The organism is Ammoniphilus sp. CFH 90114 (assembly GCF_004123195.1).
Taxonomy (GTDB): domain Bacteria; phylum Bacillota; class Bacilli; order Aneurinibacillales; family RAOX-1; genus YIM-78166.
In genome coordinates this window covers 402044-517386 of record NZ_SDLI01000002.1, presented here as the reverse complement: position 1 = coordinate 517386, position 115343 = coordinate 402044, and the positions used below count along the sequence as shown (strand labels likewise).

At 42.7% G+C, this 115343-nt stretch carries 129 protein-coding genes, 1 pseudogene and 1 other annotated feature (2 of these 131 running past the window's edge); of the genes and pseudogenes, 14 read left to right on the top strand and 116 right to left on the bottom strand.

Annotated elements, in window-relative coordinates; genetic code table 11:
* The 4 genes from mgsA to EIZ39_RS07330 all read right to left on the bottom strand — a co-directional run.
* Positions 1-37 carry the 5' end (the start) of a methylglyoxal synthase gene (gene mgsA, locus EIZ39_RS07345; protein WP_129198956.1) on the bottom strand. Its footprint begins 374 nt before the window's first position, so 37 of the gene's 411 nt are visible here — the first part of the coding sequence; its start codon is at positions 35-37; the stop codon falls past the left edge of the window.
* 21 nt (positions 38-58) lie between these two features.
* Positions 59-847, bottom strand: a complete 789-nt coding sequence (gene dapB, locus EIZ39_RS07340; RefSeq protein WP_129198953.1) for a 4-hydroxy-tetrahydrodipicolinate reductase — start codon at positions 845-847, stop codon at positions 59-61.
* Positions 848-861: 14 nt separating this feature from the next.
* On the bottom strand, positions 862-1362 hold the full coding sequence (locus EIZ39_RS07335) for a tetratricopeptide repeat protein (protein WP_129198951.1): 501 nt from the start codon (positions 1360-1362) through the stop codon (positions 862-864).
* A 124-nt stretch (positions 1363-1486) separates the two neighbouring features.
* Positions 1487-1816: a nucleotide pyrophosphohydrolase gene (locus EIZ39_RS07330; RefSeq protein WP_129198949.1), complete on the bottom strand. Its 330-nt coding sequence runs from the start codon at positions 1814-1816 to the stop codon at positions 1487-1489.
* 152 nt (positions 1817-1968) lie between these two features.
* Here EIZ39_RS07330 and EIZ39_RS07325 point away from each other — a divergent pair, with 152 nt between their 5' ends.
* Entirely contained in the window at positions 1969-2826 is an 858-nt protein-coding gene (locus EIZ39_RS07325; protein ID WP_129198947.1) for a YitT family protein, read from the top strand.
* A gap of 46 nt (positions 2827-2872) precedes the next feature.
* On the opposite strand, the gene EIZ39_RS07320 is transcribed toward EIZ39_RS07325, so the two are convergent.
* The 14 genes from EIZ39_RS07320 to EIZ39_RS07255 form a co-directional block, all read right to left on the bottom strand.
* Entirely contained in the window at positions 2873-3796 is a 924-nt protein-coding gene (locus tag EIZ39_RS07320; RefSeq protein WP_240675725.1) for a chemotaxis protein CheV, read from the bottom strand.
* A gap of 145 nt (positions 3797-3941) precedes the next feature.
* Entirely contained in the window at positions 3942-4748 is an 807-nt protein-coding gene (locus EIZ39_RS07315) for a sporulation protein YpjB (RefSeq protein WP_164984950.1), read from the bottom strand.
* A gap of 54 nt (positions 4749-4802) precedes the next feature.
* Positions 4803-5402: a DUF1405 domain-containing protein gene (locus tag EIZ39_RS07310; RefSeq protein ID WP_129198943.1), complete on the bottom strand. Its 600-nt coding sequence runs from the start codon at positions 5400-5402 to the stop codon at positions 4803-4805.
* Positions 5403-5514: 112 nt separating this feature from the next.
* Complete coding sequence (locus EIZ39_RS07305) at positions 5515-6303, bottom strand: menaquinol-cytochrome c reductase cytochrome b/c subunit (RefSeq protein ID WP_129198941.1); 789 nt, start codon at positions 6301-6303, stop codon at positions 5515-5517.
* Positions 6304-6358: 55 nt separating this feature from the next.
* Positions 6359-7030, bottom strand: coding sequence for a menaquinol-cytochrome c reductase cytochrome b subunit (gene qcrB / locus EIZ39_RS07300; RefSeq protein ID WP_129198939.1), 672 nt, complete (start codon positions 7028-7030; stop codon positions 6359-6361).
* A gap of 17 nt (positions 7031-7047) precedes the next feature.
* Positions 7048-7548 (bottom strand): QcrA and Rieske domain-containing protein, encoded by a 501-nt coding sequence (locus tag EIZ39_RS07295; RefSeq protein WP_129198938.1) that lies wholly within the window; start codon positions 7546-7548, stop codon positions 7048-7050.
* Positions 7549-7817: 269 nt separating this feature from the next.
* A complete protein-coding gene (locus EIZ39_RS07290; RefSeq protein ID WP_240675740.1) occupies positions 7818-8231 on the bottom strand; it encodes a DUF2487 family protein in 414 nt (137 codons plus the stop codon).
* 94 nt (positions 8232-8325) lie between these two features.
* Positions 8326-8889, bottom strand: coding sequence for a YpiB family protein (locus EIZ39_RS07285; RefSeq protein ID WP_129198934.1), 564 nt, complete (start codon positions 8887-8889; stop codon positions 8326-8328).
* Between the two features lie 102 nt (positions 8890-8991).
* Positions 8992-10119, bottom strand: a complete 1128-nt coding sequence (locus EIZ39_RS07280; protein WP_129198932.1) for a hypothetical protein — start codon at positions 10117-10119, stop codon at positions 8992-8994.
* A gap of 127 nt (positions 10120-10246) precedes the next feature.
* Positions 10247-11233, bottom strand: coding sequence for a tetratricopeptide repeat protein (locus EIZ39_RS07275; RefSeq protein WP_129198930.1), 987 nt, complete (start codon positions 11231-11233; stop codon positions 10247-10249).
* A gap of 58 nt (positions 11234-11291) precedes the next feature.
* Positions 11292-11909: an anti-sigma factor family protein gene (locus tag EIZ39_RS07270; RefSeq protein WP_129198928.1), complete on the bottom strand. Its 618-nt coding sequence runs from the start codon at positions 11907-11909 to the stop codon at positions 11292-11294.
* Positions 11906-12499: an RNA polymerase sigma factor gene (locus tag EIZ39_RS07265; RefSeq protein WP_129199175.1), complete on the bottom strand. Its 594-nt coding sequence runs from the start codon at positions 12497-12499 to the stop codon at positions 11906-11908. The genes EIZ39_RS07270 and EIZ39_RS07265 overlap by 4 nt, the downstream gene beginning before the upstream one ends.
* Positions 12500-12744: 245 nt before the next feature.
* Complete coding sequence (locus tag EIZ39_RS07260) at positions 12745-13689, bottom strand: hypothetical protein (protein WP_129198926.1); 945 nt, start codon at positions 13687-13689, stop codon at positions 12745-12747.
* Positions 13686-14201: a hypothetical protein gene (locus EIZ39_RS07255; protein WP_129198924.1), complete on the bottom strand. Its 516-nt coding sequence runs from the start codon at positions 14199-14201 to the stop codon at positions 13686-13688. The genes EIZ39_RS07260 and EIZ39_RS07255 overlap by 4 nt, the downstream gene beginning before the upstream one ends.
* Before the next feature lie 170 nt (positions 14202-14371).
* Here EIZ39_RS07255 and EIZ39_RS07250 point away from each other — a divergent pair, with 170 nt between their 5' ends.
* From EIZ39_RS07250 to EIZ39_RS07240, 3 genes are all read left to right on the top strand, one after another.
* Positions 14372-15547, top strand: a complete 1176-nt coding sequence (locus EIZ39_RS07250) for a Do family serine endopeptidase (RefSeq protein ID WP_240675724.1) — start codon at positions 14372-14374, stop codon at positions 15545-15547.
* Positions 15548-15713: 166 nt separating this feature from the next.
* Entirely contained in the window at positions 15714-16397 is a 684-nt protein-coding gene (locus EIZ39_RS07245) for a response regulator transcription factor (protein ID WP_129198922.1), read from the top strand.
* Between the two features lie 3 nt (positions 16398-16400).
* Positions 16401-17825, top strand: coding sequence for a sensor histidine kinase (locus tag EIZ39_RS07240; protein ID WP_129198920.1), 1425 nt, complete (start codon positions 16401-16403; stop codon positions 17823-17825).
* 309 nt (positions 17826-18134) lie between these two features.
* Here the strand turns inward: EIZ39_RS07240 and aroA are convergent, their stop codons facing one another.
* The 24 genes from aroA to folE form a co-directional block, all read right to left on the bottom strand.
* Positions 18135-19424, bottom strand: a complete 1290-nt coding sequence (gene aroA / locus EIZ39_RS07235; protein WP_129198918.1) for a 3-phosphoshikimate 1-carboxyvinyltransferase — start codon at positions 19422-19424, stop codon at positions 18135-18137.
* 12 nt (positions 19425-19436) lie between these two features.
* Positions 19437-20531 (bottom strand): prephenate dehydrogenase, encoded by a 1095-nt coding sequence (locus EIZ39_RS07230; RefSeq protein WP_129198916.1) that lies wholly within the window; start codon positions 20529-20531, stop codon positions 19437-19439.
* Positions 20532-21611: a histidinol-phosphate transaminase gene (gene hisC / locus EIZ39_RS07225; RefSeq protein WP_129198914.1), complete on the bottom strand. Its 1080-nt coding sequence runs from the start codon at positions 21609-21611 to the stop codon at positions 20532-20534.
* A gap of 28 nt (positions 21612-21639) precedes the next feature.
* On the bottom strand, positions 21640-22464 hold the full coding sequence (gene trpA / locus EIZ39_RS07220; protein WP_129198912.1) for a tryptophan synthase subunit alpha: 825 nt from the start codon (positions 22462-22464) through the stop codon (positions 21640-21642).
* Positions 22464-23657 carry a tryptophan synthase subunit beta gene (gene trpB / locus EIZ39_RS07215; protein ID WP_129198910.1) on the bottom strand — a complete coding sequence of 398 codons (1194 nt, stop codon included), beginning with the start codon at positions 23655-23657 and terminating at the stop codon, positions 22464-22466. The genes trpA and trpB overlap by 1 nt, the downstream gene beginning before the upstream one ends.
* Entirely contained in the window at positions 23641-24306 is a 666-nt protein-coding gene (locus EIZ39_RS07210; RefSeq protein ID WP_129198908.1) for a phosphoribosylanthranilate isomerase, read from the bottom strand. Before EIZ39_RS07210 ends, trpB begins: the two co-directional genes overlap by 17 nt.
* On the bottom strand, positions 24300-25079 hold the full coding sequence (trpC, locus tag EIZ39_RS07205; RefSeq protein WP_129198906.1) for an indole-3-glycerol phosphate synthase TrpC: 780 nt from the start codon (positions 25077-25079) through the stop codon (positions 24300-24302). The genes EIZ39_RS07210 and trpC overlap by 7 nt, the downstream gene beginning before the upstream one ends.
* Positions 25069-26094: an anthranilate phosphoribosyltransferase gene (trpD, locus tag EIZ39_RS07200; protein ID WP_129198904.1), complete on the bottom strand. Its 1026-nt coding sequence runs from the start codon at positions 26092-26094 to the stop codon at positions 25069-25071. Before trpD ends, trpC begins: the two co-directional genes overlap by 11 nt.
* Positions 26072-27607: an anthranilate synthase component I gene (gene trpE / locus EIZ39_RS07195; protein WP_129198902.1), complete on the bottom strand. Its 1536-nt coding sequence runs from the start codon at positions 27605-27607 to the stop codon at positions 26072-26074. The genes trpD and trpE overlap by 23 nt, the downstream gene beginning before the upstream one ends.
* A 265-nt stretch (positions 27608-27872) precedes the next feature.
* On the bottom strand, positions 27873-28256 hold the full coding sequence (gene aroH, locus EIZ39_RS07190) for a chorismate mutase (RefSeq protein WP_129198900.1): 384 nt from the start codon (positions 28254-28256) through the stop codon (positions 27873-27875).
* 1 nt (position 28257) lies between these two features.
* A complete protein-coding gene (gene aroB, locus EIZ39_RS07185; RefSeq protein ID WP_129198898.1) occupies positions 28258-29361 on the bottom strand; it encodes a 3-dehydroquinate synthase in 1104 nt (367 codons plus the stop codon).
* A 2-nt stretch (positions 29362-29363) separates the two neighbouring features.
* On the bottom strand, positions 29364-30527 hold the full coding sequence (gene aroC, locus EIZ39_RS07180) for a chorismate synthase (protein ID WP_129198896.1): 1164 nt from the start codon (positions 30525-30527) through the stop codon (positions 29364-29366).
* A 485-nt stretch (positions 30528-31012) separates the two neighbouring features.
* Complete coding sequence (locus EIZ39_RS26450) at positions 31013-31165, bottom strand: hypothetical protein (protein ID WP_164984949.1); 153 nt, start codon at positions 31163-31165, stop codon at positions 31013-31015.
* A gap of 79 nt (positions 31166-31244) precedes the next feature.
* Positions 31245-31556: a hypothetical protein gene (locus tag EIZ39_RS07175; protein WP_129198895.1), complete on the bottom strand. Its 312-nt coding sequence runs from the start codon at positions 31554-31556 to the stop codon at positions 31245-31247.
* Positions 31557-31571: 15 nt separating this feature from the next.
* On the bottom strand, positions 31572-32351 hold the full coding sequence (locus tag EIZ39_RS07170; protein ID WP_129198893.1) for a CheR family methyltransferase: 780 nt from the start codon (positions 32349-32351) through the stop codon (positions 31572-31574).
* Between the two features lie 166 nt (positions 32352-32517).
* Positions 32518-32961, bottom strand: coding sequence for a nucleoside-diphosphate kinase (ndk, locus tag EIZ39_RS07165; RefSeq protein WP_129199171.1), 444 nt, complete (start codon positions 32959-32961; stop codon positions 32518-32520).
* A 131-nt stretch (positions 32962-33092) separates the two neighbouring features.
* Positions 33093-34088, bottom strand: a complete 996-nt coding sequence (locus EIZ39_RS07160; RefSeq protein WP_129198891.1) for a polyprenyl synthetase family protein — start codon at positions 34086-34088, stop codon at positions 33093-33095.
* Between the two features lie 9 nt (positions 34089-34097).
* Positions 34098-34940 (bottom strand): menaquinone biosynthetic enzyme MqnA/MqnD family protein, encoded by an 843-nt coding sequence (locus tag EIZ39_RS07155; RefSeq protein ID WP_129198889.1) that lies wholly within the window; start codon positions 34938-34940, stop codon positions 34098-34100.
* Positions 34937-35536, bottom strand: coding sequence for a UbiX family flavin prenyltransferase (locus tag EIZ39_RS07150; protein WP_129198887.1), 600 nt, complete (start codon positions 35534-35536; stop codon positions 34937-34939). The genes EIZ39_RS07155 and EIZ39_RS07150 overlap by 4 nt, the downstream gene beginning before the upstream one ends.
* Positions 35533-36396 carry a UbiA-like polyprenyltransferase gene (locus EIZ39_RS07145; RefSeq protein ID WP_129198885.1) on the bottom strand — a complete coding sequence of 288 codons (864 nt, stop codon included), beginning with the start codon at positions 36394-36396 and terminating at the stop codon, positions 35533-35535. The genes EIZ39_RS07150 and EIZ39_RS07145 overlap by 4 nt, the downstream gene beginning before the upstream one ends.
* A gap of 43 nt (positions 36397-36439) precedes the next feature.
* On the bottom strand, positions 36440-37216 hold the full coding sequence (locus EIZ39_RS07140; RefSeq protein ID WP_129198884.1) for a heptaprenyl diphosphate synthase component 1: 777 nt from the start codon (positions 37214-37216) through the stop codon (positions 36440-36442).
* Positions 37217-37315: 99 nt separating this feature from the next.
* On the bottom strand, positions 37316-37831 hold the full coding sequence (locus tag EIZ39_RS07135; protein ID WP_129198882.1) for a hypothetical protein: 516 nt from the start codon (positions 37829-37831) through the stop codon (positions 37316-37318).
* Positions 37832-37947: 116 nt separating this feature from the next.
* On the bottom strand, positions 37948-38172 hold the full coding sequence (mtrB, locus tag EIZ39_RS07130) for a trp RNA-binding attenuation protein MtrB (RefSeq protein ID WP_129198880.1): 225 nt from the start codon (positions 38170-38172) through the stop codon (positions 37948-37950).
* Positions 38173-38213: 41 nt separating this feature from the next.
* Positions 38214-38777: a GTP cyclohydrolase I FolE gene (gene folE, locus EIZ39_RS07125; protein WP_129198878.1), complete on the bottom strand. Its 564-nt coding sequence runs from the start codon at positions 38775-38777 to the stop codon at positions 38214-38216.
* A gap of 309 nt (positions 38778-39086) precedes the next feature.
* Here folE and EIZ39_RS07120 point away from each other — a divergent pair, with 309 nt between their 5' ends.
* Positions 39087-40028, top strand: a complete 942-nt coding sequence (locus tag EIZ39_RS07120) for a COX15/CtaA family protein (protein ID WP_129198876.1) — start codon at positions 39087-39089, stop codon at positions 40026-40028.
* Positions 40021-41190 (top strand): MFS transporter, encoded by a 1170-nt coding sequence (locus EIZ39_RS07115; RefSeq protein ID WP_129198874.1) that lies wholly within the window; start codon positions 40021-40023, stop codon positions 41188-41190. The genes EIZ39_RS07120 and EIZ39_RS07115 overlap by 8 nt, the downstream gene beginning before the upstream one ends.
* A gap of 90 nt (positions 41191-41280) precedes the next feature.
* On the opposite strand, the gene EIZ39_RS07110 is transcribed toward EIZ39_RS07115, so the two are convergent.
* The 5 genes from EIZ39_RS07110 to EIZ39_RS07090 all read right to left on the bottom strand — a co-directional run bounded on the left by EIZ39_RS07110 (position 41281) and on the right by EIZ39_RS07090 (position 44944).
* A complete protein-coding gene (locus tag EIZ39_RS07110; protein WP_129198873.1) occupies positions 41281-41559 on the bottom strand; it encodes an HU family DNA-binding protein in 279 nt (92 codons plus the stop codon).
* 356 nt (positions 41560-41915) lie between these two features.
* Positions 41916-43394, bottom strand: a complete 1479-nt coding sequence (spoIVA, locus tag EIZ39_RS07105) for a stage IV sporulation protein A (protein ID WP_129198871.1) — start codon at positions 43392-43394, stop codon at positions 41916-41918.
* Positions 43395-43668: 274 nt separating this feature from the next.
* Complete coding sequence (locus tag EIZ39_RS07100) at positions 43669-44397, bottom strand: hypothetical protein (protein WP_129198869.1); 729 nt, start codon at positions 44395-44397, stop codon at positions 43669-43671.
* A gap of 2 nt (positions 44398-44399) precedes the next feature.
* Positions 44400-44747 carry a 2Fe-2S iron-sulfur cluster-binding protein gene (locus EIZ39_RS07095; protein WP_129198867.1) on the bottom strand — a complete coding sequence of 116 codons (348 nt, stop codon included), beginning with the start codon at positions 44745-44747 and terminating at the stop codon, positions 44400-44402.
* A complete protein-coding gene (locus EIZ39_RS07090; RefSeq protein ID WP_240675723.1) occupies positions 44744-44944 on the bottom strand; it encodes a DUF2768 family protein in 201 nt (66 codons plus the stop codon). Before EIZ39_RS07090 ends, EIZ39_RS07095 begins: the two co-directional genes overlap by 4 nt.
* 97 nt (positions 44945-45041) lie before the next feature.
* Between EIZ39_RS07090 and EIZ39_RS07085 the strand changes: the two genes are divergently transcribed.
* The gene (locus tag EIZ39_RS07085) at positions 45042-45431 is read left to right on the top strand and encodes a hypothetical protein (protein ID WP_129198865.1); all 390 of its coding nucleotides are present in this window, start codon (positions 45042-45044) and stop codon (positions 45429-45431) included.
* Between the two features lie 175 nt (positions 45432-45606).
* Here the strand turns inward: EIZ39_RS07085 and EIZ39_RS07080 are convergent, their stop codons facing one another.
* From EIZ39_RS07080 to prsW, 17 genes are all read right to left on the bottom strand, one after another.
* Positions 45607-46623: an NAD(P)H-dependent glycerol-3-phosphate dehydrogenase gene (locus EIZ39_RS07080; RefSeq protein WP_305013111.1), complete on the bottom strand. Its 1017-nt coding sequence runs from the start codon at positions 46621-46623 to the stop codon at positions 45607-45609.
* Positions 46624-46637: 14 nt separating this feature from the next.
* Complete coding sequence (gene plsY / locus EIZ39_RS07075; protein ID WP_205668520.1) at positions 46638-47234, bottom strand: glycerol-3-phosphate 1-O-acyltransferase PlsY; 597 nt, start codon at positions 47232-47234, stop codon at positions 46638-46640.
* 35 nt (positions 47235-47269) lie between these two features.
* Entirely contained in the window at positions 47270-48592 is a 1323-nt protein-coding gene (gene der, locus EIZ39_RS07070; RefSeq protein WP_129198861.1) for a ribosome biogenesis GTPase Der, read from the bottom strand.
* A 67-nt stretch (positions 48593-48659) separates the two neighbouring features.
* Positions 48660-48854 carry a capping complex subunit for YIEGIA gene (locus EIZ39_RS07065; RefSeq protein ID WP_129198859.1) on the bottom strand — a complete coding sequence of 65 codons (195 nt, stop codon included), beginning with the start codon at positions 48852-48854 and terminating at the stop codon, positions 48660-48662.
* Between the two features lie 11 nt (positions 48855-48865).
* Positions 48866-49717, bottom strand: a complete 852-nt coding sequence (locus EIZ39_RS07060; RefSeq protein WP_129199165.1) for a YIEGIA family protein — start codon at positions 49715-49717, stop codon at positions 48866-48868.
* Between the two features lie 41 nt (positions 49718-49758).
* Positions 49759-50379 carry a YphA family membrane protein gene (locus EIZ39_RS07055; protein WP_129198857.1) on the bottom strand — a complete coding sequence of 207 codons (621 nt, stop codon included), beginning with the start codon at positions 50377-50379 and terminating at the stop codon, positions 49759-49761.
* A 109-nt stretch (positions 50380-50488) separates the two neighbouring features.
* Positions 50489-51301 (bottom strand): YfkD family protein, encoded by an 813-nt coding sequence (locus EIZ39_RS07050; protein ID WP_129198855.1) that lies wholly within the window; start codon positions 51299-51301, stop codon positions 50489-50491.
* A gap of 296 nt (positions 51302-51597) precedes the next feature.
* Positions 51598-52668, bottom strand: coding sequence for a type 2 isopentenyl-diphosphate Delta-isomerase (gene fni, locus EIZ39_RS07045; protein WP_129199163.1), 1071 nt, complete (start codon positions 52666-52668; stop codon positions 51598-51600).
* Between the two features lie 12 nt (positions 52669-52680).
* Positions 52681-53838: a 30S ribosomal protein S1 gene (rpsA, locus tag EIZ39_RS07040; RefSeq protein WP_129198853.1), complete on the bottom strand. Its 1158-nt coding sequence runs from the start codon at positions 53836-53838 to the stop codon at positions 52681-52683.
* A gap of 220 nt (positions 53839-54058) precedes the next feature.
* Positions 54059-54652, bottom strand: coding sequence for a lysophospholipid acyltransferase family protein (locus tag EIZ39_RS07035; RefSeq protein WP_129198851.1), 594 nt, complete (start codon positions 54650-54652; stop codon positions 54059-54061).
* A 5-nt stretch (positions 54653-54657) separates the two neighbouring features.
* Positions 54658-55332 (bottom strand): (d)CMP kinase, encoded by a 675-nt coding sequence (cmk, locus tag EIZ39_RS07030; protein WP_129199161.1) that lies wholly within the window; start codon positions 55330-55332, stop codon positions 54658-54660.
* A gap of 296 nt (positions 55333-55628) precedes the next feature.
* Positions 55629-55817 carry a hypothetical protein gene (locus EIZ39_RS07025; protein WP_129198849.1) on the bottom strand — a complete coding sequence of 63 codons (189 nt, stop codon included), beginning with the start codon at positions 55815-55817 and terminating at the stop codon, positions 55629-55631.
* 50 nt (positions 55818-55867) lie between these two features.
* Positions 55868-56536, bottom strand: coding sequence for a flagellar brake protein (locus EIZ39_RS07020; RefSeq protein ID WP_164984948.1), 669 nt, complete (start codon positions 56534-56536; stop codon positions 55868-55870).
* Between the two features lie 147 nt (positions 56537-56683).
* Positions 56684-58030 (bottom strand): germination protein YpeB, encoded by a 1347-nt coding sequence (gene ypeB / locus EIZ39_RS07015; protein ID WP_129198845.1) that lies wholly within the window; start codon positions 58028-58030, stop codon positions 56684-56686.
* Between the two features lie 12 nt (positions 58031-58042).
* Positions 58043-58828, bottom strand: coding sequence for a spore cortex-lytic enzyme (gene sleB, locus EIZ39_RS07010; RefSeq protein WP_129198843.1), 786 nt, complete (start codon positions 58826-58828; stop codon positions 58043-58045).
* Positions 58829-58937: 109 nt separating this feature from the next.
* Positions 58938-59102 carry a hypothetical protein gene (locus tag EIZ39_RS26445; RefSeq protein WP_164984947.1) on the bottom strand — a complete coding sequence of 55 codons (165 nt, stop codon included), beginning with the start codon at positions 59100-59102 and terminating at the stop codon, positions 58938-58940.
* A 38-nt stretch (positions 59103-59140) separates the two neighbouring features.
* Positions 59141-59803, bottom strand: a complete 663-nt coding sequence (gene prsW, locus EIZ39_RS07005; RefSeq protein WP_129198841.1) for a glutamic-type intramembrane protease PrsW — start codon at positions 59801-59803, stop codon at positions 59141-59143.
* A 132-nt stretch (positions 59804-59935) separates the two neighbouring features.
* Here prsW and EIZ39_RS07000 point away from each other — a divergent pair, with 132 nt between their 5' ends.
* Positions 59936-60904 carry an asparaginase gene (locus EIZ39_RS07000; RefSeq protein ID WP_129198839.1) on the top strand — a complete coding sequence of 323 codons (969 nt, stop codon included), beginning with the start codon at positions 59936-59938 and terminating at the stop codon, positions 60902-60904.
* Positions 60905-61054: 150 nt separating this feature from the next.
* Here EIZ39_RS07000 and EIZ39_RS06995 read toward each other — a convergent pair whose 3' ends face one another.
* Together EIZ39_RS06995 and EIZ39_RS06990 are read right to left on the bottom strand one after the other, a co-directional pair.
* Positions 61055-62320 carry a Glu/Leu/Phe/Val family dehydrogenase gene (locus EIZ39_RS06995; RefSeq protein ID WP_129198837.1) on the bottom strand — a complete coding sequence of 422 codons (1266 nt, stop codon included), beginning with the start codon at positions 62318-62320 and terminating at the stop codon, positions 61055-61057.
* A 66-nt stretch (positions 62321-62386) separates the two neighbouring features.
* On the bottom strand, positions 62387-63910 hold the full coding sequence (locus tag EIZ39_RS06990; RefSeq protein ID WP_129198835.1) for a DnaB-like helicase C-terminal domain-containing protein: 1524 nt from the start codon (positions 63908-63910) through the stop codon (positions 62387-62389).
* Between the two features lie 97 nt (positions 63911-64007).
* On the opposite strand from EIZ39_RS06990, the gene EIZ39_RS06985 reads away from it, so the two are divergent.
* Complete coding sequence (locus tag EIZ39_RS06985; RefSeq protein ID WP_129198833.1) at positions 64008-64730, top strand: PIG-L deacetylase family protein; 723 nt, start codon at positions 64008-64010, stop codon at positions 64728-64730.
* Positions 64731-64800: 70 nt separating this feature from the next.
* Here EIZ39_RS06985 and EIZ39_RS06980 read toward each other — a convergent pair whose 3' ends face one another.
* Complete coding sequence (locus tag EIZ39_RS06980; protein ID WP_129198831.1) at positions 64801-65403, bottom strand: genetic competence negative regulator; 603 nt, start codon at positions 65401-65403, stop codon at positions 64801-64803.
* 287 nt (positions 65404-65690) lie between these two features.
* Here EIZ39_RS06980 and EIZ39_RS06975 point away from each other — a divergent pair, with 287 nt between their 5' ends.
* Positions 65691-66563 carry a polysaccharide deacetylase family protein gene (locus EIZ39_RS06975; RefSeq protein WP_164984946.1) on the top strand — a complete coding sequence of 291 codons (873 nt, stop codon included), beginning with the start codon at positions 65691-65693 and terminating at the stop codon, positions 66561-66563.
* Positions 66564-66613: 50 nt separating this feature from the next.
* Here the strand turns inward: EIZ39_RS06975 and EIZ39_RS06970 are convergent, their stop codons facing one another.
* The 5 genes from EIZ39_RS06970 to EIZ39_RS06950 form a co-directional block, all read right to left on the bottom strand.
* Entirely contained in the window at positions 66614-66967 is a 354-nt protein-coding gene (locus EIZ39_RS06970; protein WP_164984945.1) for a hypothetical protein, read from the bottom strand.
* A gap of 132 nt (positions 66968-67099) precedes the next feature.
* Positions 67100-68386 carry a glycoside hydrolase family 18 protein gene (locus EIZ39_RS06965; RefSeq protein ID WP_129198827.1) on the bottom strand — a complete coding sequence of 429 codons (1287 nt, stop codon included), beginning with the start codon at positions 68384-68386 and terminating at the stop codon, positions 67100-67102.
* A gap of 108 nt (positions 68387-68494) precedes the next feature.
* The gene (locus EIZ39_RS06960) at positions 68495-70795 is read right to left on the bottom strand and encodes a transketolase C-terminal domain-containing protein (RefSeq protein WP_129198826.1); all 2301 of its coding nucleotides are present in this window, start codon (positions 70793-70795) and stop codon (positions 68495-68497) included.
* 17 nt (positions 70796-70812) lie between these two features.
* Entirely contained in the window at positions 70813-71808 is a 996-nt protein-coding gene (locus tag EIZ39_RS06955) for a 2-oxoacid:acceptor oxidoreductase family protein (RefSeq protein WP_129198825.1), read from the bottom strand.
* A gap of 755 nt (positions 71809-72563) precedes the next feature.
* Positions 72564-74222, bottom strand: a complete 1659-nt coding sequence (locus EIZ39_RS06950; RefSeq protein ID WP_129198824.1) for a DNA repair helicase XPB — start codon at positions 74220-74222, stop codon at positions 72564-72566.
* A 72-nt stretch (positions 74223-74294) separates the two neighbouring features.
* On the opposite strand from EIZ39_RS06950, the gene EIZ39_RS26440 reads away from it, so the two are divergent.
* On the top strand, positions 74295-74447 hold the full coding sequence (locus EIZ39_RS26440) for a hypothetical protein (protein ID WP_164984944.1): 153 nt from the start codon (positions 74295-74297) through the stop codon (positions 74445-74447).
* A gap of 34 nt (positions 74448-74481) precedes the next feature.
* On the opposite strand, the gene EIZ39_RS06945 is transcribed toward EIZ39_RS26440, so the two are convergent.
* The 7 genes and pseudogenes from EIZ39_RS06945 to EIZ39_RS06920 form a co-directional block, all read right to left on the bottom strand.
* Complete coding sequence (locus EIZ39_RS06945) at positions 74482-75048, bottom strand: lysophospholipid acyltransferase family protein (protein WP_129198823.1); 567 nt, start codon at positions 75046-75048, stop codon at positions 74482-74484.
* A gap of 15 nt (positions 75049-75063) precedes the next feature.
* Positions 75064-75210 (bottom strand): hypothetical protein, encoded by a 147-nt coding sequence (locus EIZ39_RS27055; RefSeq protein WP_205668519.1) that lies wholly within the window; start codon positions 75208-75210, stop codon positions 75064-75066.
* 47 nt (positions 75211-75257) lie between these two features.
* Positions 75258-75422, bottom strand: a pseudogene (locus EIZ39_RS27050) (hypothetical protein); the annotation flags it as partial.
* Between the two features lie 35 nt (positions 75423-75457).
* The gene (locus EIZ39_RS27700) at positions 75458-75676 is read right to left on the bottom strand and encodes a hypothetical protein (RefSeq protein ID WP_368666306.1); all 219 of its coding nucleotides are present in this window, start codon (positions 75674-75676) and stop codon (positions 75458-75460) included.
* A 22-nt stretch (positions 75677-75698) separates the two neighbouring features.
* Positions 75699-77240: a Ppx/GppA phosphatase family protein gene (locus EIZ39_RS06930; RefSeq protein WP_129198821.1), complete on the bottom strand. Its 1542-nt coding sequence runs from the start codon at positions 77238-77240 to the stop codon at positions 75699-75701.
* 36 nt (positions 77241-77276) lie between these two features.
* Positions 77277-77960 (bottom strand): hypothetical protein, encoded by a 684-nt coding sequence (locus tag EIZ39_RS06925; RefSeq protein WP_129198820.1) that lies wholly within the window; start codon positions 77958-77960, stop codon positions 77277-77279.
* Positions 77961-77978: 18 nt separating this feature from the next.
* A complete protein-coding gene (locus tag EIZ39_RS06920) occupies positions 77979-78563 on the bottom strand; it encodes a CPBP family intramembrane glutamic endopeptidase (RefSeq protein WP_164984943.1) in 585 nt (194 codons plus the stop codon).
* 265 nt (positions 78564-78828) lie between these two features.
* On the opposite strand from EIZ39_RS06920, the gene EIZ39_RS06915 reads away from it, so the two are divergent.
* Entirely contained in the window at positions 78829-79059 is a 231-nt protein-coding gene (locus EIZ39_RS06915; protein ID WP_129198816.1) for a ferredoxin, read from the top strand.
* A 93-nt stretch (positions 79060-79152) separates the two neighbouring features.
* On the opposite strand, the gene EIZ39_RS06910 is transcribed toward EIZ39_RS06915, so the two are convergent.
* Both EIZ39_RS06910 and EIZ39_RS06905 read right to left on the bottom strand, forming a co-directional pair.
* On the bottom strand, positions 79153-79956 hold the full coding sequence (locus EIZ39_RS06910) for a DUF92 domain-containing protein (RefSeq protein WP_129198814.1): 804 nt from the start codon (positions 79954-79956) through the stop codon (positions 79153-79155).
* On the bottom strand, positions 79953-80273 hold the full coding sequence (locus EIZ39_RS06905; RefSeq protein ID WP_129198812.1) for a rhodanese-like domain-containing protein: 321 nt from the start codon (positions 80271-80273) through the stop codon (positions 79953-79955). Before EIZ39_RS06905 ends, EIZ39_RS06910 begins: the two co-directional genes overlap by 4 nt.
* Before the next feature lie 220 nt (positions 80274-80493).
* Positions 80494-80735: a binding site (T-box leader), on the top strand.
* 107 nt (positions 80736-80842) lie between these two features.
* On the opposite strand from EIZ39_RS06905, the gene serA reads away from it, so the two are divergent.
* Positions 80843-82429, top strand: coding sequence for a phosphoglycerate dehydrogenase (gene serA, locus EIZ39_RS06900; protein ID WP_129198810.1), 1587 nt, complete (start codon positions 80843-80845; stop codon positions 82427-82429).
* 78 nt (positions 82430-82507) lie between these two features.
* On the opposite strand, the gene EIZ39_RS06895 is transcribed toward serA, so the two are convergent.
* The 9 genes from EIZ39_RS06895 to EIZ39_RS06855 all read right to left on the bottom strand — a co-directional run bounded on the left by EIZ39_RS06895 (position 82508) and on the right by EIZ39_RS06855 (position 91384).
* A complete protein-coding gene (locus EIZ39_RS06895) occupies positions 82508-82792 on the bottom strand; it encodes a hypothetical protein (RefSeq protein ID WP_129198808.1) in 285 nt (94 codons plus the stop codon).
* Between the two features lie 73 nt (positions 82793-82865).
* Entirely contained in the window at positions 82866-83984 is a 1119-nt protein-coding gene (locus tag EIZ39_RS06890) for an HAD family hydrolase (protein ID WP_483296026.1), read from the bottom strand.
* Between the two features lie 152 nt (positions 83985-84136).
* Positions 84137-85933, bottom strand: a complete 1797-nt coding sequence (locus EIZ39_RS06885) for an ATP-binding protein (RefSeq protein ID WP_240675722.1) — start codon at positions 85931-85933, stop codon at positions 84137-84139.
* Entirely contained in the window at positions 85933-86652 is a 720-nt protein-coding gene (locus EIZ39_RS06880; protein ID WP_129198802.1) for a response regulator transcription factor, read from the bottom strand. Before EIZ39_RS06880 ends, EIZ39_RS06885 begins: the two co-directional genes overlap by 1 nt.
* Before the next feature lie 22 nt (positions 86653-86674).
* Positions 86675-87874 (bottom strand): c-type cytochrome biogenesis protein CcsB, encoded by a 1200-nt coding sequence (ccsB, locus tag EIZ39_RS06875; protein WP_129198800.1) that lies wholly within the window; start codon positions 87872-87874, stop codon positions 86675-86677.
* On the bottom strand, positions 87871-89496 hold the full coding sequence (gene resB / locus EIZ39_RS06870) for a cytochrome c biogenesis protein ResB (protein WP_129198798.1): 1626 nt from the start codon (positions 89494-89496) through the stop codon (positions 87871-87873). The genes ccsB and resB overlap by 4 nt, the downstream gene beginning before the upstream one ends.
* 11 nt (positions 89497-89507) lie before the next feature.
* A complete protein-coding gene (gene resA / locus EIZ39_RS06865) occupies positions 89508-90035 on the bottom strand; it encodes a thiol-disulfide oxidoreductase ResA (RefSeq protein WP_129198796.1) in 528 nt (175 codons plus the stop codon).
* A gap of 172 nt (positions 90036-90207) precedes the next feature.
* Positions 90208-90930 carry a pseudouridine synthase gene (locus EIZ39_RS06860; RefSeq protein ID WP_129199157.1) on the bottom strand — a complete coding sequence of 241 codons (723 nt, stop codon included), beginning with the start codon at positions 90928-90930 and terminating at the stop codon, positions 90208-90210.
* Between the two features lie 40 nt (positions 90931-90970).
* Complete coding sequence (locus EIZ39_RS06855) at positions 90971-91384, bottom strand: EamA family transporter (RefSeq protein WP_129198794.1); 414 nt, start codon at positions 91382-91384, stop codon at positions 90971-90973.
* Between the two features lie 82 nt (positions 91385-91466).
* Between EIZ39_RS06855 and EIZ39_RS06850 the strand changes: the two genes are divergently transcribed.
* Positions 91467-92342, top strand: a complete 876-nt coding sequence (locus EIZ39_RS06850; RefSeq protein ID WP_129198792.1) for an aldo/keto reductase — start codon at positions 91467-91469, stop codon at positions 92340-92342.
* 7 nt (positions 92343-92349) lie between these two features.
* Here EIZ39_RS06850 and EIZ39_RS06845 read toward each other — a convergent pair whose 3' ends face one another.
* From EIZ39_RS06845 to xerD, 26 genes are all read right to left on the bottom strand, one after another.
* Positions 92350-92889, bottom strand: a complete 540-nt coding sequence (locus EIZ39_RS06845; protein WP_129198790.1) for a spore maturation protein — start codon at positions 92887-92889, stop codon at positions 92350-92352.
* A 7-nt stretch (positions 92890-92896) separates the two neighbouring features.
* Complete coding sequence (locus EIZ39_RS06840; protein WP_129198788.1) at positions 92897-93493, bottom strand: nucleoside recognition domain-containing protein; 597 nt, start codon at positions 93491-93493, stop codon at positions 92897-92899.
* On the bottom strand, positions 93487-94626 hold the full coding sequence (locus EIZ39_RS06835) for a D-alanyl-D-alanine carboxypeptidase family protein (protein ID WP_129198786.1): 1140 nt from the start codon (positions 94624-94626) through the stop codon (positions 93487-93489). The genes EIZ39_RS06840 and EIZ39_RS06835 overlap by 7 nt, the downstream gene beginning before the upstream one ends.
* Positions 94627-94769: 143 nt before the next feature.
* A complete protein-coding gene (locus EIZ39_RS06830) occupies positions 94770-95114 on the bottom strand; it encodes a hypothetical protein (RefSeq protein ID WP_129198784.1) in 345 nt (114 codons plus the stop codon).
* A gap of 71 nt (positions 95115-95185) precedes the next feature.
* The gene (scpB, locus tag EIZ39_RS06825; protein WP_483296025.1) at positions 95186-95737 is read right to left on the bottom strand and encodes an SMC-Scp complex subunit ScpB; all 552 of its coding nucleotides are present in this window, start codon (positions 95735-95737) and stop codon (positions 95186-95188) included.
* A gap of 22 nt (positions 95738-95759) precedes the next feature.
* Entirely contained in the window at positions 95760-96521 is a 762-nt protein-coding gene (locus tag EIZ39_RS06820; RefSeq protein ID WP_129198780.1) for a segregation and condensation protein A, read from the bottom strand.
* Between the two features lie 134 nt (positions 96522-96655).
* Positions 96656-97093, bottom strand: coding sequence for a peptidylprolyl isomerase (locus EIZ39_RS06815; protein ID WP_129198778.1), 438 nt, complete (start codon positions 97091-97093; stop codon positions 96656-96658).
* 101 nt (positions 97094-97194) lie between these two features.
* Positions 97195-98517: a diaminopimelate decarboxylase gene (lysA, locus tag EIZ39_RS06810; protein WP_129198776.1), complete on the bottom strand. Its 1323-nt coding sequence runs from the start codon at positions 98515-98517 to the stop codon at positions 97195-97197.
* Positions 98518-98652: 135 nt separating this feature from the next.
* Complete coding sequence (locus EIZ39_RS06805) at positions 98653-100110, bottom strand: spore germination protein (protein WP_240675738.1); 1458 nt, start codon at positions 100108-100110, stop codon at positions 98653-98655.
* Positions 100111-100156: 46 nt separating this feature from the next.
* The gene (spoVAEA, locus tag EIZ39_RS06800) at positions 100157-100744 is read right to left on the bottom strand and encodes a stage V sporulation protein SpoVABEA (protein WP_129198774.1); all 588 of its coding nucleotides are present in this window, start codon (positions 100742-100744) and stop codon (positions 100157-100159) included.
* 9 nt (positions 100745-100753) lie between these two features.
* A complete protein-coding gene (spoVAE, locus tag EIZ39_RS06795) occupies positions 100754-101107 on the bottom strand; it encodes a stage V sporulation protein AE (RefSeq protein ID WP_129198772.1) in 354 nt (117 codons plus the stop codon).
* Positions 101104-102129 carry a stage V sporulation protein AD gene (gene spoVAD / locus EIZ39_RS06790; protein WP_129198770.1) on the bottom strand — a complete coding sequence of 342 codons (1026 nt, stop codon included), beginning with the start codon at positions 102127-102129 and terminating at the stop codon, positions 101104-101106. Before spoVAD ends, spoVAE begins: the two co-directional genes overlap by 4 nt.
* A 16-nt stretch (positions 102130-102145) precedes the next feature.
* Positions 102146-102628, bottom strand: a complete 483-nt coding sequence (gene spoVAC / locus EIZ39_RS06785) for a stage V sporulation protein AC (RefSeq protein WP_129198768.1) — start codon at positions 102626-102628, stop codon at positions 102146-102148.
* A gap of 94 nt (positions 102629-102722) precedes the next feature.
* A complete protein-coding gene (gene sigF / locus EIZ39_RS06780) occupies positions 102723-103478 on the bottom strand; it encodes an RNA polymerase sporulation sigma factor SigF (RefSeq protein ID WP_129198767.1) in 756 nt (251 codons plus the stop codon).
* Between the two features lie 15 nt (positions 103479-103493).
* Positions 103494-103940: an anti-sigma F factor gene (gene spoIIAB, locus EIZ39_RS06775; protein ID WP_129198765.1), complete on the bottom strand. Its 447-nt coding sequence runs from the start codon at positions 103938-103940 to the stop codon at positions 103494-103496.
* Positions 103941-104291: an anti-sigma F factor antagonist gene (gene spoIIAA, locus EIZ39_RS06770; RefSeq protein WP_129198763.1), complete on the bottom strand. Its 351-nt coding sequence runs from the start codon at positions 104289-104291 to the stop codon at positions 103941-103943.
* A gap of 128 nt (positions 104292-104419) precedes the next feature.
* Complete coding sequence (locus EIZ39_RS06765; RefSeq protein ID WP_129198761.1) at positions 104420-105580, bottom strand: D-alanyl-D-alanine carboxypeptidase family protein; 1161 nt, start codon at positions 105578-105580, stop codon at positions 104420-104422.
* 140 nt (positions 105581-105720) lie between these two features.
* Positions 105721-106719, bottom strand: a complete 999-nt coding sequence (locus EIZ39_RS06760) for an ABC transporter ATP-binding protein (protein WP_129198759.1) — start codon at positions 106717-106719, stop codon at positions 105721-105723.
* Between the two features lie 80 nt (positions 106720-106799).
* The gene (locus EIZ39_RS06755) at positions 106800-107810 is read right to left on the bottom strand and encodes an ABC transporter ATP-binding protein (RefSeq protein WP_129198757.1); all 1011 of its coding nucleotides are present in this window, start codon (positions 107808-107810) and stop codon (positions 106800-106802) included.
* Between the two features lie 19 nt (positions 107811-107829).
* Positions 107830-108756, bottom strand: a complete 927-nt coding sequence (locus tag EIZ39_RS06750; protein ID WP_129198755.1) for an ABC transporter permease — start codon at positions 108754-108756, stop codon at positions 107830-107832.
* Positions 108757-108759: 3 nt separating this feature from the next.
* Positions 108760-109689: an ABC transporter permease gene (locus EIZ39_RS06745; protein ID WP_129199153.1), complete on the bottom strand. Its 930-nt coding sequence runs from the start codon at positions 109687-109689 to the stop codon at positions 108760-108762.
* A 281-nt stretch (positions 109690-109970) separates the two neighbouring features.
* On the bottom strand, positions 109971-111623 hold the full coding sequence (locus tag EIZ39_RS06740; protein ID WP_129198753.1) for a peptide ABC transporter substrate-binding protein: 1653 nt from the start codon (positions 111621-111623) through the stop codon (positions 109971-109973).
* Between the two features lie 64 nt (positions 111624-111687).
* On the bottom strand, positions 111688-112155 hold the full coding sequence (locus tag EIZ39_RS06735; protein ID WP_129199151.1) for an Lrp/AsnC family transcriptional regulator: 468 nt from the start codon (positions 112153-112155) through the stop codon (positions 111688-111690).
* Between the two features lie 336 nt (positions 112156-112491).
* Positions 112492-113310 carry a purine-nucleoside phosphorylase gene (locus EIZ39_RS06730; RefSeq protein ID WP_129198751.1) on the bottom strand — a complete coding sequence of 273 codons (819 nt, stop codon included), beginning with the start codon at positions 113308-113310 and terminating at the stop codon, positions 112492-112494.
* Between the two features lies 1 nt (position 113311).
* Positions 113312-114493 carry a phosphopentomutase gene (gene deoB, locus EIZ39_RS06725; protein WP_129198749.1) on the bottom strand — a complete coding sequence of 394 codons (1182 nt, stop codon included), beginning with the start codon at positions 114491-114493 and terminating at the stop codon, positions 113312-113314.
* 167 nt (positions 114494-114660) lie between these two features.
* On the bottom strand, positions 114661-115343 hold the 3' portion of the coding sequence (xerD, locus tag EIZ39_RS06720; RefSeq protein WP_129198747.1) for a site-specific tyrosine recombinase XerD. Its footprint extends 202 nt past the window's final position; 683 of the gene's 885 nt are visible here — the last part of the coding sequence; its start codon lies off the right edge, out of view — the gene reads right to left on this strand; it ends in the stop codon at positions 114661-114663.

Here is a 115343-nt window from a genome sequence, read left to right as displayed (position 1 = left end):
TTTTTTTCTTGTCGTGGGCAATCAAGGCAATCTTCATGGTAGCTCCTCCTCCAAATGCTTAATCCATTACATTCTCTAAACCATAGACTAACCTGTCCAATTTTAAGACCTTCTTAATCCCTAGGTTAATTCCAGGCATAAAGGATTCGCGATTCATAGAATCATGACGGATGCTAAGCGTCTGACCCACATGACCAAACAGTACTTCTTGATGCGCAACGAGGCCAGGAAGACGGACGCTATGTATGCGGAACCCATGGTAATAGCCGCCTCTTGCACCGTCGATGATCTCCTCTTCATCTGGATGACCTTGCTTTAGTTCCTGTCGAGTTTGCTGTATAAGTTCGGCTGTCTTCACCGCTGTTCCCGATGGAGCATCTAGTTTCTTATCGTGATGCAACTCAATAATTTCAACATGCGGCATATATCGTGCCGCCTCTCTGGCAAACTTCATCATAAGGATCGCACCAATCGCAAAATTGGGAGCGATGATCGCCCCTACCCCCTTCTCACGACAAAGCTTGTCTAACTCTTCAATATCCTCCGTAGAGAGCCCTGTAGTCCCTACCACAGGGCGTACTCCATGCAAAATGGCAAGCTCCATATGGCTTTTTACCACATGGGGGGTCGTCAGGTCAACGAGCACATCAGGTTTATAAGCTAGTAATGCCTCTTCCAAAGAAGTGAGGAAAGGTACACCCGAAAAACTGGCTCCCTCTCCCCCTGATCTAGGTGAACCTACCTCAGCCACCAATTCCAATTCCGGATCAGCCATTACCATTTTAACAGCCTCCTGGCCCATTCTACCTTTTGATCCTGTTACAACGACGCGAATTGACATATCTATATCTCCTTTAATGTTTAATCTTCTTCAACAAGGCAAGACTTCAGCAACTCTTTAGCATCCCGATGCCAAGGATCTAGCGTAATAAGCTCCTTAAGTGCATCTATTGCGTCCTCAACCATGCCTTCCTTCTTCAATACCAAGGCATACAGCAATCTTGACTGTGTATTAATGGGATCGAGTTCAATGGACTTTTCTAGCAAAGGCAGAACAGATGAGACTTCTTCTCCTCTTTCTACTTTTAGCAAGGCTTCCTTCGCTAACTTCCTCCCCTCTAAGAATACCTTGTGGTTACGGTATAAGGGGTTGTCGGGGCATATCCTTATCGCTTGCTGAATCGATTCCATGGCATCAACTAAATTATTATTTCTGGCATAAGTGATTGACAATTTATAATAATAGGTTGCATTATTGGCATCACGGCTTATCGCTTTCTTAAATAGCTCAATGGCCTTATGATAGTCCTTTTGAAATATGGCACGATAGGCTTCCTTGATAAACTCCTTTCCGGCATTCATAGCATCACGTTCCTTTTTTTACGAAGGTTAAATCATGCTACAGTATATGTACAGCCTATCAAGTCCGTGTGGCCTATCTTGTTACCAAATTATACAGGATTACCTATCTGTTGGAAATGAGAATCTACTCTTTTCTCGTCCACCTGTTGGCGTCTCGCGTATTAAACTTATGCATCATCTTATGAAACGCTTCTTCCAAATCAATGTTTAAGGAGTTAGCGAAACAAGTCAGAATGAAAAGACAATCCGCTAATTCCATATCAATGGAGTTTTCTTCCTCATCCGCTCGCTTCGGCTTTTCCCCGTAATAGTGATTAACTTCCCGAGCCAATTCTCCTGCTTCCTCTGTTAAACGGGCCATGAGAGCTAAGGGGCTGAAATATCCCTCTTTAAATTGTGAAATATATGCATCCACTTCTGCTTGCATTTCTTTAATCGTCATCTCTTTTGACATAGGTTCCCAACCCTTCCTATATTTCTTTTCCTATCCATATCCTAATTATAACACGAACCTTTTTTCTCACCTATTTCCTAGACAATTACAGTCCATACTAGGTAATATAGAAACTGTGCTTTGATCGTCATTCTTTTATTAGGTGGGTTGCTATGAAGGATAGAATTAAGAATATTATCATGATCCTTATCGGCTCCGGAATCATGGGTTTTGGAATCAACTATTTTAACATCGCAAATAATCTCGCTGAAGGAGGAGTCACAGGGATCACCATCCTATTGAAGTTTATGTTTAACTGGGACCCTGGATTAGTCAATTTACTAATCAACATTCCTCTCTTACTCGTCGGCTGGAAAGTACTGGGTCGAATCGCTCTTATCTACACGATTATCGGGACGTTGTCCTTGTCCTTCTTCCTTACCATCTTTGGGCAATTTCGCTTACCGCTGGAAGATTCCTTACTTGCCGCACTCTATGCGGGGGTTTCTGTTGGAGTGGGATTAGGTATCGTATTCCGTTACGGAGGAACCACGGGGGGAGTCGATATTATTGCCCGCTTGCTGAATAAATACAAGGGCTGGAGTATCGGCAGAACCATGTTTGCGGCAGATTTCCTTGTCATTGGCATTTCCTTGCTCTATCTTGATTTAACAGGAGCGATGTACACCCTTGTTGCGGTATTTATTGGGGCCAGAGTCATCGATTTTGTCCAAGAAGGATCCTATTCAGCCAAGGCAGTCACGATTATTTCGGATGAAAATGAACAGATTGCAAAAAAAATTATGACTGAAATGGAGAGAGGTGCCACCTTACTGAATGGGAAGGGCGGGTGGACTGGAATCCAAAAGGATGTCCTTTACTGTGTAGTAAGTCGACAGGAGATGATCCGCGTAAAACATCTCGTCCACGAAATTGATCCGTATGCCTTTGTCATTGTAAACGACGTACACGAAGTATTGGGTGAGGGCTTTACACATGACGAACAGAAAAGACCATTGAAGGAAGCATAGGCATCTCTCTAACAAACAAAAAGAAAGGAGGCCTACGCCTCCCTCTTTAACCAAATATTATAGTATCCAATGTCTCTACAAGAGTATCAATTTGAGGTTTCGTAATTTGAGCATTCGCCCCAACGGCATCTCCCTTATGTTTCAGAGATTCCGAAATAAGAGATGAGAAGATGACCACAGGAATACGATGTAAAAACTCGTGTTCCTTAATTTTTTTGGTCAGATGCAAACCATCCATCTGTGGCATCTCAATATCGGTAATCATAAGATGCACTTGCTCAAGGGTATTCTCCTTTTGCTGATCATACGTATCAAGCAGATAATCCCACGCTTGTTTTCCATCATGGAAAATATGATGCTGAGTGTAACCCGCTGTTGAGAGTGTTTCTTCTAGCAGCTTTCTAAGGATAGCCGAATCTTCAGCAATAAGGATTCGTTTTGTCCCTCTTTCGTGACGAGTGGCAACTTTATCTAGCCTTTTTACATTAATCCCTGTAGCTGGGTTAATATCTACCACAATCTTCTCAAAGTCTAGGAGCATAATCATTTTATCTTCCAGCTTGATAACGCCAACAATTGATCCCCCTGATTGAAGCATATCTGAAGGCTTTTCTATCTGTTCCCACGATATTCTATGAATTTGGCTTACCCAGCCCACGTGGAAAACCACCTTCAATTCATTAAATTCCGTAACGACGAAACTTCCTTCGTTCCACTCCAATTCTTCTTCCAATCCAAGTACTCGTGGAAGGTTGATCACGGGGAGGATCTCATTACGCATAAGAATGAGTCCAGATATATGAGGGTGAGAACGGGGGAGTTTGCTCACCTTCCCCGGTGCCGTAATTTCTCTTACCTTAGCCACATTGATTCCCAGGCACTGCTCCTTATGTGCGCCGATGCCAAGCTCGAGCACTTCTAATTCGTTCGTTCCACTCTCTAATAAAATTTCTTTTTTAGCTTGAATCATCTGCGACATCATCCTCTATTTTGATATGTAAGCATTTCTTTTTATTTTAAGATAAATACACGAAAAATGTATCACAAAACTATGAATTTTTTTTGAAAATTAATTCCAATACATGGTTAAACAAAAAAAAGCGCCCGAAGGCACTTTATATACTCCTCACTCTTTGACCCATATACATCCTCCATCCTACATACGATAAGGAACTTAATAGAATCAATCCCATTAGTGTAATCATAGCGATAGGAGAGTTGCTGCTAATATACCAGGCAAAAGTAAACTCTTCCTTACCCAGGAACACATTGCCTGTGACTTCCCTCAATTGTTCTAGTGCACTTTGTACAGCAAGCCAATTGACCTCATCCAATCGAGATTGCTGTTGTAAAAAATTATATAGCGAATCCAACATTTGCATAGTGGATGGGGAATGGTTAACAGCAAAGGAGGGCTTCAAAATCATATAAAGCTTTAAATTCTCTTGCAGGGCATTACTTAAGTCATTTACTTGTTTGCGCTCGGAATGATGAATCATTTTGCTAACCTGCTCTAGGTAGGTCATATGGTACCCTTTCCAGATTGGTTGGTTAGGGTGAGTTAAAGCATCGATTAAAAGCCGAATCTGAGTGGCGTGCCATAACGCCTCTTTCTTATCGGGGGAAACAGCTGCATAAACCTGCTTTCCTTGAACTAATGAATTGGATGCTAATTCCAAAGCCTCTATGCTTATCTTCTTATGAAAGCCAATCTGAGTAAAACCTTGTGCAAGTTCATCTAATTTAGCTTTAGCCTCTGCGATTTGGCCTTGCTCCGTATGACTTAGTACTTCTTGTGAGAGCCGATCTAAAGTCTGGAGTAAATCTTTATGTGTTTCCTCTTGTTCACCTAAAGTCAGTGCCGGCAGGCACCAAACCATCAGGAGGATGGTTATCAACAACAGATAGAGTTTCTTTTTCAACGCTAACCTCCCTGTTCCGACATCTACCCTCATCATATGGGAAGCAGGACAAGATTAGACCACTTTTCTGTTCTTCTTTACCAAAATATATATAAGAGAGAGAGAAAATAAGCTTAGAGCGAAGGTCAGCCAACCCACGAAACGATCATACTCATTCAAGACGGAAGGGAGATAAGGATGAATATCTAACATATAATCCATCCAATCATTCCAAGTCGTCCATATCCCTACCATAAGAATATGCCTGAAGCGAATGGTATAGTGTTTGGCATATAAGAGACTCTCAATAGCCATTCCGGCGTGAGAAAACATCAACATAAAATCCGTCCAATGCTTAGTACCTCCCATTGCCCATCCTGCTAAAATCACGGCTACCGCCCAAACCCCATACTTGAAGTTTGTCACTGCCGCAAATGCTTCTAATGTAGGAACGCTTCGACCAATTAAGAGAGTAATCAAAAAGAGCGTAAACAGTGCACTTCCCGTCGGACTATCTGGCACAAAAATTCTTAGCCACTCAGGATGAGTTTGCGCAAGTTGATCTTTATACCAGTAAAATCCGTATATCGAACCAAAAAAATTAGTAATAATGAGACTCCATAAAAACCAAGACTTTCTTAGAGAGCCCATTAACCAATGGTAAAGAGTTACCATACCTTTCCTCCCATGCAGCGGGTTTTTTCCCATTCTTACTAGGAAAGCCATAATTATATCAAAATATACGCATGAAAAAAACTGACTGTATAAACAGTCAGTTTCTCACCTATTACTTCAAGCCAGCTAGATATTCAACGAGTTGGTCTAACTCTTGGTCTGATCCTGAGAACAGTTTACCAGGCATTGTTCCACGCCCGTTCACGATGACTTCCTTGATCTCATCTGCAGAAAGATGTCCACCAACAGCCGTTAGCGCAGGTCCTGCTCCACCAGACATATCAACACCGTGACAGCCTTGGCAATTCATTTGCTTCGCCCAAACAGCAGCACCTGGATCCTCTGTGCTTGCTGATGGCTTAGGATCTGCAGGAGTTTCGTGTCCTGCTGATTCTTCTTTCGGTGGATGAAGTCTATGATGCTCATCCATCGCAGCCCAAGTTAAGTACACAATGGAGATGATACCAATGAACATTAAACCGGAAGAAACCGGTCTCTTCGTCCAACGACGCTCAGGTCCACGATCAAGGAACGGAGCTAGTAGCAATCCTCCGAACATAAGTCCAGGAATAACCAAAATACCAATTAATACCCAGTCCCCGGATGCCCAAGGAAATTTCAACAACTGGAAAAGGAACAAGAAATACCAGTCAGGAAGCGGTGTGAAATCCGTGTTCGTAGGATCCGCTTTATCCGTCAATGGAGACGGATGACTCACAGTCAAAATGAGGTAAGCAACTAATGCTACCGCTGCTACCATCCATTCTTTTAGTAGAAAGTTAGGCCAGAACGGCTCGTTTTTACCTGGAAATTCCGAATAGGAAGGCGAGACATTAGGTGTGCGCTTGGCAGGAACCCGTGAATCGCCAACGTATTCAATCGTTTTATCTTGCTTTGCCATTCTCCTTATACCCCCCTCTTAAGCGATTAAAATATACTCTTCTAATAGTTTGAATTTATAGAGGCCCAGAAATACCTTGTCTACGAATAATGATAAAGTGTGCCCCTAGAAGCCCTAACAACGCACCTGGCAAGAAGAATACATGAATCGCAAAGAAGCGAGCAAGAGTTTGAGCACCAAGGATTTCTCCACCAGTCAATAGATGCTTAATAAATGTTCCGATGAAAGGTACAGTAGCTGCAATCTCTACCCCTACCTTTGTCGCAAAGTAGGCTGTGTTATCCCAAGGAAGAAGATACCCTGTGAATCCAAGGCCTAACATTACAAAGAAGATTAACATTCCGACAACCCAGTTTAATTCGCGAGGATGCTTATAAGACCCTGTAAAGAATACACGAAGAGTATGTAGGAACATCATAACGATAACGAGACTTGCTCCCCAGTGATGCATACCGCGAATGATAACACCAAAGGCTACTTCGTTCTGTAGATACTTAACTGACTCATAGGCGTTAATAACGTCCGGAACATAGTACATCGTTAAAAACATACCGGATAGAATCTGGATGACGGTAATGAAGAACGTCAATCCACCAAAGCAATAAACAAATGCAGAAAAATGATGTGCTGGGTTAACGTGCTCAGGCACCTCGTGATCGGCGATATCGCGCCACATTGGCGTAATATTGAGGCGTTCATCGACCCAGTCGTAGATTTGCTTAATCATCTAATTTACGCCCCCCCTTATACAGGATTTGGTTCTGGTTTACCAAGATATAATTTTCCTTCTTTCACTTCATACGCATACTTATCCAGTGGTGCTAATGGAGGAGTATTCGGAACGTTCTTTCCGTTCTTCTGGTAGAAACCGAAATGGCACGGGCAAAAGAAGTGGTTCTCATGGCTCGCTTCGGTGTTCCACTGAACGGTACAGCCCAAGTGCTTACAGATCGGTGACAAGGCAATAATATTGTCTCCCTCTGTGTACACCCAAGCGGACAATGGGATCTCCGTCTTATACCAACCATCTGTCACTTTGACTTTAAAGTCAAAACGTTGCGGCTCATTGGTTAGCTTATCTACTGTCGTTACAGGTACCATGTCTCCACCAGCAGCATCTGCCTTCAAGGCAGGATCTAAAGCAAAGCGAGCCATAGGCGTAATCATCCCTGCGGCAAGAAAACCGCCAGTACCCATGAGCATGTAGTTCAAAAATGTCCGCCTGGAAATGTCTTTCTTACTCATTTCTCTCTGACCTCCTATCCTTATAATTGAAAAAGTCCGTACGGACTGCAGAATAATACACACTGAAACTAGGACATTCCAATCATAGCGAAAGAAAACGAATAGTGTCAAGAATATCTTGTGCATCAACCTATAAACTCGGCCAGTTTAAAAAGTTTTTGTGAACATTTTATGACTTTTCTTGACACAAGGTAGAAACAGATTGATCAAGAACGGTTAATTTCCATAGATAGTTTGTCCTTCCAACCCATGGATAATACAAATTCCCCCTACTTTTTCCATTGATTCATTATTTGTTGAGTCAACCTTTTTCCTTCCTTCACCATAATGCTTAAATCGTCCTCATTTTCATTTCTTTCTAATAAGTAAGATGAATAGTTGGACGCCGTTAAACTTTCGTGCAATTCACTTTGTGTCGTAATCCATTGGATGTTTTGAAATTGTTCCGATTCAAAAATAGGGATTCTCGTTTGTTCGTTTACCAGATAGAGGGTAGGAAACAATACGATCCGTCCCGTTAGCTGTCTCTCAGCATAGACACAGATTTCTTCAAGCCACCTTTGTTCCTTCACCTTTGCTACCCCTAGCGCATCGGGAGCAAGAAGGTAAACCGGTATTAGTGCCGTATCAATATATTCCTTAGCCCCTTCGTACGTCTTCATATCCTCAAGCGTCCATCTCACCTTCAAGTCACCTTCCCCTGTTCAAATACAAAAAACTCGGGAATCCCGAGTCTTTTGCCCCTAACGTGTATTTTCTCGAACCACAAGTGCCTTGTCAACTCTCCAATTCAAAGTCCATCTTTCTAAGTTCATTCCATTCCCCGGTCAACTCAAGGAATCGACTTTGGTTTCCTTCTGCTAGAGAGCGATCAATCTCATCATACAATACCTTTAACCTCTGCTTACGTATCGCTTTATCCATCACGATCTCTGCCATCAAACTCATAACATCATCTTGGGTTATACGTGGGCTTTCCATTGGCCTTCCCTCCAATACGGCTAAATATTGTGGACATAAGAGACGATCTTTGAAATATAGAGAAATAAACACATCTTCTTCAGGGTTTAATCGAATGTCATGGAATGCCCGTTCCACATCATAGTAAATCTTCGTAGATTTTTGAAATTGAAAGGGAGTCGCCTGAGAACAGACAGTCGAAATAATCATGGTTTTATCCCGATTCCGGAGATCATCCGTGAAGTGAACTCTTTCTAGAAGACGTTCATCTGATAACATATAGTTAAACAACCAACTTCCCTCTTTTTTCTTTAGTTGAAACTTACTTAAGAACCACCGAATAAACTCCTTCTTTGCTGATACGGTCACGGCTTCACCCACAAGTTAGACCTCCTTGCCATTTTCACAATATTCCGATTATTATAGTTGTAGGGGTATCTCGCACGATCTTTACTTTACTCTATTCTTCTAGATTGCTTTTAGTTATCCTTCATCTTTCCTATCTAATATGATATCTTTCATCGTATATCCTTCGACAGATTCTAGCAGGGTCTTCCCTAGTCTTGTAGTTTGAAGCACCCATGTATTTTCATTATGTATTCCTTTGCGCAGTAAACCAAGATGAACCATCATCTTTAGGATGCGATTCCTAGCAATGCTGTCCTCATTATCATAATAGTAAGGACGAATTCTTGGAACTAATACCCGAATGAGAGCTTCCTCCTCCATCCACCTTTCCGCTGCCCTTCCAATTAAGCGGATAAACATCGGTAATCCGCTGATTGGACGCTTATACAATCTAAGCCAGAACTTATACATTTCCATCGCAAGAATTTCCGGCGGCAACTGAAACGCTTCTTCAGCTTCTGGGGTAGTCCATAATGCATTACCCGGCTCTTCACGAATATAACCTCTGTAGTAACAGAAGTCGTAAATAAGGGAAAAGCGATCAGGATAGTCCCGAAAATGACGTCCATAACCAAATCTCCATCCACCTTTTTCAATAAGCTCTTCTTGGACAGACATCAGTTCCATCAATTGCTGTTGATTGCGTTTATAGATTACTCCGTCTGATGTTAACTGGGGTTGATGTCGACTAACATACTGAAGGAATTGATGGAGATCTTCTATAATGGCAATCCCTTCATCACGATAAAAGGGCGGATCCGAGTAATTAGGCTGTTCCCCCCATTCCATCTTCAGGATGGTGTTAGCCCAGGCTTTTCTCATATCCTCAGGGACCTGAAAAGCTGAAACGGCATTACGAGAGACCCCTCGGAAGATCCATCCTTTCTTTAAGGCTACTGAAACGAGCTTTCGGTACGTATCCCGATCTAAGTTCTCCATATAGGAAAACTTAGCTTTTGCTCGGAGGTCTTCTAATGTGAATGTCGACCTAGAATCAAAAACAATATACATTAAGAAATGAAATTCTTCTTTTTTTAAGCTCTCAAGTTGCTCCTTTATGTTTGCTTCTCTTTTTATCGAGCCCAGTAAGGACTGTATAAGTTCATTTTTCGAATGGATATTGCAATCACACGAATAGGTATTAGCCAACTGATGCAACTGATCGATATCTGCATAACTCAACATTTCTGCCAATCTCATCAACGTATTTCCCTCCCTTCCTCCTTGTTTCCATTATTAACCGATCCAATGGATGGTTATACCCTATTCTAGATGAAATTATTCGAAAGAAAAAAGGCGGCCCCATAGCGTAAGCTATGAGGACCACCTCTTAATTAATAAAGCCTTGTAACCTCTTATTCCACTCTAGAGCTCTCTCGTTCTCATCGTTAACGTTTAATAATTGCTCGACATACTTCTTTGCCTCTTCAAGTTCCCCTTTATCGTATGTAACCTCTACGAGCTTCAAGAGGATGGACTCATCCTGATCGCCATGCTCTAGAGCCGAATGCAAGGCCTGTTCGGCCTCTGTAAGTTGACCTGTCTTATGATAAGCCTCTGCTAATACCTGATAAGCGCCAATGTGAGAGCTGTCTATTTTCAATAGTTCTTTTGCGTATCCTACAGCCTCCTCTATCCGCTCTAGCTGCAGTGCCGTAACAGTTAAACCAAATAGAGCCTCAGTCCCATTCTCTTCTCTCCAGCATTGGAGAAACAGGTCATAGGCTTCTTCAAATCTACCCATTTGGCTCCATAGCCTTGCTTGATTCATCTTGGCCTGCTGCTCTAATTCTGTTCCTCGCAGCTGATCAAGATGGTCTTGCGCTTTTTCAAATTCACCCATCTGAATATAAAGATCGCTTAATATATATCGGACGTCATCTTGATCCGACTCGACCTCTACAATATTCTCTAAGTGACGGCATGCTACTTCAGGTAGGTTCTGCATAAGATAAATATCAGCCAATAGGATGGAGGCCCTCGTGTAATCTGGCTCTAGATCTACACAGATGAGAAGCTCACTCATCGCTTCATCTAAATCACCTAGGTCAATCATAATTTCAGCCTTTAACGTACGAGCCTCAATTTGCATATCCGTGGTTAATTCATCAAAATACACTTCTGCCTCATTCAAGAGAGCAAGTGCCGTATCCACATGTCCTAGATCATAAAATACATCCGCCAGCAATAATTGAAAGTCTGGTTGCCCATCGGCTTCACTCATCAGCATCTGTAAAATAGCGAGCCCTTGTGCAACTTGTCCTGACCGGATTTTTTCCACTGCTTCATCAATTTGATCATAAATCTGACCGCTCATGTTACCACCTCTCAATAGATAAAGCCGTTCTGTACTCTTAAGAACGGCTTGTCCATCATTATGCTCTCGACAACCAACTCATAGTTACCACGGTAACCATTATCCCTAAAAATCCAGCCACTAAACCTATATTCGGTGGAGTATAGGAGCTATGGTCCAATTGAAGTGGATCTCCTATACTTGCCATCAGTCGATATCTCATATCTGAGCTCTTCTCCTCTGAACTCGCTACTAGCTGGTCAATAGCTATTACCATATGGGCTGACGACAGTTCCTTCCACTCTACCTGTCCGGGCTCAACCTTAGCCACATGTTCTATATTAAGTGTACCATACATGAGGACCCCAAAAACAAGCAGGAAAAGGATGGACAATGTCGTTAACCACCTCTTCATAGCAGGAGAAATCGCAAATACATGAGCAGTTATGGGGAATTTCCACTTATCTTCCCGTGCCAATCGTGCCATGACCCCTTCCGACATGGAAGGGGCCCCCTCTAGTACTGGAAGGGTAGAAAACTCCATCTGGAATAACTCACTGCTTTCCTTCCAGATGATATACTCCATCTGGCAATCCTGGCATTGACCAAGATGTTGCTTCATGGCTTTCATTGAATGTTCTGGTAAAGTCTGATCTACGTAGCCTGCCATGAAGTGGAATGCATCCGAACATCTCATGTCTTGGTCATCCCCTTGGTTTCCTCCCATTGTGATTCTGTAAAATAAGATTCAAGTTGAGTCTTAATACTAGTTCGAGCCCTGAATAGAAGGGACTTAACCGAGCTAACCGTGGAATCTAAGATATCTGCTATCTCTTTATAATCCTTATCTTCATACTCTCTAAGTATGAGAGCATAGCGTTGCTTCTCCGGCAAATTATCAATCGCAAGGCGAACAAGCCGTTCCCTCTCTGTACGTAAGAGCTCATATTCCGGTAGACGATCCATAGAAGTTCTTGGATCAACTTTACTATCCTCAATATATACTTCGGAATTCCTGCTTTTTCTTAGTTCACTAAGAACGGTGTTCCTTGCAATGGTATATAGCCATGTGGAAAAGGAAGCCTCCACATCACGGAAGGACTGCAGATTACGAAAGGCTTTATAAAAAGTTTCCTGACATAGATCCTCAGCCATATGGTCCAAATGCGTGTTGTTTAACATATGTACAATAAACGCTAATAATCTCTTCTCATAGCGCTGAATAATTTCGGAATAATATTCTACTTGACCATCCTTTATTTCACGGATCAATTGAGAATCAGTCATCATTCTCCCCTTACCCCCCAGGCAAACTGAACTTCATTGTTATCTCTACTTGATTATGACGATATTCATATCAAAAAAGTTTCATCCCAACCTAAAAAAGGATTCCAGAGTGTCCAGTTTACTCTCATGCTTTCTCAATTCGTCAAACTCTGTCATTTTCCTGCAAGAAAACAAAAAAATAAATCTTCCAATTCATGACTCCCTAGAAGAGTGCATGATCGGAAGACAAGGGTGACACTTACTTCTTAGTAGGCAAAAGCATAGGTTTGATGAGCATATAAAAACTTTCCATCGTTATTTACAGTGTCAACGAATCTCCCCTTTAACATGGTTTTACACTGAAAGCTCGCACCTGCGTTAGATCTTAGACTTTCTTTTCCAACAAGAAGAAGATCAGCATCTGCTCCAACACGTATGGACCCTTTCATAGGAAAAATCCCAAAAAGCTTTGCGGGTAGTCTTGATCTCACATAAGATAACCTGATTAGGTATCGTTCTACTTCTTGGTCTTTCTCTAACTTAGGCAGAATCATATCCGATTGATCAAGCCAATAAGATCGCATAACGACAGGATCCATCCTATTCCATTTCCTTTGCCATCCTCCCTCTTTTTCCAGGTCTGTTACTCTAATGATCGTCCTAGAACGAGTTGGGTAGCTCCACCTACTGTAAGGAAGCATGATAGGTATAGATAATTTAGACATACTGTTGTAATCCTTCTCATCGACGTCTGCCACCAACCCCGATCTAAGGATACGCTGCTCAAAGTCCTGCCACTCTATTTTTTGCCACCCACTATTTCTATCTTCATCCTCTACCCGTATCACTTTTACTCTCTTCTTATCTAAAAATTCTATCGCTTGTTTCGTCAATCGAGGCAAAGATACATGATACACGTAATCAAAAAGCTCTTCTTCATCATTTAAAGGATCGACATTTTTATCACTCATTTGCTCTTCCCTTATTCTTATGCTCTTGACCCGTGTTGTGATCCCTTGGGTTGTCCCCCTCTCATCCCCAGAAATAAACCCTGGAAGCACATACAAAGAAGAACCATCGATAAAAAACGCATCACCTTTCATTCGGATGGAGGGTCGGATTTCCTTGATTATCCCTTGATCAATTAGAATATCTTCCTTTTTGGTTACCCCCGGATAAATAATCGTTGCATTTTGAATTAACGTTTTCATACCCGACCCACCTTTATTCTTTTTCTCTGCCCGATCCAATCCTTATCTTCATCAACAATATCAATGGTCCGTCCTATGCTTAGGAATACAAAGCTAGCAAAGATAGCAAAGATATCTGTCCACGGATAAACCATAAATAGAAGTCTTGTCGGTTCTGCAATCAATCCGCACCAGCCCTCCGCAAAAACACGAGCGACTCCAATTAATGGTCTGGCATCTGTAACTTCTTGCAGGATCGCATGCATGGCAAAAGGGAACTGAATAACAAAATGAAGAAACAAGTGCTTCGATAAATTTATATGAAACGCATGCTTGCCCAAATAACCTAATACAATGAAAAGGAGAAACGTAACTCCTCCAAAGCCCATAATTAATACCTCATATAATCTGGAAACGAGGTCGTTTTGCGGAAAGAGATGCCATAAGGTAAAGGGAATGACCCAAAGCTTGACCAGAACCATAGTAGATAATAGTCCTGTGCTAAAAAATAGATAACCAAGATATCGATTCAAGTTTTCCCCTTCCCCCTTTGTCCACCTGTCAATGCATTGATAAAAGATATGTAAGAAATCGCAAAAAGATGACAAGCCTGCATAAAAGGGGCGGAAAATGTCATCTTTTTTTCAGGTTCGTTTAAGGTTAAGGGGGTTAAATAAAAATAGTAGATAGAAGGAGGGTTTGAATGATGACAAGTAAGATATGGAAAACAGGATTTCTGTCCTTTATCGCCGGCACATTGTTAACAGGGAGCTTCTGGCTAGGTGTCGAGAATGCCTCATACTTCCAAGATAAAACAGAAAACATTCCAACACAGTCAGTGTCTACTCCTATCGGCTCTATCCAACAAGCCTCATTGCTTGAATCCAGCAGTAGCAATATCATCGCCAAGATGGTTGAAGAAGTAGGGCCTGCGGTCGTAAAAATTGAAACCGAGACGACTCGGAGATCTACTTTAAGTGAGAGGGACTTATTCTTCCGTCAATTCTTTGGTGGTGATTATCCCATGCCGCAAACGGAGCAGAAGCGTGAAGGCCTTGGATCTGGGTTTATTATTAGTCAGGACGGATATATTCTGACCAACCATCATGTCGTGGAAGGGGCCGGGCAAATAAAGGTAAATATCATAGGGGCTGACAAAAAATATGATGCCAAGATCATAGGGCAAGACCCAGAACTAGACTTAGCTGTTTTAAAAATCGAGGCGGATAAAAACCTGCCTGTATTGAAAATGGGCGACTCCGAAAACATCCGCGTGGGCGACTGGACCGTAGCCATTGGTAACCCTTACGGACTTGATCATACCGTTACTGTCGGCGTGATCAGCGCCAAGCAAAGGCCTCTAAACATCGGTCAAGCCAGATTTAAAGACCTACTGCAAACCGATGCGTCCATTAATCCAGGAAATAGCGGTGGTCCACTACTCAACCTTAAAGGGGAGGTCGTGGGCATCAATACGGCCATCAATGCGGAAGCACAAGGAATTGGGTTCGCTATACCAATCAATACTGTTCAAGAGGTCCTAGAGGATCTCATTCATAAAGGAAAAGTATCTCGACCATGGCTTGGTGTCTCCATCCAAGATTTAACTCCTGAGCTTGCGAAATACTTTGAAATTGATATGAAAGAAGGCGTAGTCGTGGGTTACGTTGCCGCAGGCAGCCCTGCGGAGAAGGCTGGTTTACAGCAAGGGGATATCATCGTCGAGCTTGATAAGCAAAAAATCAAGAGTAGTGATCAGTTTGTTAAAGCCATAGCCGATACGAAAGCTGGCTCTAAACATACCATGCTCCTCATGAGAAACGGGGAGTTTAAAAGCTTGAACATTATGATTGGAGAAAAAAATTATAATAATAACTGATAGGCAGGACATTTTCCTCCTATTCCCTTAAAATAAAATACATGGCTGTTTTCTAAGCAATATAACCGGAAAAAGTCCGCCTATTTAACCTGATGCAACAATGGAAAAATAGCCGGAAAACTCCGGTTATTTTTCTCTTAACCCTATTTGAAGGCAGGTAACTTTCATGCAAAAAAATCGAATCCTTGTCGTCGATGATGATCAAAAAATCGGCGTTATGCTCAAACGCGCCTTAGACTATGAAGGCTATGAGGTTACGGTTGTCCATTCTGGAGAAGATGCACTTCTTCTACTCCTTGAGAAACCTTTTGACTTAGTTATTCTTGATATCATGCTCCCGGGGTTAGACGGTTGGGCAGTCTGTCAAGAGATTCGGGTAAACAGCTCTATACCTATCATCATGCTCACGGCCAAAGACGAGGTGGAGCAACGTGTAAAAGGATTGGACTCTGGTGCAGATGACTACGTCGTGAAGCCGTTTGCTCTTGACGAGCTTCTTGCTAGAATACGAGCTCAACTAAGAAGACATCAACCTCCCAGAGAAAAGGCGGACCACTTACACTTTGCTAATATTGAGCTAAATCTGAGCAGCAGGGAATGCAAACGGGGAGATCAAAAGATTGATTTGCGCGGAAAAGAGTTCGAACTCCTCGAACACTTCATGCTGCACCCCCATATCGTATTGGCCAAAGAACAGCTGCTTCAACATGTTTGGGGGTTCGATTATGAAGGCGAATCCAATGTAATCGAGGTTTATATCGCCTCCTTACGGTCAAAGTTAGAGAAGCACGGCCACCCACGCCTCATTCATACGGTCAGAGGAAGTGGATATATCCTACGGGAGGACTAATGCATGCCTATACGCCTCAAGCTCTCTCTTTGGTACAGTGGAGTTTTCCTCCTCGTCATTACCTTGTTTTGTACTTATATCTATCTATTTTTTACCCATAGAGAAATGAATCAGATCGATTTTCACCTTCGAGAACGCGCTCAGGAGGTTCATCAATCCATTGAAATTGTCGATGTATTCCCTTTGCCGCTCCGTCGTTTGGTTCTACCTGATATCAATGTGTTCTCGTCACCAGAGCTATTCTTGCAAATTGTAGATATGCAGGGAAGAGTCATCTCCCGTTCTGAATCGTTAGGGGAATATTCACTCCCTATCAGCACAGAAGCACTTAACCATATCGTTCGTGGCACCCCATTTTTTGAAACAAAAAATGTGCAGGGAACCCAGATTCGGCTCTATCACTTGCCTTTAGTCTCAGGAAAACAATTTATAGGTGTTCTCCAGGTTGCAGAGTCTCTCTATGGCTTTCATCGTTCCCTTTCTAATCTAAGATGGCTACTTGCTATTGGCGCCTTAACAACCGTAACCCTGTCAGCCTTATTGGGCTGGATCTTAGCGAGGCAAGCCCTCTTGCCTATCCACCGGATCATCGAGACGACAGCCGAAATTGAAAGAGAAGGAAAGCTTGAAAGACGGATTAATTACCCTGGACCTCCGGATGAGATAGGGCAGCTCTCTACACAAATTAATTCTATGATGGAAAAGATTGAACAGATGTATCGTGAGCTAGAGGAGTCTTACGAAGCACAGCGGCGATTTGTGGCCGATGCCAGTCATGAGCTGAGGACACCCCTGACCACCATACGAGGCAATATGGATTTTTTACGGAAGCTATATAAGGAAAAAGGAGTACTATCTGAAGAGGCTATGGAGGACATCGTAGATGAGCTCGAGAGAGTCTCGAGGATGGTCCATGATCTTCTTGCCCTCGCCCGAGCTGATGCCGGATATCATATCCAAATGGAAGACATTAAACTCACGGAATGGCTGGAGGACTGGATCCACAAAGGAAAAGGGTTAGCAAAACCAGATGTCTTATTTCACCATGAGGAAACTCCTGAAGAACTAAAACAGATAAAAATTAAAGGAAATCTAGACTTCCTTAAACAAATCTCCCTCATTCTTTTAGAAAATGCCTTTAAATATACTTCTAGTGGAAAGGTTGAACTTCGTTGTTCCCTTAAGAATCAAGGAGTCATCATCGAAGTAATCGACACGGGAAGCGGTATTCCTGAGGAAGAAGTTCACCGGGTGTTCGATCGATTCTACCGTGGGGGAAATGTGCGCAATAGGCCTGGTACTGGATTAGGCTTATCTATCGCGAAGTGGATTATAGAAAAGCATGGGGGAACCATTCTCGTAGAAAGTGAACTTGGTAAGGGAACGAAGGTTTTAGTGACTTTGCCTTATAGCAAAAATACCCCATAGAGGGTATTTTTGAGGACATTTATCTCAAACACGTCTCTGTCATGTAGACTTTAGATTCAGCGCCTTCAGTATAACGGGAAAAATTTCCGTTATCCCAGAAGAACGAAGGTTTTTGGGGAAAATAGCAGGAAAAAGTTCCGCTACTCCCCTCACCAAATAAATGTTAACGCTTACATCTTAAGATAAAGGAACTTCATTCCCTTATTCCATCCTTTTTCCCCGTCAAATGAGAATTAGCGGAAAAAAGTTCCGTTATTGCCCTATCATAAAAAGGTGTCCCTAGAGTTCGGGACACCCCACACAAGACAATTAGCTGTCTACCACAATCTCCTTCAAGATCTGCTCGAATCCGGGGAACGATACGTTGATCGCTTCGGCTTCTTCTATGAAGGTTTCACCTTCGGCCACTAAACCTGCAATCGCCATCGACATCCCGATCCGATGGTCGCCATGGCTGTGACAACGTGCACCAGTCAAATTTGCCCCACCTTGAATAATCATGCCATCTTCAGTAGGTTCCACTTGAGCCCCCATCTTTCGAAGCTCCTGCACCATCACATCGATCCGGTTCGTCTCCTTGACCTTTAATTCTTCTGCATCGCGAATAATCGTTGTTCCTCGCGCTTGAGAAGCCATCACGGCAATGATGGGAATCTCGTCAATTAATCGTGGAATAATGGCCCCACCGATCTCCATTCCCTTCAGATGTGCATAGGAAATCGTAAGATCAGCTACAGGCTCTCCATTTTGGATCCTCTCGTTCTCTACCTTTAGGTCTGCACCCATTTCAAGCAAGACATCAATAATACCTGTACGCGTTGGATTAACCCCGACCCCTCGTACAGTCAATTGACTCCCTGGAACAATAGCCGCTGCAGCTAAAACAAAAGCCGCAGAGGAAATATCTCCGGGAACATGAATCTCCTCCTGCTGTCGCATCACCTGTCCACCTTGGATAGAGACACCTCCATCAAAGGAATTCAACTCCACCCCAAAGGAAGATAGCATGCGCTCGGTATGATCTCGTGACAAATGCGGCTCATAAACCGTTGTTAGGCCTTCCGCCTGTAATCCAGCCAGAATAATGGCAGACTTCACTTGGGCGCTCGCTACTGGTGAATGATACTCCATCCCGCTAAGCTGGCCTCCTCGAATCGCTAGAGGGGTGAAGTTCCCATCAGCCCGTCCGTCAATCCGAGCCCCCATCTTTTTTAACGGTTCAACGACCCTCTTCATCGGCCGTCGAGCAATCGATTCATCCCCAATGAGAGTCGAATGGAATGAGCGCCCTGCCAGAATCCCAGACATCAGGCGAATCGTGGTTCCCGAATTTCCTACATCCAGAATTTCGTGAGGCTCGTTCAGCCCATCTAAACCGGCGCTTTCTACGATAACTTGATCGCCATTCTGCTCAATAGAGACGCCCATCTTTTGAAAACAGCTGATGGTACTCAAGCAATCAGCTCCAGGCAAGAAGCCATAAATCCGTGCCGTCCCTTTTGCCATAGAACTAAACATGACGGCTCGATGCGAAATGGATTTATCCCCAGGGACCTTAATCTCACCTGCAACCCGTTTCGCCCTCTTTGTTGTCAACATCGTTCTTCCCCCCTATTCTCGAGAATACACCCGATAGCCTTCCTGCATTAGTACTTCTCGTGCTTTTTCCAGATCATCCTCATCACGGAAGGTAATGAGAAGGACCCCCATAATATCTTCCCTAATTTCTAGAATTCGGATGTTGGTAATACTAATTTGTTTCAAGCCAAGTAAGGTGGTGATCTTCCCAATTACACCTGGATGATCGGGAACATCTACATAAAGATCATAAAGAGGAGCAATCGCACCCTTTTTCCGTTCAGGCATTTGATTACGGAAATCGCGCGCATCTCGGAAAAAACCTTCAATGGCTTGTCCATCGCTTTCCTTTACGTAACCGATAATCTCATCGAGCACTGTTTTCCAATCCTCGGCAAGAGACAGCATCACCTTACGATTATGAAGAAGGATATCTCGCCACATGTGCGGATTGCTTGAAGCGATTCTCGTAATATCACGAAATCCGCCAGCTGCTAGTCGGTTATACCACGGAGTATCCTCGCTGTATCGCTCCACCTGATTTACCAATGCAGCCGCAATAATATGAGGGAAGTGGCTGATCGCTCCGACGATTTTGTCATGCTCCTCTGGATCTAGCACAACAATGTTCGCTTTGGTTGCTGCGAGCAACTCCTTAAGAGCAGAGACGGCCTCTTCTGGAACGGATGCATCAGGAGTAAGCACATAATAAGCATTCTCAAACAGTCGGTCATGTGCAGCCTCCACACCGGACTTATGAGAGCCTGCCATGGGATGCCCCCCGATGAAATGAACCTTTCTTTGCTGGAAATCGCGCGTCCATTCTACAATGGAAGACTTGGTACTCCCTGTATCTGTGATAATGGCTCCTTCCTTCAACGGAGTATAGCGAAGAAAAGAAATCAGCTCAAACAGCTTACCTACCGGTGAACAAAGAAAAATAACATCAGCTTCTTGAACCGCTTCGGCCAGATACTGTGTCCCCTTATGGATAACGCCTAATTCAAGGGCCTTTTGCAAATTCTCCTCATCTACATCAAAACCAATAATTTCAATATTCTTATTTTTTAAAGAAAGGGCAAGGGACCCACCTATGAGTCCCACTCCCAATACCGCTATTTTTTTCACTTATAACACCTCACGGAGTGCAGCAAGGAATCCACTATTCTGCTCTTCATTTCCTACGGTTACGCGGATCCAAGTCGGGAAGCCTAAAGCTCGTCCGGAGCGAATAATATATCCTTTTTGAAGTAAAGCTTGAAATACATCGTTGCCATCTTTCTTCGTATCCACCAACACAAAGTTACCTTGAGAAGGATAATAGGAAAGTCCCATCTCATCAAATGCTGCATATAACTGCTTACGTCCGCTATCGTTCAAAGAACGGCAGGACTGCACAAACTCTTGGTCTTTCATGGCGGCAATCGCAGCTACCTGGGCAATGCTGCTAGTATTGAATGGTTCACGGACACGGTTCAACTTGTCCACGATATCTGGAGAGGCTACACCGTAACCGATTCGCAGTCCAGCTAAGCCATAAATCTTAGAAAACGTACGAAGAATAAGTACATTCGAATATTGAGGTAGCAGCTTCAGCGATTCAGGATACGATGCATCGGTGACATATTCATAATAAGCTTCATCTAATACCACTAATACGGACTTCGGCACCTGGTCGAGGAAAGTCTTAATCTCTTCTTCACTATTCATAGTGCCCGATGGATTGTTCGGGTTACATACCCATACGACACGTGTCTGCTCGTTAATGTTGGCCAATAAGCCCTTCAAATCATGCACTCCGTCTACAAGAGGCACTTCGATGACTTCCGCTCCCTCCACAGTTGCTGTTGTCTTATACACAGGGAATGTCGGTGTGGCCATCACAGTATTGGCACCAGGCTCCAGGTAAGCTCTAGAAGTCAGCATGACTAATTCATCTGAACCATTACCAAAAACCAATTGGGAACCGTCTACCTCTAAGAAAGCTGCCAGCTCTTCTCTTAACGCCATGCTTCCTCCATCAGGATAGATTGCCAATTGATCAAGCACAGGAACGATGGCCTCTTTCACCTTCGGTGAGCAGCCAAATGGATTTTCATTGGAAGCGAGCTTAACAATCTGCTCTAGACCAAGCTCCCTCTTCACTTCATCTATGGGCTTCCCTGGCTGGTATACAGGTAAATCAACGATTTGCTTCTTTGGGATCATGTCTCTCACTCCTAGAGTAAATTTTTTTCTATCTTACTCCAGATTTTAGATTTTGTACAAACATTTTTATCATTTCCAATCCTTTTTCTTTCGTATTCGTATTGATAAGTTGCTCCCCGGCTTCTTCGATGACTTGCACGAGAGCACTTCCCACAATGAGCCCGTCACAGTGAGGAGCGAGCTGCCCCATCTGTTCTGGCCGTGAGATTCCGAACCCAACAGCGACAGGTACACGCGAATGCTTCCGCACCTCTTGCAGGAAAGAAGTAACACCCTCCCCTAATTCACTCCTTGCCCCTGTGACACCAAGAGAGGAAACACAATAAAGGAATCCATCGGCTTGTTCTGCAATCTTCTGAATCCGCTTCTGAGAGGTCGGAGCTACAAGGGATATCAAAGGTAAGCCGGCCTTTTGCGAAAGCTCTTTTACCTGACCGCTTTCTTCTACAGGAAGATCTGGAATCAGAATTCCATCTAGACCATAAACCTTCATTTCTTCAAATAACCGTTCCACCCCATATTGCATGACAGGATTGAAATACGTAAACAAGATCACGGGGATCGTAAGCCCCTTTTCACGCATAGCTCCAACCATATGCACACAGTCTCGTATGGAGATCTGATGTCGAAGAGCGCGTGCTGAGGCTCGTTGAATGGTAGGACCATCGGCTAGCGGGTCCGAATAAGGAACACCTAACTCCAGAATATCCGCCCCCGCAGCTTCAAGGGCGATCGCAATCTCTATCGTCGTCTCAGGTGCAGGGTCTCCTGCGGTGATGAAAGGTATGAACAGTGGATCTTTTCGGTCAGCAAACTTTTGCTCAATAGCGTTTTTTCCGATCACATGGTTCATTATGCTTCCCCCTTAAGATGATGCTGTATCGCTTCTACGTCCTTATCCCCACGACCTGATAAACAAACAACCAATAGATGGTCTGGTGAAAGGCCAGGGGCTAGCTTCATCGCTTCTGCGATGGCATGAGAGCTCTCTAGTGCGGGAATAATGCCTTCTGTCTTACAAAGGACTTGAAGGGCCTCTAGCGCTTCCTTATCTGTGATAGGATGGTAGGTGGCACGACCCATTTCTTTTAGATAAGCATGCTCTGGTCCTACTCCTGGATAATCCAATCCTGCCGAAATGGAGTGAGGCTCTAGAATTTGTCCCCATTCATCTTGAAGGAGATAAGTGAGGGATCCATGGATTACTCCCTTTGTCCCCTTCGCAAAGGTGGCGGCATGTTTATCTGTCTCCACTCCGTAACCCGCTGCTTCTACCCCGATTAATCTTACGTTCTGATCTTGAACAAAGGGATAGAATATCCCCATTGCATTGCTTCCACCTCCGACACAAGCCACGACAGTATCTGGCAGACGGCCTTCGAGTTCAAGAATTTGTTCTTTTGTTTCATCTCCTATAATTCTTTGAAAATCTCGAACCATCATCGGATAAGGATGCGGCCCAACGACGGAACCTAATAAGTAAAACGTGTCCTCCACATTCGCAACCCAATAGCGAATCGCTTCATTAGTGGCATCTTTTAACGTCCTGGTGCCCGAACTGACCGGAATCACTTCGGCTCCTAGCAATTGCATCCGGAAGACATTCAGCTGTTGTCTGCGAATATCTTCTTCTCCCATGAATACCTTGCACTGTAAACCGAGCTTAGCGGCTACCGTCGCCGAGGCTACACCATGTTGTCCGGCTCCCGTTTCAGCTACGATTTTCTTTTTTCCCATCCGTTTGGCCAACAGTCCTTGTGCAAGCGCATTATTGAGCTTGTGAGCACCCGTGTGGTTTAAATCCTCTCTTTTCAGATAGATTTTTGCCCCGCCTAAGTATTCCGTCAACCTGTCTGCATAGTAGAGCGGGGTCGCTCTGCCCGCATAGTAGGTATAATGCTTATTTAATTCCTCTTGAAAACCAGGATCCTTCTTTGCTTCCTCATAGGCATTCTCTAATTCTTCTAGCGCGTTCATTAGCGTTTCGGGTACGTACTTCCCACCAAACTCGCCAAAACGACCCAACTCGTTAGGCACGACCACCATATTCTTTCACCCTTTCTACCAATTGCAGCATTTTTACAAGAGCTTTTTTTCCCTCAGTTTCTATTCCACTGGCCACATCCACTCCGCCCAGCGGCCAATCGCTGATTAGTTGCCCTACGTTTTCTGGCGTAATTCCCCCGGCTACTAGCAATTTTACGTGATGATCCACGCACCATTGCTGATAGGCGGGTATGACCTCCCAACGGAAGGTCTTTCCCGTCCCTCCGGCCATTTTTTTATCAAAAGTATCTAGCAGCAGAAAATCAATGTAATCGCCGTATTCCCCGAGCGGAAGGGGCATCGATTCAGTGGAATCAATATGGACAACTTTAATGATTTCCACACCGAATTCTCCTTTGATCTCCTTGCACAGAGATGGAGTCTCCTGACCATGTAGCTGAACGACGTCTAGCTTGGCTATGGACATCACGTCTCTTATTTCAGTCAAACTAGGATTCACAAATACTCCAACCTTCTTTTTCCCAGCAGGCACCGCCTCAACTAGGGTTGGAAGCTTCTCCAATGGAACTCTCCTCTTGCTTGGAGCAAGTATGAAGCCAACGAAGTCAATATCTACCGACTCTAGTTTGACTATATCCTCCACATCCTGAAATCCACAGCACTTGATGAGAGGTCTAGTGATTAACATCCAACCAGCTCCTCCACCGCTAAGCGGATGTTCTGTTGACGCATAAAGTGCTCTCCTACTAGAACAGCCCTTACGCCTAAACCTTCAAGGTAGCGGATATCATCACTAGAATGAATCCCGCTTTCACTTACAACAGGCAAGCCTGTAGGCACATATTTCAACAACTCTTCGGTTGTAGACAGGGAAGTTTCAAAAGTTTTAAGATTTCTATTGTTAATGCCAATAATACCTGGATGCGTACTAGTTAAGACGAGTTCGAGTTCTTCCCGATTATGCACTTCAATTAATACATCCAAATCAAGATCTTTTGCTAGGGTAGATAATTCAGCCAACTGCTGAGAAGTTAGAATAGCTGCGATGAGTAGAATGCAGTCCGCTCCCATTAATCTAGCTTCATACACCTGCAACGGATCAACGAGAAAATCCTTGCGGATAATGGGAACCTGACACTGCTGACTAATTTGCTCTAAGTATTCCTTACTGCCCTGGAAAAATGGTACATCTGTCAGTACAGACATGGCGTCGACTTGAGCTTCTTCATAAGCTTGTGCAATGAAGAGGGGATCAAAATCCTCCCGAATCAATCCCTTAGAAGGTGATGCCTTTTTCACCTCCGCAATGACACTTACAGGCCGATGGCTGTGAATCAACCTGTCAATGAAAGGACGAGTGGGGGATAAATCCATCACCAATCGCTCTGCCTGCTTTAAGTCCAGTTGCTGTTTTAGAAGTTCAATTTCTCTATGTTTTTGTTCCACTATTTTATGAAGCACGAGACAACCCCCTTGTCACCTGAACTAATTGGTTTAGCTTCTCAAGTGCTAATCCTTGGTCAATTATTTCTGCTGCAAGCTTTACTCCCTCTTGTATAGAAGAAGCTTGTTCTGATAAATACAAGGAAGCTGCACTGTTGGCCAATACAATATCCCGATCAGCACCCTGTTCTCCTGAAAAAACACGATGAATAATGGAGGCATTCTCTACTGCTTTTCCTCCCGATACTTCAGATATCGCATAACTTCTTAAGCCTAGATCCTCCGGACGTATATGGTAGGAATGAATATCCCCATTCTTCAATTCAACGACTTTCGTTGCCGCTGAGACACTAATCTCATCCAAACCATCTTCCCCTGCTACGATTAAACATCTTACCAAGCCAAGCTCTCGCAAAACATGAGCGACCTTCTCAGCTAGCCGACCGTCATATACGCCTATAAGCTGGCGATCCGCCTGTGCTGGATTCGTTAAGGGACCAAGCAAGTTAAAGACAGTCCGAAATCCAATTTCTTTACGAGTAGCCACTGCATGCTTCATCGCTTGGTGGTAGAAGGGAGCAAACATAAAGCATAGATTCGTTCTCTCTAGACACCGCTTTGCTTCGTCTTCACTCAACTGAATGGATACACCTAACTTCTCGAGCACATCTGCACTTCCACTCTTGCTGGATACGGCACGATTCCCATGCTTCGCAACTCTCGCTCCGCCGGCTGCAGCCACAAACGCGGAGGCAGTTGATATATTAAAGGTCTTGCCTCCGTCTCCTCCTGTTCCGCATGTATCAATGAGATTATCCGATGGCACTTCCACTTTTAATGCTTTCTCTCTCATGGTTAAGGCAAACCCCGTAATCTCCTCTACCGTCTCTCCCTTTATTTTTAGCGCCGTAAGAAAGCTTGCCAACTGGGAAGGGGGAACTTCACCTGACATAATGAGACCCATGGCCTCTCTCGACTCTTCTCGACTCAAATGTTTCATTTCGACTACCTTATTGAGCAGTTGTTGAAACATACTCTTCATCCTCCTCTAATCTCTGAATCTGTTTTGCCATTTGGATCGCACGAATAAGTGCTTTTGCCTTATTTTCTGTTTCTTCAAACTCCTTGACAGGCACAGAGTCCGCCACAATCCCTGCTCCTGCTTGAATATAGGCTCTCCCATCCTTAAAGACGATCGTTCGAATGGTAATACAAGAATCCATATTGCCCGAAAAGCTAAAATATCCGATGGCCCCGGCATAGGCATTGCGTGCTTCGTTCTCTAATTCCGCAATGATCTCCATCGCTCGAAGCTTCGGTGCACCGGAAACCGTACCTGCTGGGAAACAAGATACCAAGGCATCGAAAGCATCCTTCTCCTTCTGCAGTCTGCCCGTTACGTGAGAGACAATATGCATCACATGGGAGTACATCTCAATTTCCATCAATTGTTCAACCTTTACAGTTCCATAGGCTGAGACCCGACCAATATCATTTCGACCTAGATCAACAAGCATATGGTGCTCTGCCCGCTCCTTCTCATCGGCTAGGAGATCCGCTTTTAACTGTTCATCTTCCTTCGAATCTCTTCCTCTCTGGCGCGTGCCGGCTATCGGACGATTCTCTACCTTTCCCTCCTCTACACGAACCAATAGTTCTGGGGACGTACCAACGAGAATCTCTTCTTCGCTAAATTGGAGGAAATACATATAAGGCGAAGGGTTCAAAGAACGCAGCACCCTGTAAACATGGAACGGATCTGGAACATCCTCAATCATAAACCGCTGAGATAGTACTACTTGGAAAATATCACCTGAAGCAATGTATTCTTTCGCTCTCTTGACTCTTTGAATAAATTCTTCCTGCGTTACATTCGATTGAACCTCAATCGGATCGTACTGGGTGGGAAGAACATAAAGATCTCTCGAAGTCATCTCCGTGCTGCGCGTTCTGCGAGCTAATGCTTTTATTCGTTCGCAACAGGCTTTATATTTCCTTTCGATATCCAGAGGCTTATCTTCGGGACCGACCTGTATATGACCAATGACTTGGATCTCCTGCTTCAGATGGTCAAATACAATAACTTCATCAGCAAACATAAACTTCACATCATCCATCTTGAGGTCGTCTGATGCCGCTTCAGGAAGATCCTCGTAGTAACGGAGGATATCGTATCCGAAGTATCCTACTGCTCCGCCAGAAAAGCGAGGGAAATCCAATTCATCCGGGCTGCGAAGATTCTGTAATTCTTGTCGCAATCGTTCAATCGGGTGCTCTGCCGTATAAAGAGGGGGACGATCACGATATTGTACTCTTACTTCCCCATTTTTCGCTTCTAGTCTGAGTAACGGATTCAATCCGATAAAGGAGTATCTGGCCCAGCGGGTTCCACCCTCTACACTCTCTAAGAGAAACGAACCATTGCATCTTAGTCTTTGAAAGATACTGATCGGCGTTTCTTGATCAGCCATAAATGTCATACGAATAGGTATCAATTGATATTCGGCAGCTAGTTCTAGCGCCTTTTCTATTGGGGGATAATACATGGTGGTTCCACCTCTCCTTTTTATTTGAAAAAAGAAAGAAGCGGAGATGAGGAGAGCATCAATAAAGCACGTGGCCTTAATGATCCTATTAAAAATAAAATAAGCCCAGGGAAACCCTGGGCTGAATGTACATAGATAAATAGACGAAGGCCTTATTAACCCTTCCCTATGTCACTCTCTGCTCTGCTTCCTCAACTCTGACTCTCTTCTCACACTCAACTAGACTCTCAACTAAAACTTACGTCTAAGTTTATTACATCCTCTACTAAGATGTCAACGCATTTTTCTGGGCCAAGTCCGGGCGTAACTTTACTGCATCCCTTAAAAATACGTGCTTCACCTCATCCGGATTCAAATCCGTGTTAACAAGCATCATAATCCGGATACACTTCGGTAAACTCTCAGGAACAGGAATTTCCGTAGAACACATGAGAGGGACTAATTCCCATCCTGGTATCTTACGTATCGCCTTTGCAGGGAAGTCAGCTGCAATATCCGTCGTTACAGTAATAAATACAGCCGCAACATGCTCAGGCAAAAAGACGTTCTGATTAATCAGTTCCTCCATGAGCTCCTGTGTTGCTTCTAGTATCTCTATCGACGTATCTTCTTTAATAGTAGTGGCTCCACGTATTCCCCTAACCCCCATATCATTCCACCTCTTTTACTAGTTTTAAAACTTGAATCACTTCATCCTCCGGTACGTCACGAACAATCTCTACTGCTCCAATGCTCTTAGGAAGCACAAATACAAGCTTTCCACCACTCCCCTTTTTATCAAGGCGCATGGCTTCTAACAAGGCATCCGGTTGAAATTGGGCAGGGATCTGCACAGGAAGTTGGAACTTCTTAAGCAGCTCGATAGTACGAGAGGACACATTTTGGTTCGGATCACAAATGCCGATTCGTTCTGCAAGCACGGCGGCGGCAACCATACCGATGGCTACCGCTTCACCATGAATTAAGCCGCCATAATGAGATAAAGACTCCATAGCATGCCCAAATGTATGTCCTAAATTTAATATCGCTCTTTTTCCTTGTTCCGTTTCGTCTTCGGAGACGACTTGAGACTTAATCAGACAGCCCTGATAGATCGCTTCATCAATATATGGAGATTGAAGAGCCAGAAGATTTTCTGCATGTTGTTCTAGCCAATCAGTAAAAGATTCACTCCAAATTAATCCATGCTTAATGACTTCAGCAAAGCCAGCGTAGATTTCCCTTGGAGGTAATGTCTTCAACGTTTCTGTATCATAAAGAACGAGACTTGGCTGATGGAATGCACCAATGATATTCTTACCCATTGGGTGATTGACAGCCACCTTACCTCCGACACTGCTATCATGAGCCAATAGCGTAGTCGGGATTTGAACGAACGGTACCCCTCGCATATAGGTCGCAGCACAAAAACCCGTTAAATCACCTACAACCCCACCACCTAGAGCAATGAACACAGACTTTCGATCTAATCCAGCTTTAAGCGCACTTCCCGTTACCTCTTCCAAGACGCTTAAAGTTTTCGCCTGTTCTCCAGCTGAGATCACATGGAAGGCATGCTCATAGCCAGCCAACGTCAGTATGGACTGAACCCGTTCTAAATACAGGGGAGCTACTTGATGATCGGTTACAATTAATAATCGATTTTTCGAAGTAATGCCCCGATCCGCTAGTTCTTGAGGAAGCTGTCCCAGGATATCTTTTCCGATGACAATGGGGTAGCTCCTTTCCCCTAAATCCACGGTTAATCTTTTCATTGTTAGATCGTCTCCAAGTACTGTTTGAATTGTTCCACACTAGCCTTCATTTGCTGAAGGTTATCGCTGTGGAATGTTTCACACATCGCTTTCGCAATTTCAATAGAGACCACCGCTTCAGCAACAACAGAAGCGGCTGGTACAGCACAATTGTCAGATCGTTCAATTGTCGCAGCGAATGGCTCCTTCGTCTCCATATCGACGCTCATAAGAGGTTTGTACAACGTAGGGATAGGCTTCATCACCCCACGAACAACAACCGGCATTCCCGTCGTCATTCCGCCTTCTAGACCACCCGCACGGTTGGTGCTACGAGTAAACCCTTGCTCCTCTGTCCAAATAATTTCATCATGCACCTGAGATCCAGGACGAGAGGCGGCTTCAAAACCAACTCCAATCTCTACTCCCTTAAAAGCTTGAATACTCATAATGGCCTGAGCCAATCTTCCATCTAATTTCCGATCCCACTGAACATGGCTTCCTAGTCCAATTGGCACACCTTCTACAATGACTTCAACGATACCACCTAAGGAGTCCCCATCTTGCTTTGCTTTATCAATAAGATCCATCATCTTTTGTCCAGCTTCTGGATCTAAGCAACGGACAGGTGATTCCTCTGTAATTCGGATTAACTCCTCAAGGGACACTTCCACATCACTTGCTTCAACTGAACCAATTCGCTTCACATGTCCGCCAACTTTAATGTCGAACTGTTCTAATAATTGTCTAGCTACAGAACCTACAGCCACTCTAACCGCTGTTTCTCTCGCACTAGAACGTTCTAAGATGTTACGCATATCTTTTTGGTTATATTTTAATGCACCATTCAGATCGGCATGTCCTGGTCTAGGGCGAGTCACCTGTCTCTTGACTTCCTCATCCCCTTCAATTGGATCCGGCCCCATGATGTGCTCCCAGTGAGTCCAATCCTTATTCTCAACAACTAAACAGATTGGTGCACCTGTGGTTAGTCCGTGACGTACGCCCGCCACAATGCGAACCTGATCCTTCTCAATTTGCATTCTGCGACCTCGACCATGTCCTTTCTGGCGACGCTGCAATTCTTCGTTAATTTTCTCAGCAGATATAGGAACGTTACTTGGTATCCCTTCAATAATAGCTGTCAGCTGAGGACCGTGCGATTCTCCTGCTGTTAAATATCTCATCTGAACCCCTCCACCCTTTAGCACTTTTAAGTGTCATATTGTTTTATGTGCTATTATATAATAGCCTTGCCAAAAATGGTAGTAAAACAAGAAAATTTGAATAATGATATCTATTTTGGGGACTTTAGGGGACCGTTCGTAGGAGAGTTATAGCCGAGGGTAGGAGCTTAAACGGAGAAATTCCGCCTATTTTTCAATAATAGGATTTTTGAGCAAATATAACGGAAGAACTTTCGCTTATCCACCCAAACTCCGAGCAAAATCAAACGTTTGGCGCTAATAACGGAACTTACTCCGCTTATTTCCGACCTTTTTCATCCGAATCTCGCAATAACGGAAAAAACTCCGGTTACTCCCCTGCACAGGACCTCTCGTCAGCCTAGCAGCAGACCCGGGTATATACAAAAAAACTTGGCTGACGCGCCTCTATTGAAGCGTCACTCAAGTTTTTCTCATACCATTACAAAACATCCCTACTAAGACACTTAGGCCCGTTCCACAGGAATTGTAGGGTAATCCAGCATACAACTCTCTATCATATCCGTAAGTTGCCTAAGATCAAAGCCTAGAATCTGCGCACACTCTTCCATCGTGAGTAGCCCGCGATAATAGGCATCGATCACCTTAATCTTATTCATTCTTCTTGCCTCCTACTAGTAAAGTACTCTCCCTATTCTGAAGCAAGGAATGGAAATATATACATGCAGGATAGATAAACTAATAATTTTTTCTTTCCTGGACGGTTGGGATCTTCCGAACCACTCTCTTATTATAATGATAGAAGCTCTCCCCACAAAGTATGGCACAAGCCGTACCGATGAGAACTTGGGCTAACATAGAATCTGGCAAGTAATAGAGAGCAGCCGATAGACCGATAAACTCTCCTAATATCACTCCAGCCAACATAAACATGTAGTAGCTAAAACTCTCCGCCTTGTTATTACCCATAATTCTAGACTCTAGTAAAAAGGCTAGTCCCCGTTTATAGAAGATATATGTACCTAATAATGCGAACAACAGATTAAACATAATTCCAAACCCCTTTTATAAAACTTTACGATAAAAGAAAGTATCCTCCGTCTCAAACCTATACTGCTGCGGCTGGAAAATCTGCTCTGTGCTCCCGACAAACAAAACACCGCCAGGACGTAACGCGTCACTAAACTCCTGATAGAGATGGTGCTTGGCTTCCTCTGTAAAATAAATCATCACATTACGGCATATAATTAAGTCATACCCGGAATCAAAAGGTTCTGCGAGCAGATTATGCTTCTTAAACTTAATCGTATTCTTAATATCATCACTAATTTGATAATGGTTACCTTCCTGCATAAAATGCCTCTTAAGCAAGTCCTTCGGACACTCCTGTAGAGAACGATCGCTATAGACACCAACCTTCGCTCTAGCAATAGCCCCGTCATCAATGTCAGTAGCTAAAATGTTAATATCTCTAAGCGGCATATATTGGGATAAAATCAAAGATAAAGTATAGGGCTCTTCACCTGTCGAGCAAGCGGCACTCCAACACTTCAATCTAGGTTTCTCCTTAAGCAAGCGAGGAAGAATCTTCTTATTAAGTACATCCCAGCGTCCCGAATTGCGAAAAAACTCGGATACGTTAATCGTCATTCGATCCAAGAATTCATAATAAAGTTCTTTATCTCGATTCATTGCTTCAAAATAAGAGGTAAACTCCGAATACCCTCTTTTCTGTCGTAATGATGTTAATCTGCGCTTCATCTGGGCTTCTTTATACAGTGCCAAGTCAATACCTGTCTTCCGCTTAACATTGGCGATAAACTGTAAAAAATCTCGATCTTCCATCAATCCTCTTCACCTTGCTTGTCTCTGTCATTTACCTTATATATTCGTCCTCCTGATCACAAATTCCTTCTTATCCTAAAAAATTGACAAGAGGAGTGACAAAAAAAAGGCTGCACCCAAAAGTCGTTTTACTTCGTCTTTTGGGACAGCCTTTTTCATCAGTAAATTAAACCCACTTATTTACCGTTTTTTCGTAAGAAGCTAATTCTTCTTCTTTGAACCAAAGGTTGATTTCGCGTTGTGCACTTTCAGCGGAATCAGAACCGTGAATGATATTCATACCAACACTTACACCAAAATCTCCACGGATCGTTCCAGGTGCAGCGTCAGCTGGGTTCGTTTTACCCATCATGTTACGAGCTGTCGCGATAACATTGTCACCTTCCCAAACCATAGCGAAAACTGGGCTGGAAGTAATGAAACCAACTAGTTCCCCGAAGAAAGGACGCTCTTTGTGTTCACCGTAATGCTCTTCAGCCAAACCTTGTCCAACGCTCATCAATTTAGCGCCAACTAGTTTGAAACCTTTCTTTTCAAAACGAGTTGCAATTTCTCCGATAAGATTGCGTTGTACCCCATCAGGCTTAACCATAATAAAAGTTCTTTCCAATGCCATAACTAATTCCTCTTTCCCTTTTATGTATTTGGTCTCTAGAGCCAAATCTAATTAATTTGGATAAAGACCCAAAAATCAATCTCACGAATGTGATTTTACCAAATGTTACACTCCAAATGCAAATACTAAAACTGTCTTCTGCCAATGAAATGAGCAATTTCACGAAGTGAGCTTCTTGGTTGACCCTCTGGGAGCTCTTCTAACCACTCAAGAGCTCGTTCAATATAACGTTCAGCCAAGGATTGCGCATAACTTAGCCCTTTACTGCCACGTATAATTTGAATAGCGTCCTGGGCCCGGTTGTCTGGAAGGTGAATCCGCGTGTTGCCATCTGCATCCACTACATTCTCCATCATTTCTTTTAGTGGCATAGCTGTATCCTCATGTTGCAGACAATACAAAGCGGGAAGTGTAATATTCCCCTGACGCAGATCACTACCAGCCGGTTTCCCTAAAGTTTTCTCATCGCCAGTGAAATCCAGGATATCATCCGTAATCTGAAAAGCCATTCCCACATTATAACCATAATTATACAGTGCCCGTATGTACTTTTCCGGAGCTCCAGCTGCGATAGCTCCTAGCTGACAACTGATGGCTATAAGTAAGGCTGTCTTTCTCCTAATGCGCTTGAGATAATTCCGGAGACTTTGGTCCCAGCGATGGAAATCACGAATCTGTTCAATTTCTCCTAGCGTCATTAACATAATGGAACGCGATAGGACCTGATGTACCCTTGGAATAGGGAGAGAGGTAATGGTGAGCAACGCCTCAGCTAATATATAATCACCTGTATACATAGCTAAGCGATTGTCCCACTTCGATTTAACCGTTTGCTGACCTCTTCTTGTCTCCGCATCATCAATTACGTCATCATGAACCAGAGTAGCCATATGTATCAATTCTAAAGCGACAGCAACATGCTTTAATTGCTCACGGTCGTATTGACCAAACTTTCCACCCAATAACACAAAAACAGGACGAATGCGTTTTCCTCCTGCCTTGAGTAAATGACTGGACGTTTTATAGAGCACGACATCCTTGGTAGAAATAGACCGTGCCAGCTCTTTTTCTATATATTGCATGTCATTTTTCATTTGGAAGAAAATGTCAGCTAATTTCATACGTTCACCTTAAGTTATTTTCGCACCTGCATCCCATATTTTCACTTCAATGGGTCGAGACAACAAACCTAGCTCAGCTGCACAACGAAAATAATATTCCAGCCCTCTCTTCTGATCTGATTGGAAGTCATAACATAACCCCGAAAAGTATGCTTTCCAGAACTCGTAAGTCCCACCGAATTCTTCCTTAGCGTGTAGAATGATATGATCCAATTGTTCCAACCCTTGTTGCTTCGACCGTAAGAACTCATGATGAATTTCCCTCAGCAAGTCTGGTTGATGTTCAATTACTTGGTTTCTCACAGTCCATAAAGCAAAGGTCATCCACATCCCTGTATGTTTATACCACAATTCTCCCAAATCGTAAACATAATAGCCAGGATTATTCCATTTTGCCAGGAGTGCGTCGTCACCGATAAGCAATGCTGCATCACTGTCCTTCATCATGCTAAGCAAATTTGGCTTCACAGTTTGATACTTCGGATGACTCCCATGAAACTTCTCCATTATGATCTTTAATAAATTCACTGACGTGGCGGAAGAGTTTGTCAAGGCAATACAAGGTTCCCTTAATTCTTCTAACGGTCTCTTACTAAACATGAATATTGAACCTACAGCACCTAAGGCACTGACTGAAAGATCTCCAAGCACCTGATAGGATGCCGCATTCTCAGCATACGCGAAGGACGATACGGGTCCCAAATCAATATCCCCAGCTGCAAGTTGACGATTTAGCTCCGCAGGTACCCTTTCAGTAAAAGAGGCCCGACCTGTAAATCTCGCATCGCGAAAAAAATGAAAAACAGGAAGTACATTAGAGTAAGAAATCTTTCCGATCTGTATCCGACTCATCCTTGTTCCCCCCATCTACGGAATAGGGAGTGCGGAACTTGAAGGCTATCTAATGCTTTACCAACTACAAAATGAACAAGATCCTCCATGGTCTCAGGCTTCTGGTAAAATCCAGGCATCGCAGGCACAATTCGAGCTCCATACTGAGAAAGTTTGAGAAGATTCTCTAAGTGAATGGTGTTGAAAGGCGTCTCCCGCGGTACCAAAACTAGTCTCCGACCTTCCTTTAGCATGACATCAGCGGTTCGTTCTAAGAGGTTGCCTGACGCACCATGTGCGATTCCACTTACTGTTCCCATGGAGCAAGGCACAATAATCATCGCATCACTCTGGTAAGATCCACTTGCAATCGGTGCCGTGAAGTCTCTTAGATGGTGATAGTGAAGCTCCCCCACTCCCTCCTGCATGATGTAAGTGGCTAACACTTGATCGCGATCCTGTATATCAAAACCAAGCTCTTCTCGAAAAACTTGCCATCCTGCTTCTGTAATTACCAAGTGTACCTTATGATCCAATTTTAGCAGTTCTTGTGTCAGACGGACTCCATAAATTGCCCCGCTAGCTCCTGTTATCCCTACAACGAAAATTTTTCTCATTTAACCACCAAATCTAAAATAGTAAAAACAAATACGACGACACTTAAAATACCATTCATTGTAAAAAACGCTGTGTTTAACTTTGATAAATCATTTGGTGATACTAATCGATGTTCATAGATGAGTATACCTGCAGCAACAAGGATACCAATTGCGAACCAAATGCTAAGATCTGTTAAGAAGAATAATGCAATAAAACCTAAAACCGTAATGACATGAAACCATCTTGCCAAATTCAACGCGCTAGCAAGGCCAAAACGGCTAGGAATGGAGAACAACCCATTCCGTTTATCAAATTCGATATCTTGACAAGCATAGATAACATCAAATCCTGCTGTCCATAAAGCTACAGTGACAAAGAGTAGTAACCCAATAGCATCTACCCGTCCCGTAGTAGCCACCCATCCTCCTAAAGGAGCAAGACCGATGGCCACCCCGAGAACCAGATGACAAGCCCATGTAAACCGCTTAGTATAGGAATATAATACAAGAACAAAAACAGCAAGCGGCAGCAATTGTACAGCTAACATATTTAACTGAAAAGCAGCAAAAAATAGCAACGCAAAGGAACCAATGATAAAGACATACACTTCCTTAGCAGAGAGCAATCCTGCCGGAATAGCCCGTGTTACTGTACGAGGATTCTTGGCATCAATGACACGATCAATGACCCGATTTAAGGCCATCGCAGCGCTGCGAGCACCAACCATAGCCAATGTGATCCAAAATATTTGCGGCCAAGTCGGCCACACCCCATTAACCACGATGCTACCTAATATAGCCCCCATATAAGCAAATGGTAAGGCAAAAATAGTATGCTCAAATTTGATCATTTCTAGGATAATTTTCAACTTATTCATGCTTTATCTCCTCTTAATTTCTCTAGAGACTTATAGCCTATTTCTAGGTTATGGAATGGCTAAATACTCCTTGTTTCTGGTAAGCCTCGATGAGGTGATGAATCTCCTGCTTTACTTCCTCGTTTCGAAGGCCTCCCAGTTTCCCTTTTAATTCCTGAATGGATTGTTCGATTCTTGATTGAAATAGTGGATAAAAATCATTCTCAGATTTTTCACCTATAGCTTGTCCCAAACGATAATCCATCAGCCCTTCTGCATATCGTTCGATAAGACAAAACTGTTCAATGATCGAATGCCAAATCAATCCTAATTCAGACGCGAACCGCGGGATGAAACTTGTATATAAGGCTGAGTCAATCTCATTTCTCATATCAAGACTTTCTTCTTTAGACCAACCTGTCCCCGTATATAGCATGGTCTTGACCTCATTAATTCGATAAATCGATCTTGCAAGTTCCCTGATCAAAGCGACGTCCCCAATATTGGACAGTAGGAAGTAGTATTTACTACTGAAAAGATCACCTGCTAAAACAGATAACTGTCGGTTCCGAATTCCACCTTCGCTATATTGTGGCACAAGAGTCACTTTCTCATGACAGTCTAAACCCAGCTGAATTAACGTAGTGGAGACCAAGTAATGTTTGATTTGTTCACGTGCAACATTGGAATCATGCAGAAACAAAAAAAGGACCTGCATCCGCAGTAAGGGGATGGAGGGGATCTCTACATAACGCTGAACGTAGTCGCATTTTATATGTTTGTTTACTTCTTCTATTATCTCCGCGAGTTCTTCCCGGAATAATGGATTCGTTAGTATCATAGCCTTTTCCCCCAAAATGACAATGCCTAAAGTATAACATAGAGCTAATCGTAATGACACTAACGTTATTATATCTTTAACCAGATAAAAGTTTAAGAATCATTTTTGAAAATTGGCCTTCCAAAGTACACCATAAGATAAAGTCGTGTAATCATGTAAAAAAGACTTTTTATCTGTTGTCGATTCCAACGCCTTGAGCAAGGCATCGCTTTTCTCAGCTGAAACAGCTATAAGCACCTCTTCTTTCCCTTTTTCCTGATAAAGAACACGAACATACAATCCCTCTACATTGCTTGTATATAAATACGTCGATCTAATCGTTGTAAACAAGTCAGTATATATATCCTCTACATAGATAGGCTTTTCCATCGTAACAGTAAAATCAATAAACAAATTTCGATTTTCCCACTTAACATGGGTAACCGGCAACCCTGTATCAAACATACTAAGGACATCTACTAAGTTTTCTTCTTGTAGCGCCATGGGTCTCGCCGCCTTAAACACGGGGGCTAAGCCTGCGGACTGCTCATATTGATTCATCGGCAGCGTGGACAACAAGAAGGCAAGCATTGTAGAAAGGATTATGGCAAAGAACAAATTACGTGCTAACGGCATGGAAAACACCCCTCTCTACTCCATTGTACGAGGAGAATGGGGGATCTATGATCAACTTTCTAACAAGAGAAAAGAAAAGCAGGCATGAAGCGCCTGCTGTTTAATCTTATTTAAAACTATAACTCTTCGCCTGTATCAATGGTCCCATATTTTGTATGAATAATGGCTTTACCACGAATCTTAACGGCTGAAGTATGATCAGTAAACTGAGCGATCATAACTTCTCCCTTGTCTAATTTCTCGGAATGATGGAAACGAGTGGTCTCTCCTCTTGTCAACCCAATAACGTTGACTCCGTTCTCTTTAGCTTTAATAATGAAATAATCATTCGGCTCACTCACTAGGAATTCCTCCTTATGTACTCACAGATCAGCACCTTAACTTAATTCTTGATAAGACTAAAGACTTCAGCACGGGCAGCCACGTCATCTTCAAAGCAACCTCTTACAGCAGAGGTCACCGTCTTCGAGCCTGGTTTCTTAACTCCTCGCATCGTCATACACATATGTTCAGCTTCTACCACCACAACTACACCATGCGGTCTTAATGTTTCCATTATAGAGTTTGCTACAACCGATGTAATTCTTTCTTGTAATTGTGGCCTTTTCGCAACAGCTTCTACCGCTCGAGCCAGTTTACTTAATCCAACCACTCTTCCGCCCTGAGGGATATAGGCTACATGAGCTACTCCAAAAAATGGAACCAAATGGTGCTCGCAAGTGGAATAAAACGGAATATCCTTGACTAGGACAAGCTCTTCATGTTCTTCGCTGAAAATAACGGAAAAATACTCCTTAGGATCAATATGTAAACCTTGAAAGATCTCCTCGTACATCCGAGCTACCCTAGCTGGTGTATCAAGCAATCCTTCGCGATCAGCGTCCTCACCCACCGCTTCAAGTATCATTCTTACAGCTTGTTGAATCTTCTCTTGATCAACGTTCATTTACCGTTCGCCTCCTATTGGTTACTTTTGTCTATGACAAATTCCGACATATTTATTCTATCAGACTTGTCAAATCGTAACCAACTATACCCAAAACACATCCTCATCATAGCACCTGGCTATAAAAATTGCAAAATGCTTGTCTGTTCTCTAAAATACTATACTGGATACAAAAACTTATTAACAATAAGAGGTGCAACTGCTAAAATGAAAGATGGCGTTTTACATCGTAATATAGTGAAAACCTCATAGATGATTCGGTCTAAAAAACCGAAACTAGGCATCCTGCCAGAAAGAAGGTAAAGATATATGAATAAAGGATTGAAATGGATCTCTGTGCTTACCACCCTGGGTATGTTTTTAGTGCTGATTATGGGATCCCTCGTTACCAAAACCGGATCAGGACAGGGTTGCGGTAATACATGGCCTTTATGTCATGGTCAATTTGCGCCGTTGGACAGCCTTGAATCACTAATTGAATATAGTCACCGTGCAGTCTCAGGTGTATTAGGTATTATGGTAACCGTCCAATCTGTCTGGGCCTGGCGTAAACTAGGTCATATACGTGGAGTAAAAGCATTTGCCTTTGGCGGCTTTTTCTTTACTTTTGCCCAAGCCTTGCTTGGTGCAGCTGCAGTTGTATGGGGACAATCTTCCGCCGTTCTCGCTTTGCACTTCGGTTTATCTCTAACGGCCTTTGCCAGTGTTTTACTCTTAACCATTCTCGTGTTTGAAGGAAACTTGCTCAAACCACGTAAGCTAGCACCGATCTCTAAACGTTTACGCAATGGCATTTGGTGGCTCGCGATATACTGTTATGTTGTCGTCTATCTAGGAGCCTATATCCGTCATACTAAATCTGGACTTGCTTGCGTCACTTGGCCAACTTGTAACGGTGCCTGGATTCCGGACTTAACCATCGAACCGATTGCTATCCAATTTGTCCACCGTGTTGCAGCCTTTATTTTTCTTCTGCTAGTCATACGGCTAGCTTACGTTATTGCTAAACATTATCGTGAACGTAAAGATTTATATGTAGGTTCCATCCTGCTTGTAGTCTTAACTATTTCACAAGTGCTCAGCGGCGGTTATGTGGTATTGTCACAATTAGCTCTCGTTCCTGCGCTCATTCACAATACCATTATTGCCGCCCTCTTCGGTGTCATATGTTATCTATGCTTCCAATCGTTAAGTTTTCACTCATCCGTCAGCAACGATTCCAAGGACAAAAAGGGGGCTATACATGGATAAGCGGATGATCACCATTATGGTGATACTTATTACCATTTTTATAGGCTTTGGGATGATTATCCCTGTTCTTCCTAACATGGTGGAAGATGCCATGGCTGCTCCCTATCACCTTGGTCTTATGCTGTCTTTATATTCAGCTATGTCATTCTTTCTATCACCCGTTTGGGGGGGCTTATCCGACCGTGTCGGTCGCCGCCCCATTATTATGATTGGTGTTCTTGGCTTTAGTGTGAGCTTTTTCCTTTTCGGAATTTCAGAACAGAACCTCTGGATGATGTATGGTTCCCGTCTTTTAGGCGGTGCATTTTCTGGAGCAGCGACAGCCTGTTGTATCGCCTATATTGCAGACATTACAACCGATGACAATCGGACAAAGGGAATGGGACTTGCTGGAATGTCCATCGGACTGGGCTTTATCTTTGGACCAGCCTTTGGGGGGCTACTAAGTGTATTTGGTACATCGATTCCCTTCTTTGCGGCTTCATTACTTTCTTTCGGAACAGTCGTATTTGCTTGGTTTGTCTTAAAGGAATCGCATCAGCTGGACCAGACAGAAAGGACTCAAAAAAGAGAATCTAGATGGGCAGCTTTCGCTGGACCTTTAAAGCACTTGTATGTACTTTCTTTTTTGGTCTCCTTTACTCTAGCTGGATTAGAGAGTACACTGCAATATTTTCAAATGAGCAAGATCGGAGCGAGTTCCCTCGAGATGGGATTAATGTTTGCGATTAGCGGAGTAGCTGGCGCGGTCATTCAAGGATATGTCGTCCGTAAGAAGATTAAAAAAGGAAAGGAAAGCACAGCCATTCTCATTGGCTTGATCGTGTCAGGTATTGGTTTCCTTCTTATACTCCTTTCCATGGACTTCTGGACAGCGGCCTTGTACGTCACCATCTTTGGTATAGGGAATGCCTTAATTCGTCCTTGTGTGACGTCCCTTGTTACACAGAAGTCCACTGTTGGTCATGGAGTAGCCTCCGGTCTCATTTCCTCCATGGACTCTCTTGGACGTATTCTTGGACCTATCATAGGAACTTTACTTTATCACTTTAATATGAACCTTCCGTTTTTATTTGGCGGTGCTATTTTACTGTTGGCGGTCTCACTAGTTTACGCTTACCGAGCTGCGGACAAAAATTTTGTAGTATCAAAAGCGTCTTAAAGGACATCCTCTTTTCAATGAATGCAACAAAAAAGTCTACACCAAATCAATTGGTGTAGACTTTTATACGTTTACTTATGTAAGAGCTTACTATTCACCAGCAACGGAATCCTTAAGGCTCTTACCTGGCTTGAAAGCAGGGATCTTACTTGCAGCGATCTCGATTTCTTCACCTGTTTGAGGGTTGCGGCCTTTACGAGCTGCTCTTTCACGAACCTCAAAGTTTCCAAAACCAATAAGCTGAACCTTATCTCCATTCTTAAGTGCATTCTCAATCGCATCAAACACAGCATCAACAGCTTTCGTTGCGTCCTTCTTAGTAAGCTCAGCTGCCTCAGCTACGTAAGAAATAAGTTCTGTCTTATTCATTGTTTCACCTCCTCCCAATGAGTTGGCCTTATTACTACTTTCTTTAACCATTTCGAACAAATTTATACCTATTTAATAGAATTTATTCTAATTATAGGCTTCAATTACAAGTTTAAGCTTCCTCGATAAAAGGCGTAGAACATAATAGCCCAAGGCTTAAGGAACGGCCAAAATTTCCTTGTAACAGACTTTATATTAATATAGAAAACCGCCAAGTTCAAGAATTTTTCTTATGAAATATGGATAATTCGCCAAATTTTTCACTAGACTGCTAGATGAGGCACTAGTTTATTTTTATGTATACGAAAAAGACTCCATCGAAACGATGGAGTCCTTAAGTTTGTACGATAACTTATTTAGAGAATGATGGCTATTAAACCGCCAGAACCTTCGTTAATAATTCGTTGTAATGTCTCCTGAAGCTTATATCGGGCATTCTCTGGCATCATGCCGAGCTTCGCAGAGATGCCTTCATTAACAATAGAGTTAAGCGAACGTCCAAAAATGTCAGAATTCCAGATGCTGAGCGGATCTTCCTCGAAGTCTTGCATGAGATAACGAACAAGCTCTTCACTCTGCTTCTCTGTACCGATAATGGGGGAGAATTCGGACTCAACATCTACTCGAATCATATGAATAGACGGCGCTGTTGCTTTTAATCTTACTCCGAATCGGCTTCCTTGACGAATGATCTCTGGTTCATCTAGCGTCATCTCTTCAATGGATGGCGGAGCAATACCGTAACCTGTCTGACGAACCATGTTCAAGGCGACAGCCACACGGTCATACTCCCTCTTCGCGTGTGAGAATTCCTGCATAAGCTGCAACAGGTGATCCTTACCGCGGATCTCTACACCCACAACTTCTACTAGGATTTGGTCATAGAGGTAATCAGGTGCGTATAAATCGATTTCAGCAATACCCTGCCCCATATTCATATCAGATAGTGAGGCTCTTTCGATGAACTCATATTCCGTGAAATGACCGACAACACGATCAACGTCACGCAGGCGACGAATCTCTTTTACCGTCTCTCGTACACTTTCTTCATAATTTTGTCGTAACCAGTGATCATCATGGAGTACCATAACCCAACTTGGCAGGTTCACGTTCACCTCGTGGACAGGGAACTCAAACAATACTTCTCGTAGTGTAGCAATAGCATCAGCTTCTACCATGTCATCTACACTCATGACCAGCACGGGTACGTCGTGCTTCTCAATCAATTGATTGCGTAAATCTTGCGCCTCTTTTCGATCAGGGTGCGCAGAGTTCACGACAACAATGAAGGGCTTTCCAACCTCTTTTAATTCTGCAATGACTCTCTCTTCCGCTTCTATATATCCTTCTCGTGCAATTTCCGCTATAGAACCGTCCGTTGTAATGACCACACCTAATGTAGAATGATCCTGAACGACCTTGCGTGTCCCGATTTCCGCCGCTTCTTCAAACGGGATAGGTTCGTCATACCAAGGGGTGTTAATCATACGCGGGCCATTCTCGTCCTCATAGCCCTTGGCTCCGTTAACGGCATAGCCTACGCAGTCGACAAGGCGAATATTTACTTCCAAGCCATCTGCCACAAGAATTTCCACAGCCTGATTTGGAACGAATTTAGGCTCTGTGGTCATGATGGTGCGTCCAGACGCACTTTGTGGCAGTTCATCTTTAGCTCTGGCCCGATCTGTTTCACTCTTGATGTTGGGCAGTACCACAAGCTCCATAAACCGTTTAATAAAAGTAGACTTTCCTGTACGGACAGGACCCACGACGCCTATGTAGATGTCTCCACCAGTCCGTTCTGCAATATCTTTGAAAATATCTACTCGTTCCACCTTCTTACCTCCCTTTCAAAAATCGGTGATTTTTGCAATGACTCTTGGATAGATTAGGACACTATCAATATATGAGGATGTGATGGAATTATGATCAAAATCTTATTTTCTCGTCCTGAACAAATCATATAACGAGCATATAGATTTGAGCTAGGATATAGAAAAAGAGCAACTGACAAGGCAATTGCTCTCTTCTTAGATCACCGATCGCACCCCTCTGCCTTTATAAACCATCCTATGGCATGGACTACGAATCTATGACTTATATATAAAATTATTTTTTACTGACTAGGCTAGGCAATCCGTCTACTAGCGCATACGGAAAAGATTTTACAGGTACATAAAGCGAATTCTCAGGGATAAGGTCGCGAATATCCTTGTCTGTTGGCAGATCTTCTTGGTTCCCTTTTATAATCTGCTCTAGATCCTTCTGGTAATCAATTCCCACGACACCTTGTGCTGACATAATGATGGGAAGAATATTCCCTGTTAGGGGACTCTCCACTGCGTCTCTGCCCTTTGCTACGCCAATTTTTTTAAGATCGATTTGAAAATAACCTGGTTGCATGACCCCTGCAACAGGTAAACTTTTATTCTTATCGTAGAAGCGAGTTACTCGACTCTGAATGTCTTGAAGGTTTTCGACCATCTTTAAATCGAGTAATCGAACAGTAGGCTTGACCTCAACATTCGTCAGAACAAATAAATAAGAGCCTCCTTGTTCAAAAGCCGCGCCAGGAGTGTACTGCAAGTACTTCGGTACAAGTTGATGGAATTGGATGATATACTTCTCATAGATCGGTGTATGGGCTTCTTTGGTTGCAATGGGTAACACGCTAGTATCCGCCCTAAATTGATCAATCGCATCTTGTACGGACTGTACTTGTACGTTTAGTGGCAGCTGATTCTCCATCTTTCTTTCCTCTGGATACATGCAGCCTGTTGAGATTAGTATGGTGGCAATAAATAGAATAGACAATTTGACAATATGACTTACTTTCAATGTTAAATCCCCTCATTCTCCTTCTGTTGCTGAATCTGACTCTTTACGACATTCTTCCATGCTTCTTCTGGCACTCGTACTTGGATTGGGCCATATACCCGAGTTTGGCAAGCGAGTCGAAATCCCTCAGACATCTCTTCCTCACCAATCATTCTTAACTCTTGCGAAGAAGGCATCGAGACGAACGGACTCAAAGTCATAATCTGAATCTTGCAGTTTGTGCATGTGCCATTACCCCTGCAACGATTCCTGATCGCAATTCTGTTCTTTAGTGCCGATTGTAAAAGATTGTCTCCTTTATTCACTGATATGGTCTTGCCGCGAGGCTGAAACTCTATCTTGATTCTCATAATAAGACAACTAAGATGAGAAGTAGAGATGGAATCAGCAACAGAAAGGCAAAGGTAGAAACTATAATACGCGGAATGCCTTTAAGTTTATTACGCGCAAACAATATAGCAATATTCGCCAAAAACATTAACCCCATCGCAACAAATGACGACATTTCTTTATCCATATCTTTTTCTTTCCCTCTTTCTTTAATCATCGTTCCTATTATAGCATAACTTGCCCATAACGCACCTTTTCGCCCAATTTTGAATAGAATACATAGATAAAGAAAGTAAGAGGAGTCGGAGCTGGCTATGAATCCAATTCATTGGCATCATCCACCGTCTGCAAGACGTAGAAGATTAACGACGCTGCAGCGGTCCATATCACCTAACCCTGAACAACTTCCTAAGGGGGGGGCTGAACCATATTCCCCTCGTTTATTTACAGCCGCAGAGCAAATGCAGACCGTAAGAGAACAATTAAGTCAAATGGGAACTACGCTAGAAACCCTAACTCAGGTCATCTACGCTGTAAATCCGAGTGCAGGGCCATTTCCACTTCAAGGGGCAACGGAATCGGATCTCATGAAAAACTTGCAGGATCTCGATTTTAAGCAAGTGATGAGTTTATTGCAATCACCAGTAGTTCAGAACCTCATTGAAACCTTGGCGGCAGAAGAGGCAAGCAAAAAGAAAAAATAAGAGGGGTAACGATTAAGTTCGTTACCCCTCTCCGACTGTATCCTGCCTGTTAAAGGCTGCGTTTAATTGGAACCCAATATATCCTATGTGGACGCTTAATATTCTGCAACTTAGATTATAGCCCAATATTTCTTATTTTCATAAGAAAAATTCTTGTTATGATATGCCCTGCACTCTAATTTTGTGCGATCTCTTCTACTTCATGTCGCTTTACACGCCCCATTAGGTCCTCCACAGCTTGCCTTGGAGATTTCGCTTGAAATAATACCTGATAAAGCTCTCGTGTAATAGGCATCTCAACACCGATTTTCTCAGCAAGCTCATAGGCCGCTTTCGTAGTTTTAACGCCCTCTACAACCATTCCCATCTTTTCTAATACTTCTTCAAGAGACATACCTTGCCCAAGGAGATTGCCTGCTCTCCAATTGCGGCTATGCTTGCTCGTACAAGTGACAATGAGATCTCCTACACCCGCTAAACCCGAGAATGTTAATGGATCAGATCCAATATGCACACCTAAACGACTGATCTCAGCTAATCCTCTCGTCATCAAGGCAGCCTTAGCATTATCACCAAATCCCAGTCCATCGGACAACCCTGCCCCTAGTGCAATAATGTTTTTTAGCGCACCTCCCAGCTCTAATCCAACCACATCTGGATTTGTATAGACTCGAAAGTAAGCATTCATTAATAAATCCTGTGCCTCTTCTGCTGCTTCAATCGGCTGAGAAGCTACCACAATCGTTGTAGGCGACTTACGGCTGACTTCCTCCGCATGGCTTGGTCCTGACAATACAACTAAGCGCTTGTGAAGGGAAACAGGGAGCTCTTCCTGCAGTACTTCAGAGATCCTTTTATAGCTTCCTAACTCAAGCCCCTTTACAGCGTGAATAACGAGTGCCTCTTGATCGATTAAACCAGCAGCCTCTCTTGCGATCTCGCGAATAATGTGAGAGGGAACAACTAAGAGTATAGCTTTTTTCCCTTTAACTACTTCCCCTAGATTCGTAGAGCAAGTAATGGACTCTGATAATAGGACGTCAGGAAGATACTTGCTATTTGTATGTTCTTTGTTGATTTCATCAGCCTGATCACGTCGTCTAGACCACATGTGGACACGGTGTCCATTGTCAGCCAATACCATTGCTAAGGCCGTTCCCCAGCTTCCTGCACCGATCAAACCTATATCCACTAGCTCATCCCCCCTTATTTTTTGGATTGTCCTAATTTGCTTTCTGTGCCTTGAAGCAATCGAACAATATTTTGAGAATGTCTAACGAAGCCTAGAATGCATACTATAGCGGCCATCCAAATGTATGCGTTCGGTTCTCCATATACATACATGAATATGGGAATAAGAGCTAGAAATACAAGAGAACCCAATGAGACATACCTGGTAATATAAATAACAGCCACTGTAATCAGAGCGGACCAAAGAAATGATATAAACGAGAGGGAGGCAATTACACCGATAGTCGTTGCGACTCCTTTTCCTCCCTTGAAGCCAAAAAAGACAGGCCAGTTATGGCCGATGATAGCCATAGCTCCAGCCAATGCTGTAATGAGATGATCGCCACCGCTTATCCAGTGAGCGAACCAGACAGCTGATACCCCTTTAAGTGCATCTAGAAGCAGGACCAGTATACCCGGCCCTTTTCCCAGAACTCTTAATGTATTTGTTGCCCCTGCATTACCGCTGCCATGATGCCTAATGTCTATCCCAGCTACCTTCTTGGCAATAAGATAGCTAAAGCTAATCGATCCAAGCAGGTACCCTGCCACGATAGCAATAACTGTATTCATCCCCTCATTCCTCTCCCTTTTAATACAAATTACCCTTAGTCCTCCGCTTTATTTCGCGCGATGATCCTGATGGGTGTCCCTTCAAAAGGAAAAGCTTCTCTAATTCTATTCTCTAAGAAGCGTTGGTATGAAAAATGTAATAGCTCAACATCGTTGACAAACAAAACAAAGGTTGGCGGCTTAACAGAAACTTGTGTAATGTAGTTAATCCGCAGCCTTCTTCCCTTATCTGAAGGTGGTGGTGTAACCGTAGTCGCCTCATGGATAAGGTCGTTTAACACATTCGTTTGAATCCTCATGGCATGTTGGTCAGCGACATCTTTCGCCTTAGGCAGGATCTGATGAATTCGCTGTTTTGTTTTAGCTGAAACAAAAACAATGGGGGCATAATCCATAAAGAGAAAATGCTCTCGAATGGTACGTTCAAATTGATGAAGAGTTTTATCGTCCTTCTCAATGGCATCCCATTTGTTCACTACAAAAAGAGCTGCTCGTCCAGCCTCATGAGCGTAACCTGCAATCTTCTTGTCTTGCTCAATAATTCCTTCTTCAGCATTGATGACGATAATACACACATCTGATCTCTCGATAGCTCGAAGAGCTCGAAGAACGCTATATTTCTCTGTAGACTCGTAAACCTTGCCTCGCTTCCTTACTCCTGCCGTATCAATGAGGACAAAGTCTTGTCCTTCACGAGTAATCATGGTGTCAATCGCATCGCGAGTCGTTCCTGCAATGTCACTAACGATTACCCGATCTTCACCAGTTAAGGCATTCACTAGAGAAGACTTCCCGACGTTCGGTCGTCCAATCAGGGAGACACGAATCACATCCTCATCATACTCTTGCTCGTTCGTTTCTATAGGGAAGTGCTTCGTGACTTCATCAAGCAAATCACCGATTCCTAATCCATGGACACTAGAAATACCAACCGGTTCCCCGAAGCCCAAGGAATAAAACTCGTACATTTGACTCATACGTTCTGGGTTATCCGCTTTATTTACCCCAAGAACGACCGGTTTCTTGGAGCGGAACAGCATTCTCGCTACTTCCTCATCCGTACTCGTTACTCCTGTAGTCGCATCTACCACCAAAATAATGACATCTGCTTCATCGATCGCAAGCTCTGCTTGGTGACGGATATGCTCAAGCAAGACATCGTGATCATCGAAGGCAATACCTCCGGTATCAATCAAATGGAAATGACGATCAAGCCATTCTGCTTTACTGTAAATTCGGTCTCTCGTCACACCAGGGATATCTTCTACAATCGAAATCCTCTCTCCTACTATACGATTAAATAATGTTGATTTACCTACGTTAGGTCTACCTACAATAGCCACAACTGGATTAGCCATAATTCTCCAACCTCACTTTCAACCATCAATAATACTGGATTTCCATCATTCTTGCAATGATAATCGCTTAAAAATGTTTAACAATAATCATGGTGTCGTCACTTAACGTATGGGCCATAGCATCCAGAATTTTTTCCATGGTAAACGCTAAATGCTGTAATTCTTCAACGTTATCTGCGTAAAAAATGGGGGAGCCCCCACCCACTTTTTCCCGGTTCAAAGTAATGATAGCCAAAATCGTTTTTTCTAGAGCTGTCCCCACATCATATCCCCCTATTTATTCACCTTTGCTTCCAGAGGCTTTCGATAAACACTTTCCAAGACAGGAACTCGTTCGATCGTCCCCTTTATTTTCTCTACATTCTTCATTTGCGGTAAAAGGAAGATCCCTAACCTTCCATCTTCTAAACTTCGTTTAATAAGGGGTACAAGGGATGGTTCACCCGCATCCCGAAATACGCCAAGTACGGTAGCTACATCATGAAGAATGGCTTGCCGTTGTCCTAGGTTTCCGAGGGTGACCATCCCATTTTCATTTTTTGGTGTCAGGATCATTCCAACCCCATTTTTCTTAATCTTTTCTCTTGTATCTTCTAGACCCACGTTCATAATATAAATATCATCTACGTAAAGATGCTGTCCCTCCATGCGAACTGTTCCTTGCTTTACTTTTGCTATATCAGCAACGTTCTTACCTGACATAAAAGTCTTATCTACAAACAGAGAAACAAGACCGATGATCACCCCCCACTGCCATCCAAAAAAAACCGTACTTGCCGTAGTCACAATGGATGATAGCATGACGAGATAATTACGTCCTTCGAATACCATAGCAATTCCTTCAATATAAGCCGTTCCCCTTGGCACAAGCTCCATATTATCAAGTTGCTGTAAGGTATTTCGTTCCATATTCCGTACATCACGGAACTGCGAAGCCGCAAGTCCGAGAAAGGTAACCGCCGTAAAGTCCTCTTCTATAAAAGCTGGTACCGCAACTGAACCTAGTCCAGCTGCGATTACGCCTAAAGCAATATGAATGACATGACCATGGGGGTAGGTTGGATAAGAGCGATAATCTGTACGCAACATCAGTAAGCGGCTAATCACCCCTACAACAACTCCCATAATAACGGCAGATGTGTACTCTTCCAAAAGACTGCTCCTTTCTAGCTCGTTTCAGCTCTTTTTCGCTTCCATATCTGAGGCGACCTTACATAAAGAAGCACAAATTGAATCAGCCATAGCAAGTAAAAACTAATCCACCAGGTATCCTGAAAAAAGGGAGAGCCAATCAGATAGTACCCCGTCTTATCCCACATGTATGCCTGAAAACATAGATCTCCAAACCCTAAACCAAGAGTCAACAGGATAAATTGCTGAATGGAAGATCTAGCTGCGACCAAGATGAGAACCATGACAAAGCCAGCGATCATATACTTCTCCTCGATAAACATCAGCACCGGATCTAATCGTAAAAGCAGCTGTAAAAGAAAAACGGAAGCCCCAACCAAAAAACTGGCTGTGAGTAAATGAAGACGATGATTGTCACCTTGTTTCATCCACAGCCAACTGCCTAGAAGCATAGGAAATAAGGAAGACATCACGACAAGCTCACCATTCATGGGTAAAGGAACTGTCCAACTTAATGTCCCAAGCGAGACCATGAGGATTATGACTGTCCATTTCTTCCGCCACTTATTCTCTGTTAGTAAACGATCACAAAACCCAAGCCATACAAAGAGCAGCAGAAACCATATCCCTATTAAGCTAAAAAAACCATCGTTCACTTAGACCTACCTCTCCTTCTACCAACTATAAGCATTACACTCATTATTCCTCAAAATCCCCTAGAAAAAACAAAAGAGGTCTGAAACGTTTCAGACCCTGACAATTTCTTTAGTCTTGATTTACTTTAGGATGATCGGATAATAGATATTTAAAGGTTAGCTTGTCTTGAATCGGAATCCATGCCCCTACTCCTTTATGCGTTACATTCTTAATAATCAGCTTTTTTTCGCTTCCTTGTATGTTTAAGTAGACTTCTCCGTATGTGATATTCCCTTTTTCACTCGCAGCTGGTACAAAAGCTTGTAGATAACCAATCTTTTTTACTGGAACTCTCATAATCGTATCTTGCTTCGTTCCTTTTCCCACGGTACTCTGGAATGCTAAATTTAATCCTGTATTTTGTTTTGCCTCAGCAATCATCAGTTTTCTTACATCTTCTTCTGCTAGAACCTGGGTAGTTAGTCCCCCTACAGCCGTAAATTCTTCATTTTGCTCGTAGGTCAGTTCGGACGTTTCACGTCCCCCCCGATTATCCAGCTTGTTCATATTTGCTTGTTTATATTCCCAGTTTACTGATGTTTCCTTGGATTCATAATTCAAGGCCCAGTTTCCCAAATAAATGTTTGCACGAAAACCAATAGCAAGTTTAGATGGGTGTATCGTCGTTTCGTTGAGAAGCCTTATGAGGTTAGGGTTCTCGATTTCATAATTAGTTGTCTTAAAAAGCTCAACCGTTGTTGCACTAGGCTGTACATACTCAGGATCCATACTTGGATTAGGATACGTATTTTGTCTTGAGATATCTTTAACCGTATCCGGAATTTTTAATTTACCTACAGCCCCTCCAACTCCTTGTTGCCCTAACAGCAAGGGGATGATGAGGAGAAGTGCCATAAGGGGACGAAAAGACTTCTTAGCCATTGAGATCCTCCTCTACTGAGTTTCATGCCTAACTGTACTTTTTTAGTATTTACCAATCAGTTAAAAACATAAAAGAAATTAAAAGAGGAAATAATTGTATTGGGAATAGGACTTGATGGATTTAACATAGGATCATATAGGGAGGTGACAGAGAAGATGGCTTTTTACACCACGGTCGTCAATTTATTGGGGATCAAAGTGCTGAAAAATGGAGAAGGACACCTCTTCATCAAGCTTGGCGCTGGAAAAATACGTCCACTTAAAGCTTAGGGAAGACAAACAGGCGAATCCTATATTTAGGGTTCGCCGCTCTTCTTTCTTCTGCTAAACACATGACAATCTATACCTCTCATCTGGGCCCAATGATAGGACTCTCCAGAGATAACTAATGGACAACTTGCTAATTGCTTTGTTTCTTTTACACCAACGGCCGCCATGACTAGGCGTAGTTGTTCATGTAGATGATCTACAGCAAGAATGGCCTCTTCCTCAGAATATTGGGTAACGAAGTGGAGGAAACGGCCTGCCATTCCTACTGTGGATGCTCCTAAGGCTAATGACTTAGCAACATCCAGACCATTCTGAATGCCGCCTGTTGCCATAATATCGATTCGGTTTTCTATTACAGACGATGAAGCTTCTAATAAGCTCTGTACAGTCGTCAGTCCCCAGTCATTCAACATATCTAATGGAATAGAGCGACGCGCGTTCTCAATTCGGGCAAAATTCGTCCCACCTGCTCCACCAATATCAATAGCCGAGATTCCAGTATGCGATAAGGTGGAGATAGACTCTTGAGACATCCCAAAGCCCACTTCCTTAACAATAACAGGACAGTTTACAGCTCTAACAATCTTTTCTATCCTTGTAAGAACCCCTCGAAAATCACGATCCCCCTCGGGCATGATCAACTCTTGCATAATGTTGAGGTGGATTTGTAATCCATCAGCGGCAATCATCTCAATGGCCTCAAGAGCCTGATCTGGAGTCGCTTCAGCACCTAAGTTGGCCAGTATAATTCCATCTGGATTCTCCTCACGAACAATGGTATAGGAATCTCTCACCGATGGATCCTTAATAGCGGCCATCTGAGATCCGACAGCCATAGCGAGATTAGAAACCTTCGCAAGTCTGGCGAGTTTGCGATTTATCTCGAAAGTCTCACTCGCTCCTCCAGTCATCGCATTAATAACAATCGGCGAACTTAATTGAAGTCCGCCGAAGGTGGTATCCATTGATATGTCAGAAACAGAGGTTTGAGGAATGCAGTTATGGACAAACTTCACGTCTGCAAAACCGTGATGACCGCTTTGACCTGTTTGTATAGCATACTTAATGTGATCATTCTTACGCGATGTCCTCTGCATCATGAAACCTCACTATGATTTTAATTTCTTCGCTAAGTCTCCAAGGCGATCCGCTATCGTTACACCCATTCCGCCTTGATCGGCTTCATAGTTAGCTAACTCTTTTTTCACTACCTTCGCTTCGGTTTCTTCTTCCACTTCACGAATAGATAAGCTGATTCTTTGCTCTTCTAGGTTCAAGTCCAGGATCTTAACCTGTACTTGCTGTCCTTGCTCTAAAACCTCTCCAGGGTTTCCGATATGTCGGTTGGAGATCTGAGAGATATGAACAAGGCCTTCAACACCAGGAGCCACTTCAACAAATGCACCAAAGCTAACTAGACGCTTAACCGTTCCTGTGACCACACTGCCAGCCTTAAGCTGCTGACTAGCCTGCTGCCATGGTCCAGGTTGAGCTTCTTTCATGCTCAAGCTAATGCGTTCACCATCCTTGTCAACTTTTAACACTTTAACCTTTACTTTATCGCCTTCATTCACCACGTCGGATGGCTTGTCAACTCTCTCCCATGCCAACTCGGAGATATGAACTAATCCATCAACTCCACCAACATCGACGAACGCACCAAAATCAGTTAAACGTTGCACGGTTCCCTCAATGACAGCACCGACTTGAAGATCGTCATAAATTCTTTTCTTAGCTGTATTCACTTCATCTTCAAGAACAGCTCGATGAGAAAGAATCACTTTATTCTTCTCACGATCAAGTTCAATAACCTTGAGGCTTAGCGTGCGTCCCTTATAGTCGGAAAAATCTTCAACGAAGTGGCGCTCTACATGAGAGGCAGGGATAAAGCCGCGTACACCTACATCAACTACGAGACCACCTTTAACTACATCTGCAACTTGGGATTCAAAAATGGTTCCTGACTGGAACTTCTGTTCAAGCTCATCCCACGCCTGGACGGCATCTACGGCTTTCTTGGATACGATGACTTCGTCTTTCTCTTCATTAATCTTCGTGACTTGAAGAGTTAGTTCATCACCCTCCGATAGAACGTCTGCCACCTTCTCAATGTGCAGGCTGGATACTTCACTGATAGGGAGAATGGCTTCTGTTTTGTAACCAATGTCAACCAACGCTTGCTTTGCATCAACTTTCGTTACTTTACCTTGAACAGTTTCCCCTACTTGAATCGCTCTTACTTCCGCATTTTGCATTTCTTCAGCCATGGACCATTCCTCCTTAAAAGTTAGCACACTTCAATAATAATAAATTGATCATTACTTATTTAGAAAACTTGATTGTAAACAGATAACCTAAGCCAACAAGTCTTCTTCCTGCCCAACATAGTTCATGATGGGTACTGACAGGATATAATTTAAAGAAATGATTGCTAATTGAGGTAATCTTAGTATAGAACATTTTATCATATTTGATTCAAGAGATACATTAATTTACATGTTCGTCAAGAAGCTTCTGTATCTCTTGCATAAACTGACTGCTTACTTCACTAACCAAAACGGAGGTTAGCTTCACGTCCCGATACGCCGAAAGATCTATAGGGTGACCATAAACGACCTTCATGCTCGAGAAGGGTATCCATGATCCGATGATGGCAACAGGGATGACAACCGCATTCGACTTCAAAGCAAATAGTGCTGCCCCTGGATAAGGCTCTCCTAGCTTGCCTGTTTTACTGCGGGTACCTTCAGGGAAGATCCCAAGTACATGTCCCTCTCCCAACACCTCCAGCGCCTTCTTCAATGCTCCGCGATCACTCATCCCTCTCTTCACTGGAAATGCACCAAATTGTTTAATGAGCCATGAGACCCCTGGAACATGAAAAAGCTCTTCTTTAGCCATAAACAAGACTTGTCTTGTTAAGGGAGTAGCTATAAACGGCGGGTCAAGGTTGCTGATATGGTTCGAACAAAGGATAACCCCTCCCTGGGGAGGGATGCGGTCAAGACCAATGATCTCCCAACGGTATACGACTTTATAGAAGACTCGGAAGAGAGCTCGGAAGAATCGATACCATCCCATAATCTTTAAGCCTTCCTTGATTCTAACTTTTCCTTGTACAATCCCACAATCTGTTCTACAACTTGCTCGATTGTAAGGCCACTAGAATCCAGTACAACTGCATCTTCAGCACAACGAAGTGGAGCCGCTTCGCGCTCGCTATCTAACTTGTCACGACGGGCAATGTCATGCTTGAGCTGTTCTAAGTCAGCTTGATGCCCCTTCTCCTGAAGATCCTTATAACGTCTTAAAGCCCGTTCTTCAATAGAAGCTGTTAAGAACACCTTGACTTGAGCTGATGGCAATACATGGGTACCGATGTCTCGACCATCCATAACTACATTCTGCTCTGCTGCCATCACTCGTTGCATCTCCACCATCTTGAAGCGGACTAAAGGATGCTTAGCTACTAGGGAGACATGTCGAGTCACTTCAGGATGTCTGATCTCATCCGTTACTTCTCTTTCGCCAATAAAAACCTTTTGTCCATTAGGTTCCTGCTTGAGATAGATCGTCATAGCATGGAGAAGGTTAGTTAACCCCTCCTCACTGTCTAGAGGAACGCTCTCTTCTAGTGCCATAAGGGTAAGAGCACGATACATTGCTCCAGTATCGATGTATGTAAATCCAATTTCCTTAGCTACTAGCTGTGCTACAGTGCTTTTCCCTGCTCCAGCTGGTCCATCTATTGCTATGTTCATACGCCAACCCTTTCTAGACATAAGAAAACTTGAGTCTCGCGCCAATTCCCTACCAAGACAATCAAGGTAGGGGTAAACTAAAAGTTTTCCTCGCATAAGTCCAAAATGAAATAACGGAGTTATCAATTCCGACAGTATATACGAAAAAGCAGGATTGAAGCCTGCTTATGTGCTCAAAAAATATTAGATTGCGTGATAAAGATAAGTGAAGAGAGCTGCAGACCAAAGGACAAAAAAACTATCATCAGCTATTCAATTATTGTTGACTCCACATGTTGATAGTACCATAGTGTTCCTTAAGATGCAACGCCTTCCAGCCTCTCTACTTCGACAAGCCATGCTCTAACCGTGTCAAAATGTAGTAGGATTTGGGTAAAGGTCAGAGAGAGCAACAGCAATATGACTAGACCTACCAGCCACTTCTCCACAGATCTTGAGAAACGACCAAATCTTTCCTCATAACTCGGATATTTTTGACTACGCACGTTTAACCACCTCCATCCCCATTATGACCAGAAATGGAGTGATTTATGAACTAAAGAACGCCTTTCTTCCTTAACTCTAGCTGCCTCTCAAAGCAGTAGCGAATGATTTTTTCCCGCTCAGGCTCCTTAATAACAGAAATCATCAACATGATCGTCTGATGATCCATATCTTCCTTAGGTGGAACAATTCGAACCACTTTAGCGATAAAAGGGGCATGCTCCATCCCCTGACGAAACGGAATAGCTAACCAACACTGAAATCGCTCTCCTTGAACCATTCTATATTCCTTCTTACAAGTAAAAGCAACTCCGCCGCCGCTCACATCTACCGTTCGTGCTAAAAATTGTATTCCACGTGTCAATGACTTTAAGGATAACTCAAGCATGGCTGGAATTCGCAGATAATTCCTTCTCTGTATTCGCTCAATATCTTCTAGGCGAGGAAGGGCAATTTCCCATAAAGGTACGTCTTCATTTTTTCTACTTAGTACCCTGCTCGGAAAGATATACTTTGATCCGTCTAAGCCAAAATAAAATACTGTAATTTCTATTCCTGCCGAATAGGCCATAGATTTGCCGTTCTTTTCACTTAAAGGCACCTCAATAAGAAGAGACTGATCCAAGACATTATCAACCCTGGACTTATAGGTGTCCTGAGATTCTACCGTATCTTTGGTTCTTAAACTTACTCTAAGTAGTTGGCTGATTCCAGGGATCATACATATCCTCCGTCCCATCTTGTTCCTGTATACTCTAAATTATACCATGAAAGCAAGGCAAACGGTGCTAACGTATCCTTCAATTGTTAATGAAAAAGACTGCCCCGAAGAGTAGGCATTACGCTACTTCAGGACAGTCTCTTTGCTTTATCTTTCTGGACCATCAAGCTTTTCGATTGTTTCCTCTTCCCCATTGTCAGCGTTAATGAATACTCTATAACTCTCTTGCCCTAAGTTCCCCATGAACTCATAGCATAAAGTTTCCTGATTCTTATCGTCGAGTATGACCGCTAACCTAGCTTCTTGAATTTTTAAATTTGGATTAACCTCTTTTCTTGCTTGTGCTTCTGTTAACTTTGGCGTCGGTAATGTACGATCTTTATGACTGAAAGTATAGTGTTCGGATTGGAATCCAATTACATTGCCAGTATCTAGAGCTACTTGTACGGTGACTAGGTCAGGATAGATCCGCACGTTCTCTTGCTTGTATACATAATTTAGTGTAGCCACATTGTTATACTCATCAATTACAAAAGCCTCCATACTTTCATAACCATGCTTTTGTAGGAATTCATCCGCTTTCTGCTTTGCCTGATTTAAGTCGAGCTTCGCGTCTTGTACTTGAGTGTTATCCAATAGCCAAATGACATGGCCACCCTTGGTCGTAACATCAAGATTAATGCCGTCATCTTGATCAGGTTTTGATATAGCAACGCTAAAGGCTTGATATTCAAGACCTTTCCCAGTCTTTCGCACCTTAATTTCCGCTTCATTTTCCTTTAAGCCAACAAACTCCATCGCAATCTGTTTTGCCTCTTCTTGGGTGATCGGCTTACCTTTCAGGTTCTCTGATTTGAAACGCTTTTGATTTTCTAACGAATTGATTCCCGGCCCTACTTCTATATCGGAATATTCATCTACGGTCTTATCAATGGTACGGAACCCGTCTGCTATGGTATTATCAAGATTTTTTTCTTCTTTTGCAAGGGAGGTTTCTACATCCATCCATCTTAATTGTCTTTCAAGAACTTGATCCTGTACCCTTCTTAGCTCGCCCTGAATCTCTTGAGCTTGTTTATGATAACCTTTTAGCTGCTTATATTCCTTTTCCGATAAGGGGTCCTTGTCCAAATCGCGGATGGCAGCATTATAGGAGAACTTCCCAATATTAGCTAAGAACTCTTCTGTTTTACTGAAGGGAAGCATTGCTAAAGGAAGCTGTCCTACTTCATTCCTCGCTTCCGCCGTGATTCTCCAAACGTTACTTAAAGTTCCGTCAATCTGTCTGCGGGAATTCACCGCTAGCGTTTTTCCTAGCTCATCTTGAAGCTGATCCATATGAAACGTAAGATCATGAAAAGCTCTTTGATACTGATTTTCCGCCTTAATAAGCACACGGTTCTTTTCCTGATTCTCTTGGTATCCCCACATTCCTAAGCCAATGGCGGCAACAGCAAGCACCGGTACCATTACACCCGCTACTTTCGTATACATAGATGTCACTCCTTAATTACAGAATATGTGTTTACCTATTTTCTTCACTTGTGGTCTCGTCCAGATCCAACCAGAAGTCGCGGTATCTGGATTAAAGTAATAAATACACCCTCCGCTAGGATCCGTACCGTTTAAGGCGTCCTGAACAGCTTTACGTGCATTTTCATTAGGAGTCAACCAAATTTGTCCATCTGCAACTGCAGTGAAAGCTCTCGGTTCGAAAATTACCCCTGACGGAGTATTAGGAAAGGAAGCATTTTTTACTCGATTTAAAATAACAGCCGCTACAGCAACTTGTCCGACATAAGGTTCACCACGAGCTTCACCATAGACCGCGTTGGCCATAATCTTCAAATCATTGTCTGAGTATCCATGAGGCTTACTAGTTTTTTGGTTGTTCCCGGTACTTGGAGCTGGAGACGCTTCCTGGTTATTCGCCTTAGGCTTCTGAGTAGCAGCTTGATTAGGCTTAGGATCGTACTTTGTCTTACTGACAAGTTTGCGTTGTGTTTCTCCCCCCACCTTCCCATCAACCTTTAACCCAAAGTCTTTTTGAAACTTCCTTACCGCCCAATACGTATTCCAACCAAACTTTCCATCTGTCGTATCTTTAAGATAGCCTATATACTTCAATCGCTCCTGGAGCTCCACCACATCTTGGCCGGAAGACCCTCGTGTTAATACTCTTCCACTAAAGGTCTCCTGACCATTTAGCATCCAAGAATTCATGAAAAGAAAGGCTAAAGCGACAACAATCGAAATGGTGGCGAGGATATAAAGTCTGAAACGTTGGACCATGGGTAATCCTCCTTCTGCTTCCAACATGTTGAATTTCTCTTATTGTGAGTTTTACCCAGCGGTATTATTCTTTTTTTAACTAAAAAAAGGATATGCCATTGGCATATCCTTAGAAATCTATTTCTGATACATCAAAATCCCTATCATTATTACACAAACATTGCTTAAAACCAGTGTCTACTTCTCCCGATTTCCCTCGCTTCCCAACAAGGGTAAACTTCTCACCGCATAGGTTGCAGCGAATCCTTATTTTTTGCCGATCTTTTAGCAACATGGTTCATTCCTCCTTCTTCTCTCTTTTATTTATTTTGGTCAGAAGGGGGCCATTTTAGACTTATTCTGTACTTTTCTTATTCTACGCAGTGAAGTCAGCCACAGTATAGCCATAAAGGGAGAAATAATCCATAGATAATGATTCTTCGTGGAAAGCAAAATAAAATCATACAATCCATGGAGGACGGCAGGGATCATAATTGAATAAAACATCAGAAGTTTCCCTGCACTTGCCGACTTCTCAAACTTAGCTCTCCCAAGATAATATCCCATAGTAACCCCAAACAAGGCATGACTCGAAACCGGCAGCAAGGCCCGCATTAATGCTTCCTGAATCCCAAAGGAATAAAGATAAAAGAAATTCTCTAATGTCGCAAACCCAAGTGACACAGCAACTGAATAAACGATACCATCATATGGATCATCAAAGTCCATGTGTTTATAGACCGTATAATATACAATAAACCACTTAAAAAATTCTTCAATCAATCCAGCAATAATAAAAGCCTTACCTAATGTGCCAAACTCAATCTCTTCCTGTAACCCATACTGTAAGACCATCACTGGGAACACGAGCAGAATCCCAAAAATAAAGGTCTTGATAACGATATGAAGCGGTTCCGTTTGGTAACGGTCTTTTAAGTAGAAATAACTTAACAACGCGATACCAGGCGCAATCGAAGCACCAATTGTTGCAATCATCTCTCATCCCCCCCACTTTTTCTTGGGGCACTTTTTCATTATACTGTTGTTTAAGCGTGATGTAACCTTCAATCCTTTACCATCGTATCATGCTTTTACAAATTAGAAAACATTCAGCTATTGGAGGAATATATGAGCAAGATCATTATTATTAATACAGGCGGCACCATTGCTATGGCTGTAGATCAAGAGAGTGACGCTGTTAAGCCACAGGGAAACCAGCCTCTGCACCACGTTACCCCTCATCTCGAGAAGTTCGGCGAGATTGTGATGGAGGATTTTCTTAATCTGCCTAGTCCCCATATGACTCCCGAATTAATGTTTAGTTTATCTCAGCGTATCCAACACCATATTTCGGACGATTCTGTGGCAGGAATTGTGATTACTCATGGTACGGATACCCTAGAAGAAACAGCTTATCTTCTGGACTTAGTTATTTCTTCTACAAAGCCTGTTGTCGTAACCGGAGCGATGAGAAGCAGTAACGAGTTAGGCGCTGACGGTCCCATTAATTTAGTTCATTCCGTACGTGTAGCAGCATTACCTGATAGTGCCGAGAGAGGGGTATTGGTTGTCTTTAACGACGAGATTCATGCTGCACGTTACGTTACGAAGACCCATACTAGTAATGTTGCAACTTTTCAATCACCTCAACACGGCCCTATTGGATTGATCTCCAAGAAATCGATTCAATATATGGAAGCGCAATTACCACGAAAACATATGGATATCCAAAAAATATCTGTTAACATTCCTTTAATCAAAGTTGTAACTGGTATGAAGGTGGAATGGCTATCTTTTTTATTAGAAAGCGATATTGATGGGGTTGTCATCGAAGCCTTCGGAGCAGGGAACATTCCTCCGAGCATCGTTCCCATTGTCCGTGCTTTGTGCGAGCAGCAAAAACCTGTTGTCCTAGTTTCCCGTTGCTTCAACGGCTATGTTCAAGATCTGTATGGATATGATGGTGGCGGACACCAACTGGGTCAGATGGGTGTCATCTTCTCCAATGGCTTGAATGGGCAAAAAGCTCGAATTAAACTCATGGTAGCGTGTGAAACGACACGTGATCTTAATAAACTAAGGGAGATTTTTGATTGAGGAGTTAAGGTTTGACATACAGAGGCGTAATACTTGTTATCTGTCTTTGGGGTATTACGCTTTTTAATTAAAAAGAAAAATCTCTCGCTTCCGCCATGAGACTAATGTTTCCTGGCATAGAACGAGAGACTCCTAATTAACAATATGATTTTATACCCAACCACGGAAACGGGAAGCTTCAGCCATCTTCCGGCAACCAACCATGTAGGCTGCTAATCTCATATTTACACGACGCACTTGTGAGGTGTTATAAACATTCTCAAATGCACGGACCATGACATCTCTTAACTTTACTTCTACTTCTTCTTCGGTCCAGTAATAGCCTTGATTATTCTGTACCCACTCAAAATAAGAAACGGTTACTCCCCCTGCACTGGCCAGTACGTCGGGTACAAGTAGAATTCCACGCTCGGTAAGAATACGCGTTCCCTCTAAAGTTGTAGGTCCGTTTGCTGCCTCCACGACGATCTTGGCTTTAATGTTGTGAGCATTATCCGCGGTGATCTGATTCTCAATGGCAGCAGGAACTAAAATATCACAATCAAGCTCGAGCAACTGCTTATTCGTAATGGTGTCTTTAAATAACTTCGTTACGGTACCAAATGAATCTCTTCGATCTAGAAGATAGTCAATATCTAATCCTTCTTCATCATGGAGTCCGCCGTATGCGTCAGATATTCCTATTATCTTTGCTCCTTTATCATGCATAAACTTAGCCAAGAAGCTTCCCGCATTACCAAACCCTTGAACGACTACTCGAGCTCCCATAAGTTCAATACCGCGACGCTTCGCAGCTTCTTCAATGCAGATGGTTACACCCTTTGCTGTTGCGGTCTCTCTTCCATGAGATCCCCCAAGCACTAATGGTTTCCCTGTAATAAATCCAGGAGAATCGAACTCTCGAATACGGCTATATTCATCCATCATCCAAGCCATAATTTGGGAGTTAGTGAACACGTCTGGTGCAGGAATATCCTTAGAAGGTCCAACGATCTGGCTAATCGCACGAACATAGCCACGACTCAATCGTTCAAGCTCACGGAATGACATTTCTCTTGGATCACATATGATTCCGCCTTTACCTCCTCCGTACGGAAGATCAACAATACCGCATTTCAGACTCATCCAGATAGATAACGCTTTCACTTCATCTTCCGTCACTTCCGGATGAAAGCGGACTCCTCCCTTAGTCGGTCCTACAGCATCATTGTGCTGAGCACGATATCCCGTAAATACTTTTACAGAACCGTCATCCATTCTTACCGGAATACGCACAGTAAGAATCCTCATTGGTTCTTTCAGTAGTTCGTAAACAGGATCTGGATAGCCAAGTTTAGAAAGAGCCTCATTAATGACTTTTTGAGTGGATACAAGGACGTTCAAATTTTCCTTCTCAGCCACTTCTTTTTCTGCCATAATTACCACCTCAAAACAATTTATGCTAATTCTAAAGTCATTCGTGGTTTAGTATACATCTTTCTACTACGATTGAGAAGGAAAAAAGATGGCTTTTTCCTTGTCAAAAACGAAAGATAATTGACCTAATGTTCCGTTTCGGTTCTTTTTGACTTGAAGCGAGATATTTTCACACTGTTCCCCATTTTTTTCTTCGGTAGTTTCTAAGCTTAAGATGACGTCAACGGCAGCTTCAACGGAAGAAGGCAGGGATTGTTCGTGAACCTGTTGTGGCGCAGCTGCTACAATAGGCGTATCCCACTGTCTGGACCATTGATGGAGAATGTATGCAACTGAAGCATGATTCTGCTGAATGAGTACACCTTGTTTATCCCTTAAAGGAACCCTAAATAAGTGGTCAATAAAGACTATGGGTATACGTCCGATAGACTGAATAATTCTCTCTATATATTCTTCCACTTCATCCAGTGTTGTATCCATTCTTCCTTCCATTGTCCACATATTCTTCGCAGTGGAGGCGTAGTACTGATTAGCTTGGGTTAACTGTTCAATGGGTACCTTCCCGGTCAAAATATCTCTTGGTGACATTTTAAGATGCCGAGCCATGCTCCGTGCCCATAATTCAAATCCAGTCATGTCCCACGATACATAAACAACAGGCTCAGAAGTCTTAGCAATTTGATCTGCAATTTGCCTAAGGAGCATTGACTTACCGCTTGATACAAGTCCCGTAATGAGGTAGAATCCCGTTCGCAGTCCTCCTACCAGCAGCTCATCAAGGGAGTCAAATCCTGTAGAAATCCCTTGTACATCACCGTTATGTCTTTTTTGGTATTCTTCGAAGAACACCACCAGATTCCTCATATCCGGAGATACAGGTGCCTTCTCACTTTCTTCCACCGTTTCTTGCAACAGCTGATGAAAAGATTCCCTTGGATTCTTTACTTTCGTAAAGAAATAGTTTATATCACGTAAGCCCTCCGGTAGGTAGACTGTGTAGACATCCGTTGCAGATTCTGTTAATAACGAGGAAATCCGATTGCTCTCCCTTCGACCTGACTCATCGTTTGGATAACAAATAAAAACACGCTTTCCTTTTAGCTTTTGCGCATGGCTCTCCTTAAAGCTTGCATAGTCATTCACACAGATGGCGGGTAACTCCTCTTGCTCTAAAGAAAGTACATCGAACACGTTACGGCATAAAAGAATATCATCCGACTGTTCAATCATCTCTTCATTAAAAAAAATATCTCCTCGACCTACGAAAGTTTTGTATTTTGGCTTCTCATCATAGATGGATCTGCCCATCAGATCAACTAATTGCCCTTTTTCATCTCTGATTGGAAAGACAAGACAATTGGTAAAATACCCGCTTGTTTTCCCTCTATGCGAGGTGAATCCTATGCGATGAGGTTCAAACCCGAGTTCAAACCGTTCTACTGTAGTTTCTTGAATTCCTCTCTTCTTCAGGTAGTCTAGTGCTTCTTGGTTTAAGTTGTTACGGTAATAACCATGCAATTTTTCCAAGTCCTCGCTAGATACCCTCCTTGGAAGAATGGAAGTATAATCATCCTTGTTGTTTTCCATCATTACACTCTCCCGCGTTCTATTTCTTTACCTTTTTCTTTGAGTTCTATGACATAATAAGGAAAATAGATTGCTCGTTCAAAAGGAGGAACATTCTAAGATGTCAAAGCGTATCCTGTTTATATTCGCTCACCCTGATGCCTTTGCTACTGGAGCAACCATAGCGAAGTATGCAAGTGCTGGGGTGGAGATCCACCTGTTTTGTGCAACAAGAGGAGAGGCCGGTAAAACAGGTAATCCCGCGCAATGCCTCCCAGAGGAATTAGCGGATGTGCGGGAACAGGAGCTGCACAGAGCAGCTAAACAACTAGGGATTGAGCACCTGTATGTGCTCCGTTACCCAGATGGTAGGTTAGATCAAATACCGCCCGTGGAACTAAGTGAAGAGATCCTTAAGTATATGGACAAAATACGCCCCCATGTAGCAATTACGTTCCCCCCGCATGGCATATCGGGCCATAAAGACCACAAGGCTATCCAACAAGCTTCCTGGATGGCAACTGTATCTGACCAAAATAAATGGTTAGACAAATTATATTACATTACAATACCTGAATCGATAGCAGCTCATCATACACGCCGAATATTCTATGATGCAGATGAGCTGATTACGACCATGATCGACGCTCCTGAAACCAGAGAGCAAATAGCAGAAGCACTCTTAGAACATAAAACTCAAAACATGTCCATCGAATCAGTCTACCCTGGTTTGTATCAAGGAGATTACTCCCGTATTAGGACTAAGAACTATTACATCTTAGCATGGCATCGAAGTGGCTTAACCCCCCATTTTCCTGAACAGGATTTATTTGAGGGGATTTAAGACCAAACTACAGGGCCAAAAAAGACGCGTATATAATTACGCGTCTTTTTCCACATTAAGTAAGAATTGATTATTTAAAATGCTCACATAATACCTGAATCGCATTTTCTGGGACCAACGTTTTGCCATACTCGGCTAGTACATACTTCGTTACTGTAGAAGCCTCACCGTATTCTGAGAGAAGAGCAATAATGATATGGTAGAGTTGTTGGTTTTCCATATCAATATCATCGAGTACGAGATAGTAACGATTGTTATAACTATAGACTTTGCCTCCTTCTGATAGAACAGAAAGTGTTCTATGGCAAGCCTCTAGTAAATGCTCAAAATCGTGGAAATAGAATATAATATCCTCACTCTCTTCGAGTGTAACTTCCATTTCATATATATCGTCATCATCATAATCTGCATCATCTTCCGTTGATGCTTGGCTTCTTCCTCTTGTTACAATTACTACCATACCTTGTGCAGGCAAAGCGAAAACTTCAACAGCCACGGGTCCCATGACTTCAAATCCCAATTCCTGATAGGCATGCTCCATCATGTCATTGAACAAATCGTGGACCTTCGGGATATCACGCCAGATGTCTTCTTTTTCTATTCCTCTTTCGTGCAAATCATCGAACGTTAAGAAAATCCTTATCTTATCCTGACTTAGGCGCTCAACACGCATTCACGACCCTCCCTTGCCAATCCGGTAGTACTATAGGTTATGAAGTAAGGCTTTTTCATGTTCTGGATACCTATCTATTAATTTGTTTTATGATACCATGTACAGGGTAGATGAAACAACCAAAAATCTGTTGTTACACTCCTTACAAAGCACCTCTGCTTCATACCACTAATTTGTGAGCATTACCATTGTATGCGCTATATCCTTCATTTTGACCTATTTCCTGCAGTTCTAATTTAAAAGCTTGTATATTATGATAAAGTAAAAGATTGAAGGAGATGCCTTTGATGAAAAAATCAAATCGTTTGGCATGCCTCATATGGCTTTTATGTATGGTATTCGTTATTTCTTGCTCTACTAATACCCAAGTCCCGGTCGAACCACCTGTTAAAACACCAATCCAAACTCAGCCAACAGCCCCTGTTGCCAGCACCCCAGTAGAAGAAACTGAGCCTTCCGACGTATCAGAAGAACCACTTGAACCGGCTCAAGATCCGGAGGCAAAAGCCAAATATCATGTCGATACGAAGCACTTTATGATCCATTCTTCCGAAGAAAGTAATAATCAAAAGATTGCCCTCCTCACCTTTGACGATGGTCCTAAGGGGCAAGTCACTATGAAGATCCTGGATACTTTAGATAAATATAACGCCAAATCGATCTGGTTTGTTAATGGTTTTAATTACGGATGGGATTACAAACCAAGCCCACAAAAAGAGCAACAATTCAATTCTCTTATTCAAGAAATCCATAATCGGGGGCATATCGTAGCGAATCATACTTGGGAGCACGGCAACTTAAGGAAACAATCTCCGGAAAAACAGCGAAAAGAAATTACCTCTATGAATGAACTACTTGAAAACATTACGGGGGAAAAGCCTCGATACTTTAGACCACCGTTCGGTGCCTATAGTGATATACAAAAGCAAGTGATGAAAGAAGAAAATATGCAATGGATGAACTGGTCAGTCGGTTCTCTAGATTGGGAGTACAAAGACCCTGAGAAAGTGGTAGATCAAGTCCTATCGAATATGCATAATGGAGCGAATATCCTCATGCATGATTTCCCTGTTACAGCAGAAGCGTTAGACCCGCTGTTAAAAGAGTTAACAGAGCAAGGTTATCATTTTGTATTGCCTACTGAAGTAAGAATTGATTAAGTTACTTCATTTGTAGAGGGTGACCCTAAGGTCACCCTCTGTGTGTTCGTCTATGGCTGAAGTTCGCGCATCGCTGTTTTCAATCTCTTATTTCTACGCACTGTAGTAATCCAACGAAACAGATCATAAAAAGTAATCAATCCAAAAAGAATGAGTGCCGGCAATAAATGTTTACTCAAAATAGCTAGAACAACGCAAAAATTGACGAATAAAAGCAAACTACTAGCAAGCCGTTGTTTCATATACCTATTTACTCCTGAGAAGACGATTTGCATGGAGTATAATGTGGTATAACGAACAAGGAGACACGCTGACATAAAACAAACAAAAGCCACAAGCAAATGTAACGGCTTAAACAATAACAAAGCAACCCATTCTGATCCCTGATTAATAAGTGGACTCATCTTTGGAAAAGCCTTCTCTGACACTAAAACAAGCCCCCAAGCAAGGAACAAAAGAAAGAGGTGCAGAAGAAACAAAGTGATCCCCCCTCATTCCATCATATAAGGAACAAGGACAGGATATGCTAAAAGGCACTATCTTTTAACCACTTCAAAATTTTCCGTTATTAATAGCCAGTTTTGTGGAAACGGCAAACCTAATTTCCAGTAGCTAACGCCTCGAAGCCCAAGTTCTTTCACCAAGTTGAATTTCGCTTGTATGGAACGAGCATCTTCAAACCAAACCTTGTGTTGTTTTCCTTCTGCGTCCCAATAGTCAAAGTGTGGAGCTTGAGCTCGATAATCATACATAATGGCCACGTTTTGCCTACGGGCGAGATCAATGGCCGCCTGAGGGCTTAGAGCTCTAGCATAAGGTCCCCCAGCTACGTAGGGTAATGTCCAATCATATCCATAAAGATTTTGCCCCATCATTACCTTATTCGCAGGCATCACGCTAATCGCATATTCTAAGACTTGGCGTACAGGACCAATGGGAGACACAGGCATAGGTGGGCCTCCACTATATCCCCATTCATAGGTCATGATGACAACGAAATCCACGATTTGACCATGGGCTGCATAATCATGGGCTGTATACCAAGCCCCCGTTTGTTCCCCACTCGTTTTAGGGGCAAGGGCTGTTGAAATAAGAAATCCCTCTGCACGAATTCGAGCTGCAGCCTTTCGGAGAAAACGATTATAGGCTTCCCTGTCTTCTTCTCTCAAAAATTCTAAATCAAAGTGGATATCCCGAAACCCACGCTGCTTAGCTGTAGTTATAATATTGTTCAGTAGCCGATTCTGGATTTCCTCATTATTTAAAATAATGGCACCTAGCTCGGAGCTGAATTGGTCATTCTCTAAGTTCGTAACCACCATCATAAGTGTGACATTCTGACTAGCAGCAATACTTGGGAATTGATTAAGTAAGGGGGGCCGTAAAGTTCCATCTCGATTGATTTGATAACTAAATGGAGCAAGGTAGGTTAAATACGGTGCGGCATCTCTTGCTGCTTGTTCTAACCCGGGAGCAACTTCGGTTCCCCTTGGCTCCACATATGCATTAATCTCCGCTCGGTATTTCGCTCTTGGTGGAATATAGAGCCGCAGACCAACAGGCAAGGGCCTATTTAACGGAATACGATTAATCCGCGCAAGTGTTCGAGCACTTGTCCCGAATCTTCTTCCCAATTCAAACAAGGTATCCCCGGCACGAACCCAGTAGTACATTCCCGTTATAGGAATGACTAGCGTTTGGCCGACAACTAACGAACTTTGCATATTGATTTGATTTACTTGGGCTATCGTATTTACTGGCACGCCATAGGCCTGTGAAATTCCATACAGTGTGTTTCCTGGTTGGACGACATGAATCTGCAACGTTCTCCCCCCTTAAACCTTTTATGTGTATATGTATTCTCGTCAAGAATGTCCTATACATGACATAAGTAAAAAAGCGATGACATCATGATGTCATCGCCACAAAACTTATAAATAAGGATTAAGATGCTTCTCTTTTAACTTTCTCCAGCGTCTCTCTACTTCTTGACGGAAGGTATCTAACATATCCGCATATTCAGGTTTAGTTAGGTGCTTCGTCTTCCCCATCGAGTTCACCCATTCATAAACATCTACCCGCTTCCCTTTCTCTTCTGGATCGTAGGTGATATTCGTTACCCCATTCTCGATTTCATAAAGTGGGAAGAAGCAAGTATTAACGGCCGTTCCAACGATAGATTCCCCGAGTTCATCTGGAGACTTCCAGTTAAGAGGACAAGCAATAAGGATCTTACCGTATACCGTTCCCACATTTTGCGCGTACCATTGGGCTTTCGCTGCTTTTTTCAATAAGTCTTGTGGGTAGGCTTCCGTACCTGTAAAGGCATAAGAAATATTAGTAGAAGCCATAATTTGAACAGTATCCTTATGGTGGAAAGCCTTACCACCTTGGTACTTCCCAACATTAGAAGTGGTCGTCATATGACCTAAAGGAGTGGAATAGGACAACTGACTTCCGGTATTCATGTATCCCTCATTATCATACTCAAGAATGATCATCTTATGGTTACGTAGTGCGGCACCAATGGCAGGTCCCATACCGATATCCATACCACCGTCTCCAGTCACCATGACAAACGTAAAGTCATCTTGCACCTCAATTTCCCCACGTCGCTTTAGCTCATGGAAAGCTTCAACGACACCGGATAGCGTGGCGCCTCCATTTTGGAATAGGTTATGGATATACGTCTGCTTATGAGAACTATACGGGTAACCTGTAGTAACAACCATCGCACATCCCGTTTGGAATAGAACGACAATATCCCCTTCGATTCCTTTAAAGAACATTTCTAATCCCGGGAAGATTCCGCATCCAGGACACGCTCCGTGACCAGGGGCGATTCGCTTCGGTTTCCCTGTCAAGCTGCGAAGAGGGGGAATCTTCACATCTAACTTTCCAGTTTCCTCATTCTTCGTTACCTTAATTAATCCTGTTTTATAGGCATCGCCATAAAGAGGCTCAAGTACACGCTTTGGTGATAATTCCGCTTTACCCGGGGTGTGACCGTAGTAGTCAAACGCCTTCTCAATGTATCCTTTTTCAATTGCATCTAATCCCAATTGGAAGAAGTTCTCTGCATCATCAGAATAGAAGTCCTTACCCCCAACCCCGAATACCCGGCTGATCACCATAGCAGGATTACGGTCACTCTGTAGAGCTGACTTGATTTCGTGTGTAATATTCGCTCCATGACCGCCGTAGGAATCTGCACGCTCACCAACCACTAACGCCTTCACATTCTTTAGGGCTTCTTGGATCTCCTTCACTGGGAACGGACGAATGATATTCGGACTAATCACTCCCGCCTTGATTCCTTTAGCACGGAGCTTATCGACAACATCCTTAGCCGTTTCTGAAGCAGAGTTAATGAGGAACACCGCTACTTCTGCATCTTCCATCTGGTAAAGATCTAAGATCGGGTACTCGCGTCCAGATAGCTCATAGTACTCTTTAGAAATTTGCTTAAATACGTCATAGGCACGGTACATCGCTTCGGATTGTTGATAATTATTATTAATGAGGTCAGGATCGTTCATATAAGGTCCAACCGTAATCGGATTCGCTGGATCTAATGCGAAGTTGTAGTTCTTCGGTTGTGGACCAACGAAGTCTTGAACCACCTTACGATCTTCGAAGTATTGTACTCTACGCTTCTGATGAGATGTAAAGAACCCATCATAAGCAACTAGCACCGGAAGGCGAACATCGTGATGCTCTGCTAGCTTCAAAGCCATAATATTCATATCGTAAACAGCCTGTGGTGTTCTAGCTAACAAGATAGGCCATCCGATATTGAAACCATAGTATAAGTCTGAGTGGTCTCCACGTATGTCCAACGGTCCACTGATGGCACGAGTAGCCAAGTTCATAACCATAGGAAAGCGAGTTCCCGATTGTACTGGCAACTGCTCGAGCATATACAAGAATCCATTGGCGGATGTGGCATTAAAGACACGTGCTCCTGCCGCAGCCGCCCCATAACAGGAACCTGCTGAACCATGTTCACCATCAGTAGGAATAAGTACAATGTCATGCTGGCCTTTCGCCTTCATTGCATCTAAGAACTGAGCTACTTCAGTAGACGGAGTGATTGGGAAATACCCCATGATATGATAGTTAATCTGAGCTGCTGCCATAGCCGCCATTTCGTTACCCGATTCAAACACGAGCTTCTGTGCAGGTTTACTCTGGTTTAGCGCTGCTTTTTCCTTTTCATAATCGATTGCCATAATACGTACCCCCCTTATTATTGAGCCATCACGAACTTATGCGGAATGCGATGATCCTCAGCGTAGCCAACTTCTTCACGTTTATCTGTTAATGCTTCTACCGGACAGGCCTGAACACACTTGAGGCAGCCCTTGCAATATTGATAGTCAATTCCTTGCAGGAACATCTGTGGACGACCCTTCTTATCCGGGCGCTCTTCCCATACGAAACAGAAGTCCGGACAAACGGTATCACAGGCCGCGCAATGGATGCACTTGTCATCATGATATTCTGGTAAGAATCCTTGTCTAGAACCACTTAAGTCCTTCAGGATGCTGTTCCCAGGGTTTACGATTACCCCACCAATAGGCTGTGTTTCGTAACCTAGAATAGGTTCAGGTCGAACAAAGGAACGAGCTTCTGCGTCAGCAGGTGCTTCATAAGTCTTAAACTGAACTTCCTCATATCCTCTATCAAAAGTTCGGATATTCGGCTCAACTAAATGAGGATATTTCTTTTCAAAGGTCTTACGAATGATATTCTTCATCGCTTCTGGATCTAAGAAGTCACAGACACGGAATAGAGCCCCTAACATAGCTGTATTTACCTTGGTCTTCTCTTCAACGGCAATGCTTAAAGCATCAACTATGGCAAGTGTTCCATACTCCAACTTCAGATCCTTGCGAACTTCATCAACCCCTCTAGTTGTATTAACTAGAACGATACTGTCTGGATAAACACCACTACATACATCTACTGTTTTATATAAAGCTTCATGAAAAATCCCAACAACATGCGGCTGTTCGATCGGGCTATGTGCACGAACTTCAACGTCAGGCTCACAGAAACGGACAAATGCTTTAACAGGTGAACCCTTCTTCTCGGAACCGTAGGATGAAAAGTTCATTCCGTTGTAACCGAGCCCCATAACCCCTGCTTCGGCTAACATCTTCCCTGCTAAATTGGCTCCTAAACCTCCAATAGATTCTAAGCGTATCTCAAAAAATCCTAACTCATTTTTCTTTGGTAACATTGCGTTCCCTCCCCCAAGGCAGTTTTCACTATAAACACAGTAATAAACTATTTTATATTATCATTATTCAGTATTTTCACTAACCAGATTATAACAGACGACAATATTAATAGCAACAGTCAATCATTCGACATTTTAAACATGAAGCAGTCGAATTATGTAATCGCTTTAAGTGTTGAATTATCAGTGTTTTGATAATTAGGAGAAATGTGTTTCTGATATGCAACAGGAATAAACCGCGTTATAACACAGAGAGTAACTTGAGTTGGCGACAGTTGTTGGTTTAGTAATTAGTAGAAATAGAAGTTTGAAACTTTATGGATGGTCGTTGTGGGGGGGAGAGGTGGGTTGGGTTTGGGTTGGACTACTTAAAGGCAGGTTAATAGGAAAGTTGACTCGGTATCAGATACTCAGTTGAATTTAGTGGGAACAAAGAGGGGAAGAAAAGCATAAGCGGAAAAATTCCGTCTATTCTCCTAAACTGGATAAAAATGAATGAAATAAGCGGAATTTTTCCTGCTAAATCCGAAAAATAGTACAAAAACAGGGTTATGACTTGAAATAAAGGAAAATTCTCCGCCTATATAGACTATTTTCGTACCTTTTTCAAAAATAAGCGAAAATTCTCCGCCTATTTCAAGCCCCGACCCTCCAACCGTCTAAACCGGTTCAGCGCCCACCAAGATCTGATATCAAGCTTATTGAGCAGGAACCCGAAGATAAGGGAACATAATCACGTTCATATCGACCTTCATCTATCCCCTATGCAGGGACTCGGCATCCAATACTCTGTACTGATAGCCTTGCTCCACCAAAAACATCTGTCGTTTTCGTGCCCACTCTTCTTCCTTTGTTCCTTTCGAAACCAGAGTATAAAAGTAGGCGGTATTTTCTTCTTTAGGTCGTAAGACTCGACCAAGCCGCTGAGCCTCTTCTTGCCGGGATCCAAAGGTTCCAGAAATCTGAATCGCGACGTTAGCGTCAGGTAGATCGACGGCAAAGTTAGCTACTTTTGAGACAATGAGCCGCTTCAGTTCACTTCTCCGAAACTTTGCATAGAGCCTGTCTCTTTCCTCCTGTGGAGTCTTTCCCGTAATGACCGGAATCTTTAATTCTTTAGACAGCTCCTCTAACTGATCAACATATTGTCCAATAATAAGGACTTGATCCCTTTCGTGCTGATCAATTATCTGCTGGACAACCCGCTTTTTTTCAGGGTTTTCTGCAGCGACTCTCGATTTTTGCCTTGTACTTGCATAGATGTATTCTTCACGAAGGGAAAAGGACATAGAAATCCGAATTTCTGAACAATTCGCTTCCGCAATCCACCCCTTTTTTTCTAGTTCCTTCCATGGCATGTCATACTTTTTAGGTCCTACTAGGGTAAAAACATCCTCTTCCCTTCCATCCTCTCTAACCAGCGTGGCTGTAAGTCCAAGTCTCCTCTTCGCCTGAATATCCGCCGTGACTCGAAAGACGGGAGCAGGGAGCATATGGACTTCATCATAGATAATGAATCCCCAATTACGCTGACTAAATAAATCAATATGAGTAAAGTCTGCCTCACGACCCGTGCGGTAAGTTAACATCTGATAGGTGGATACCGTTACTGGTTTCACTTCTTTCTGATTTCCAGAATACTCTCCTACTTGGTCTTCAGTTAAATCCGTCTTAGCTAGAATCTCTTGAATCCATTGCCTAACAGAAGTTACATTCGTTGTTAAGATCAGGGTTTCCATCCCCGTTTTTACCATAGCAGCAATGCCAATTACTGTTTTTCCTGCTCCACAAGGAAGAACGAGGACACCACTCCCTCCAAATTCCGATCCACCAGCATAATAGGACTCGACAGCTTGACTTTGGTAGTCTCTTAGGTCTGCTTTGAACGATAAGGTCAATGATGCACCTTGAATATACCCTGCAATATCTTGAACGGGATAGCCGAGCCGAATTAACTCCTGTTTGAGAATTCCTCGTGCATAAGAAGCAACTTCTACACTGTAATCGGTTCTTTCTTCTCCTAGAAGGGAACACAAATCCCGGAAACGAAGGAGCTCCGTCAACAAAAGTGGATCTGGAGAAGTAAGAAATAACCTCTCATCCAACCGCTCTAGTTTTAGCATCCCATACCGTGAAGCATAGTCTTGGATCTCGTCCAGCAAACGTTCAGGAACACCATATTTAGCGAATTGAATTAAGGCAGAACACATCTGCACAGGGGTAACACCTGCTGCAGCAGCATTCCATATTGATAAAGAAGTAATTCGATAAGTATGGATAAATTCCGGACTCTTTATCAGCTCACAAAATGGTGAAATTGCATCTCTGGCCTGTTCATATAGGGGATTTTGAACTTCTAATAATAGACTCCTATCACTTTGAACGATTAATGGATTTTCTAACTTAACTTCCATATTACATATTCTCCCTGTGTTGAATGAATTTTTCATTTAAGGATAGCATACCCATAAAGGGGGTCTAAAAACATGGACCATGATCACTCCTTCATAACCAGGTTCCTAAAACGCAAGAAAGAGCAAAAAAGTAACGAGGATATTGATTATTTGCTCGAAATGGCTGTTGACATGGAGTTCCCACAAGTTGCTGAAGACCATACTAAAAATGAGGAAAAAGATTAGAGTCTTGCTAGGCACTTTAGCAAGACTCTAATCTTTATTTGATTCTATTTTTCAACTCTTCAATTGAGTTTGCCACCTTAGCTGCTATTTCTTCATAGTCTGTTAAACCTTCTAATGACACAGGAGGACCAAATACCACCCCAGCTGAAGACCTCCAGCCACCTTTTACGCCATATATATAGGTTGGGATTACAGGCGCTTTACTTCTATCCACGATAAATCCGATTCCCTTTTTCGGTTCTTGCATCTCCCCACTCTTGGAGCGAGTTCCTTCGATAAAGATAGAGAATATGTTACCGTCCTTTATCAGTTTTAACGTATGCTTTAAAGATTTTAGATCTGCACTTCCTCGTTTTACAGGAAAAGATCCCATTTCTGTTATCAACCAGGCAAAGAAACGCTTTTTAAACAATTCTTCCTTTGCCATAATATACATTTTTCTTGGGGTATGAACTCCAACCATCAGAGAATCGTAATTACTCTGGTGGTTCATAGCTAGAATACAACCCTCCTTAGGAATAAACTCCAATCCTTCTATCTTTATCTTGAACCGCAAGTGAAGCCAAGTGCGTACTAAAAATCGAACTATTTGATAAACCATAACGTCTTCCTTTCTTTACCAATCAAATTTTAACGCAATTGTACCAAACATTCCTACCCTCTCCTCAGACACCTGACAAGCGAGTTGATGAAAGTACATCTGACTCTCAATCCATTCATTACCCTGTGCTGCCACACGCTGATAAGTACCATCGGACAGCAACTCTCTTGATTTTACATTATCTCGTAGAGAAATCGGTTAGAATTTCTATTCCCACCATTCTGGAAGTAGTAGATTCGGCTGTGTTCTAAGAAGCGACCAATAATACTATAAACGCGTATATTCTCACTGACTCCTGGAATCCCTGGGCGTAAACAGCATATTCCTCGAACGATCAAATCAACCTTTACCCCAGCTTGAGAAGCCCGGAACAGAAAAGATTCGTCTCTCCTATAAGGTCCTGCGGAGGCTAGGAATTGCATGGATGATGTGATAAATGTTCATAACCTGGTAAAGAAGCGAAGCGCATATAAAAGGTAGCATCTAATGGGCCAGAGATAGAATAAATATCACCCTCTTCAATTTCTAAACACTCCTTAAGAAACTCCCTTACTACTTCACTTGTCTGCGTATCTAATTCAAGTCGAACTGCCTCACCACGCTGACGTTTCTTAATTTCCTTTTCAATAGTTAGAGCTGGATAGATTCAATCATAGACCGGTCCTCTTATCTTGGGTTTTGTCTTTCAATTCAAAGGTGATACCAAAGGTCTTTGTAAATTTCTTTATTTGATCAGCTACAATGGAGTACATCCATTCATCCTCCATAATTGGGTCGTGCAGTTCAACAAAGATCTTATTCTTTCCAATACTCATTTTAATCTCTGAAACCTGATTAGTCATCATCCGGTCCATGGCCCGTGCTAACAAAAGGACTGAACCTAATACTTGGGCTTTATGAATATTTTCCTTGTCAACAAGATCTGTATGCTGTTCAGCCAACTTTCGGACTTGTTTGTTGTTCTTATACGAAGCAATTAAACCTATTGTTAATCGTTCATTATGGCTAACTCCCATTAAGAGGACGTTCTGTATGAGGTAAAAGGTATGTTTAGTTGATTCGATAATATTAATGGACCGTCCAATATCAAATAAGCAAGCTGCTGCCTTTAGCAGAGTGCGATCTCTCTCACCGAAGGGATGCAGCTTCAACTGACGAAGTTGATCAAAAATTTGGGTTGCCAGATGAGAGACATGGAACGCATGAGGTATGTTCACCCTGTACCGTTTCATAAATTGGTGGGTACTAAAATCAAGGACGTCGGGTATAATTAGATTCTCTTGACCATGCAGCAACTCATACAAAATTCCATCACGAAGACCTTTATTACTTGTTATAAGCTGATCTGACTGAGTCCCATCCATTACCTGCTTAAAAACACATAGACCAGAAATAACAATATCTGCTCGGTCTTTAGAAAGTCCGTCCACTTGCTTACGCTGCTCTAAGGAAAAGCTGCTTAAGGCTCTCAACATTTCCTCTAACTCCTGTTTATCCATCGGATAATTGTGAAGGCTCGATAAGGAATATTGATTTTTCCTCTGGTCCATCCTCGCCAAGTTCCTAGCTGTCCCACCCATAATGACAACAGGACACTTCAGATTCTTCAGCCAAGGTTGAGTGCTCAACTCAACGGTTAAAAACATGCTTAAGCGACTCAACTCTTCTTGTGTTGGTGGGTCACTCTTAAGAAAGCGCTGAGTTAACGTAACAGCACCGAAGGGGAAGCTATGGGTGGACTCTAACTTACGATCCTTAAAATAAGTCACTTCGGTCGATCCCCCACCGATATCTACTGTAACAGCTTCTCTAAGATCCATGCTGTTCACAATTGCCAAGTAACCGTAGTACGCTTCCTCCTCCCCAGTTAAGACACGGAAGAGAATGCCTGTTTGTTCGTGAATGTAACGGATTACCTCTTCCCTATTACTCGCGTGTCTGATTGCTGCGGTTGCTACCCCAAGTACTTTCGTAATGCCCTTCACATCACAAAGCTGCTTATATCTTCTTAGGCAAGCAATAGTCTTCATGATGCCTTCGTTATCTACTTCTTTTTTCTCATTAATGTGAGCACTCAATCGGAGGACCGATTTAATATTGTCAAGCTCTTGTACCGTGCCGGTATCATCTTGTCCATATAAAACTAACCTAACCGAGTTAGAACCTAGATCAATAATGGCGAACTTCTCCATATCACATTTCCCTACTTTTTCTTAATTCTTTCTCTCCTACTTAAGAGGAGGAAATGGAATTTCAATATATGTTCCGGATACTAAGTCTGAAGGACGACTTAATTTATTATGGCGGGACAGAAAATCGGCATGCTTCCCGCTTGCATAATACTTAATTGATATTCTATAGAGTGTCTCGCCTACCTCCACCTTATGTTTCACCATTCGGTCATAAGTGGGAGCCGGTGGTGAGGGCTGTTGAACATTTTCTGAAGAAGCAGGACTTGACTCCCTTTGTTCTGGTGTCGGGCTTACTTCCACTGCCTCCTCCTGGGCTGCAGAAGGAGCGGGCTCTGTCGTCAGGCCAGGATTTACTTCCACACCTGTAAATACCTCCTCCTTCTTAGATGCTCCCGTGCTTTCCTCAACCGGTGCGGAAGGCGCAGTAGCTCTAGTTGTATGATCAACGCTCCCTATCCCTGCAAACCATAAGACTGCTCCGCCTCCCAACAAGGATATCATGATAAAGGACATCAAACCGATTCGTTTACTAGAAGCAGAACCCTTCCTTTTTCGACCATGTATTGCACTTCGAGGTGGCATCTCCTCACCATCTTCCTCCATGGGGTTCTCTGCTACTAGTTTGCCTAGATCTTGTACTTCTTCTACTATTACAAGCTCTTGTTCAAGCTCTTGTTTATCATCTGAATGATTGGCGGCATGTCTTCTTCTTAATTCCATTCCTTTTTCTCCCCACTATTATAACATTCTCTTCATTACATCAAATCGGATAAAGTAAGCTAAAACCAAATCAACGACAAAATGCGTGAGCATAGGGGCAATAATTGTCCCGGTCAGCTCATATAACCAGCCTAATGCCATGCTTACGAAGAAAACTGTGGTGAACATCACCCATTTTGCTAAATAACGAATATGTATTATCGCGAACACAACACTTGTCCACCAAAGTCCAATTTGATTTTGAAGGATCAGTCGAAATAAAAATTCTTCACAAAATGCAACAACGGCCACTATGATAACAATATGCCATAATGAACGATCACAGAATAACAGCTCATTAATCCCTCCATCGTCAAAGTAAGAAGGAGGTAATAAATAGACGAGCAAGACTTCAATTAATAGAATAAGGATACCAAGGGATAAGGCCCAGCCCACAATGAAGAGCCAGCCTTTCCCTTGGGTAAAGAATGAGGCAAGAGGTATACCATGCCTAAAATAGATAAAATAATAGCTAATAACCCCGATCACAAGCGTAATGATCTGAGTCAGATACAGATTAAGAAGAAGAAGTCGGTCGTCCATCTGTTGTATTCTTGGGTCCATATGAAATTCATCCTCTTCTCCATGACATTCGTGGACTTTTTTAGGAAACTTCTTCCTCATTGTACCATATCCGACAAGTTTCTTGTTTAACATATAACAAACCAGAACAAACAAAAAAAATATTTTATCCAACTTCTTGATATTTTTCTGCGTTATGACTACAATGTATATTGAAAACGGACAAAACACAGCCTATAGTGATGGATATAGAACCAATCTTTCTATATCTTTCAGATCACTGTAACATTTGAGGAGGTCTTTAGAAATGGCTAAGTACACTTACGTGGATAAGGAAACCTGTATTGCTTGTGGAGCATGTGGCGCGACTGCTCCAGACATTTATGACTACGACGATGAAGGAATCGCTTACGTTACACTTGACGATAACCACGGTGTTGCAGAGATTCCTGACATCCTTTGGGATGACATGAACGATGCTGCTGAAGGATGCCCAACTGATTCCATTAAGATTGCAGACGAGCCTTTCAATAAGTAGTTCTTTGAAAAACTTGGCCTTTTGGCCAAGTTTTTCTTATTTTTTATGAAGAAACAACGTATAATACCTTTTTGTCTTGACCTCCAGGATTCCCTATAATAAAAGCTTCCATAACAACCAAGCACACATTCCTCCGACCAGAGAACTCACGCTATTAACCATGTTGTTATTACACCAACGGTATCCACGTATTTGGTGAGTTCGTTGATTACAATGATGCGTCTTTTCCGTCTCACGATAACACTTCGTACATTTATACATTCTCTGTAAGCTTGCTCCAAGTAAGCTGTCTACCAATGAGCCAAGCAACCCGCTTATTCCTCCAATGATGATCAAGTCCCAATCTAATACTCCTGCTTCAACGTACAAGAACAGCACAGCACAGGCACCAATAAACAGTCCACCCAATAATGAACTCAACGTACCAAAAATGCTAATCCCGCCTGATTCTCCAGGTTGTAGCGATTTCCCATTTAATATATGCCTAGGAGACTTTTTCGATAGAACTCCTAGTTCTGTTCCCCATGTATCTGCATTTACCGTTGCCATAATACCTAGATAAAACACCATATAAGGAGTAGGATCAGAAGTGAAAAATGAATAGATGACGAGCAGGGCACCTAACCCCCCGTTAGCCATGACCTGGGTGGCGTCCCTTTGCCCTGTTTTTTCGTACAACTCCTCTACCTGATGTTTATTAGCCTTCTTATAATGAGACAGGATACTTGATGAAGCAAAAAAGGCGAGTAAAAGTCCATACCAATACAAGGAGCCCATTGAAAAAACGATCGTACCTACAATAATAGAAGCCACCATTCCATCAAAAGATAAGGATTTTTTATGAAATGAATAGTAAGAAACCAACAAACTACATATAAATCCTAGTGCGATTTTCATTTCCCTTTTTGGAGCATGGGATAAATCTCTGCCATGCCACCCTCCACATTGATCACCCTACTCAAGCCATTTTCAAACAAGTAGTTCATTACATGCCAGCTCCTTACACCATGAGCGCAAACTAGATAGATATCCTTATCAGATGGAAATTCAGACCACTTAGATGGTACAATATTCATCGGTACTAAAACAGCTTGATCTAAGTGATACTGCTCCCATTCATAAGGCTCACGCACATCTATAATATACGAGTTATCCAACTCCCCTTTTGTTAATCGTTCTACGAAATCATAAGCACTGATGTGTTGATTTTGCATGACCGTACTCCTTTTTAAGCTTTTTCCAGCCTATTTTAACACATTCATCCATGCACATGAAAAATATTTCAGTTTTCTCCCTCTAAATCTTGAATAAATACGAACGATGATGTATATTATTGTATATAACGTTCAGGTTTTGCGTAACATTTTCACTTGACTGCACGTTCTAACCATGTTACATTATTAATCAAATAAAAATGATAACTTTCCGCAAATTAAAAAAACGATGACAAAGAATGTTAAGGGATGGGATCTTCAGAGAGCCGGTGGATGCTGCGAACCGGTGATATCACCCATAACAGAGCGCTTTTGAGTTTCTAGTCTGAACTTCTCTAGTAGGACTAAGACGGTTGCACCGTTATATGCAGTGGTCTATTGACCAGCTAAGGCTGGCATCGCGAGATGTCGGCGAATAAGGGTGGCACCACGGAGCCGGATAACAGCCTCTCCGTCCCTTACTATGACGAACACAAGTCAGGGTAAGGAGGCGAGAGGTTTTTTTATACGCTTTCATTTTGATGAAGCAAGGCTTTTAATCTTAATATATAAAGGGAGTGGAGATGAACATGTTTAAGGTTTTAGTTAGTGATCCATTAAGCGAACAAGGTCTACAGAAATTGTTAGAGGCAACAGATGTTGAAATTACACAACAGACGGGATTGTCTGAGCAAGAATTAATCAAGATCATCCCTGAATACGATGCTTTACTTGTAAGAAGCCAAACGAAGGTTACCCCAGCCATCATTGAGGCAGGTACTCGCCTTCGTGCCATTGGACGAGCAGGTGTAGGTGTTGATAACATCAATATTCCTGCAGCAACTAATCAAGGGGTTGTGGTAATCAACGCTCCAGATGGTAATACGATTTCTACAGCAGAGCATAGCTTCGCTATGATCATGGCTTTAGCTCGCCGTATCCCTCATGCCTATTATTCGATGATGCGAGGCGAATGGGATCGTAAAACTTTCGTAGGTGTCGAGTTAAATGGAAAAACTTTAGGGGTCGTAGGACTAGGGAGAATTGGGGCTGAGGTTGCGAAACGAGCCAAAGCATTCAACATGAAAGTCGTCGCTTATGATCCATTCTTAACAGAGGACCGTGCGAAGAAACTAGGCGTTACACCCGCAACCATCGATGAGCTGGTTAGTGTTGCCGACTTCATTACCGTGCACACTCCGTTAACAAAAGAAACAAAATATCTAATTAATCAAGATCGATTCGCGAAGATGAAGGACGGTGTCCGCATTGTAAACTGTGCACGCGGAGGAATCATTGAAGAAAAAGCCCTCTATGAAGCAATTGTTAGCGGTAAGGTTGCAGGCGCTGCACTAGACGTATTTGAAGTAGAACCACCAGTTGAAAATCCACTTCTGACGCTTCCACAGGTCATCGTAACGCCTCATTTAGGAGCTTCTACAGTAGAAGCTCAAGAGAACGTAGCGATTGACGTGTCTGAAGAGATTCTACACGTTCTTCGCAATGAGCCATTCAAGAACGCAGTTAATCTTCCATCTGTCCCAGCTGAGGTGATGGAGAAGCTCGAGCCTTACTTCTTGCTTGGAGAGAAGCTTGGTCATTTTGTAGCACAAACGGCAGTTGGCGGCTTGCAAGAGATTACTGTCACCTACTCTGGTGAACTTACTCAAGTTGATACCGCTGCCCTTACGCGTACGGTTCTTAAAGGGGTATTGTCCTACCACTTAGGTGAAGGGGTTAACTACGTTAACGCACCTCACTTAGCTCAGTCTCGTGAAATTGCTGTTGTTGAGCAAAAGTCTTCCGCTAATAAAGGTTTCACTAATCTCTTAACCGTAACGTTGAAGACAAATCAAGAACAGAAGAAGGTAGCTGGTACCTTACTTAACGGGTATGGGGCCCGAATCGTGAAGGTAGATGACTATTCTGTCGATATTCAACCACAAGGACATCTACTCCTTATCCACCATACCGATCGCCCAGGGGCCATTGGTAGAGTGGGAACCATGTTAGGTAACAACGATGTCAATATTGCAACGATGCAAGTAGGACGTCGAGATATTGGTGGAAATGCGATCATGATCTTGACTGTTGACCGACAAGTTTCTCCAGATGTCCTTGACAATCTAGGGGAATTAAGCGAAATCGTGAGTGTAACTGAAATTGAACTTCAATAGGATAAAAGTCAATAAGAAAAAGGGATAGCTTAAGCTATCCCTTTTTTCTTTCCTATTCTAGAAAATCTTTATGACTGTTTATTTCCCCTTGGCATCTATGAGGATACTTAGTTCTTCCCAGTAGGCATCTAAGTCAAGACAGTAGAAATAATCTACTCCATCATGATAAAGATGCTTGATGCACGTCAACATCTTTAACAGCTCCACTCGATCTTCCAGAGTGAAATTCATATTTTGACTCTCAGCTTCGTCCCACACGATTTTAAACTCATCATCAAGGAACTGCTCCTCTCGAGCCTCTACCATCGCATGGTAGAAAGGATATCGCACCGTCCGTACGATCTTTAAAGTGGCTTTTTTCATTCGTCACCCATCCCTTCATATTGTTACAGTATATGAAAGGTACACGAAAAGCGTACTTCACTTCTCTCTTGTTCTATACTATAGAAGTAACTTCTCTCATATCATTTAAAATGTAATCTGCCTCTAACTCCTCAAACTTCGGTCTCGCTTGCACTCCGGTTAATCCGGTCAGCGTTGCTGCAAAACGACACCCCATACTCTTAGCGGCCATATGATCTGCGACAGAGTCGCCCACAATAAGTAATTGATTTCCATCCATAAGAGGGAGTGCAAAGTCCAAACAAGCTTGATTTTCTACGTTTCGACCTAACCATCCTTTGATATAACAGAATGGCTGTGGCTTGGCCAATGGAGCCGCAGATGGATGCTCATTCTCTGCTTGCAGAACATCCGTAGCTGTTATAATGCGATTAGGATCAAAGTAATCCAACAATCCCATCGCCTTAAGTGGAACCAACGTCTCAATGGAAGGTCGGCCTGTTCCAATTCCGAGTATAATTCCCTTTTCTCTAAGTGTTGCGAAAACTTGCGCCATCTCTTTAGGATCAACGATCGGAATTTCATCCTGAAGAAATCCCTTCTTCCCAGGTTGAAAAGTAGGTCTGCCAATATCCTCAGGCACTAAGTCGTCACCAAGATACCATTCCTGAAACGTTTCCTGACATAACTCCCAGAGCTGGCTATTCCGCCCAAAGACTTCTGTTTTTACTCCTAATTTCTGCTCGGTCAGGTCATTCATGTACAGAAGTAATTCCTGCTTCTCAGCACGGCTAGATTTAACATCTTCTATAAACGAACCATAATCAACTTCGAAGTCCTTGACCTTCAACCATGAGGCTAATCGTTGCAGGGACTCCCGAGTAATTTCTTGACTAAACCATTGCTCAATATCAGTTCGACGGTCATCTACCAATATTTCCATCAACCGAATAAGCTGGTGGGCAAATGACAAGTAAACCATGTCCCAGTTCGCGTTAATGCCACGGTTCTTCATGAAATCAAGCACTTGGTCATCGGCAAAAATCATGCTGCGAAGTCTACGGATATCTTCCTCACTTGGCGCGGGATTGAATTCCTCACCAGACAAACCTAAATAATGCGGACTGAATAATAACTCCCAAACAGTGAGTGCCGAAGCATCGAAGTATCTTTCTTCACTTAATAGTACACCATCTACATCAAAAAGCATCATTTTTATCAATTTATGTAAACCCCCATCCCCATAGGAAACTTTAAACGAGCCACACGACTTCGCCCTCTAGTTTGATTATTGAGCAAGTAAAACGGTGAAAAGGGCTGGCATATGCCAGCCTAAACTTGTGCTCTTCCTATTGTAACATAACTTTAATCCCTCGGGATATGAATCGAAAAAGTCGTACCTTCACCTAATTTGCTATGCACGGCAATTTGCCCGCCATGGGCAAGTACAATTTGTTTTACGATGGACAGCCCGAGCCCAGTTCCAGATCTTCCTCTTGTTCTCGCCTTATCCGCTTTATAGAACCTTTCAAAAACGAAAGGAAGATCTGCCTCCGGAATTCCACTCCCGGTGTCACGTACTTCCATATAGAGAGACTGCTCTTTCATTGTCGCAAAGAGTGTTACTTTCCCACCCGCTTCAGTATGTCGTACAGCATTATCAATGAGATTCGTGAACACCTGCTCCATCCGATCCAAATCTAATAAAAACTCGTCGGTATAAGGGAAATCCAGCTCTGACCGTACGCTGATATTTCTTTCTTTTCCAACCACCGTAAATTTACGTACTATTTTATCCAACATAGGAACTAATTGAACAGTTTCTTTATTTAGCTCAATAAAGCCTGCATCCATTCTGCCAAGATCAAGAAGATCATTCACCAGACGACTCATCCGAACCGATTCGTCATGGATAATTTGAGCTAGCTCTTTGGTCTCTTCCGGGTCACCTGCTATGTCGTCTACTATGGCTTCACTATAGCCTTGTAACATGGCTAAAGGCGTTCTAAGCTCATGTGACACATTAGCGACGAAGTCCTTACGAAGCTTATCTAGCTGTCTTTCTTTTGTTACATCTCTCAAAACAGCTACTGCTCCTCTTACTTGGTTACGGTCATACAAAGGAGCCATAATAATAGACAAGGTTCTTCCTTGCACTGTCACGTCTGTGACAGATTCATGTTGCTCTTCCATCACATTGCGACTGAAACTAGATAGAGGATCTGGAATTTTCATTCCAATTAAATTCTCTGCTTCTAGCCACTCCGATAAGGAATGCTCAAAGGCAAGTGCTTTAAACATGGATTCAGCAGGCGGATTAGCAAGGATGATGCGCCCCTCAATATCCACGGTAATCACTCCGTCAATCATACTTCGCAAAACGCTCGAAAGTTGCTCCTTCTCTCTTGATAAAGCATGAATTAAGTCATCAAGCTGTTTGGCCATATGATTGAAGGTTGAGGCCAGATCTCCAATTTCGTCATTGCTGCGAATCTGAATCTCCGTTGTGAAATCACCTTCAGCAAAAGAATCTGCTGCTTTTCGCATCTGTCTGAGCGGCTGTGTAATCCTTGTCGATAAGAAGAAGGCAAATATGGTCGCTAAAAAGATTCCAATGGCTGCAGCGTACAATATATACTTCGTCGTTTCTTTGGTCGTCTCCGTTAATTCTTCTAGAGTCTGATATAAGATAACCGCACCTGTTGGGTGATCCTTAATATTCAGTGGAACGGATACAGCTAATATATCGGCCATATGAATATCATCAGAGCCAGCGCTTCGAACGGGAAAACGATCTCTAACCACAATAACCTCACCCTTCATAGCCTTCAATAATTGCTCGTTCTCTAATAATAGAGCGGGAGGTACGTGTGGTAATGTCTCTTTCTCCACCGCTGGAACGACCTGTTCTACTCCTAATACGATCATATTCATATTGAACGCCTCAATGAGATCCCTTCCAGTATCAACATGTTCAGCATCAGGATGCTCTTCAATGATCGTAGACATCTGAATAGCCAACTTCTTCAGATTATCCGAACTACCCTGATAGTAAAATTGATCCAAAAACTGCACCAATAAAAGGCTCAGCAGGGTGAGCACCACCGCAACTAAGCCTATTATGGTAATCCACAATTTACCGACTACACTATTCCAAACCACTATCTTGGCACCTCAAGCTTATATCCAATACCCCAAACCGTCGTTATCATACCTGCTGCTTCCTCTGAAACCCGGTTTAACTTCTCTCTTAATCGCTTGATATGCGTATCTACCGTACGCAAATCACCAAAGAATTCATAGTGCCATACGTCCTTTAGAAGATCTTCTCTAGAGAAGACTTTGTCAGGATTTTGAGCAAGATATAAGAGAAGTTCATATTCTTTAGGAGTCAAATTCACTTCTTCTCTATCGGCTAATACCTTATGGGCATCATTATCAATCGTTAAATGAGGGAACACGAGAACATTATGGGTTGCTTGGTCTGTTTTCAAGAAAGCCGTTGACGAAGATCTACGCAATAAAGCTTTTACTCGGAAAACAACTTCACGTGGGCTAAACGGCTTGACTACATAATCGTCCGTTCCTGCTTCAAACCCCTGTATCCGGTTGGCCTCTTCCCCTTTTGCTGTCAGCATCATAACAGGTGTTGCCTTTTTTTCACGCAATTTTTGACATACTTCAATCCCGTCCATCCCAGGCATCATCAAGTCAAGCAGGATTAAGGAATACTCATTTTGAATGGCTTTTTCTAGTGCTTCTTCGCCATCAGCGGCCTCATCAATTTCAAAATTCTCCCGCTCTAGATACATACGCAACAAACGGCGAATTCTTTCCTCATCGTCCACTACTAGAATTCTTTGATTAACCTCGTTACCCATATTCCTTCCCCCCTTATCCTACTTACGCATACGAATGCAAACCAACTATAACCAAGTTTACGAATACCAACGTAATCATGACTACAATAAAGCCGATCACAGCCATCCATGCTGATCTCTCTCCCTGCCAGCCCTTAGATAGTCTTAGGTGTAGGTACGCAGAGTAAAACAACCAAGTAATCAATGCCCAGACTTCCTTAGGATCCCAGCCCCAGAAGCGCCCCCATGCTTCAGCAGCCCAAATCATGGCAAAGATTAATGCTCCTAAGGTGAAGATTGGAAAACCTATTGCAATCGCGCGATAGCTAATTTCATCGATGGTTTCTGGATCCAAATCACGCACTAAAGGATGGATTAATTGGCCAAGTCTTCTCCGTGTTGCTAAACGTATCAACCCATATAGGATCAAACCAGTTAGAATGGACCATAGGAGGGTATTTAACTTTCGTCCGGCATTAACCCCTTGCATCCAGGAAGGAGTTTCGAATAGCGGCTTCATCACACCCTCCGTTACAAGAGTTGCATCTTGAGGCCCAGCAATAGCAGGCATCTGATAGATCACTTCAGACATTGGCGCTCCGTTACCTCCTGTCTGGAAGGTGGCCTGATAGCCGGAAGCTGAAAATCCCATGGTCGTGATGATAAATCCAACCAGCATTAAAACCATACATAGAGTGGCTTCTAGCCACTTCGTACTTCTTGTACTTATCTCTTGATTTACCGTGCGGACCAAATACATTAATCCTGCCGCAAAGCCCACAGCGAAAGCCCCTTCTCCAAGAGCAGCTGTAGTGACGTGGATTTTCAACCAGTAGCTTTGCAAGGCTGGAATGAGCGGCTGAATCTCCCTTGGGAATACAGAGGCATAAGCCAACATAATAATCCCTACAGGCATAACAAAAGCTCCAATAACGGTTATGCGATAGACAAGGAAGATGATAATAAAGGCTAATATAATAGAGTAGGCTAAGAAAGCCATAAATTCAAACATATTACTAGTTGGAAAATGTCCGCCTGCTATCCAGCGGGTAATAATAAACCCGGTTTGGAATAAGAAACCGATAACAGCGATCCCAAATCCGATCCAGCCCCAGCGATTCTTATGTTGTTCAGGACTGCGATCACTCCAACGTTTACCGGTCACCGAGATCACAAAGGCGATCGATGACAAAACATAGCTGATAAAAGCAAATAGAAGCAGGTTACCGCTTAATGCAATCACGATTGCTTTCCTCCTTTCCCCTTTTCCTCTAAGAGAACAGGGACTTCCACTTTATCCATAATTTCCTTTATTTCTTTTTTTAAGCCAAACCAGTTTTTATTGGTATGACCCGCAAGATAAACTTTAGCTCCTTCCGTTTGAATCCAGATTCGACGATGCTGCCAATAGAAGCCCATAACTAATCCAATCATCGTCACAAAACAACCAAAGTAAATTAACGGCAAGCTTTTATCTTTGCGAACCATCAATCCTGTAATATTCGTAAGATCAGGCATATGGAACCTAAAACCATAAATATTGTCGACTCCAGGAGCTGGCAAGTACGATCCTAGAAACAACCATGACTTTTCCCCAACAGGTGTTTCCGGGGTAATGGTAGTCAGGATAAAAGCGGGATTGTCCGGATTCGTCGACTTCGTCATCGGTTTCTTATCCTCCGTAAACTCAAAATCAGGGAAGTATTCTAGAATCTTAACCGTGACCTCATCGTTAATCTTATATTCCTTTTGAGGATCATACAGATCTATTTTAAAACGTCCTATTTCGACCCCCGTTGTTTCATTGAACAGTGTAATGTTCAACGCCGATAAGGAGTTAGGCTTCTGCCCTGACTGAAATAGCTGAAGGTCCTTATATTTTAATGGATGGTTTACAAGAATCTCATGCTCTGTTACCTGTTCAAGCTTGGGCTCTGCTCCCGGAAGCCCTGCATTTAGATTTTCATATAAAACAGCCTTCGTCTTATAAGTCTTTACCACTTTATCCCCTGCTCCAAGTCCGATGTCCTCAGGAAATTCGTGGTCAGCATAATATTCAATAATAAAGGCTTCATTCTTGACATAATAGTCTGTATCGGGAACTTTTTTGATTTCCCCATCACGCACCCATACATATTGATCCAAATAGAAACCAGGTATCAGTCGTAGAAGTACGCCAATAAGAAAAATAATTAAACCTACATGATTGACGTATGGACCCCAGCGACTAAAGCGAGACTTCTCAGCTAGAAGAGCATCTCCTTCTCTTTTGACTTGGAATCGTTTTTTCTTAAGCAACCCCTCAATTTGCTCTAATTTCTCACTCCATTGGGCAGGAGTCTCGATTTGTGTTGACAACTTTTGACGGGTTAAGAAGTTAGGATTATGCCTTACCCTTTGCTTTTTCAGAGCTTTATACAAAGGGATAATCCGGTCAATACTACAGACGACAAGTGAAATACCAATCATTAACAATAGACTGACGTACCACCAGGATGTATAGAGATTGTGAAACCCAAGCTGGTAGTATAATTCACCTAAGGTTCCATAAGCTTCTGCATAATAAATATTTGCCGGTTTAGGAACCGGAATATACATTTCTTGTGGAAATACGGTTCCTAGAATGGAAGCTAACAGAACAATAATAATCATATAGACAGCAATTTTAACAGATGAAAAGAAGTTCCAAACCTTATCAACGATCGTTTTGTTATAAGTTTGGGATCTTCTCGCTGCGCCCTCATAGCGCATATCCAAAACCGCATTATTATCTTTAATTTCTTCGCCTATGGGGTTCCCGCATGCTTCACAGAGGTAGGTCCCGACAGGATTAGCATGGCCACAATGGCACTTGATGTCTTCCATGATCTCACCCCTTACTCTGGCACGATAAGTTTGATATTGTTTACAATCGTCTCCTCAGACATCGGCCCTCCGATTACAATCTTCTTAACAACTCCCTTGGGGTCAATAAAGTAAGTTGTTGGGATGGGTCCAATCTCATATAGTTGTGTAATCTCGTTGGTACGATCCATGACAATAGGAAACGTTAAGTTATATCGTTCAACGAAGGGTCTGACGGTTACTTCCGGTTGTCTTATATTAAGCCCAACAACCATTACGCCCTGATCTTTATATTTTTTATGCGCCTCTTCTAAGTCAGGCATCTCGGCTTCACAAGGTTGACACCACGTCCCCCAGAAATTCAAAACAATCCCTTTGCCGCGGTAATCGCTAAGCTGAAACCTCTCTCCATCAAGAGTTTGCAAAACAAAGTCGGGAGCTAATTCTCCCGTTTTGACGACGGATTTGTCTTTGACAAATCCGTTATATAAAGCAACGGCAATCCCGATAAAAATAACAGCAAGAATCGCCATTCTAGTTATCGTACGAGTTCGGTTCAATTGTATTCCCCTCCACTCCAGCTAAATATCTTTTGTTGTGTGCTTTGGCTAAAACTAATTTAATTATAACTGTAACATTTTGATAGTGAAAATGCGATTTATGAACTTTATATGACATTCTTACTACAATAGAAATGGAAAAAGAAAAGGGCTTAGACGTAATCCCAAGCCCCTAATTAAACAATTTACGTAGCTTGTCCACCTCAGAAGGCTCAAGCTGACGATAGTGCCCTGGTGCAAGATTGCCTAACGTAAGGAAGCCAAGCTGAATCCTTTTCAACCGGATTACAGGATGACCAACGGCTTGGCACATTCTTCTGACTTGACGATTTCTTCCTTCATGAATCGTCAAACGAATGGTGGCCTGGTTTCTTTCTAGATCCTTCATCTCTATCTCTGCCTTGGCAGGATAAGTCATTCCATCCTCAAGCATAATTCCATTGCGCAGGGAATGCAGAGCTTGTGCAGAAGGAATTCCCTTCACGGTAGCCAAGTAAACTTTATCTATTTCGAACCGTGGATGGGCGATTCTATTTGCCAGCTCACCATCGTTCGTAAGAAGCAACAATCCTGAAGTGTCATAATCTAGTCGTCCAACAGGGTAAACTCGTTCTTTCACATTCTTGACCAGATCCGTAACCACCTTGCGTCCCTGTGGGTCGCTTGCGCTTGTAATAAAACCTGTAGGCTTATGAAGCAAAATGTATTTAAACGAAACCTTTCCTATAACCTTGCCGTCTACCTCAATTTGGTCGCTCTCTTCTTCTACTTTATACCCGAGTTGATCAACTACTTGTCCATTGACCTTTACTCTTCCTGCTAAAATTAATTCTTCGCATTTACGCCTTGAAGTTACTCCCCTTGCTGCCATTACCTTTTGTAGCCGTTCTTCCATAGCCATCGTACCTTCCTTACCATCGATCTTGTCCTTTATTTTACTTCATAACGAGAAAAATTCCAAAAATCGTACATACGATCCCAATCCATTGAGACAAACTCACGGATTCATTAAAGGCAAATACAGCAAAAAGAATAGCAATGATGGGGTAAGTGGCCGTCGCCATCACGACTCGGCTGATCTCTCCTTTTGACAGTGCATAAAGATAAACGACAAAAGAAGTGGGAATCAACACTCCATTCAATACACTATATAATACCGTTTGAGGAGCATAGGTAAACTGTACCCCGTTTTTCTTAGCTAAGCCAAAATACACACATACAACAAGAGCTGTAGTCATCGTCGTAATAAAATTAACTTCGATAGGATGACCTGTCCTCAAAGCCTGTTTATCTATGATGACATTTAGTCCCCAAACTACTGTAGCAAAAAGTAAGCTTAAATAAAACATAATAATGTGCTCCCTTACGTATCGATTCTGCAAAATGGAAAAGCTATTCAGGAGTAACTTTATTTTGAAAGAAGGTTAAAGGATGAAAAAACAGAAGTTCGGTTCTACTGAGCACGAATTTTCCATACTAAGCTTCGGAGCCCAACGGATCGTAGATGAGCATCACTGCTCGGAAGAATCGGCTATTGAGATTGTTAATACAGCCATTGACCGTGGTATCACGTATTTTGACACGGCTCCTAGTTATTCTAGGGGACAATCTGAGGAAAGACTAGGAAAAGCACTAGCCCTGCGAAATCGGAGAAAAGACGTCTGGATTGCCACCAAGACCCATGATCGTACAAGAGACGGTTCGTTAAGATTACTTGAAGAAAGCTTAAACCGTTTACAGACCGATCATGTGGAAGAATGGCGTCTCCATAACGTCATGTACATGGATGAACTGGATGCCATATTTGCTAAAGGGGGAGCAATGGAAGCCCTGCTTGAAGCTAAGGATCAAGGAATAATTAAACACATCAGTATTAGCGGGCATACCAATCCCAAGGTTCAACTTGAAGCGATACGTCGCTATCCGTTTGATAGTGTTCTAGTGGCCTTATCCGCTTTGGATCACCATATCTACAGCTTCCTCCACGAATTTGTGCCTTCTGCCAAAGAACAAGGAGTAGCCGTCATTGGTATGAAGGTCATGGCACTGGGGAAGCTCGTTCCTTGGTATGAAAAAGCTCTCCGCTATACACTAGGCCTCCCCATCTCTACAACCATTGTAGGAATGGAGTCGATGGAACAGCTCGAAAAGAATCTGGCCATTGCCAAAGATTTTAGACCTCTATCTGAAGAAGAACAGCTTGAGTTCTTTAAAGACATTATGCATCTCGTGAGACCCGATGTTCTGCGTTGGAAATCAGATAACTGGGCTGAAGCTAAAAATTGGGCCATTCGCTCGAAGGCTTGAGTTTCAGTTAGACTACGCCAAAGACCATCGTTACGATAAAGATGGATGCGACAATCCCGGCAACGTCTGCAAGTAGCCCAACCTTTAGGGCGTATAAGGAGTTGCGTATGCCAATGGCTCCAAAATACACGGTTAAGACATAAAGCGTAGTATCTGTAGAGCCTTGCATGGTTGATGCTAATCTTCCTAGGAAGGAATCAGGTCCATGAGTGGCCATAATATCAGTCGTTACAGCCAAGGCCCCTGCACCGCTGATCGGTCGCAAAAGGGCAAGAGGGAGAATGTCTCCCGGTATATGCAGAAGGTCTAAGAGTGGTTTGCAAAGGGATGTAATCATATCCAGTGCTCCAGACTGACGAAAGATCGAAACAGCGACAAGCATACCCACTAGATGAGGAATAATTTTAATGGCAGTTCCGAAGCCTTCCTTAGCTCCTTCCGTGAAAGACTCATATACCGGGACCTTTTTATACATTCCATAGACTAATATGGTGGCTAGTATAAGAGGTATTGCCCATACGGAGGCATAACTAATAAGTTCGTACAAGGTCCTTTCACCCCTTCGTCCGAGTTCGGCGGGTTCTATAACGATAGTACTTGTCAAAAAGAATAGCCACACCTGTAGAAACAAACGTTGCAAAAAGTGTCGTACCTACAATCTCTACTGCATTGGTGGATTCATAGTTAAGTCGAATCGCAATGATCGTGGTTGGAATCAGGGTAATACTTGAGGTATTTAACGCAAGCAGCGTACACATAGCTGGAGTGGCTGTTCTTGGATCGGGACTAAGCTTTTGAAGTTCTTGCATCGCCTTAATCCCCATCGGTGTTGCTGCGTTGCCAAGTCCTAACATATTGGCACTCATGTTGGATAAGATATAACCCATAGCAGGGTGATCCCTAGGCACGTCTGGAAACAAGAACCGAGCAATCGGACTTAATAGCCTTTGCAACTTCTTTAGTAATCCTGAATCTTCAGCTATTTTCATCATTCCTAACCAAAAAGCAAGAATACTGATTAAACCAAAACAGACAGTCACTCCTGTTTTAGCCCCCTCAAAGGCTGCTGCACTGACGACTTCAATTTTTCCGTTTATGCCTGCAACAACAATCCCTATAAGGATCAGTCCCAGCCATATGTAGTTCACCATTTATAAGCCCCCCAGATGAGCGACTTAAGAGTGGACAGAATCTCGCTCAGACGGCTTACCTGCAGTCCAGTTCCCGAGGTACTCCTTTCTTCACCTGAATAAACTAAACCAATTCGTCCGATTTGTTGATCACCCAGATAGATATGTAAGTACCCTGCTACTCCGCCTGGCAGCATTTCTTTATAGCCGTCTTCCATCTTAACAACCTTACGAATTTTATTCTCTTCTCCACCCGCCAGAGGATAATTGAACGAATTGACCGTAACTAATCCCTTGTCCGTATCCACTGGTTCCTTTTCGCCTACAATTTCAGTGCGACTAAATTGTTTGAAGCCGTAATCCAACAAACGAGAATGATCACTCCAATCGTCCGGAGCATTCAAGGTAACAACTGCGATCTGCCTTCCATCTCTTGTCGCGGAAGAAACGAGGCATCTCTTCGCTAGCTTCGTATAGCCGGTTTTGACTCCATCTGCTCCGTTATAGAGATTAAGCATCTTATTTTTATTGATTAGCTTACGGTCCCATTTCTCCCCGTGTTGCGGAATTTTCATGACCTTGGTTGATACAATCTTTCTGAAATCCTCATTACGCAGAGCATAAGCCGAAATTTGTGCCATGTCTACCGCCGAGGAAAAATGCTGATTACTATCATCCAAACCATGAGGATTCGTAAAGTGAGTTTGCCTTAGACCCAGATATTCCACTTTTTCATTCATTAACCGGGCAAATCCTTCTAACGAACCACCAATGTGATCCGCAATCGTTACCGCTGCATCATTTCCCGAGCGAAGCATTAAGCCATAGAGCAGATGCTCAAGGGTTAGCTTCTCCCCGTGGCGCAAATAGATAGAAGAGCCCTCCGTTCCTATTGCATAATCCGGCACGGTTACCATCTCATCTAATTTTCCTTCTTCAATGGCTACAATGGCGGTCATGATCTTAGTGAGACTTGCTACTCGCATTTTTTCCTGACCTTGCTTCTCGTATAAAATCCTCCCTGACTCCACATCAATAACAGCAGCAGCTTGGGCAGAGACCGAAGGTGCTGCCTCCGCAACAGGGATTGCAAATAAAGATAGAATATATGCAAATAAAATCAATTGCGCTGTTCGTTTTTTCCCCCGATACATTTTATCCTCCTTACATCAAGCAGTTTGTACAAGTATATGCTTATCCCATTTTGATATGTCACATTGGATGAGGATGAAGAAAACAGACAAAAACAAAAAAAATAACCGGACTCTTACGTCCGGTTATTTTTTATAAAAAGCTATTAAGCAGCCTCGTACATCGCTTCAATCTTGTCGTGGATTTCCTTATCGGTCATTCCACTCTTCACTAAGTGAATGAAAAGAGCTTCTACCCAGATTTGTGCACGCTGAGAGATTTTCTTGTACTTTTTGGCTTCAGCGAATTTGCGCTGTGCACGAGAATCACTGTTGGTTTTGATGTTATCCATGATAAAGAGGGCCCAAAGAGCTTGCTCTTGATCATATTGTTGATATTCCTTTTCAAGAAGAGACAGAACTTCCTTATAATAGCTATCAAACTCTTTGAACTCAATTTCTTCTTCCATCTTTAAGTAATTTAACATCTGATCATATAGATTTTGAATCATATTTGACACTCCTCCACGTTAACTAAGAACATATTATACCAGAAACAAATTTTGCACTGCAAAAGATTTCTCTACGCTTTTTCCTTTAATTTTTGGAAAATCAGATCTACCTCTTGTTCTACTTCTTCGTCCACCGCAATGGATGGCATGGGTGGCAAGTCGTTTATAGATTTAAGTCCAAAGTAGTCCATGAACTCCTTCGTTGTACCATAAAGGATAGGACGTCCTGCTGTCTCTGCCCTTCCCCTTTCTTGAATCAGCTTCTTGCTCATTAATGTATTAATCGCCTTCTCACACTTGACTCCACGAATATCCTCAATCTCGGCACGGGTAATAGGCTGTTTATACGCAATAATCGCTAAGGTTTCTAAAGCAGCTTGAGACAGAGTAGCATGAGTTGGGGAACTAGCTAATCTCTCGAAATAGACGGCATGCTCAGGTAGGGTGGTTAATTGGAAGGCACCCGCAATCTCAATAATTTGTAAGCCGCGGCCGGATTCTTTAAACTCCTTTTGCATCTCATGGAGCATGTCCAACACACTAGCTTCCTCTACTTCTAGAATCTCCGCTATCGTTTTCGCATCTATTCCTTCATCCCCAGATACAAAGAGCAAACCCTCCATCACTGCTTTACTTTCATTCAACCTATCCACGGTGGGCTCCTCCCTTGCTTAGAGAAATCAGTATGTCATCGAAGAGAGCGTTTTGTTCGCATACAATTTCATGCTTTCTCATCATCTCTAAGATGGCCATAAAGGTCGTGACAATCTCAGCCTTGATAGGAGATTCAGCAAATAGTTTAGAAAACGGGATCGTGCCTTTCATAGACAGTAGATCACGAACTTCTCTCATTCTATCTTTTACAGACACCTCATCGCGGTGAACCCTTGACATAGGTTTAGATTCAGAGTTTCCTGACTTCGTAAAGACTTTTGATAAAGCATCCATGAGATCATACAATGTTACATCGGCTACAGGATTCTCTTCTACAATAGACATGTAGGCTGTTAAGTCCTCAGGAGTGCGAGTAAAGATTTTACTTCTGCCAATCTCCCGGTGCTTAAGTTCATCTGCTAGAGACTTAAATTTCTTGTACTCTAGTAATCGTTCAACAAGTTCCATTCTTGGGTCATATTCTTCTTCTAAATCTAACATCGGCTGAAAGGCAGGCTCTTCCTTTCTTGGAAGAAGCAGCTTGCTCTTGATTTCCAACAAGGTGGCAGCCATAACCAAGAACTCGCTGGCTATGTCTAGCTGAAATTCCTGCATGATATAGAGGTAATTCATATATTGTTCCGTTATAAGCGTAATCGGAATATCATAGATATCTACTTCGGCTTTATCAATTAAGTGAAGGAGAAGATCTAGAGGTCCTTCGAATGTATTCAGCTTTACTTCATAAGCCATCGTCGTCATCCTCGCCTGCTTCTTTTGGGCTGATGACTATTATACAACAAATTTTGTCGTTTAGAATAGATTAAAATAGCTGGTTACTATAATAAAGAGCCCACGAACAATCACGTCGTGAGCTCTAAAGAATCTTAAGCTTCTACAATGGTTACTTCTTTCATTTTATCGCCTTGCTTAATATCGTCTACGTACTCCATTCCCTCAACTACTTTTCCGAAGACGGTATGTACGCCATTCAAGTGTGGTTGCGGCTCATATACGATAAAGAATTGGGAACCACCCGTATTTTTTCCAGCATGCGCCATAGATAGAGAACCACGCTCATGCTTATGAGGATTACCTTGTGTTTCGCATTTAATCGTATACCCAGGGCCACCTGTACCCGTACCATGAGGGCATCCGCCTTGAGCTACGAATCCAGGAATGACACGGTGGAAGTTTAGTCCGTTATAGAATCCTTCTTTAATAAGTTTCTCGAAGTTCTCTACTGTTCCAGGTGCTTCATTCTCAAATAGTTCAACCTTAACTTGTCCACCTTTTTCCAAATCAATCACTGCATATTTACTCATATGTAACAGCACTCCTTTACCATTATGTAGACATACTACTTGATTATACGATAATCCAACTAAAAAAGAAAACCGGTACAGCGTGTACCGGTCCTTCGGGCTTACTTCGTGATCATCATACTGGCTGGAATTCGATCCTTCTTCACGATGTCATCGTAAGTTTCGCGTTCAACAACAATCTCAGCATTGCCGTCTTTTACAAAGACAACAGCAGGACGAGTAATCCGATTATAATTATTTGCCATGGCATAGCCATAGGCTCCCGTACAAGATACAGCTAGAATATCCCCGGAGTTCACCGTCGGAAGGTTGATATCCCAGATCAACATATCTCCTGATTCACAGCACTTGCCTGCGACAGAAACCAAGTCGTCTGCTGCTTCTCCCGCACGGTTAGCCAGCATGGCCTCATAGCGTGATTGATACAAGGCTGGGCGGATATTATCGGTCATTCCTCCGTCCACAGAGATATACTTGCGAATTCCAGGAATCGTCTTAACGGACCCTGTCTTATACAGCGTAGTTCCTGCATCACCCACAATACTGCGACCTGGTTCAATCCAGATCTCTGGGAGTGTATAATGGGCTTCTTGGAATTGCTTGCGTACCTCATTAGTAATCGATTGTATATATTCTCCAGCCTTCAGAGGAGTGTCTTCATTCGTATAACGAATACCAAATCCTCCACCAAGGTTAAGTACCTTCAATTCGTAACCGGTCTGCTGTCTTAAGTCAAATAGAAACTCAGACAACTTGGCAACAGCCGCGACAAACCCATTGGTTTCAAAAATTTGCGAACCAATATGAGAATGAATTCCAAGGACATTGAAGTATTCCATAGTTAGTGCCTGCTTCATGCCTTCCAACGCTTGCCCTTTAGTCACACTGAAACCAAACTTAGAATCATCTTGTCCTGTAGATATATATTCATGGGTATGCGCCGATACCCCAGGAGTCAATCGCAAAAGAATATTTACTTTTTTCTTTCGGTCTTTCGCCAGGGCATGAAGAAGTTCGAGCTCATAGAAATTATCTACAACAAAACAGCCAATTTCTGCATCAAGTGCCATTTCAATCTCATCGGGTGTTTTGTTGTTTCCATGAAAGTGAATACGGTCAGCAGGGAAGTCAGCCTTCAAAGCCGTGTATAACTCTCCTCCGGATACTACATCAAGAGAAAGACCCTCTTCTGCTACCAAACGGCACATGGCCATGGACATAAACGCTTTGCTTGCGTAAGCCACTTGGAACGAAAGGCCTGTATCCTTGAACGCATGCATAAAATCTCTACACTTTTGGCGGATTAGTACTTCATCATATACAAATAAGGGAGTACCGAACTTATTTGCAAGCTCTACTGTATCACAACCACCTATTTCAAGATGGCCTTGTTCATTTATTTTGCTAGTTCCATGTAGGTACACTTCCCTATCCCCTCCTCGGCCCGTATTTACGAAAAAAAGGCGCATAAAAACGCCATTTCATTTCAACATATATATCTATAAAATATACCACTATACTGTAAAAGTGACAACCTGTCTGCCTAATTGTCATCATGGCTATTGGCGCCAATTATTTTGCGGATGAACAATGCTCGGGCGCTTTTTCAGTGTAGGAACTGCCATCCTTACTAAGACATTTTTCATGGCACTCAAGTTAAAAGGAATAAATGGCCAAAGGTAAGGCGTATTCAGGGAAGTCGTTGTTACCAACATAATGACCAATAAAGTCGTTACAACCATGAACCCTGGTAACCCAAACACGAAGACTGCCGAAAGTAACAAAATCCTGACCATACGATTAGCAAGACTGAGTTCATAACTAGGGGTAGCAAACATCCCTATAGAAGCCACTGCCAAATATAGAATCGTCTCAGGCATAAATAATCCTACATTGATGGCTACTTCCCCGATGAGAATGGCAGCAATTAAACCCATTGCGGTAGCTAACGGTGAGGGAGTATGTACCGCAGCCAATCTCATGAGGTCAATCCCAATCTCAGCCAGAACAAATTGCCAAAATATAGGGATTGCTCCTGTTTCCCTCGGCCCGATAAACGCTAACTCGGCAGGTAAATAGCCTTTATTCATTGCATAGAATAACCAGATGGGGAGTAAAAATAAGGAAGCAAAGATCCCGAAGAACCGAACCCATCTGAGATATGCCCCAGCTATGGGCTTTTGACGATATTCTTCAGCGTGCTGGACATGATGGAAAAAGGTCGTTGGTGTAATCATCACACTTGGGGAAGTATCAACAAAAACTAAGACATGACCTTCTAATAGATGGATTGCAGCAACGTCTGGCCTCTCCGTATAACGTACTAATGGATAGGGGTTTAAATTTTTGCCTACAATAAATTCTTCAATAGTCTTTTCTGCCATCGGTATTCCGTCTATTTTAATTTCTTGCATTCTCTCTTTAAGAAGATCCACTAAACCAGGGTCAGCCACATCGTTTAAGTAGGCAATACAGACATCTGTTTTAGAACGGGTACCGACTTGGATCATTTCCATTCTCAATCTCTCGTCACGAATCCGTCTTCTAGTCAATGCTGTGTTAATAACTATATTTTCTATAAAACCGTCGCGTGCCCCACGTACAACCCGTTCCGTATCAGGTTCAGCAGGGCTTCGTCCGGGGTAGCTTCTAGCATCGATCAGTAATCCTTTATCCTCATCTTCAATAAGGAATAAGACTACACCACACATCACTTTATCTATCGCTTCATCGAAATTTTCTACGGTTTCAACCGACATATGCGTGGTATATCGTTCTAAAAAGTGTTTAATTGTATTTGGAACGACCTCTTCCCGCTTGAGATCCGACATTAAATTAGCCATTACGGTCATTAGCTTGGCGTCAATCAAACCATTCACATAAAAGAAGGCTACGTCTTTTTCGGCAAAATTCATCTCACGACACTTCATATCATAACTAACTTCCGATTGAATGCGTTCGTTAAGCAGTTTTTTGTTTAACTCTATTTTCTTAAAGAATTTCAAACCCTTTTTTATCGGGGCGCTACCTGTCTCGGCACCTCGGGTCTTATCCTTCTCTTTCTCAGGAGCTTTCGTTGCCAAGATACCCACTCCTCTCTAAGATGATTTCTACTGCTTTAGTAGTAACAGGCGCCCCATGGATATGATGATCACGTCCGTGCATCTTTCCGATATCCCCTACTCCTACAACAATCGGTACATTCAAACGACTTAGTACATCGACGGTATCCCCATCAATATGGGTCTTTCGATCACAATGTTCCACTCCATCTTTGTCAACAGAACATTGTGTTACCTGTGCATCGAGATTGACACATAGGTCGACATCGATCCCGTCCACCATAGGAGTGTTAGAAGCTACAGCAACGATACCCAATACATTCATATCAGGATGAGTAGCAACATATTCTAGAGCTCGTTCTCCATCCCCCTCACTTCCATTTCCATTATCATCAAACATTACAAGAACGGGATCATACTTTGCTCTCAACACTTGCTCCACAATCTCTTCACCTGTTAGAGGGGTAGGATTTCCACCTGACCTCGATATACAACGACCACCAATATTATGGGCTACAACTTCAATAGCTTTTTGCGCAACTTGATCTCCATCGGTAATAATAATGATGTCTCTCATGGTTGGTTTCATCTTTTTTCGTCACCCCTTCGGTTTAAAGACGAGTGCACCTAAAAATCCAAACACAATAGCGGAAGAGATACCGGCACTCGGCACTTCAAATATTCCTGTAACAATACCCACTAGCCCATTCGTCTCGGCCTCCGCCCATGCCCCATGGTACAAAGCATGTCCAAAGCTGGTTATTGGTACCGTCGCTCCTGCCCCCGCAAAATCAATCAGGGGATCATAAAGCCCAAGCCCATCTAGTACTACTCCAGCAACCACTAATGTACTCATCACGTGTGCAGGAGTCATCTTCGTTAGATCGAGCATAAGCTGGCCAATGAGACAAATTATTCCTCCGACAAGAAAGGCAATGAAATATTCACTCATCCTTCCTGCACTCCCTCCATGACCACTCCATGGGCTATACAAGGAATAGATTCACCTTGTTGAAAGCTTATTGGACTAAACAACGCTCCCGTTGCCACAACAAGTACTCTTCCAAATCTCCCATTTTGTAATCCATTCACGATATGGCTGTAAGTAACCACGGCACTAGAAGCACATCCACTGCCCCCTGAGAACACGTCCTGACTTGGACTGTATATCATCAGACCACAGTCGCTATAATGCGGTGTCATATCATACCCAAGATCCATCATCATATCCTTGAGAATGGCATAGCCAACCTTCCCTAGATCACCCGTAACAATTAAATCGTAGTCTTGAGGAGTCCGGTCCAGATCTTTAAAGTGTGTAGATATGGTATCCGCTGCAGCTGGCGCCATAGCACTTCCCATATCAAACGGATCCTTTATCCCGAGATCTGTTACCTTCCCTACGGTCGCATGCGTAATCCGGGGTCCACTAGCTCCTAACCCTACCACTGAGGCTCCTGCCCCCGTAACGGTAAACTGAGCATGAGGGGGCTTTTGTCCTCCATATTCCGTAGGGTAACGAAATTGCCTTTCTGCCGTTGAGTTATGGCTGCTGCATCCCGTTAACGCATACCTGACGAAACCTCCATCAACAAGAGCTGCCGCAAGAGCCAACCCTTCCATAGAGGTAGAGCAAGCACCAAACAAACCAAGCAAGGGAAGTTCTAGCCCTCTTGCTGTATAATTTGAAGTGATAATCTGATTAAGTAAATCCCCAGCTAACATCACATCAATTTCTTGACCTGTGATGTTGCTTTTTTTAATGGCTACTTCAGTGGCTTGGGCCATCATTTTTCGTTCGGCTTTTTCCCAAGAATCCTCGTTCGCATAGTTATCCTCGTGAACAATATCAAACTCTTCTCCTAGAGGACCTTGGCCTTCTAGAGGACCTGTAGCAACACCCGAACCCATGATGCGGATATCTTTACTGAACCTCCATGTTTGCCTGCTCACACGCGGCGGAACGTTCATCATATACCCTCCCTCCACTTTAAATCATAAGAAGCCATAGCTTTTTTATAAGAGCCATGAAAAAGGCAGCTACAACTCCGTAGACAATAACAGCGCCGGCTAGCTTGAACATATTTCCCCCAACTCCGAGCACCCACCCCTCACTTCGATGCTCAATGGCAGCGGCGGCAACAGAATTAGCAAACCCGGTAACCGGCACCGCAGAACCTGCACCAGCAAATTGACCAATGTTATCGTAAACACCAAACCCCGTTAGAAGCACAGCAATAAATATCAGAGTAGCCACGGTAGGATTTCCAGCATTTTGCTCGGTAAATCCAAAAAAGTAAATATAAAAGTTAGATATTCCTTGGCCCAAAGCACAGATTAAACCTCCAACCGTAAAAGCTTTTAAGCAGTTGTATGCGACCGGTTTTTTGGGCTTATATTTTTCTGCTTGTTTAACATATCCTTCTTTAGACCATTTCCATGAACCTTTTTGTTTTCCTTGAAGATTCGCCATTGTATACAAACCTCCAATGATGTTAGATGTTTGTATAACGTAGGCTTCCCGAACGGCATCGAGCTATAAGCGTAAAAAAAAACCAAATCAAACTTTACAGTTCGATTTGGTCTTTAATCATCTTTAATATTTTCTTCTCTAATCGGGATACCTGTACCTGAGAAATTCCTAAACGATCTGCTACTTCGGACTGAGTCTGATCCCTAAAATAGCGCAGGAACACGATAAGTCTTTCTCTCTCCGTTAACTTATTGATTGCTTCCTTTAATGCGATCTTATCAAACCATTTACCCTCATCACTATCTGATATCTGATCCATTAAAGTAATCGGATCCCCGTCATTTTCAAAAACGGTCTCGTGTATCGAAGAAGGGGCCCGATTAGCTTCCTGGGCAAAAACCACTTCTTCAGGAGTTACCCCGATCTCATCAGCTATCTCCACAATAGTTGGGATACGCCCAATCTTTTTTGACAGTTCATCCTTTGCCCTGCGAACCTTATTGGCCATTTCCTTTAACGACCTGCTCACCTTCAATGTTCCGTCATCCCGAAGAAAACGCTGGATCTCGCCGATAATCATAGGAACCGCATAGGTTGAAAACTTCACATCATAAGACAGATCAAACTTGTCCACTGCCTTTAGCAAACCAATGCAACCTATCTGGAACAGATCATCAGCTTCATAACCACGGTTCAAGAAACGCTGGACAACTGACCATACTAAACGAATATTACAATTGACCAGTTTTTCACGAGCTCCTTGATCCCCATTCTGACTATCCTTTATCAGCCGCTTAACTTCCTCGTCGCTTAAATAGGGATGATTGGCATTTCGTACGTCTGTTTCCATAGGCATATCTCCCTACTAGTTGCAAAGTGCTTGATTTTTTACAAGATTTTTCCTTAACGTCACCCTAGTACCGATATTTTCTCCAGTTAATATTTCAACAGAGTCCATGAAATTCTCCATAATGGTAAATCCCATGCCTGAACGCTCCAATTCTGGCTTCGTTGTAAAGAGAGGCTGCCTTGCCTCATCTACATTGCCGATTCCAATCCCTTTGTCCTCAATCATGATCTCGATATATTCGTCATTGTAGTGAGTCACGATCGTAACCAATTGCTCTTCATTCTCTTCGTAGCCATGAATAATAGCATTCGTAACCGCTTCAGAGACTGCTGTTTTAATTTCCTCAAGCTCGTCCAACGTCAAGTTCAACTTGGAAACAAAAGCAGCAACAGCCACGCGTGCAAAACTCTCATTCTCACTCTTGGCAGCTAGATCAATCTTCATATAGTTCTTGTTATGCATTTAAGCCACCCCCAGTAACTGAAGGGCTTCGCCTTCATTTTCCCTGATTTTGATAATCTTAAAGAGACCAGATAATTCAAACAAACGATAAATTAAAGGATTGATGGAGCAAACCACCATCTCGCCTCCACGACTCGTAATCTGTTTATATCTCCCTAAAATCACACCAAGTCCAGAGCTATCCATAAAATGAAGGTGTTCTAGACTGAGAACGATATTTTGCACATTTCCCTTTAAAATCTTTTCCTCCATCTGCTGCTTCAGGTTTTCTGCGGTATGATGGTCCAACTCACCGCTTAGGCGGACGATTAGCACATTTGATAAGACCTCAAGATCAACATGCAAACTCAAGTTCACTCACTCCTTGTAAATTCTGTCATAGGGTAGTTTTCTACAAGGAGAAAGGCAATTCCTGCCAGTCGACAAAACTAGAAAAAAAGCGAGATGCCTTGTCGTTTGAAAAGGCATCTCAAAGTAGGCTACTCATGGATGAGGATCAATCGTTTGGTGGCTCTCTTCATTAACTCCCACCAAGTTGCCTTCTCTACTGGTGCTTCAGCCATCAAGCTGAGTTTTGCTATCTCTTTGCCATCCTTGCGAACAATCATTTCACCGAGAATTTGCCCTTGCTCAACAGGAGCTACGACATCCTTTTTCACTACAATTTCCTTCTCAAACTCTTCTGGCTTTTCCCCTTTTTTCGACAAGATACCAAATGGTTGAGGGGCCACTAAGTTCACTTTTTCAACCGAACCTTTGTTCACCTCTACTTGAGTAATGACATCCCCTTTTTTCACTAATGGGAAGGACTGATACTGAGAAAATGCATAATCAAACATCTGTGTAATTTCTTTATTTCTCGTCTTTGAATCGGGCTCCCCCATAACAACAGCCACTACTCGCATATTGTCCCTCTTAGCTGTTGCTGTTAGGCAATACTTCGCTTCTGATGTATACCCTGTTTTTAAACCGTCTGCCCCTGGGTAAAAACGCACTAATTTGTTGGTGTTCACGAGCCAGAATGGACGGCTTGAGTCCTTGCGTAAATAATCTTGGTACAAGCTTGTATATTTCGTAATTTCTTCATGCTTTAGCAATTCTCTTGACATCATCGCAATATCATGGGCTGTAGAAAAATGATTGTTGGCCGGAAGCCCATTTGTATTTGCGAAGTTTGTATTTTGTAATCCCATTTCTTTCACTCTTTGATTCATTTTCGTTACGAAAGCCTCTTCTGTTCCAGCGAGATGTTCAGCCATGGCAACGGAGGCATCATTTCCTGATGCAATAGCAATTCCTTTTAACATTTCTTCTACACTCATCATCTCACCAGGTTCCAAGAAGATCTGTGAACCTCCCATCGAGGCAGCGTACTCGCTCGCCCTCACCTTGTCCGACAATTTAATTTCGCCGCGTTCCAGCGCTTCCATGATAAGTAACATAGTCATTACCTTCGTGATGCTTGCAGGCGGTAGTTTTTCATTTGAATTTTTCTCATAGATGATTGTACCCGTATCTACTTCAATTAAAATTGCAGATTTTGCATTAGGAGCCAAGTCTAAGGCAGGTTCCTGTGCAAAGCTGGAAATGGGTAGTAAACATAGCATCATAGCAACCAACAGCGCAACCTTCTTTTGCATAATCTCCCTCCAAAAGTAAAATCGTTCAATGAATAAACTCTAATTCAATTCTAGTCTGGACATTTTGCTGGATATATATACCAAAGGAAGAGAACAAAAAAAAGAAAGTTCCGCAAAACAGAACTTTCTTCTTTTCTATATTATTTATCATTATAGATATGACAAGCTGTAAAATGACCAGGCTTAACTTCCTTCCACTCTGGTTCTTGCTTAGAACAAATATCCATCACTTTCGGACAACGAGTTCGGAAATGACAGCCAGATGGAGGATTCATTGGGCTCGGTACATCCCCCTGAAGCACAATTCGCTCACGACTGCGCTCTAACTCAGGGTCTGGGATCGGAATAGCAGATAATAGAGCTTCAGAGTAAGGATGAAGTGGTTCAGCATATAAAGTCTCACTCTCAGCCAACTCTACCATTTTACCAAGATACATAACCGCAACACGATCACTAATGTGTTTTACCATGGATAAGTCATGAGCAATAAATAAATAAGTTAATCCCATTTTATTCTGAAGCTCTTTTAACAGATTCACCACCTGAGCCTGAATAGATACGTCAAGGGCCGAAATGGGCTCATCACAGATGATAAACTTCGGTTCAACGGCAAGCGCACGAGCAATTCCGATACGTTGACGCTGACCCCCACTGAATTCGTGAGGAAAACGATTTATATGCTCAGGGTTCAAACCTACTAATTTTAAAAGTTCCTGGATACGCTGTTTGCGTTTTTCTCCAGTAGCTAATCCATGAATATCAATCGGTTCACCAATAATATCTCCCACCGTCATACGAGGATTAAGGGAAGCATACGGATCTTGGAAAATCATTTGGATCTCTTTACGCATTTCCTTTAATTGCTTAGGGGATAGCTTTTGGATGTCCTTCCCTTCAAACAGTACTTCTCCTTCCGTTGCATCGTACAAACGAAGAATGGTTCTACCAGCTGTTGACTTACCACATCCGGATTCTCCAACAAAACCAAGGGTCTCCCCGCGATGAATGACAAAGTCTAGGTTGTTTACTGCTTTAACAACGGAATCACCAGCATTAAAGAACTTTTTTAAGCCCTTTACTTCTAATAGTACTTCGCTATTCTTTTGTTTTTGTTTATCTTCACGAAGTTGTACTGACATCGCTTTTCACCCTCCTTCATCTGCTTGCGTAACTCTCACAAGCGTGTTCTAGCCCACAGTGGGACAATCTGTATTTTTACTTACTCAGACCCGACCGCACTAGGGTTGACTTCTTTAGCCATAGGATGGTTCAACCAGCAAGCAGCTTTATGGGTTTTACTCATATCCTCCATTTGAGGGTCCAGCTGAGTACAAACCTTCATAGCATAATCGCATCGTGGAGCAAACGCACACCCTGTTGGTGGGTTTAACAGATCTGGCGGAGTTCCAAAGATCGGAACAAGTTCCTCATCCTTTTTCAAGTCAAGGCGAGGTACTGATTTGAGTAAGCCTTTTGTATACGGATGTTTAGGAGAGTAGAAGATTTCATTCACTGTACCTGTTTCAATGACCTGTCCTGCATACATAACGACGACACGGTCACAGGTTTCCGCTACTACCCCTAGATCGTGAGTAATCAAGATAATAGATGTTCCTGTTTTCTCTTGAAGGTCCTTCATAAGATCCATGATCTGCGCTTGAATCGTTACGTCTAAAGCTGTTGTCGGTTCGTCGGCTATCAATAATTTAGGCTGACAAGCTAACGCAATCGCGATCATCGCACGCTGACGCATTCCCCCGCTAAACTCATGCGGGTATTGCTCAACACGAGCCTCGGGATTAGGAATTCCAACCAGGCGAAGCATTTCAATCGCTCTTTCTTTTGCTTCCGCTCTAGAGAGACCTTGATGCTTAACTAAGCCTTCCATAATTTGTCGCCCAATCGTCATCGTTGGATTAAGGGAAGTCATTGGATCCTGGAAGATCATCCCCATATCTTTTCCTCTGACTTTTTCCATCTCTTTATCGGATTTCTTTACGATATCTTCGCCTTGGAAGAGAATTTGACCCTGCTTGATTTGACCCGGAGGCATCGGGATCAATTTCATAATCGTTTGGGAGGTTACGGATTTACCACAACCAGATTCCCCTACAATGGCGACAGATTCCCCTTTGCCCACGTGAAAATTCACGCCACGAACGGCCTTTACTTCTCCTGCATACGTATTAAATGACACATGCAGGTCTTTGACTTCGAGGATTTTTTCCATTTCCTTATTTCACCTCCGATTATTTACGTAGACGAGGGTCTAGTGCATCACGCAATCCATCACCCAGTACGTTAAAGGCTAACATCGTGATACTGATAAAGATGGCTGGGAAAAATAAACGCCATGGATAGTAGCGAAGAGCTCCAAGACCATCACTTGCCATCGTACCCCAACTTGCAATGGGTGCTTGTACCCCTAGACCCAAAAAGCTCAAGAATGCTTCGGTAAATATCGCACTTGGCACCGTTAGAGTCATCGTAACAATAATGGGACCCATTGCGTTTGGAATCAAATGTTTGAATAGTATACGAGATGCACTTGCACCTAGAGAACGAGCGGCAAGAACATATTCGAGTTCTTTCAATTGAAGAATCTGACCTCTTACAATACGGGCCATTCCAATCCATCCGGTAATCGTCATAGCTACAATGATCGTGAATAATCCTTGCTCCATTACAACCATTAGCATGATTACAACTAGCAAATACGGAAGTCCGTTAAGAATGTCGGCAAAACGCATCATGAGATCGTCCACTTTACCGCCCTTAAAGCCGGCAATACCACCCCAGATAATTCCAATAATTAAATCGATAACAGCAGCAGTAATCCCGATAAATAAAGAAATACGTGCACCATACCATACTCGCGTAAACATATCGCGTCCCAAGTCGTCTGTACCAAACCAGTATTCTGCACTTGGTGCTAAGTTTTTAAGTTTTAAGTTCGTATCATAGTAGGTATAACCATTGATAGAAGGGCCAACTGTGGCCATAATGGCAAGGAAAACCAAAATCCATAAACCTACCATGGCTAATTTATTAGCTTTTAAGCGTCTCCAGGCATCTTTCCAGAAAGAAAGACTTGGCCGCGTGATTTCCTCTGCTTTGTTTAAGTCTTTTTGGACCGGTTGGAACAAGTCCTTCGTTAATTTCACTTGTTGTGACATGATCTATTTCCCCTTTCCGGAGAGTTTAATCCTAGGATCTATGATTCCGTAGAGGATATCTACCAACAAAATCATAAATAATAGAATTACACTATAAAATACGGTTGTACCCATAATAACCGTATAGTCACGGTTGCTTATACTTGTCACGAAGTGACTTCCGAGACCAGGGATACCAAAAATTCTCTCGATAACAAACGTCCCTGTCAAGATACTCGCGGACAAAGGCCCTAAGTACGTAATAACAGGCATTAGAGCATTACGCAATGCATGAACAAAAGTCGTTTTAAATTTGGTCAGTCCTTTTGCTTTAGCTGTTTTAATATAGTCTTGAGCTAATACTTCAAGCATATTGGAACGAGTCAAACGAGCAATAAAGGCCATCGGTAATGCTGCTAGAGCAAAAGCTGGCAATACGATCTGTTCAATCGAACCCCATCTAGCAACAGGGAACCATCCCAATTTCATAGCAAATATATATTGAGAGAACGTAGCTAAGATAAAGCTAGGCACAGAAATCCCTAGAACGGCAATGACCATAGCCGTATAATCCTGCCACTTATTGTGGTATAGAGCCGCAATCACACCCAATATCAATCCAAAACTTATAGCAATAAATAAGGCCGAAAGACCGAGTGTAAAGGAGACGGGAAAACCGTCATTAATAATATCATTTACTGTTCTTGCCTTATATTTAAATGATGGACCTAGTTCCCATGTTACAACGGATCCCAAATATTTCACATACTGCACATGTATAGGATCATTTAATCCATAATGCTCCATCATCGATTCCAAAATCTCTTTTGGAACAGCCTTCTCTGAAGTAAAAGGATCTCCAGGTATTGCCTTCATTAAGAAGAACGTGGCGCTGATAATAAGGAACAAAGAAAGAAACACAAATATTAAACGTCTTAATAAGTAGCGTGCCACCATTACACCTCCCATAAAACTTTCTGTTAATTCGACAACATTCGACTTTTCAGCTTTTCCCCAAATAGTAATCAAGGTATATGGCGAGTCCAAATAAGACTCAGCAACATATACCTTGAACACGCAACTTAGATGTTAACCATGATGTAGTACGCCTTGTAAGGCTGTTGTAATGGGGCTTTTATATTTGCGTGTTGATCTAAGCGGATCCTGAACACTCGCTCAATTACTCTATCATGTTCATTCATCTTAGATCAACACTAAAGAATTACCAGTCTAGATTATTCAATATAAGCGTACTTATAGTCTACATCTCCCAAACCATGTAGAAGGACGCCTTTTACTTTGTCATCCTTCACATAAGATTTGGTGTAGAAATAGATTGGTGCAATTGGCATTTCATCCATCAGAATTTGTTCAGCTTGAGCTAGAATTTGCTTACGCTTATCTGGATCAGCTTCAACTGCAGATTCGCCTAGTAAACGTTGGAAATCAGCATTTTCCCATAAGGTATCGTTGTTTCCGCCGTACTTATCTTTGTAAAGTTCTAAGAAGTTGATTGGATCATTAAAGTCTCCCAACCATCCCATACGTCCAACTTGGTAGTTTCCGCTATGCATTTCTTCTAGATATACTTTCCATTCCATATTTTCAAGTTTCACGTCAATACCAAATGCTTTCTTCCATTGGTCTTGGATAGCTTGAGCTATTTTTTGGTGACTTTCACTTGTGTTGTAGCTTAGTGTAACGTCCAATTCTTCCTTGGTCATCCCGAGCTCTTGAAGTCCTTCATCAAATAATTTCTTAGCAGTTTCTAAGTCGTTATCCTTGAAGTAGCCTTCATTCTTAAGTCCCATGGTTGGAGGAACCGCACCCATTGCAGGGATTTGATCTGCCTGCGTAACGTTGTCAATGATGGTTTGACGGTCCATTGCATAAGCAAAAGCTTTACGCATCTTAACATTGTTAAATGGTGGTTTTTCCGTTTGGAATTTATACCAGTAAGTTCCTGCAATTGGATAGATATTTAATCTACCTTGGTCCTTAAGTGTCGGAATCGCATCAGTTGGCAGGTCAGATGTTGGTGCACCAGCCCAATCCAATTCCCCATTCTCAAACATGTTGAATGCTGTAGCATGATCTTCAATCATAGCAAAAGTAATACGGTCAAGTTGAACTTTATCAGCATCCCAATATTGATCATTCTTCACGATTTCAGCAATATTGTTATGTTCCCACTTATCTAATTTAAATGCACCGTTTGATACATACTTATCCGTTGCATCATTCGCCCAATCTTTGTTAGCCTCTACAATATTCTTATTAACAGGCATATAAGTGTAGAAAGCAGTCAATTCTAGGAAGTAAGGAGTTGGATTCTCTAATTCTACAACCAATGTTCTCTCATCAGTAGCTTTAATTCCAACTTCGTTTACATCCTTGATTTCGCCCTTGTTAAATTTCTCCGCATTCTTAATTACATAGAGCTGGTAAGCATAGTTTGCTGCTGTTTCTGGAGCAAGGACGCGCTCCCACGCATATTCGAAGTCATAAGCAGTTACAGGGTCACCGTTAGACCATTTTGCATTTTCACGGATGGTGAAAGTGTAAGTCTTAAGGTCTTCGGAAACCTCAATTTTTTCAGCTGCTGCTTCATGAGGATTTTCATCTTCTCCAATACGAGTAAGACCCTCAAACATTTGGCGAATTAATGTTCCGGAAGTACTATCTTCAGCAAGACCTGGATCGAGCGTAGGAGGTTCGCTGTTGATGTTTAGACGCAATACTTGAGGTGCCTTATTCTCTTCTGTCGCACCTTGATCTGCGGGCTTGTCAGTGGATGGCTGAGCTGTGCTTCCGCCTCCACATGCTGTCAACACTAGGCTTGAAACCATAGCTGTAGACATTAACTTAACCAACGTCTGTTTCTTCATGTTGTGAGTACCCCCTAATGATTTTTGTTTGTGTTTATACTTCATCTCGCATCAAATCGGGTAACTAGTCGTCACAATCATCCGGTCTGATAAAAGAGAAAGAATCCTTGTACTGTTTTAACTCGATGGATACATCGGCAGAAATGATACCCTCAATCTTGGAGAGGTCATGGTTTACGAATAAAACCAACTCGTCATTCGAACGGAAGTAAGCTTGAATAATCAGATCATTGCGTCCTGAGAAAGCTCCGATAAAACGTACAGAAGGAAAATCTCTTAATTGAACGGCTACTCGTTCTTGCAGTCCTAATTGTGTCTTAATTCCAATAATGGCCTGAACGTTTAACCCTACTTTATTCGGATTGGTATGGATGATAAATTCAAACACTTCTTCTTCCTGCATCTTGTTAATGCGAGCTCGTATTGTCCCTTCGCTCACCTCTAGCAATTGAGCCATTTCCGTATAGGAACGGCGTCCATCCTCTTGTAACAACTGCAAGATTTCAAAGTCTAAACGATCTAGTTTTTTCATCATTATTTCTCCACTGTTATCCTTAACGTTTTGAGGGCCCCCGCGCATAAATACGATTATATCATTTTCTTCAATAATTTCTACGCATTTCGTAAAAAAAATAAATAGAACCAATCCTGATTTTATATAAATTCATATAACTGTATTTTTACTTAATATCAAAAAACAAAACTTTTGTTTCATCTGAATGTAAGCGATGTCACACGAATAAATATTAGTTCTCTGAATCTTAGAACTTTACGATCGAGATAAAAAACGTGCACCTCAGAGCTAGAAGTGCACGTTTTCATTAACATTATTGGCAATATTCTTCGATATTCGCAGGAATTATCTACGCTATAATTCTTTCACAATTCCTTTTACTAACCCTAAAAATTTTTCTTTGGCTTTTTCTGCGGTTTCCATTACCTCTTCATGAGTAAGCGGCTGAGGCAATATTCCTGCAGCCATATTGCTTATGCAAGATATTCCCAAAACCTTCATCCCGCTATGGCGCGCCACTATGACTTCCGGCACCGTAGACATTCCCACAGCATCTGCACCAAGCATACGCAACATCCGAATCTCAGCCGGGGTTTCATAGCTAGGTCCCGTTAACCCTGCATATATTCCTTTTTTCACTTCAATCCCTTGCTCTTTCGCTACTTGTTCAGCTAATTGAACAAGCTCTTTAGAGTAGGCCTCTGACATATCTGGGAATCGTACGCCCAACCTCGAGTCATGTGGACCGATCAGCGGATTTCTACCTGTCATATTGATGTGATCTTCAATAAGCATCAGTTCCCCAGGTTCAAAGCTCGTATTGATTCCACCTGCGGCATTTGTAACTAAGATTTTCTGAACCCCTATCGCCGCCATAACCCGTACAGGAAAAGTCACCGTATCTAGAGAATACCCCTCGTAATAATGGAATCTACCTTGCATGGCCACGACCAGCTTTCCGTTCAACTGTCCAATAACCAGTTGCCCCTTATGTCCTTCCACGGTGGAGGTGGGGAAATGAGGGATCTCATGATAAGGGATCGCAATAGGATTTTCAATTTCATCAGCAAGTACGCCGAGACCCGACCCGAGAATAAGTCCGATCTCTGGAGCCTCATGAAGTTGGGCAAGAATATATTCTTTTGTCTCCTGAATTTGCTCTATAGTTTGCATCTTATAATCCTCCTAGGTTCTTAAGAAAACTATTACCAATTTCCGGCTTCGTAATGCCAAAGTTTTCTGCTACTGTAGCACCAATATCAGCAAAGGTCTCACGAATACCCAAATTCTCTCCTTGGGTCATTCCAGGATGAACACAAAGGATGGGAACATATTCCCTTGTATGATCCGTTCCCGGATGCACAGGATCATTGCCATGGTCCGCGGTGAGAATGAGTAAGTCGTTCTCTTTTAACTTCCCTAGAATTTCTGGCAGTCGCTCATCAAACTCAACAAGTGCTTGTCCGTAACCCAGAGGGTCTCGGCGATGTCCGAACAAGGCATCAAAGTCAACTAGGTTTAAGAAAGCAAGACCTTTAAAATCCCTCTCCATTACCTCAAGCAGTTTATTCACACCATCCATATTGTCCTTGGTCTTTACAGAATCGCTAACTCCTTCACCCGCATAGATATCTGAGATTTTACCTATGGCAATGGAATCATACCCGGCTTCGAGTAGGCTGTTCATCACGGTCTTTCCTGGTGGCTTTAACGAATAATCTCGGCGGTTGGCTGTTCGTTTGAATTGACCAGCTTGACCTACGAAGGGACGAGCAATGACTCTTAATACAGGAAAATCGCTATCTTCCATTGTAAGCTCTCTAGCCACTTCACAAATTTTATAAAGCTCGTCTAGAGGAACGACTTCTTCATGGGCAGCAATTTGAAAGACCGAGTCGGCTGATGTATACACAATGACATCCCCTGTGTTTACATGCTCCTCTCCTAATTCTTCAATGATCTCTGTACCTGAAGCAGGCTTGTTTCCTAATACACCACGACCAATTCGCTTAGAAAAGGCCTCAATCAATTTTGCTGGAAATCCATTTGGGTATGTATGAAAAGGAGTAGATACCTTGAGGCCCATGAGCTCCCAATGCCCCGTGCTCGTATCCTTGCCTACTGATACTTCAGCCATCTTGCCGTAGTGCGCTTGTGGCGCCGCCAGGGCTTCAATTCCTAGAAGCGGTTCGATGTTTCCTAGTCCCAATGCTTGCATATTAGGAACTTTTAGTCCATTCATCTTTTCAGCAATATGACCTAACGTATGAGAACCTTTATCCCCGAACTGATCAGCATCAGGCAACTCGCCAATGCCAACGCTATCTAATACAATTAAAAAAATACGACTAAACAATCTGTTTTACCCCCTGAACAAATCATATTTACTTTTTTCATTTTCCCCAACTCATTCACATTTTACCGAAAAAGAACATTATAAATGTTCTTGTCCAGGCAGACAAAAAAACGCTCGGAATCGAAACGATTGACCCACACCTAGGTCTCTTCCGAAGAGCGAAATATTCAAGCCCTTGGGTGTGCCTTTGAATAGACTTCCCGAAGCCTCGGCTTGGTAATTTGTGTATAGATTTGTGTAGTGGAGATATCGGCATGACCCAGCATTTCTTGGACCGACCTTAAATCTGCTCCATTCTCTAGGAGATGAGCAGCAAAGGAGTGTCTTAACGTATGAGGCGTAATGTCCTTACTAATATTCGCCTTGTCGGCATACTTCTTAATCAGCTTCCAAAACCCTTGTCTAGACAGTCTCTTTCCTTGTTGATTCAGGAATAACGCTTGTTCATCCTTATCCTTAATAAATCCAGGTCTTCCCTTTAGTAAATAACTCCCTAGTGTATCAATGGCATATTTCCCAAGAGGAATAATTCTCTCGCGATTCTTGTTCGTACACTTGACATAGCCAAGTTCTAGATTAACCTCTTCCAGATCAACGGCTAACATCTCAGACACCTTAGCTCCTGAAGCATAGAGAAGTTCAAGCATTGCTTTATCTCTTAATCCTGCCGGATCATGAAGATCAGGCGAGCTCATTAATCGTTCAACCTCGTTTACGGTTAAAATCTTAGGTAGCTTCTTCTCTACCTTCGGCGATTCAAGATGAATAGTAGGATCTCTATATAAAACTTGTTCTCTTAGCAAATATGAATAAAAGGATCGAATGGATGCCAAGTGCCGAGAGATAGTAG

Bases quoted from the DNA above. Each gene is read 5' to 3' on its own strand.
- EIZ39_RS07335 (WP_129198951.1), bottom strand. From the start codon at position 1,362: ATGAATGCCGGAAAGGAGTTTATCAAGGAAGCCTATCGTGCCATATTT.
- EIZ39_RS07330 (WP_129198949.1), bottom strand. From the start codon at position 1,816: ATGTCAAAAGAGATGACGATTAAAGAAATGCAAGCAGAAGTGGATGCA.
- EIZ39_RS07325 (WP_129198947.1), top strand. From the start codon at position 1,969: ATGAAGGATAGAATTAAGAATATTATCATGATCCTTATCGGCTCCGGA.
- EIZ39_RS07320 (WP_240675725.1), bottom strand. From the start codon at position 3,796: ATGATTCAAGCTAAAAAAGAAATTTTATTAGAGAGTGGAACGAACGAA.
- EIZ39_RS07310 (WP_129198943.1), bottom strand. From the start codon at position 5,402: ATGGTAACTCTTTACCATTGGTTAATGGGCTCTCTAAGAAAGTCTTGG.
- EIZ39_RS07305 (WP_129198941.1), bottom strand. From the start codon at position 6,303: ATGGCAAAGCAAGATAAAACGATTGAATACGTTGGCGATTCACGGGTT.
- qcrB (WP_129198939.1), bottom strand. From the start codon at position 7,030: ATGATTAAGCAAATCTACGACTGGGTCGATGAACGCCTCAATATTACG.
- EIZ39_RS07295 (WP_129198938.1), bottom strand. From the start codon at position 7,548: ATGAGTAAGAAAGACATTTCCAGGCGGACATTTTTGAACTACATGCTC.
- EIZ39_RS07275 (WP_129198930.1), bottom strand. From the start codon at position 11,233: ATGAGCGGTCAGATTTATGATCAAATTGATGAAGCAGTGGAAAAAATC.
- EIZ39_RS07270 (WP_129198928.1), bottom strand. From the start codon at position 11,909: ATGAGATGTTCGGATGCATTCCACTTCATGGCAGGCTACGTAGATCAG.
- EIZ39_RS07265 (WP_129199175.1), bottom strand. From the start codon at position 12,499: ATGACTGATTCTCAATTGATCCGTGAAATAAAGGATGGTCAAGTAGAA.
- EIZ39_RS07260 (WP_129198926.1), bottom strand. From the start codon at position 13,689: ATGAAAACGTTAATTCAAAATGCAACGATTATTTATCCGGGGGTAACC.
- EIZ39_RS07250 (WP_240675724.1), top strand. From the start codon at position 14,372: ATGATGACAAGTAAGATATGGAAAACAGGATTTCTGTCCTTTATCGCC.
- EIZ39_RS07245 (WP_129198922.1), top strand. From the start codon at position 15,714: ATGCAAAAAAATCGAATCCTTGTCGTCGATGATGATCAAAAAATCGGC.
- EIZ39_RS07240 (WP_129198920.1), top strand. From the start codon at position 16,401: ATGCCTATACGCCTCAAGCTCTCTCTTTGGTACAGTGGAGTTTTCCTC.
- aroA (WP_129198918.1), bottom strand. From the start codon at position 19,424: ATGTTGACAACAAAGAGGGCGAAACGGGTTGCAGGTGAGATTAAGGTC.
- hisC (WP_129198914.1), bottom strand. From the start codon at position 21,611: ATGATCCCAAAGAAGCAAATCGTTGATTTACCTGTATACCAGCCAGGG.
- trpA (WP_129198912.1), bottom strand. From the start codon at position 22,464: ATGAACCATGTGATCGGAAAAAACGCTATTGAGCAAAAGTTTGCTGAC.
- trpB (WP_129198910.1), bottom strand. From the start codon at position 23,657: ATGGTGGTCGTGCCTAACGAGTTGGGTCGTTTTGGCGAGTTTGGTGGG.
- EIZ39_RS07210 (WP_129198908.1), bottom strand. From the start codon at position 24,306: ATGTTAATCACTAGACCTCTCATCAAGTGCTGTGGATTTCAGGATGTG.
- trpD (WP_129198904.1), bottom strand. From the start codon at position 26,094: ATGTTTCAACAACTGCTCAATAAGGTAGTCGAAATGAAACATTTGAGT.
- trpE (WP_129198902.1), bottom strand. From the start codon at position 27,607: ATGTATTATCCCCCAATAGAAAAGGCGCTAGAACTAGCTGCCGAATAT.
- aroH (WP_129198900.1), bottom strand. From the start codon at position 28,256: ATGGGGGTTAGGGGAATACGTGGAGCCACTACTATTAAAGAAGATACG.
- aroB (WP_129198898.1), bottom strand. From the start codon at position 29,361: ATGAAAAGATTAACCGTGGATTTAGGGGAAAGGAGCTACCCCATTGTC.
- aroC (WP_129198896.1), bottom strand. From the start codon at position 30,527: ATGAGATATTTAACAGCAGGAGAATCGCACGGTCCTCAGCTGACAGCT.
- EIZ39_RS26450 (WP_164984949.1), bottom strand. From the start codon at position 31,165: ATGAATAAGATTAAGGTGATCGATGCCTATTATCGCGGGCTACTCACG.
- EIZ39_RS07175 (WP_129198895.1), bottom strand. From the start codon at position 31,556: ATGTTTAATCTGTTGTTCGCATTATTAGGTACATATATCTTCTATAAA.
- EIZ39_RS07170 (WP_129198893.1), bottom strand. From the start codon at position 32,351: ATGGAAGATCGAGATTTTTTACAGTTTATCGCCAATGTTAAGCGGAAG.
- EIZ39_RS07160 (WP_129198891.1), bottom strand. From the start codon at position 34,088: ATGAAATTAGCTGACATTTTCTTCCAAATGAAAAATGACATGCAATAT.
- EIZ39_RS07155 (WP_129198889.1), bottom strand. From the start codon at position 34,940: ATGAGTCGGATACAGATCGGAAAGATTTCTTACTCTAATGTACTTCCT.
- EIZ39_RS07150 (WP_129198887.1), bottom strand. From the start codon at position 35,536: ATGAGAAAAATTTTCGTTGTAGGGATAACAGGAGCTAGCGGGGCAATT.
- EIZ39_RS07145 (WP_129198885.1), bottom strand. From the start codon at position 36,396: ATGAATAAGTTGAAAATTATCCTAGAAATGATCAAATTTGAGCATACT.
- EIZ39_RS07140 (WP_129198884.1), bottom strand. From the start codon at position 37,216: ATGATACTAACGAATCCATTATTCCGGGAAGAACTCGCGGAGATAATA.
- EIZ39_RS07135 (WP_129198882.1), bottom strand. From the start codon at position 37,831: ATGCCGTTAGCACGTAATTTGTTCTTTGCCATAATCCTTTCTACAATG.
- folE (WP_129198878.1), bottom strand. From the start codon at position 38,777: ATGAACGTTGATCAAGAGAAGATTCAACAAGCTGTAAGAATGATACTT.
- EIZ39_RS07120 (WP_129198876.1), top strand. From the start codon at position 39,087: ATGAATAAAGGATTGAAATGGATCTCTGTGCTTACCACCCTGGGTATG.
- EIZ39_RS07115 (WP_129198874.1), top strand. From the start codon at position 40,021: ATGGATAAGCGGATGATCACCATTATGGTGATACTTATTACCATTTTT.
- EIZ39_RS07110 (WP_129198873.1), bottom strand. From the start codon at position 41,559: ATGAATAAGACAGAACTTATTTCTTACGTAGCTGAGGCAGCTGAGCTT.
- EIZ39_RS07095 (WP_129198867.1), bottom strand. From the start codon at position 44,747: ATGAGAATCAAGATAGAGTTTCAGCCTCGCGGCAAGACCATATCAGTG.
- EIZ39_RS07090 (WP_240675723.1), bottom strand. From the start codon at position 44,944: ATGATTAAAGAAAGAGGGAAAGAAAAAGATATGGATAAAGAAATGTCG.
- EIZ39_RS07085 (WP_129198865.1), top strand. From the start codon at position 45,042: ATGAATCCAATTCATTGGCATCATCCACCGTCTGCAAGACGTAGAAGA.
- plsY (WP_205668520.1), bottom strand. From the start codon at position 47,234: ATGAATACAGTTATTGCTATCGTGGCAGGGTACCTGCTTGGATCGATT.
- der (WP_129198861.1), bottom strand. From the start codon at position 48,592: ATGGCTAATCCAGTTGTGGCTATTGTAGGTAGACCTAACGTAGGTAAA.
- EIZ39_RS07060 (WP_129199165.1), bottom strand. From the start codon at position 49,717: ATGGGAGTTGTTGTAGGGGTGATTAGCCGCTTACTGATGTTGCGTACA.
- EIZ39_RS07050 (WP_129198855.1), bottom strand. From the start codon at position 51,301: ATGGCTAAGAAGTCTTTTCGTCCCCTTATGGCACTTCTCCTCATCATC.
- fni (WP_129199163.1), bottom strand. From the start codon at position 52,668: ATGCAGAGGACATCGCGTAAGAATGATCACATTAAGTATGCTATACAA.
- rpsA (WP_129198853.1), bottom strand. From the start codon at position 53,838: ATGGCTGAAGAAATGCAAAATGCGGAAGTAAGAGCGATTCAAGTAGGG.
- EIZ39_RS07035 (WP_129198851.1), bottom strand. From the start codon at position 54,652: ATGGGATGGTATCGATTCTTCCGAGCTCTCTTCCGAGTCTTCTATAAA.
- cmk (WP_129199161.1), bottom strand. From the start codon at position 55,332: ATGAACATAGCAATAGATGGACCAGCTGGAGCAGGGAAAAGCACTGTA.
- EIZ39_RS07020 (WP_164984948.1), bottom strand. From the start codon at position 56,536: ATGATCCCTGGAATCAGCCAACTACTTAGAGTAAGTTTAAGAACCAAA.
- ypeB (WP_129198845.1), bottom strand. From the start codon at position 58,030: ATGTATACGAAAGTAGCGGGTGTAATGGTACCGGTGCTTGCTGTTGCC.
- sleB (WP_129198843.1), bottom strand. From the start codon at position 58,828: ATGGTCCAACGTTTCAGACTTTATATCCTCGCCACCATTTCGATTGTT.
- EIZ39_RS26445 (WP_164984947.1), bottom strand. From the start codon at position 59,102: ATGTTGCTAAAAGATCGGCAAAAAATAAGGATTCGCTGCAACCTATGC.
- prsW (WP_129198841.1), bottom strand. From the start codon at position 59,803: ATGATTGCAACAATTGGTGCTTCGATTGCGCCTGGTATCGCGTTGTTA.
- EIZ39_RS07000 (WP_129198839.1), top strand. From the start codon at position 59,936: ATGAGCAAGATCATTATTATTAATACAGGCGGCACCATTGCTATGGCT.
- EIZ39_RS06995 (WP_129198837.1), bottom strand. From the start codon at position 62,320: ATGGCAGAAAAAGAAGTGGCTGAGAAGGAAAATTTGAACGTCCTTGTA.
- EIZ39_RS06990 (WP_129198835.1), bottom strand. From the start codon at position 63,910: ATGATGGAAAACAACAAGGATGATTATACTTCCATTCTTCCAAGGAGG.
- EIZ39_RS06985 (WP_129198833.1), top strand. From the start codon at position 64,008: ATGTCAAAGCGTATCCTGTTTATATTCGCTCACCCTGATGCCTTTGCT.
- EIZ39_RS06980 (WP_129198831.1), bottom strand. From the start codon at position 65,403: ATGCGTGTTGAGCGCCTAAGTCAGGATAAGATAAGGATTTTCTTAACG.
- EIZ39_RS06975 (WP_164984946.1), top strand. From the start codon at position 65,691: ATGAAAAAATCAAATCGTTTGGCATGCCTCATATGGCTTTTATGTATG.
- EIZ39_RS06970 (WP_164984945.1), bottom strand. From the start codon at position 66,967: ATGAGTCCACTTATTAATCAGGGATCAGAATGGGTTGCTTTGTTATTG.
- EIZ39_RS06960 (WP_129198826.1), bottom strand. From the start codon at position 70,795: ATGGCAATCGATTATGAAAAGGAAAAAGCAGCGCTAAACCAGAGTAAA.
- EIZ39_RS06955 (WP_129198825.1), bottom strand. From the start codon at position 71,808: ATGTTACCAAAGAAAAATGAGTTAGGATTTTTTGAGATACGCTTAGAA.
- EIZ39_RS06950 (WP_129198824.1), bottom strand. From the start codon at position 74,222: ATGGAAGTTAAGTTAGAAAATCCATTAATCGTTCAAAGTGATAGGAGT.
- EIZ39_RS26440 (WP_164984944.1), top strand. From the start codon at position 74,295: ATGGACCATGATCACTCCTTCATAACCAGGTTCCTAAAACGCAAGAAA.
- EIZ39_RS06945 (WP_129198823.1), bottom strand. From the start codon at position 75,048: ATGGTTTATCAAATAGTTCGATTTTTAGTACGCACTTGGCTTCACTTG.
- EIZ39_RS06930 (WP_129198821.1), bottom strand. From the start codon at position 77,240: ATGGAGAAGTTCGCCATTATTGATCTAGGTTCTAACTCGGTTAGGTTA.
- EIZ39_RS06925 (WP_129198820.1), bottom strand. From the start codon at position 77,960: ATGGAATTAAGAAGAAGACATGCCGCCAATCATTCAGATGATAAACAA.
- EIZ39_RS06920 (WP_164984943.1), bottom strand. From the start codon at position 78,563: ATGGACCCAAGAATACAACAGATGGACGACCGACTTCTTCTTCTTAAT.
- EIZ39_RS06915 (WP_129198816.1), top strand. From the start codon at position 78,829: ATGGCTAAGTACACTTACGTGGATAAGGAAACCTGTATTGCTTGTGGA.
- EIZ39_RS06910 (WP_129198814.1), bottom strand. From the start codon at position 79,956: ATGAAAATCGCACTAGGATTTATATGTAGTTTGTTGGTTTCTTACTAT.
- EIZ39_RS06905 (WP_129198812.1), bottom strand. From the start codon at position 80,273: ATGCAAAATCAACACATCAGTGCTTATGATTTCGTAGAACGATTAACA.
- serA (WP_129198810.1), top strand. From the start codon at position 80,843: ATGTTTAAGGTTTTAGTTAGTGATCCATTAAGCGAACAAGGTCTACAG.
- EIZ39_RS06895 (WP_129198808.1), bottom strand. From the start codon at position 82,792: ATGAAAAAAGCCACTTTAAAGATCGTACGGACGGTGCGATATCCTTTC.
- EIZ39_RS06890 (WP_483296026.1), bottom strand. From the start codon at position 83,984: ATGATGCTTTTTGATGTAGATGGTGTACTATTAAGTGAAGAAAGATAC.
- EIZ39_RS06880 (WP_129198802.1), bottom strand. From the start codon at position 86,652: ATGGGTAACGAGGTTAATCAAAGAATTCTAGTAGTGGACGATGAGGAA.
- resB (WP_129198798.1), bottom strand. From the start codon at position 89,496: ATGGAAGACATCAAGTGCCATTGTGGCCATGCTAATCCTGTCGGGACC.
- EIZ39_RS06860 (WP_129199157.1), bottom strand. From the start codon at position 90,930: ATGGAAGAACGGCTACAAAAGGTAATGGCAGCAAGGGGAGTAACTTCA.
- EIZ39_RS06855 (WP_129198794.1), bottom strand. From the start codon at position 91,384: ATGTTTTATTTAAGCTTACTTTTTGCTACAGTAGTTTGGGGACTAAAT.
- EIZ39_RS06850 (WP_129198792.1), top strand. From the start codon at position 91,467: ATGAAAAAACAGAAGTTCGGTTCTACTGAGCACGAATTTTCCATACTA.
- EIZ39_RS06840 (WP_129198788.1), bottom strand. From the start codon at position 93,493: ATGGTGAACTACATATGGCTGGGACTGATCCTTATAGGGATTGTTGTT.
- EIZ39_RS06835 (WP_129198786.1), bottom strand. From the start codon at position 94,626: ATGTATCGGGGGAAAAAACGAACAGCGCAATTGATTTTATTTGCATAT.
- EIZ39_RS06830 (WP_129198784.1), bottom strand. From the start codon at position 95,114: ATGATTCAAAATCTATATGATCAGATGTTAAATTACTTAAAGATGGAA.
- scpB (WP_483296025.1), bottom strand. From the start codon at position 95,737: ATGGAGGGTTTGCTCTTTGTATCTGGGGATGAAGGAATAGATGCGAAA.
- EIZ39_RS06820 (WP_129198780.1), bottom strand. From the start codon at position 96,521: ATGGCTTATGAAGTAAAGCTGAATACATTCGAAGGACCTCTAGATCTT.
- EIZ39_RS06815 (WP_129198778.1), bottom strand. From the start codon at position 97,093: ATGAGTAAATATGCAGTGATTGATTTGGAAAAAGGTGGACAAGTTAAG.
- spoVAEA (WP_129198774.1), bottom strand. From the start codon at position 100,744: ATGAAACCAACCATGAGAGACATCATTATTATTACCGATGGAGATCAA.
- spoVAE (WP_129198772.1), bottom strand. From the start codon at position 101,107: ATGAGTGAATATTTCATTGCCTTTCTTGTCGGAGGAATAATTTGTCTC.
- spoVAD (WP_129198770.1), bottom strand. From the start codon at position 102,129: ATGATGAACGTTCCGCCGCGTGTGAGCAGGCAAACATGGAGGTTCAGT.
- spoVAC (WP_129198768.1), bottom strand. From the start codon at position 102,628: ATGGCGAATCTTCAAGGAAAACAAAAAGGTTCATGGAAATGGTCTAAA.
- sigF (WP_129198767.1), bottom strand. From the start codon at position 103,478: ATGGAAACAGACGTACGAAATGCCAATCATCCCTATTTAAGCGACGAG.
- spoIIAB (WP_129198765.1), bottom strand. From the start codon at position 103,940: ATGCATAACAAGAACTATATGAAGATTGATCTAGCTGCCAAGAGTGAG.
- EIZ39_RS06765 (WP_129198761.1), bottom strand. From the start codon at position 105,580: ATGCAAAAGAAGGTTGCGCTGTTGGTTGCTATGATGCTATGTTTACTA.
- EIZ39_RS06760 (WP_129198759.1), bottom strand. From the start codon at position 106,719: ATGTCAGTACAACTTCGTGAAGATAAACAAAAACAAAAGAATAGCGAA.
- EIZ39_RS06755 (WP_129198757.1), bottom strand. From the start codon at position 107,810: ATGGAAAAAATCCTCGAAGTCAAAGACCTGCATGTGTCATTTAATACG.
- EIZ39_RS06750 (WP_129198755.1), bottom strand. From the start codon at position 108,756: ATGTCACAACAAGTGAAATTAACGAAGGACTTGTTCCAACCGGTCCAA.
- EIZ39_RS06740 (WP_129198753.1), bottom strand. From the start codon at position 111,623: ATGAAGAAACAGACGTTGGTTAAGTTAATGTCTACAGCTATGGTTTCA.
- EIZ39_RS06735 (WP_129199151.1), bottom strand. From the start codon at position 112,155: ATGAAAAAACTAGATCGTTTAGACTTTGAAATCTTGCAGTTGTTACAA.
- EIZ39_RS06730 (WP_129198751.1), bottom strand. From the start codon at position 113,310: ATGCAAACTATAGAGCAAATTCAGGAGACAAAAGAATATATTCTTGCC.